This is a genomic window from Lutibacter oricola (assembly GCF_900106565.1).
Taxonomy (GTDB): Bacteria; Bacteroidota; Bacteroidia; order Flavobacteriales; family Flavobacteriaceae; genus Lutibacter; species Lutibacter oricola.
In genome coordinates this window covers 288,357-403,699 of sequence record NZ_FNNJ01000001.1, presented here as the reverse complement: position 1 = coordinate 403,699, position 115,343 = coordinate 288,357, and the positions used below count along the sequence as shown (strand labels likewise).

The window sequence follows — 115,343 nt, the reverse complement described above, 5'->3', positions numbered from 1 at the left end:
TATCTGTAACTCTAAACTGAAGATTAGTAGCAACATCACCTTCAACATTATATAATTTACCATAAACCTTTTTTTTGAAATTCTCATACGGTACAGAATTTATAGCATCTGCTTTAATAGTATGCTCAAAAGTTAGTTTTTCAACCTCTTTTAAAATTTCATTTAAGTTATTATCTACAGGTCTATAGGTAATATGTATGGTTGCTTTTAGTTCTGGATATTCAATTTTTGCCCAACCATTATCTCGTGTATTTACTTGGGTATATTTTGAAACTTCAAAACTATAAGCCTTTTGCAAATCCATTTTTTTATATGAATTAACAGGGTACTCCAATTTTAAATACGACTTAGGCTTTGGAATTGGGTCATTTCCACAAGAAAAAAGTAACAAGCCTATACACGCAAAAATTAGTAAATGCTTCATTTTAGTAACTTTTAACATCTAGTTATGAATTGTAAATTTCACTTTCTTAATTCTTTTTTTATCCATAGACTCTATTTTAAATGCATAATTTTCGAAATTGATAATCTCATTTTTCTTTGGAAATCTTCCTGAAATTTCTAAAATAAAGCCCGCTATAGTTTCCGATTCTCCTTTATTATTGTTAAAACTTTCTTCATTAATTTCTAAAATTTTATAAAAATCTTTTAGGTTTGTTTTACCTTCAAATAAATAATTGTTTTCATCTAATTTAGAGTAAGTAATATCATCATCATCAAATTCATCATTAATATCACCTACAATTTCCTCTATAACATCTTCTAACGTAATAATTCCACTAGTTCCGCCATATTCATCTACAACAACAGCTAAATGATTTTTTTTCTCTTGAAATTCTTTTAGCAAATCGTCTAATTTTTTATTCTCAGGAACAAAAAATGGATTTCTAATTAGTTTTTGCCAATTAAATACTTTTTTATTTAAATGCGGCAGTAAATCTTTAGCATATAAAACCCCAACAACATCGTCCACATTTTCACCATAAACAAGGTTTCTAGAAAATCCTTTTTTTACAATTTTAGAAATTACTTTTTCGTAATCCTCATCTCTAGACAAGGCAAAAATATCTATTCTTGGCGTCATAATTTGCGCCGTTTCTGTATTACCAAAGTTTACAATTCCTTCTAAAATTTTTTGCTCGTCTTTAGTAGTTGCTTCATCAGACGTTAACTCTAAAGCTTGAGAAAGTTTTTCTACAGAAAGATTAGATTGTTTTTTACCTAATTTATTTTCAATAACATTAGTTAAACTCATTAACGGCAAACTTACTATAGATAATATAGTGCTTAGCACATTTATTGGCATTGCCATTATCGAAGCAAACTTTAATCCATTTCTTGTAGCGTATACCTTTGGTAAAACTTCACCAAAAAGTAAAATTAAAAATGTTACTAGAACAACTTCAATCAAAAATTTAACAGGAATTGATATGGTTTCTTCAAAAATAAATTCTCCAATAAAAGCAAATAATAGTACTATTAAAATATTAATAAAATTGTTAGCTATAAGTATAGTTGCTAATAGTTTTTGCGGATTTTCTAAAAGTGCAACTACAATTTTATCTTTTCCTTTTTTAGATTCTGTAGCTTGGTCAATATCTGTTTGTGAAAGCGAAAAAAAAGCGACTTCAGACCCAGAAATCAATGCCGACATCATTAATAAAATAAGCAAAACAATAACACTTAATAAAAACCAAATATTAAAGCTTGCAAAAAAATTTAAATATAAAATCGTGGGTTCAGGATCCAATTTATTATTATTTAATTAAACTTAAAACGGCAAATCATCATCACCTCCATTTGTATTTGTTGGCTCTGCTGGTTTAGGTTGTGTTGCCGGAGGAGTTTCTGCAGGTTTAGCTACCAATTCTTTTTTGGTAGTTAAAAATGTCATGTCGTTTACATGAATTTCTGTAGAATATCTTTTATTTCCGTCTTCACCTTCCCACTGACGCGTTTTTATACGGCCTTCGCAATAAATTTTATCTCCTTTAGTTAGGTATTTTTCACAAATTTCGGCAAGTTTATTTCTAACTACTAAATTATGCCACTCAGTAGTAGTTACTTTTTCTCCTGTTTGCCTATTTGTATAAGTTTCGTTTGTCGCAATAGGAAAACGTCCTAAGCAATTTCCACCATCGAAATAATGCATTTTAACCTCATCTCCTAGATGCCCAATAAGTATCACTTTGTTTATTGTACCTGCCATAACTAACCATTTTATAAATCAAATGTACCAAAAAAAATTAGTTGAATTTATATTCGCTTAAAAAATTATCAACCAACTTAGGAACAGGATATTTACCAATTTCACTCCATTTTATAGTATCTAGCTCACAATTATCTACTTCAACAACCCAAAATTTTGTATAAATATGCTGGTGAGATAGCTTATGAACAATCAAATCATTATTAAATAGCTTTACATTTATTTTTTTTTGTTGAAACAACTCATCAAACTTTTTATTGCTCAACAACTCTTCAATATCAATTTCTTTTGAAGTTTCTATTAACGGAAATTGATACATATTTTGCCAAATTCCACTTATCCGTTTTTCAATAACAGTTATTTTATTTGGCATTTTAAACACTATATAATTAAAGTAGCGTTTTTTAATCTTTATCTTCTTTTCTTTAAAGGGTAAATTCTGAATTTCATTTTTACCAAAAGCAACACAACTATTATTTAACTCACAAGTATCACAAATAGGGTTTTGTGGTTTACAAACTCGCGCACCATATTCCATAATAGCTTGGTTAAACGTGCCAGGCTGCTCTGCAACTATAAGCTCTTGGGCTATGTTTTTAAATTCTTTTATACCCTTTGTTGAATTTATAGCTGTACTAATTCCAAAATATCTAGCTAAAACTCTATACACATTACCATCTACCACTGCAGTTGCTTCATTAAAACATATAGAAGCAATGGCAGAAGCAGTATAATCACCAACACCTTTAAGTTTTATAATTTCAGAATAGGTTGATGGAAACTCACCATTTAAGTTATTTACTATATATTTTGCAGAAAAATGAAGGTTACGCGCACGAGAATAATAACCTAAACCTTGCCATAGTTTTAGAACCTCTTCTTCGGTTGCGTTTGCCAAATCGAAAACAGTTGGAAAATTTTCAGTAAATTTGTGATAATATGCCGTTCCTTGATCCACTCTGGTTTGCTGTAAAATGATTTCTGACAGCCAAATTTTATAAGGATCTAAAGTTTTACGCCAAGGTAAATTTCGTTTATTAGATAAGTACCACTGTATTAACAGATTAGATATTTTCATGTTAATTATATAAAAATGCAATAATACAAGTTTTAAATGATTAAATTTTAGCGAATTAACTTTTTGGATTTGAATATTAATTATATATTTGCCGTCTTAATTTTATAATAACATATATAACAATAATAAAAATGACGAAAGCAGAAATCGTATCGAACATTTCAGAAAAATCTGGAATTGAAAAAGCTGATGTATTAGCAGCTGTTGAAGCGTTCATGGAAGAAGTTAAAGGATCATTAGAAAACGGAGATAATGTATACTTAAGAGGTTTTGGAAGTTTTATAATTAAAACTAGAGCTGAAAAAACTGGTAGAAATATTTCTAAAAATACAACAATAAAAATCCCAGCACATAACATACCTGCATTTAAACCTGCAAAAGTGTTTGTAGAGGGTGTAAAAACTAAAGTAACAGTAAAATAAGTTACTAAAATTATTAACCAAAAAATACTTTTTAATTATGCCAAGTGGTAAAAAAAGAAAAAGAGCGAAGATCTCAACACACAAACGTAAAAAGAGAGCGAGAGCTAACAGACACAAAAAGAAAAAGTAAGCTAAGCTTACTTTTTCTTTAGAATAAAAGTTCATTGAAATAAATAGTTGTAAAGCACAACTATTGTTGGGTATAAAAACCTGTAACATATTATAAATCGTTTATACTATATGTATACAATATATGGTATAAGCATAAAACCAATTCAGAGTGAAAACAGAATTAATTATAAGATCGAACTCCTCTGATATTGATTTTGCCTTATTAAAAGACGGTAAATTAATTGCATTAAATAATGAAACTAACGGAAATAAGTTTTCTGTAGGAGACATTTTTTTAGCTAAAATTGGTAAAGTACTATCCGGATTAAATGCAGCATTTGTTAATGTTGGTTATGAGAAAGACGGATTTTTACATTATCACGATTTAGGTGCGCAATTAAAATCTTTAAATAAATTTATAAACGGTGTTAGCACAGGTAAAATTAAAGATTACACTTTAAAAAACTTTCGACTAGAAAACGATATTAATAAAAACGGAAGTATAGTTGATGTACTAAAAACAGGTCAAAACGCATTAGTACAAATTGTAAAAGAACCAATATCTACAAAAGGACCACGTATGTGCTCCGAATTATCAATAGCAGGTAGATATTTAGTTTTAGTTCCTTTTTCAGACAGGGTTTCAGTATCACAAAAAATAATGGATCCAAATGAAAAAGAACGTTTAAAAAGATTAGTAAAAAGCATTAAACCTAAAGGTTTTGGTGTTATTATTAGAACAGTTGCTGAAAATAAAAAAGTAGCTGAACTAGATAAAGACTTACAAAACTCTTTAGATCGTTGGGTTGCCATGTGTAAAAAAGTAAAAAACACAAAGTCGCAACAAAAATCACCTACCAAAGTATTAACTGAATTAAATAGAGCATCTTCAATTCTTAGAGACCTATTTAACGATTCTTTTTCAAGTATTGTAACAAATGATGATACTTTGTTTTTAGAAATTAAAGAATATTTACAAGAAATAGCTCCTGAAAAGGAAAATATAGTAAAACTGCATACAGCGAAAGTTCCTATTTTTGAAAAATATGGAATTGAGCGCCAAATAAAAACATCATTTGGTAAAACAGTTTCTATGAGCAAAGGAGCATATTTAGTAATTGAACATACCGAAGCTTTACATGTAATTGATGTAAATAGTGGAAACCGATCTAATAAGGCTTCCTCACAAGCAGATACAGCGCTTGAAGTAAATTTAATAGCTGCCTCTGAAATTGCAAGACAATTACAGTTAAGAGATATGGGTGGAATAATTGTAGTAGATTTTATTGATATGCATACTGCAGAGCACAGACAAAAATTGTATGAGCACTTAAGAGCAGAAATGGCATTTGATAAAACAAAACACAAAATATTACCACCAAGTAAATTTGGATTAGTTCAAATTACACGCCAACGTGTTAGACCTGAGTTGGTTATTAAAACAAAAGAACCAAATCCAAGTGGAAATGGTGAAGTTGAAGCTCCAATTGTATTATTAGAAAAAATTGAAGCTGATTTAGATAAACTTATTTTGTCTCAAAAACATAATAAAATAGCAGTAAATACACATCCTTTTATTGCGGCTTATTTAAAAAAGGGAGTACCATCCATTCAACAAAAATGGTTTATGAAATACAAAAAGTGGATTAAAATTTTACCAAGAGATGCATACCAATATTTACGTTTCGATTTTACAGATAACGAAGGTAAATATATTAAATAAAGGCACTCACAATATCAAAAATAGTCCTGCAACTTAGAGTTGTAGGGCTTTTTTTAAAACCAATACCCAACGTTAAAATACCAGTAATTTTCATTATGATCTGGTGACCAAGTATAATTTATTTCAACAGGCCCCAAAAAGGTATCTAAACCATATCCTACCATATAACCAGACTTGGTATTATCAAACAAACTCCCCTTATCAAATACATCATCTTCAACTCTAGCATAATTTGCTGTAGCTGAAAAATAGTTTTTAGGCAAAAACTCATATCTTAAAGTAAATGCAGATTTTAAAAAGGAGTTGTCATTAAGTTCTCCTAATTCATAACCATAAAATGGAATTAAAGTATTTATATAATTAGCCTCATAACCTCCAACACCATATTGCAAAACCACATTATCGTTATTTCCAATAGTAACTCCAGCTTCAGAATTAAATTGAAGTGTTAGCTTATCAAAAACGGTATGCGCAAAACCAATTTTACCTTTTAACTGAGAGAATGGCTCGAAATTATTGTTATGATCTGATGACGCCCAATACCATCTAAATTCGGCATCTAAATATGCTCCTTTTTTCTGAAAATATTCCTTATCATACGAGTCAAACTTTATATAACCAATTCCATTTAAATAATCTGATTTATCAAAATAAAACTTTCCTTCTTCAGCAGACCCTATATTGTTTTCTACTGTTGAAACAGTTTCTGTATACACCTTTAATCTTTTATGCTCTACTCCTGCTCCAATTGCAAACCTTCTATTAAATACTGTTTGTAAATACACCTGAGTTGTAAAATCTTCATATTCTAGGTTAATTTTATTTACATTTTCTGAATCAAATAAAATATTTGCATTAAACCTATTGTAACGCGATTTTATTCCAAAACTGGTATAAAACCCATTATCTATAAAATAATTAATGTTATAACGAATATTATCTCCTAATACAAAATCTGCCGAAAGCATGTCATTTTTAAATAACAAGTGCTTTGTTAAACCATTAATTAAAATACCTGTTTTATACAAATCATCATAATGTATTCCTATCTGAAAATAGTTAGATACTCTATTTTCTTTCACTTTAAAATCTACAGTAGCTCCATCTTTTTCACTATTAATTTTGTACTGAATACTTTCGAAATTACCTGTAGCGTACAAATTATTTATACTAGATAATAAACTTCCATAACTTGTTGTATCTCTTTTTTTAAGGTTCAAGTTACCTAAAACATAAGCTCTTGTATAGTTCTCATTTCCTTCAATATTAATTTTTTTAATATGAAATTCTTTTACATTATTAAAATCTATATCAATTTTCTTTGTTTTTGTTTGTTGCTTGCTTATTTCTTGAAACTTATCTCTAAATGCTACCGTAGCATCTTTACCAATTTTCATAATTGCATCAGCATCATCAAAAGAAACTACATTATATTTACTTAAATCTGGACGAATTAAAACATCTACATGTTTTCTTTTCTCTTCAATAGATTGGTACATTTGAAACCCAACAATTTGATTAATAATTGTTGGTGCAGAATTTAATTCCTCTTTCTTTTTAAGCCCATCTTGTATATCTACGCCAATAATTATATCAGCACCCATTGCTTTCACTTCATCAACAGGAAAATTATTTACAATTCCACCATCTGAATACAATTTTCCATCAATTTCTACCGGAGCTAATAATGTTGGAAAAGAACCACTTGCTTTTACTACTTCTGGCAAAAAACCTTTTCTAAACACTTTTTGTTTTCCTGTTTCTAAATCTGTACCAATACATAAAAACGGAATTGGTAATTGATCAAAATTTTCAATATTATTAACATGTTGCGTTAGTCTAGTTAATAAATTCATTACATTTTGACCGTCGGTAACAGCCTTAGGAATTCCGACTTTTCCTTTTTTTACTGGTAATGTTAGCGCATATTTTTCGCCAGTTTCTTTCTCATAAAATGGTTTTGACTTTCTTGGTAAATCATTAGAAATTATTTTCATAAAATCTAACGACTTAATAATAGAATCTAACTCGTTAGCACTATATCCTGAAGCATACAAAGCACCAACAATAGCGCCCATACTTGTACCACCAATATAATCTACTCTAACATTTGCTGCTTCTAACTCTTTTAAAACTGCAACATGAGCAAAACCTTTGGCTCCTCCACCACTTAAAACTACACCAACTTTTACGTCTTTTTTAGTTTGCGATTGAAGTAAACTGAATGTAAATAACAGTACTAAAAAAAATGCTTTCTTCATAAGCTATGGGGTTGTTTTATTATAATGGTTGTAAACTTTTGTTGCTCTACTTGTACCTACTATTTTCTCTATATCTTCAAAAGTGGCAATTGATACTCTTTTAGCAGATTTAAAATGCTTTAATAAAGATATAACAGTTTGCTTACCTATACCACTAATTTGTTCTAATTCGTTTTCTAAAGCTCCTTTGCTTCGTTTATTTCTATGGTGAGTAATACCAAATCTATGCGCCTCGTTTCTCAAAAACTGAATAATTTTTAAACTCTCCGATTTTTTATCTAGATATAAAGGAATAGGATCTTCTGGATAAAATATTTCTTCTAAACGCTTAGCAATACCAATAATTGCAATTTCTGATCGTAAACCTAAAACATCTAAACTTCTAACTGCCGATGATAATTGCCCTTTTCCTCCATCAATTACAACTAACTGAGGTAAGCTTTCACCTTCTTCTTGTAAACGCTTATAACGTCTAAAAACTACTTCTTCCATAGAAGCAAAATCATCTGGGCCTTCAACAGTTTTAATATTAAAATTTCTATAATCTTTTTTGCTTGGTTTTCCGTTTTTAAAAACCACACAAGCAGCAACAGGATTTGTACCTTGTATATTTGAATTATCGAAACACTCAATATGTCTAGGTTCTTCACTTAAACCTAAATCTTTTTTCATTTGAGCCATCAAACGGTTTACATGCCTATCTGGATCAACAATTTTAATTTGCTTAAAACGCTCTTGTCTAAAATATTTGGCGTTTCGTAAACTTAAATCAACAATTCTTTTCTTATCTCCTAATTTAGGTATTGTAACTTTAAGATTTTCACCTAAATCAACTTCAAAAGGTACATAAATTTCTTTAGACTGCGAGTTAAAACGCTGTCTAATTTCAACAATAAAAAGCTCTAATAAATGCTTATCTGTTTCGTTTAATTTCTTTTTAATTTCTGAAGTATGTGATTGAATTATAGAACCATTTGCAATTTTAAAAAAGTTAACGTAGCCATAACTCTCATCAGAAATAATTGAAAATACATCCACATTATTTATAGATGGATTTACAACGGTAGATTTTGCCTGATAATTAGAAAGCAGCCCTATTTTATCTTTTATTTTTTGAGCTTCTTCAAACTCCATTTCGGCGGCATAATTCATCATTAAATCGTTAAATTGTTTTAACGATTCTTTAAAATTACCTTTAATAATATTTCTAATTGTTGAAATATTGTTCGAGTAATCCTCTTCTCTTTGCAAAGCCTCGCAAGGTCCTTTACAGTTTCCAATATGGTAATCTAAACAAACCTTGTACTTATTATTTGAAATATTTTTTAAACTTAAATCATAATTACAAGATCTAATTTGAAATAACTCTTTTATTAGATCCAATAAAGCTCTAGCTGTTTTTACCGAGGTATAAGGACCAAAATAATCCGACCCATCTTTAATTACATTTCTAGTTAAAAATATTCGTGGAAAACGTTCCTTTTTTATACAAATATACGGGTAAGTTTTATCGTCTTTCAACAATACATTGTAACGTGGCTGATACTTTTTTATTAGGTTGTTTTCTAAAAGCAGTGCATCTGTTTCTGTATTAACAACTATATGCTCTATCCTCGCTATTTTTTTAACCAACACTCGTGTTTTTCCAGAGTCGTGTGTTTTTGTAAAATACGATGATACTCGCTTTTTTAAATTTTTAGCTTTTCCAACATATATTATTACCTCATCTTTATCGTAATACTGATAAACTCCAGGCTCGTTTGGCAATGTTTTTATTTGCAGTTTTAAATCCAAATTTATTATGCTTATTAGCTTATAAAAATACTCTTTTTTTAGTAGCCGATAGTTTCCTATTAATTTAATGTTTTATATAGGGTAAAGTGGTATTTTTGCGACTGATTTAATAGAGTCGTTTTCAACCCTCTTTTTTTACAGTTTATATACGATTTATGAAAAAATATTGGAAAAAATTATCAAGAATAAAACTAACTGAACGAATTGATAATGCTTTAGCATCAACAGTTAATTTTGAAAATAGCCACTACCTAGGATATCCCGTTTCTCACATAGATGAAAACGTTTTTAATCTAGGAGGTGCAGACTTAGATAAAGCACCTCTTTTAAAGGCTTATATTGCCAACCCAAACAATATTGGTTGTCATACTTTAGGAAAAAGTGAAGAAGCTTTTAAAGGTTCGCAAGAATTAGAAAAAGAAGTAATTCGTGTGTTAGCCGTAGATATTTTTAAGGCTGAAGAAAATAGTTATGATGGTTACATTGCAAATGGAGGTACAGAAGCTAATATGCAAGCATTATGGATTTACAGAAACTTGTATAAAAAAGAGTACAATGCTACTTTAGACGAAATGGTAATTCTTTCTTCAGAAGACACACATTACTCGGTACATAAAGGAGCAAATTTATTAAGTGTTGATGGTGTAAGTATTCCTGTTGAATTTAATTCAAGAGAAATTATTAAAGAAGAATTAGACCGCATTGTTGAAGAACAAAAAGCAAAAGGTAAAAAATACTTTATGGTAATTTCTAACTTAGCAACAACTATGTTTGGTTCTGTTGACGACCCAAATTTGTATGCTCAAATTTTAGAAAAACATGAAGTTGAATATAAAATTCATATTGATGGTGCTTTTGGTGGATTTATCTACCCTATAATGAATAAGGAATCTAAGATTAATTTTCAGAATCCAAAAATTTCATCTTTTACAATTGATGCTCATAAAATGTTACAAGCTCCATACGGAACGGGTGTATTTTTATGCAGAAAAAATTTAATTGAAAACGTACTAACAAAAGAAGCTCAATATGTAGATGGTATGGACTTAACTATGTCTGGTAGCCGCTCTGGAGCTAATGCAATTGCCGTTTGGATGATTTTATTTAGCTATGGTTATTACGGTTGGTTCGAAAAAATTAGCACACTTTTACTAAGAACAGAATGGTTTGAAGATCAATTAAAAGAACTAAATATTGAATATTTTAGAGATCCTTTTATGAATATTGTTACCCTTAAATCTAAGCATGTAACTAAAGAGTTAGCACAATCCTTTGGTTTAGTTCCAGACACACACAATGGCAATAATAACTGGTATAAAGTTATTGTTATGGACCATGTAGAAGTTGATGACCTTCTTAAATTTGTAAAAGAACTAAAGAAAAATATAGATTAATAAAAAAGCTCAAGTTTTAACTTGAGCTTTTTTACTTTTAGTTTCCAAACAGAAATGTTTTTATACTCTCCGAATTAGCAAAAAATTCTCTTGCTAAAACAAATGACCCCAAAAACACTACTACTGCTATTAACAACTGTTTTTTATTAATTCCGTTATTCATTTTGTTGTTTTATAATTACTTATTTACTTTATAATTCCTGTAAATATAAGAACATAATACGTTCCTGTTATAATAAAAACTACTCCAGCAACATAACGCATCCATTTTTCAATTATTTTTATTTTATTATAAAACACACTAACACTACCCGCTGCAAATGCCAATAAATAGGTAAATAATATTACCGGTAATCCAGTTCCAATAGCAAATACAATTGGTAGGTATAAACCTTCTACACTCGAAATTGTCATTGGTATTAACATTCCAAAATATAAAGCTCCACTATAAGGGCAAAATGCCAACGCAAATAACACTCCAATTACAAAAGAACCTAGCAAACCTTTATCAGAAAATTTTTGACTTAATTTCTCTGTAAAATTCGATTTATTTAAAAAGTTAAGGCGAATAATATTCAACATTATAAGACCAATAATAATTAACAACGGACCCAAATATTTTTCTCCATTTTGATGAAAAAAACGTGCAATATGAAATTTACTTGCCCCAAAAAACAGTATCAATCCAATTAATGAATAGCTAACCGCTCTACCCAAAGAGTAAACAATACCACTTAAAAAAACTTTCTTTTTATTGGTAATGTTTTTTGAAATAAAAGCAGTTGCCGTAATATTTGTTGCTAATGGACATGGACTAATAGCCGTCATTAAACCCAACAAAAAAGCAGATAATATTGGTATGTTATAATTATCTAATAACGATTGTAATACATCCATTAAATTTTATTTAACTGCTCTTCAATTTTAACTTTTAGTTGGTCTGAAAATGCTTTGGTGTCTCTTCCGTTAGAAAAAGCAAAATCTGTTAAATCAATCTTTTCTTCTTTTCCATCTTTTACAACATTTACAATTAAAGCTGTTCCTGTAGCTTCAAATTTTTCAGCAATTTTGTAATTTTCTTTTGCATCAACATCAATAACTTGCAAAGTAATTTTTCCTTCTTTTAATTCTTTTGCAAAATAGGTATCTAACGTATGTTTTGTGTTAGATTCTATAGATTTACAAGTAACACACCTATGTGTAGAGTGAAAATCTATTACTTCAATAACATTGTTTTTTGCGATTACTTCTTCCACTTTACTTTCTTTTTTGTTTCCACAAGAAACTGCTACTAAACTAATAATTGCGACTACTAAAACTTTTAAATTTTTCATTTTTGAAATTTATTATGATTAAAATATGATATTAAATAAGTATCCTGATATTATGATACACAAAGTTACTACTGAAAAGAAAATGGCAATTAACTTTAAGGTCATTACTTTTTTCAACAACATTGCTTCTGGTAACGAAAGCGCTACAACTCCCATCATAAAAGCAATTGCCGTACCTAACGGAATTCCTTTTGAAACCAATACTTGAGCAATTGGTAAAACTCCTGATGCGTTTGAATACATTGGTACTGCTAATAATGTTGCCATTGGAACAGCAAACCAATTATCTTTACCCATATATTGCTCAAAAAAACCTTCAGGAATGTAGCCGTGCATTAAACCTCCAATTGCAATTCCAACAATTACATAAGGTAAAATTCCCATTAAAATAATTTTTGTTTCTCTCCAAATTGAAGGCAACCTTTCTTTCAATGATGTTTTTTCTGTTTCAAATTTTTCTGTTTCTTTCTGGCTATTTTCTAATACTTGTAATACCCAAGGCGACAAATATTTTTCAAGCTTTAATTTTTGAAGTACCATTCCAGAGATTGTTCCTAACAATACACCACTTACAACATAAATAACCGTTGTCTTCAATCCGAAAAGACCAATAAACAAACCAATAGCAACTTCATTTACCAAAGGCGAAGTAATTAAAAATGAAAACGTAACACCTAAAGGAATTCCTCCTTTTACAAAACCAATAAATAATGGAACTGATGAACACGAACAAAACGGTGTAACGGTTCCAAATAACGAAGCCATTAAATACTCAAAGCCATATAATTTTTTACGCGATAAATAATTTCGCACTTTTTCAACAGGAAAATAACTATTTACAATTCCCATAAAAAAGATAACTACAAAAACTAGCAATAAAATTTTAATAGTATCGTAAATAAAGAAGTGCAAAGCTTCTGCTAAATGACTTCCTTCATCTAAATTTAATATTGAAAACACTAACCAAGTGGCAAGGTTTTCTATCCAATCGAACATTTTTTTTTGTTTTATCTAAGTTGTCATTTTGAGCGAAACATAGTGAAGTCGAAAAATCTCTTCTTGAGATTCTTTATTTCGTTTACACTTCATTCAGAATGACAATAATTTAGTAATACTTTTTCTTCAACCAAAGTGAAACATTCACCAAACCAATTAATACAGGAACTTCAACCAAAGGCCCAATAACACCTGTAAATGCTTGTTGTGAATTTATTCCGAAAACTGCTATGGCAACTGCAATAGCTAATTCAAAATTGTTTCCTGTTGCTGTAAAAGCTACTGCTGCGTTACGCTTATAATCTATTCCCATTGCTTTTCCTGTAAAGAAACTTACAAAGAACATTAACACAAAATAGATAATTAACGGAACTGCAATTTTTAATACATCAAAAGGAATTTCAACAATTAACTCTCCTTTTAAGCTGAACATTAATACTATTGTTGCCAATAGAGCTATTAATGTTATTGGTGAAATTAGCGGAATAAATTTTCGGTTATACCAATCTTCACCTCTTAATTTTGTTAAATATTTTCTACTTAAAAACCCTGCTACTAGCGGAATTCCTAAATAAATTAAAACGCTTTCAGCAACTTCAAAAATGGTAATGTTTACATCAAAACCTTCCAATCCAAAATAAGCTGGTAGTACTGTTATAAATAGCCACGCATAAAAACTATAAGTTACTATTTGAAAAACACTGTTTAATGCAATTAATGTGGCTCCGTACTCTCTACTTGCTCCAGCCAAATCGTTCCAAACAATTACCATTGCAATACAACGTGCCAATCCAATTAAAATCAATCCAGACATATATCCTGGTTCGTCTCTTAAAAAGATAATTGCCAATGCAAACATTAATATTGGACCAACTATCCAGTTTAAAAACAAGGACATTGACATTAATTTAGTGTCTTTAAAAACTGTTGGAATTAAGCTATAATCAACTTTTGCCAACGGCGGATACATCATTAAAATTAATCCAATTGCCAATGGAATATTTGTAGTACCAACCGATAATGACTCTGTTATTGTAGATACCTGCGGAAAGAAATAACCAATAGTAACTCCAAGTGCCATTGCTAAAAATATCCATAAGGTTAAAAACCTATCTAAAAATTTTAATCTTGTTTTCATTAGTTTTTAATTTTCTTGTTATTCTGAACAATAGCAAAGATTCTTCATTACCATTTCACTCCATTCAGAATGACATAAATTATATTTTTTATTCTATGTTAATTTGAGAAAATACATACAACATTTCCGAAGCTATTTGATTGCTACGTTCTGTATATTTTTCAGCTTGTTGTGGTGTATTATCAAATGCTTTTGGATCGTTATATCTAACAGGAATTCTAGCTTCGCAACCAACAATAAACGGACAATTTTCATCGGCGTGATCACAAGTCATTAATGCTGCAAATTCACCTTTTGGATTGAAATCATTATCATATGTTTTTGAAAAACCAATTAAAGGATGCTCATTTTCAGCATATTTTATACTGTAAACTGGGTTTTCTGTTTCTGATAATTTTACAATTTGAAACCCTGCAGCACTTAATGCTTGGGCAGCCATTGGAAACATTGCTGTGGCTTCAGTTCCACCAGAATAGCAATACACACTTTTAACATCATAATAGTGTGCAGCAGTCTGCGCCCAAACCTGTGATAAATGACTTCGGCGAGAATTATGCGTACAAATAAAATTAAGATTTATGTTTTTACATGCAGAAACTTTAGCTTGAACGTAATCAACAAAAGGTTGCAATGCTAACTTTCGTTTGTTAGAAATTTCTAGCTTTTTTACAGCAGCTATTGTATTATTTATTTCTTGAAATACCATAATTAAAAAATATATTTATTACTCGTATGATGAGATTCTGAATCAAGTTTAGAATTGCGATTCACAGGGTTTTAAACTTCCTTACCTAACAACAACCTGTTTCTTTTTCATCCGTTGAGCAACAAGAATCATTTGAACTCTCATCTGAACAACACGCATTGTTTGCAAAATTATCTACCAATATTGCTTTTACTTCATCTTTTGAAGGCACTTTTCCTTTAATCATTACTTTTCCATCAACAACAACTGCAGGAGTTTTCATAACATCAAATGCCATAATTTCCATAATGTCCGTTACCCTTTCAATTTTAGCGTCAATGTTTAACTCATTTACCACTTCTTCAATTACTTTTTCAGCGCTTACACAACTTGGACAACCTGTTCCTAATACTTTTATTGATTTCATAATTTATATACTTTTTAATACTCTATTTAATTTATTCTTAACAACAATTTGATTCTGAAGAGCAACAACTAGAATTATCATTACCTAAACTAGTAAGCTTAACCTTTGTTTTTTCAGGTGGAATGCCGCAATTATCTTTTGCTAAACAATCTGTTTGTTTAGTGGTTAATAAAAAGTTTGTTCCGTCAAAATCTAATCCGTATTTACCAATAGTTGAAGCTTGGTATTCTACTTCAATTTCTAGATTTCCTAATTTTAAATATTCGTCAGACAATTCTATTATGTTTATCAATTTTTCTGGGTGTAACCTATGATCGTAATCATTAGCATTCCATAATTGAAAATTTGCAACAACCTCATTTCTTAAAGTTCCACCACAGTCAATAAAATGCTTTGTAACTTTTCCAACTTCTGTTACATGAAAGTGACTTGGCACCAAATTGCCATCTGGCAATTGGAAAGCTATAGTCTCAAGCTTACCTAAATGATTTTTAATTTCTTGAATATTCATATTTTTGATTTTTAATCGCAAATAAACGATTGGTGTAGTTAAATTTTTTTAGTCACACGTATTTTTAGTCATATTCTTATTGAAAAATTCATTAAAAACAGCTTTAGCTCTCAACCAATTTTCTTGATCAATACAATATTTAACTTTTGGCGGATTCACAGTTCCTTGTATTAAACCAGCATCTTTTAATTCTTTTAAATGTTGTGAAATTGTAGATTGTGCTAAAGGCAAAACCTCTAACAAATCACCTGTATAACAACAACTTGCATTGTCTAAATGATTCAATATTTTAATACGCGTTGGATGACCCAAAGCCTTTGCAAATTTTGCAATCTCTTCGGTCTCAACCTGATAAATGATATCTTCTTTTGTTCTCTTCATAAGTTCATCGCAAATGTACGATAAGAATTTAAATTGCAAAATTATTTTAAACCTTTTTTATAATTCGAAGTCATAATAGGGAAATAAACCAACGCACTATGAAATTAAATCGACTTACCCTATTAGGATTATTCTGCTTAATACTTATCTCTTGTGGAAACAGTGATAATGATATTATAATAGATGAAATAACCGAAGAAGAGCAAAATGTTATTATTGATTTACCAACTACAAACAAACCATATACTATAGTTGACACCGGCATTATAGACTCTTATAGTAATGACGCACTAATTTCAAAACCAAGTCAAGGCAATTCTTTTTTCGGTCAAGATTCAAATTATCTAGGAAACCAACCTTCATATACAAATAACAAAGATGGTACCATTACAGATAATGTTACCGGATTAATGTGGGAACAAGATATGGGTTCTAAAATAACATTTACTGAAGCTTTTACAAAAGCATCTAATTCAAGCTTAGGAAATCATACAGATTGGAGAGTACCAACTTTAAAAGAATTATACTCACTAATACTATTTTCAGGAAAAGTAAAAGGTGAAGTTGCCATTGATTTATTTATAGACACCAATTATTTCAATCAAGAATTAGGTGATACATCCATTGGAGAACGTGAAATTGATGCTCAAACTTGGTCTTCAACCGAATATGTTAGTACTACAATGAATTCGGACGAAACTGTTTTTGGGGTAAATTTTGTAGATGGCCGTATAAAAGGATATCCAAAATATAAGCAAGGTTCAGGAGCTGCAAATACTATGTATTTTAGAATGGTTAGAGGAAATACATATTACGGTAAAAATAATTTTGTAGACAATGGAGACGGAACAATTAGCGATTTAGCAACTGGCTTAATGTGGGAACAAAAAGATGATGAAATTTCAAGAGATTGGCAAGAAGCATTGGAATATTCAGAAAACTTAGACTTTGCAAATTATTCGGATTGGCGTTTACCAAATGCTAAAGAATTACAAAGTATTGTAGATTATACTAGATCTCCAAAAACTACAAATTCACCAGCTATTGACCCTATTTTTGATTGTACTGAAATAACAGATCCAGATGGAAACACAGGTCAATATCCATTTTATTGGACAGGAACTAGCCATTTAGATGGAGCTAATCCATATTCAAGCGGTGTTTATATTGCATTTGGAGAAGGACAAGGAGAAATGAACGGAACATTAATGGATGTTCACGGAGCAGGTTGTCAACGTAGTGATCCTAAAAGTGGAAACATAGATGATTATCCTCAATTCTTCGGGCCTCAAGGAGATGTTAGATATGTATATAATTATGTGCGCTGTGTAAGAAATATTGAATAACAAAACGTATTTAAACATTTAAAATGAAGAAAAATATACTATACCTACTAGTTTTAAGTACTCTCGTTTCTTGTTCAGAAAAAAATGATGATTTTATAGATCTAGAAATTGAGAATGAAACAACTCCTAAAACCGAAATAGTAAATACGAAACCTAATATTTTAATGGTAATTGCTGATGATATAGGTTTAGATGCTTCACCAGGTTATTCCGTTGGAACAGAGAAACCAAATATGCCACAGCTTCAAAACTTAATAAATACAGGTATTACATACAATAATGTTTGGTCTAACCCAACGTGTTCCCCAACAAGAGCAACTATATTAACAGGTAAATATGGTGTTAATAATGGTGTTTTAGCTGTAAACAATACTTTAAGCACTTCTGAAATATCCATTCAAAAATATATAGATACAAATTTAAATGGTGAATATGCTTCAGCAGTAATAGGTAAATGGCACTTATCAAATAGTAAAAATCATCCAGAAAATATGGGGATTGAGTATTACTCTGGATCTTTATCTGGTACATTAACTGATTATTGGAATTGGAAATCTACTGAAAATGGTGTTCAAACAATAGCTACAACGTATAATACCACTGAATATACAAACAAAGCTATTGATTGGATTGCAGAACAAACAAAGCCTTGGTTTTTATGGTTAGCATATAATGCTCCTCATACACCTTTTCATTTACCTCCAACAGATTTACATTTTCAAGGTAGTTTACCCACCGATCAAGCAAGTATTGATGCAAATCCATTACCTTACTATTTAGCAATGCTTGAAGCTATGGATAGTGAATTTGGAAGACTATTAAACAGTATGACTTCAGAAGAAAAAGAAAACACTGTAATTATTTTTATTGGAGATAATGGTACTCCAAATCAAGTAGCGCAAGAATACAATAATAAAAGAGTAAAAGGATCACTATATCAAGGCGGAATTAATGTACCAATGGTAATTGCGGGTAAAAATGTAACTAGAATTAACGAGTCTGAAAACGCATTAATAAATACTACAGATTTATTTGCAACGTTAGCAAATATTGCAGGTGTAAATGTCAGCAAAATTAACGATAGTAATAGTTTTTATGAATCGTTTTCTAATTCAACAACTCAAGTAAGAGAATATGCTTATGCTGAAGATGAATTTAATAAAACTATTAGAAACAACACACATAAATACATGCTATTTAACAACGGTTCTGAAAGTTTATATAACCTAAGTATAGATTCTTTAGAAACTAAAAATTTATTAAAAGCTAATAACCTTCCACTAAGTGAAAGTGATAGTAAAATAAAGGATGAATTAGTTAAAAAATTAGCAGAAATTAATCCGTAATCTCTGTTATTTCTTCTTCCTTAGGAAACGCTTTTTTGTTGAAAATTATTAAAATAGCTACAGCTATAGAAATTGCTGCATCTGCAACATTAAAAATTGCATTAAAAAATGTAAAAGGTTCACCACCTTTATAAGGAAACCATTCTGGTAATGTTCCTTTCCACATTGGAAAATACAGCATATCTACTACTTTACCATATAATAATTCACCATAAGGTTCTTCAGCAAAAAGTGTTGCAGTTTCGTTATAAGGTGTATTAAAAATAACACCATAAAAAACTGAATCTATTATATTACCTAGTGCTCCAGCAAATATTAAAGATATTGCAATTATTAAAGCGTTGTGTGCATTTTTTTTAACTGATGTATACAGCCAATAACCAATTCCACCAATTGCAAATAATCTAAAAACAGTCAAAAAAAGTTTACCTGTTCTACCTCCAAACTCAGCTCCCCAAGCCATTCCGTTGTTTTCAATAAAATGAATTCTAAACCAATCAAAAACTACAACTTCCTCTCCGTACAGAAAGTTTGTTTTTATGTAAATTTTACTAATTTGATCAATTAATAAGACAAGTATTATTATTGCTACAGCTTTTTTCAAATTGCACAGTTTTATAGGTAACCTATATTAAAAATGAAGCCTCCAAAAAAGGAAGCTTCACCATATATAAAATATTATTTATTGTTGTTTTTTTGCTTCAATACTTAAAGTAGCATGAGGCACTAATTTTAAACGTTGTTTTTGAATTAACTTACCTGTAACTCTACAAATACCGTAAGTTTTATTCTCAATACGTAAAATTGCGTTTTTTAAATCTCTAATAAATTTTTGTTGACGAATTGCCAATTGAACATTTGCTTCTTTAGACATGGTTTCAGAACCTTCTTCAAAACCTTTAAATATAGGCGAAGTATCATCTGTACCATTGTTACTATCGTTTTTAAAAGAGCTTTCTAGCAATCTTAAATCCTCTTCTGCATGTTCTATTTTAGCTAGTATTATTTCCTTAAATTCAGCTAAATCCTTATCAGAATATCTATTTTGTTCGTTCATAAGCTTACATTTTTTTAATTAATATTTTAGTGCTTACATCGTCAAAAGCAATTTCCGTGCCTTTTTCTATTTCGTCTTCAAATACTAATTTGTTAGTTAATGTTTCTGTCTTTATATAATCTTCGTTCTCTTTTATTGAGCGCTCTAATATATCATTTTTTTGAATAATAAGTTGAATTTTATCATTCACTTCTAAACCAGATTCTTTTCGCAAGTTTTGAACCCTGTTTATTAACTCCCTTGCATTTCCTTCATTTCTTAATTCTTCAGTAATTGTAACATCTAAGGCAACTGTTAAACCACCTTGATTTGCTACCAACCAACCTTCAATATCTTGCGATACTATTTCAACTTCTGCTATAGTTAAATTTACAACTTTTTCGTTTATTGTTAAAGAAATTTCTCCATCTTTTTCAATAGCTGCAATGTCATCTTGATCTAATTTTTGGATAGCTTGCCCAACAAAACGCATATCTTTTCCAAACTTAGGTCCTAATACTTTAAAATTAGGTTTTATAGTTTTAACTAATATACCTGAAGCATCGTCAATTAACTCAATTTCCTTTACATTTACTTCCGATTTTATTAAGTTTTCAACTGCTAAAATTTCTTCTCTATCTGCTTCGTTCAAAACAGGAATCATAACACGTTGTAAAGGTTGACGTACTTTTATCATTTCCTTTTTACGTAGTGATAACACCATTGATGATATTTTTTGAGCTTGTTGCATTTTGTGCTCTAACTTACTATCAATTAAACTATCATTACTTGTTGGAAATTCACCTAAATGTATAGATTCAAAGTTTTCTTTACCTGAAACTGCTATTAAATCTTTATAAAGATTATCCATAAAGAAAGGTGCAATTGGCGAACCTAATTTAGCAACTGTTAACATACACGTATATAATGTTTGGTACGCGGAAATTTTATCTTGACCGTAGTCGCCTTTCCAAAAACGTCTTCTACTTAAACGAACAAACCAGTTACTTAAATTTTCACCAACAAATTCTTGAATAGCACGAGCTGCTTTTGTTGGCTCATATTCTTCGTAAAATTTCTCTACATTTTTTACTAATGAATTTAATTCAGACAATACCCAGCGGTCAATTTCTGGCCTGTCTTGTATTGCAATTTCATCTTCAGCATATGTAAACCCATCTAAGTTTGCATATAAAGAGAAGAATGAATACGTGTTATATAGTGTTCCAAAGAATTTTCTACGAACCTCATCAATTCCTTCAACATCAAACTTTAAGTTATCCCAAGGATTTGCATTCGAAATCATATACCAACGTGTAGCATCTGCTCCGTATTTATCCATTGTTTCAAACGGATCAACAGCATTTCCTAAACGCTTCGACATTTTCTTTCCTTCCTTATCTAGCACTAAACCGTTAGACACAACATTTTTATAAGCTACAGAATCGAAAACCATTGTTCCAATTGCATGTAATGTATAAAACCACCCACGAGTTTGATCTACCCCTTCAGCAATAAAGTCTGCTGGATAGAATTTTTTCTCGTCTATTAATTCTTTATTTTCAAACGGGTAATGCCATTGTGCATAAGGCATAGAACCAGAATCGAACCAAACATCAATTAAATCGCTTTCACGTTTCATTGGTTTTCCTGAAGGTGAAACTAACGTAATACCATCAACTACATTTTTATGTAAGTCAATTTTATCGTAGTTTTCGTTACTCATATTTCCAACTTCAAAATCAGCAAAAATATCAGCTTCTAATACTCCAGCATCAACAGCTTTTGCCATTTCAGCTTTTAATTCTTCAACAGAACCAATCATAATTTCTTCGGTACCATCTTCTGTTCTCCAAATTGGTAATGGAATTCCCCAATAACGTGAACGAGATAAGTTCCAGTCGTTCGCATTTTTTAACCAGTTTCCAAAACGACCTTCTCCAGTAGATTTTGGTTTCCAGTTAATAGTATCGTTCAATTCGAACATTTTATCACGCTTATCAGTCACTTTTACAAACCAAGAATCTAACGGATAGTATAAAATTGGTTTATCAGTTCTCCAACAATGTGGGTAACTGTGACGGTATTTTTCTACGTGAAATGCTTTATTTTCTTCTTTTAAACGAATAGCTAACTCAACATCCATAGGACGTGCAGGTTCTTCTCCCTCATTGTAGTATTCGTTCTTCACATATTTACCTCCAAATTCTTCACCCATATGTTTGGTAAATTTCCCTTGTAAATCTACTAAAGGAACTTGGTTTCCATTATCATCAAAAACTAACATTGGTGGTACTTCTGGTGTTGCTTGTTTAGCTACCATTGCATCATCCGCACCAAATGTTGGAGCTGTATGTACAATTCCGGTACCATCTTCTGTAGTAACAAAATCTCCAGCAATTACTCTAAATGCATTTTCTGGATTTTCGCAAGGCAATGCATACGGCATTAACTGTTCGTATTTTGCTTCTAAAATATCTGCTCCTTTAAATTCTTTTACAACAATAAAAGGAATCTTTTTATCTTCTGCTTTATAACTAGCTAATTCTGCTTCACTTTCAACAGTAAAGAATTTTTTACCAAACTGTTTTCCAACTAAATTTTTAGCAAGAATAACACTAATTGGTTCAAAAGTATATTGATTAAAAGATTTTACTAATACATAATCTATCTTTTTCCCAACAGTTAATGCTGTATTAGAAGGAAGTGTCCAAGGAGTTGTTGTCCAAGCTAAAAAGTGTACATCACCTTCAACTTTTTGCAAAAACTCCGGTAATGTTTCTTTTAACGCCTTAAACTGCGCAACAACTGTTGTATCAGTTACATCTTGATAAGTTCCTGGTTGATTTAACTCATGAGAACTTAAACCTGTACCTGCTTTTGGCGAATATGGTTGAATTGTATACCCTTTGTAAATCAATCCTTTTTTATACAACTGACTTAACAAATACCAAACAGTCTCCATATATTTTGGTTTATAAGTCACATACGGATCTTCCATATCTACCCAATAACCAACTTTTCTGGTAAGATCGTTCCAAACATCCGTATAGCGCATTACTGCAGTTCTACAAGCTTGGTTGTATTCTTCAACCGTAATTTTTTTACCAATATCTTCTTTGGTAATTCCTAATTCTTTTTCAACACCTAATTCAATAGGTAATCCGTGAGTATCCCAACCAGCTTTACGTTTTACTTGAAAGCCTTGTAAGGTTTTGTAACGACAAAAGATGTCTTTAATAGCACGTGCCATAACGTGATGAATACCTGGTAAACCATTTGCCGAAGGTGGTCCTTCAAAAAATACATATGGCTTATTTTCATCTCTAGTAGCTATACTTTTATCGAAAATATTTTCTGCTTCCCAAAATGCTAAAGTCTCATCTGCTACTTTAGTGAGGTTCAACCCCTTATATTCTCTAAATTTTTTACTCATTTTTTACCCTTAAATCAATTAGTTTGCGAAATTAAGCATTTTTGATAAAATAATAGTGCTGAAAATAGCAAAATATACAGCTAAAAATAGTTGTTTCTAGAAGTTTTATTTTAAGTTTATGGTTGAAACAAATATCTGTGACACAATGATTCAACAAATTATATCAAATTCATATAAAAATGCTAAAAAAATTAAGCTGAATTGCGACTCTAAATTTGTTTTTTTTAGTGATTGCCATAGAGGTGATAATAGTTATGCCGACGATTTTGTACATAACAGAAACATTTACTTTCACGCCTTAAGAAGTTATTATGAAAATGATTTTACATATGTAGAATTAGGAGATGGAATAGAGCTTTGGGAAAACAGAGATTTTAGTGAAATTTTTGAAGCGCATAAAAACATTTTTTTATTGCTACGCGATTTTCATTTAAAAGATAAGCTTCATATGATTTGGGGAAACCATGATATGGTTTTAAGTAAAGAAAAAAGGGTTGACAAATTACTAGGCTCTTATTTTGATGCTGTAACTGCAACTGACAAAGACTTATTAAAAGGATTAAAATTTGATGAAGGAATTATTTTAGATGTTGAGGGATATGATAAAAACATATTACTAATTCACGGACATCAAGCAGACTTTTTTAATTATGTGCTTTGGAAATTTAGTCGTTTTTTAGTTAGAGCACTTTGGAAACCTTTACAAATTATGGGTATAAAAGACCCAACTAGTCCTGCTAAAAATTACAAAGAATTAATTAAGGTTGAACGCAGATTAAAAAAATGGATTGAAAACAATAACAATCAAATGGTTATTGCAGGCCATACACACAGACCTCGTTTTCCCGAACCAAACGATCTACCTTATTTTAACGATGGTAGTTGCGTACACCCAAGGTCTATAACAGGTATTGAAATTGTAGATATGCAAATTTCTTTAATAAAATGGCACACTATCTCTACAAAAGATGGCACATTACAAATAGTTAAAACCATACTTGAAGGACCTCAAGATGTAGCAAACTATTTAAAATAAAAAAAGCACCCTAAAAAGGGCGCTTTAATTGTAATCAACATTCTCATTGGCATTCCACCAATTTAAACATTAAACTTTCTTACTTAACTTAATTCTAATTTACTAACCAATTATATGACACTAATTTTTTTAATTGGTCACAATTGTTTAAATTTTAACAAATTAACCCATAAAAAAAGCGTCTCAAAAATGAGACGCTCAACTAATCTTCGGGCTGATAATTCTTATTTGGGGTAAAAATTATTTTAGTTTCCCTTAATTAATTTTTATTTACTATTATATGACACTCTTTTTTTTTGATAGTCACATTTACAGCAAATTATATTTTTCTTTCTTTCTGAATATGCTCATAAGCCTTTTGTACTTGCCTAAATTTTTCTTCAGCACCTTTTAAATGTTCTTCACCTAAATGACGTAATTTATCTGGGTGATACTTTTTTACCATTTTTCTATAAGCCTTTTTAACCTCATCATTTGTAGCAGATTTTTCAATTTCTAAAATTTTATACGAGCTATCAGAACTATCGTAAAACATTGCTTTAATAGATTCGAAATCGTGTTGACTTATATATAAATAACCCGCAATAGTTTTTATAGCACTCACTTCAGATTCTGTAACAATACCATCTGCTTTAGCAATTCCAAATAAAAAATGAATTAATTGCAAACGAGATGCGTGTGTCATATTTTGACGAATTTGCATACAAACTTGCCTTGTAGAAACATTGTTGTTTTTTATAAAACCATTAAATAATTTAAAAGCGTGGCTTGCTCTTTCTTCGCCATACATACTTTTAAAATGATTTCTAACATAATTTAATTCTCGCTGATCAATTTTACCATCTGCTTTTATTACGGTTGCAGAAAGCAACAACAAGCTAATTTCAAAATCACCAGATTGTGTACTTCTACTCGAACCTCTGTAAGTTTCGGCTCTTTGCACATCTTCTCGCGTAAAACCATCTATAAAACTCCCTGCAACATAACCTAAAATGCTACCAATATATCCGCCAAATGCAAATCCTAATCCTGCACCTAACCATTTTACAAAATTTCCCATATTATTTTAAAAATTCAAATATACACTGTTTTATTAGTATCATGCATCTGGTTAAATGTTACAGTTGTTAAATAAATTATAAACTTATAGTTATGTTATTTACATATTTTAAAGTAAAAAAACTAAAAACAAAAAAATTATGTAGGTTTGTAGCCTTAATTACGTCTAATAAAAAAAATCAAAAAATATGTATCCACCAGAATTAGTAAAACCAATGCAGGCTGAATTAGAAGATTCAGGATTTGTATCATTACACACAGCTGAAGAAGTAGACACAGCAATTTCAAAAGAAGGAACAACTTTAGTTGTTGTAAACTCTGTTTGTGGTTGTGCAGCCGGAACTTGTAGACCTGGAGCTATTGCTTCATTAGAATTTGACAAAGTACCAAATAATTTAATAACTGTATTTGCAGGAGTAGATAAAGAAGCAACAGATAAGGCAAGAGAATATATGATTCCTTTTCCTCCTTCATCTCCAGCAATTGCACTATTTAAAGACGGTGCTTTAGTGCATATGTTAGAACGCCATCATATTGAAGGAAGACCAGCAGAAGTTATAGCTTCTAATTTAGCTGGTGCTTACGATGAATTTTGTTAAAAAATTTAAAACTAAGTTTATAAAAAAATCCACTTATAATTAAGTGGATTTTTTATTTTTATGCTATGAACAAATCACAAATAATTGCAAACACTGAAACTTTTGTAAAAGAAACATTGAAAAATGCTGAAGGCGGACACGATTGGTTTCATATTTTACGTGTTTGGAACAATGCAAAATTAATAGCGGAAACTGAAACAGTTGATAGTTTTATTGTAGAACTTGGGGCATTGCTACATGATATTGCCGATTCTAAATTTCACAATGGAGATGAATCTGTTGGACCAAAAGTTGCTCGTAAATTTTTACAAAACGAAGGTGTTTCAGAAAAAATAATACTTCATATTGAAAACATTATTACTAACATTTCCTTTAAGGGTGGAAATTTTAATCAAACATTTAAATCTATAGAATTAGATGTTATTCAAGATGCTGATAGATTAGATGCTATTGGAGCTATTGGAATTGCACGTTGTTTTAATTATGGTGGTTTTAAAGATAGAACTTTATACGACCCCAAAATTGCTCCAAACTTAAATATGAGTAAAGAGGAATATAAAAAATCCGAAGCGCCAACTATTAATCATTTTTACGAAAAATTATTATTACTTAAAGATAGAATGAATACTAAAACCGGAAGGCGAATTGCCACTGATAGGCATAATTATATGGAAACTTTTTTACAACAGTTTTATGATGAATGGAATGGACGAAAATAGTTTATGTTTTAAAATAATAAAAGGCATTCCTTCCACTTCAGAATTAAATATTCTTGAAAGCTTATATGCTGAAACTTTTGAAGATGCTAGATTAGATTTTTTTTCTAAAAGACTAACCGAAAAAGATGATGTTTGCTCTTTGATAGCATTTGAAAACAACACTCCAATTGGCTTTAAAATTGGGTATAATTATAACGAAAAAACTTTTTACAGTTGGGTTGGAGGCATTTTACCTAAATACAGAAGAAATGGTGTAGCCAAAAAATTAGCCCAATTGCAAGAGCAATGGGCTAAGAAGAATAATTATTTAAATATTAGAACAAAATCTATGAACCAGTTTAAACCTATGATGATTTTAAACTTAAAAAACGGTTTTGATATTGTTTCTATTTATACTAACTCCACAAACCAAACAAAAATTGTGTTTGAAAAGCAACTTTAACTTTATTCAAAATTAGGTTTACGTTTTTCTAAAAATGCAGTTGTACCTTCTTTAAAGTCATCGGTTCCAAAACTTAATCCAAAATTTTCAATTTCAACAGCATAACCATTTACACAGTTTGTATAATTTGCATTAACTGATTTTATTGCTGCCGATATAGCTACAGAAGAATTTCTACAAATTTTATTCGCTAATTTTTCACACAACGGAAGTAATTCAGCTTGATCTACCACATAATTAACCAATCCGTAATCCTTAGCTTCTTCAGCAGAAATCATTTGAGCAGTTAAAATCATTTCCATTGCTTTTCCTTTACCAACTAATTGAGGTAAACGTTGTGTACCTCCATAACCTGGTATTACACCTAAAGTTACTTCTGGCAATCCCATTTTTGCATTTAAACTTGCAACTCTAAAATGTGCCGCCATTGCCAATTCTAAACCTCCACCTAAAGCAAAACCGTTTACTGCTGCAATTACTGGCGTTTCTAAATTTTGAACAAAATCGAATAAAGTTTCGTGTCCTATACGTGCTAATTCTGTTCCTTTTTCAATACTAAAATCGGCAAACTCTTTTATATCTGCACCTGCAACAAATGCTTTTTCTCCGCTACCAGTTACAATAATAACCTTCACATTTGCATCTTCATTTAACATTTTAAAACCGTTATGAAGATCTTTAATAGTTTGCTTATTTAAAGCATTTAATTTAGATGGTCTATTAATAGTTAGTGTTGCTATATTTTCTTTTATATCTATTAAAATATTTTCAAATTCCATATTGTTATTTTTTTGGTAGTTCTATTTTAAAAACAGTTCCTTTTTCAAGTTGAGATGTAAAACTTATGGTTCCATTATAGGTTTCAACAATGTTTTTTACCATAGGTAAACCTAATCCCATACCACTGGTTTTAGTTGTAAATTTTGGTTCAAAAACACGCCCTTTATCTTCTTCGCTAATTCCTTTTCCGTTATCCGCAACTATAATTTCAATGTTTTCATTAACTTCAGAAACGCTAACTTCAATCTTTTTATTTTCAATATCTCCAAGAGCTTGTGTTGCATTCTTCACTAAATTAGTTACAACCCTTATCAATTGTGTTTTATCTAACTCTGCAATTAATTCTTTTTCTTTAGGATGGTAAGATATATAGTCTTCTGTAAAAATATCTAGTGCATGTTTTACAATTTCTACCACATTAAGTGTTTCAGTTTTTTTACTTGGCATTTTTGCAAAATTTGAAAATGCAGAAGCTATAGAACTCATTGTATCTATTTGCTGAACCAAAGTTGTACTAAACTCATTTACTTTTTCATGAATTCTTGGGTCTTCAGGATCAAACCTTCTTTGAAAACTTTGAACTGTTAATCGCATAGGAGTTAATGGGTTTTTAATTTCATGAGCAACTTGCTTTGCCATTTCTCTCCACGCCTGTTCTCGTTCTCCTTTAGCTAATTTTACTGCACTTTCCTCTAATTCATCAACCATACCGTTGTAGGCATTAACTAATGTAAAAATTTCATCACTCGCATTTTTTAATATAATTTTCTCGTTTCTTTTATTTAAACGAGTAATGTTCATTTTTTCTGTAACCGCCTTAATTGACCGAGTAATGTAACTAGAAATAAAATAAGCCAAACCAATTGCTAAAAGAAACATTAACAAGTATACATAAGCCATTCTAACTAAAAACTCTTCCAGATCTTTATCTTGAGCTGTATTATCTTGCACATACTGCAAATTTAGAATACCTATTGGTTTAAATTTATTGTCAGTTATGTATGAATAAGACGATTGTAAACTGTTTTCTTTTATTTGACGAGCATCAATAAACCTATGATTGGCATTATTTGCCACACTTTTTATAATTCCTTCATCTAAAAGTTTTATTGCATCGTTTTTTATAAACCCAGAATGTGAACTTTTTACTAATTGGCCACTTAAATTATAAATATTAATTTCTAACTTTTCTATATTCGAAATTTCATAAATTTTATCTCTAAATATCGATGCTAAATTAGTTTCAGTAAGAGCATACGTGTTTTGGTAAGAGTTTAACCAATAATTTACAGCTGCTTTAACCGATTCTTCTTTACGCTCTAACCTACCAGTATTATACTCGTTAGTTTGTTCTTTGTATTGATAAATAGTTACCGCAGCAATTAAAACAGAAGCTAATAATATTAACAATATCATAGCTAAAAATATTCTAATTCTTAATGAGAGTTGTTTAATTTTCATTAATTATAAGTTGTTTTTTGATTGAAGACTTACAACTTTTGCTTCCTTAAAAAAGTAAATATACAAATTATTTACACCTTTAAAGTTTGCTGTTTGTGAATGTTTTAGTTAATTTTAAAGTTTACCCTCTTATAAGAAAACTCTATGAAAAAAATATTTTTATTCCTTCTTCTTTTTTGCGCAATTATAGCTCAAGCTCAAAAAGAAAATAGCTTACTTTGGAAAATTTCTGGTAATGGATTAGAAAAAGAATCATATCTATTTGGAACCATGCATGTTAGTCAGAAAATTGCATTTAATTTAGATGACATATTTTTTGAATCGCTTCAAAAAGCTGATTTTGTTGCATTAGAATCTGACCCTAATGAATGGCTAGAATACGCTTTTAACATGCGTGAAATGACACTAGCACTTTCGTACAACAACCTTTATGGTAACAGTAGTTTTTACAATAAAGCTTTTGAATTAAAACAACCTAAAAAAGAACAATTAGTATTCTTTATTTCGCAAGAAAATCAGTTAATAAACAATGTTTTGTATAGAACAAATACAGCTATGCAAGATTTTCAAGAAGATACTTATTTGGATATGTTTATTTACCAAGCTGGTAAAAAATTCAACAAAAAAATATTTAGCTTAGAAGATGTTGAGCGCTCTACTTACCTTGTTGAAAGAGCCTCTATAAATGCAAATAAAGAAAAACCTGATGTTTGGCTTCAGAAAAAATTAAAAGACGATTACTATATGAATCTTTTAAACAATACATATAGAGAAAAAAATATTTCGCTTTTAGACTCTATAAATAAAGGTATGTTTACAAAACACCATATGAAATATATGCTGTACTTACGTAACGAAGAAATGGCTGCCAATATGGATACGATTATGAAAAAAGGTAGCTTGTTTGCTGGTATAGGTGCTGCACATTTAGCTGGAGACGAAGGTGTTTTAAATTTATTAAAAGAAAAAGGCTATACCTTAACTCCTTTATTATCTAAAAAAACTAAAAAAGGGGAAAGCATTAAAAATAAAATTGATGAAAAATTTATAAATACACCTTACCAACCTCAAACAAGTTCTGACGGGTTTTTTACGGTTAATTTACCTCACAAATTATTTGAGCTTAATTTTATGAATAGCCAAGTTTATTTATGTCCAGATTTAACTAACGGCTCATACATAAACATTTCTAGAATTAGCACATTTAACGCCTTAAACAAAGAAAAACTAACCTTAAACGAAATTGATAAATTATTATTCGAAAACATACCTGGAAAAATTATTGAAAAAACTAAAATTTCTAAAAGTGGATTTGAAGGCTTTAATATTGTAAACAAAACCAAAACAGGCAATTATCAACGCTACCAAATTTTTGTTACTCCAATAGAGGTTATTATTTTTAAAATGGGAGGTAAAAAAGATTTTGTTAAAAAAGAAGGTGAAAAACTATTTAGCACTATAAAATTTAACAATATTGGAAACGAGTTTGTTTCTGTTGCTCCAAAACTTGGAGGTTTTACTGTTGAAGTACCAAAGTTTAATAAATTTTCTAACAAAAATAGCGTTGGAGAGCGTTTAATTGAAGCTATGGGTACAAACAATTATTATTTTGTAAAAGAGGTTATTTTAAATGACATAAATTATATTGAAGAAGATGATTTTGAATTAGAACGAATTCACGAACGTTTTTATAAAAATATAGATTTAAAATACAACGGCGGTAAATTTCAAAACTCTACTACCAAAACATTTATTTCAAATACTAAATTTAACAACTCACAATTTCTTCACTTAAAAACAGTTTTAAACGGAGGTAAATACTATCTAATTGGATGCTTAAGTAATACAAAAGTTACACCTAAAAAATTCTTCGATTCTTTTAAAATTACCAACTTTAAAATTCCAGCAGAAAAGTTTGAAGTTAGAAAAGATACAAGTCTTCATTTTACAGTAAATACAACTATAAAACCACCGTTGGATTTAAATTACTTTTGGAACAATCGCAAAAAGAAGAAGGATTATATGCCTAAAAAACGAAGCTTAGTTTATAAAAGTGATTTAAATGAAGATGTTAGGGTAACTTTTAATAAATATCACGATTATGAAAGCTACGCAAACGTAGATTCGCTATGGAACAATTTAACTAAACAATACACTTCAACCTCTGTTTTTAATCATTTAAACAGCGTTAATGTAGCTTCTATAAATCCAGATTACCTACTTAACAACACTTCAAACAAAAAGAAAAAGTTTATTTTATCGAACAAAACTACCGGTAAAGATAAAAATGGGTTTGAACAACTTAATTTTTTATTGAAAAATAAAGAAAGTAGCAAAGCCATTAAAGTAAAATATGTTTTAAAAAATGGTGTAGTTTACAAATTAGAATCTCTAATAGACACTGCACAAACGCACTCTAAATTTATTGATGAATTCTACAATTCGTTTAAACCAAACGATTCTGTATTTGGCAAATCGCTTTTAACAAGTAAAACCGATTTGTTTTTTGAAGCCCTTAAAAATAAAGACAGTTTAGTTTACGACTCGTATCAAACAATAGATTTTAATGAATCTAACACTGATGAATTAATTGATATTATTTCTAATTTTAAGTTTGACGAAAGTCAACAAAAAGTTAAAACGAGCTTATTAAAACAGTTGTCTTATTTAAAAAATCCTAAAGTAAAACCGTTTTTAGAAAACCTTTACAAAAACTCGTACGACAACCCGTACAATCAAATAGCAATTATCAATTCTTTTGCAAATAAAAACACAAGTGAAGCCAACAAAAAGCTTTTAAAACTATTGGAATATGATTTTCCGTTAACTTCTAAAGCTTTTGAAATTTCTTCAATGCTAAGGCCATTAAATGACTCGTTAGAAATTAGCAAACAGCTTTTTCCTAGCTTACTTAATTTTACAACAATTAATGAATATAAAGAGCCTATTTATGATTTATTAGCCGCGTTAACTAAAAAGAAACTAATAAATCCTAAAGTATATAAAAGTTATAAAAATCAGATTTTAACAGAAGCTAAAATTGAATTAAAAAGACAATTAAGTAAAAAAATTGAAAATAATTCGTTTAAAAAAGGCTCTTATAGAAGCTATAATAATTATAGTATGGACAATAGTTTAAATTCATATACCCAATTATTGTTTCCGTTTAGAAAAGATAAAAATATAGCAGAGTTTTTAACTAAGCTTGAAACTACAGATAATTATTTCGTTAAAATTCTTTTTATTATTTTAAAAATTGAAGCTAAAGAAAGCTTTAATACTGAAATGTTTAATGAATTAGCTTCTAACATAAAAAGTAGATCTATTTTATATAAAGAGCTTAAAGAGATAAAAAAAGAACACTTATTTCCAAGTAAATTCAAAAATCAACAAGCAATTGCTACCTCAGTTTTATTTAAGAATTATAGAGATATCGAAAAAAATAAAGACAGTTTAGAGTTTTTAGAAAAACGAACTTTTAAAATTTCAGAAAAAAATTACAACATCTACTTTTATAAAACCAAACAAAACAACAGTTTTAACAACTATAACAAAGGTTGGAAACTAAATTTTATAGCTTTTGAAATACCTAAAAACAATAAAATTGAAACTAAATATTTCCACAAAAAAACGGGTCAAGAAATAGATGAAACTAAAGAATTATCTGAACTATTGGATAATTTTGTAGAAGCAACTAGATTAAAAAACAGAAAACGTGTTAACTTAAAGCAAGAAAATAACTTTAATTCTTATTATTAGTATAAACTAACTTAAAAACAATAAGCATTATAGCTAATATCCCAGTTACAATATTAGAAACTATCATTGCCAAGCTTTTTAAATGAATACCATAAATAAGCCACAGAACAATTCCTGTAAAAAACACTAAATACATGGTTAAAGACAAGCTGCTAACATCTTTTGTTTTCCAAGTTTTGTAAACTTGTGGAATAAATGATGCTGTAGTTAAAGTAGCTGCTATTAAACCTATAATTTCGTAATTATCTATCATTATAATATAAAACACAAAACTAAACAAAAAAAGCCTTCATAGAAATATGAAGGCTTTTTTGAACTCTTATATTTTTAAAACAACTGTATTATTTTAATATATCTTGACAAATAATTTCACCATTAACTATGTTTACTCCTTTTTGTAAAGGTGCATTTTCATCACAAGCTTTTTCCCATCCTTTATTTGCTAATTGCAGTACGTAAGGCAGTGTTACGTTAGTTAATGCAATTGTAGAAGTGTAAGGTACTGCTCCTGGCATATTAGCTACACAGTAATGTACAACATCATCAATAATATAAATAGGGTCTTCGTGCGTAGTTGCTTTAGTAGTTTCAATACAACCTCCTTGATCTACTGCAACATCAACTATTACAGTTCCTGGTTGCATGTCCTTTAACATATCTCTAGTAATTAATTTTGGTGCTTTTGCTCCTGGAATTAAAACTCCTCCAACAATTAAATCTGCATCTTTAATATGCTTTCTAATATTATACTCACTAGAAAACTCAGTAATTACGTTATTAGGCATAATATCGTTTATATATCTTAAACGATCTAAGTTAATATCTAAAATGTTAACAATAGCTCCTAAACCAGCGGCCATTTTTGCTGCTTGAACACCAACAACTCCACCACCTAAAATAAGTACTTTTCCTGGTTTAACACCTGGTACACCACCTAATAAAACGCCTTTTCCTTTAATTGGTTTTTCTAAGTATTTAGCACCTTGTTGCACAGCCATTCTACCAGCAACCTCAGACATTGGTGTTAATAAAGGCAAAGTTTTATCTACCTCAACAGTTTCATAAGCAATACAAACTGCTTTACTATTTACCATTGCATCAATTAAATTATTGTTTGAAGCAAAGTGAAAATATGTAAAAATAATTTGACCTTCTTTTGCTAACTTATATTCTTCTTCGATAGGTTCTTTAACCTTCACAATCATTTCAGCGATAGCATATACATCTTCTATAGTTGGAAGAATTTCAGCACCTGCGTTTATATAATCACTATCTCCAAAACCACTATCAAATCCAGCTCCTTTTTGAACATAAACTTTATGGTTATTTTTAGTTAATTCAAATACTCCTCCTGGAGTTATTGCTACCCTACTTTCGTTATTTTTAATTTCTTTTGGAAGACCTACAATCATTTTTGAGATTTTTTATTTATTGCGCAAAATAAGCAAAAAAAAGAGCTTATTTTAACATATTTATTGTTAAAAAAGCTCTTTTTAAGATAAAATTAACATTAATACTACGATATTAATATTAACCAATATAATATTAACCGCTACCCAACTATATTAATAATTTTGCCAGGTACAATAATTACTTTTTTAGGGGTTCTACCCTGTAATTGAGCTTCGGTTTTCTCGTGTGCCATTACAGCAGCTTCAATATCTTCTTTACTCATATCTAATGGTAATTCCATTTTAAAACGCATTTTACCATTAAATGAAACAGGATACACTTTATTACTTTCTACCAAATGTTCTGGTTCAAAAATTGGGAAATCAGTATCAGAAACCGAAGTTGTGTTTCCTAATTTACTCCATAATTCCTCAGCAATATGTGGCGCATAAGGCTCAATTATTACAGCTAAAGGTTCTAAAATTGCACGTTTATTACATTTTAAAGCTGTTAACTCATTAACGGCAATCATAAATGTTGAAACTGATGTATTAAAAGAGAAATTAGCAATATCCTCTTCAACTTTTTTAATTGTTTTATGAAGCGTTTTTAATTCATCTTTTGTTGGCGCTTCTTCATTAACTGAAAATTCTCCATTAACAATGTATAATTTCCAAAGTTTTTTCAAGAATGAATATACTCCAGAAATTCCTGAAGTTTTCCAAGGTTTTGATTGTTCTAAAGGGCCTAAAAACATTTCGAATAAACGTAAACTATCCGCTCCGTATTCTTCACAAATAGTATCTGGGTTTACAACATTGTATTTAGATTTTGACATTTTTTCTACCTCACGGCCAACAACATATTTTCCATCTTCCAGAACAAATTCAGCATCCTTAAATTCTTCTCTCCAGTTTTTAAAAGCTTCAACATCTAACTCATCTGATGTATTTACAAAAGAAACATCAGAATGAATTTTTTGAACTTTATAATCTCCTTTTAATCCTTTTGAAACAAACTTATTTTCACCCTCAACTCTATAAACAAAAGCCGAAGTTCCAGTAATCATTCCTTGGTTAATCAATTTTTTAGCATACTCATCATTTGGTACAAAACCTCTATCAAACATAAACTTTTGCCAAAAACGAGAATACAGTAAATGACCTGTTGCGTGCTCGCTTCCTCCAATGTATAAATCTACATCTTGCCAATAATTTACCGCTTCTTGCGAGAAGATATCCTCACTATTTGTTGGATCCATATAACGGTTAAAATACTGTGAACTTCCTGCCCAACCTGGCATAGTATTCAACTCTAAAGCAAACACTGTTTCACCATTAATTTCATTATTTGAAACAACCTCATTTTTAACGGTATCCCAAGCCCAAACTGATGCATTTCCTAAAGGTGGTTTTCCATCTTCAGTAGGTAAATATTTTTCAACTTCTGGTAAAACAATTGGCAAATGTGCTTTGTCAATCATTTGTGGTAATCCGTTTTTATAATACACAGGGAAAGGTTCACCCCAATAACGTTGACGACTAAATACAGCATCACGTAAACGATAGTTTATTTTACCATAACCTATTCCTTTTTGTTCAATTTCGTAAATAATACGTTTCATTGCCTTTTTATAGGTCAATCCATCTAAAAAGTCAGAATTTGCAATTTTTACACCTTCTTTTGTTGAACAAGCCTCTTCAGAAATATCTACACCTTCAAAAATATTAGGAATTTCTAATCCAAAATGATTAGCAAAAGCATAATCACGCTCATCTCCACAAGGCACAGCCATTACAGCTCCCGTTCCATAACTAGCCAATACATAATCTCCAATCCAAATTTGTACTTTTTCACCAGTAAAAGGATGTAAAGCATAAGCACCTGTAAACACACCAGAAATGGTTTTCACATCGGCCATACGCTCTAATTCGCTACGTTTTGCAGTAGCCTTCACGTATTCCTCAACTGCATCTCTTTGCTTATCTGTTACAATTTTAGACACTAATTCGTGTTCTGGAGCCAATGTCATAAAACTTACTCCGTAAATTGTATCAGGACGCGTTGTAAACACAGAAATTTTGTCATTTTCAAATCCGTCAACCTTAAAATCTACCATTGCACCTTCTGAACGACCAATCCAGTAAGTTTGAGAATCTTTTAAAGGCTGTGGCCAATCAATTTTATCCAATCCATCTAATAAACGTTGTGCATACGCAGTAATTCTCATACTCCATTGCATCATTTTTTTACGAACTACTGGATGACCTCCACGCTCTGAAACTCCGTTTACAATTTCATCATTTGCTAACACAGTTCCTAAAGCAGGACACCAGTTAACTTCAGTTTCAGATAAAAATGTTAAACGGTATTGTAATAATATTTCTTGTTTCTTTTCTTCTGAATAATTTTTCCAATCTTCAGCCGAAAAAATGGCTATTTCATCATCACAAGCAGCTTTTACTGTTGCATTTCCTTCAGCTTCAAAAATTGAAATTAAAGTAGAAACATCCTCAGCTTTATCGCTTGTTTTGTTATACCATGAATTGAACAATTGAATAAAAATCCATTGTGTCCATTTGTAATAATTAGGATCTGAAGTTCGTACCTCACGAGACCAATCGAACGAAAAACCAATTTTATCTAATTGTTTTCTATATGTTTTAACATTAGCTGCAGTAGTAACTGCAGGATGTTGCCCTGTTTGAATAGCATATTGCTCTGCAGGTAATCCAAAAGAATCATATCCTTGCGGATGCATAACGTTAAAACCTTTATGACGTTTGTAACGTGCATAAATATCTGATGCTATATAACCAAGTGGATGCCCAACGTGTAATCCTGCACCCGATGGGTATGGAAACATATCTAACACAAAAAACTTTGGTTTATCTGATTTATTTTCGGCTTTAAACGTTTGGTTGTCTGCCCAATACTGTTGCCATTTGGCTTCTATCTCTCTAAAATTATATTCCATGGTCGCTTTCAAATTTTTGAAAGCGCAAAGTTACGGTTAATCTACAAAAGAATAAAGTCTAATTTTAAGTATTAATATCTCAAAAAAAAGGCCCATAAACCTAAGTTTACAGACCTTAACTTGAAAAAGAAAAAAGATTATCCTTTTACCGGTACAGTAACAACCACGTTACCAAAACCGAAATACATATTTGCATTGTTTCCTTCACCATTAAAAGCTATAGAAAACGCTTCAATTGATTCTTCTGATTTAGAAACCACACCTTTAACTCTTACAACATCTTCACTTTCTTTATAAAAATAAGATCCCCAAACATTTTTAGCTGTACTTAAAATCACAGTCCATTCATTATCATTTGGAATTGTAAACAATGTATACGAACCTGCTTTCACAGCCTTTCCGCCAAAAACAACATCTTTATAAAAAGTAATTTCAGCAGCTTCATTAGCACCGGTTCTCCAAACTTTTCCACTTGGCGCTAATTTCTCAACAGTTCTTCCTTTTAACTGTGGACGGCTGTAAACAATTTTCACCAACTTATTAGACTCTTTGTAACTAGCCGGATATGCCGCAGCATCCATAGGGCTTTTGTCTAACTTCGCAAATTTTTGAGCAGTAATTTCATTTGTAAATAGTAATACGATTGCCATTACAGCAACAAACAATAGATTTTTTTTCATTATTAAATAATATTTGATTGTTAAATTATAAGCGCTTAGTCTAACTAAATTAGGTTTTCATACAGTAAATTATATTAATATTATGTTAAAGCCTTTTTTAAAAGAAGTGTTCGTTTTCTTTTAATATTGTTTAATTTCGCCCTTTAAAATAAAGCAACAAATTGAATAAAAACACGTACAAAGCTCACCTAGCTTTATTAGGTGCAAATGTAATTTATGGTATGAACCATATTATTGCAAAAGACATAATGCCTGAAAAATTAGGTCCTACAGCTTTTATTTTTATTCGAATTTTAGGTGCAAGTATTCTATTTTGGACTATAAAAAACTTCATTAAAGAAAAAATAGACAAAGAAGATTATTTTAGATTGGCAGTTTGTGGGGTTTTAGGTATTGCAATTAATCAACTTTTATACTTTCACGGATTAAGTAAAACATCTCCAATTGATGCATCTATTATTTATACATCTGTACCTGTTTTAGTATTAATATTCAGTTACTTTTTGTTGAAGGAAAAAATTACCAAAACAAAAATATTAGGAATTATTATTGGAGGAGCGGGTGCCTTATTACTTATTTTATACGGTAATAAAAACGAAGGCACTAGTACACTTTTAGGGAATGGATTAATTTTTTCAAATGCTATTTTTTATGCATTTTATTTAGTGTACGCTAAACCTTTAATGAAAAAGTACCATCCAATAACTGTTATTAGTTGGGTGTTTTTAATTGGGTTTATTTTTATGATTCCTGTAGGTATTAACGATGTAATTTCTACCAATTTCAATGCTTTTACTTTAAACACTTATTTGGTAATTGCTTTTGTTTTGTTCGGAACTACTTTTATGACGTATTTATTTAATATCTACGCGCTTTCAAAAGTTCCACCAAGTGTAAATGGAAGTTATATATACTTACAACCAGTAGTTAGTTTTGCAATGGTTACTATTTATGCTTTTGTTTTTGGGAATAAAGAATATGCACAAGATATTAGCTTTATTAAAATACTAAGTTCTATATTAGTAATTGCGGGTGTTTATTTAATTAGCGTGAAAAAGAAGGTTGAAATTGATAATTAGCTTTGGACTTTCAACTTCAACCTATAGAGTACAACAAATCGGGTGAGATGCTGAAACAAGTTCAGCATGACGTACTTCTACATTTTTACGGTAAAATTTCTATGTTTCACCTTTTATGCTTCAACTCCGCTCAGCTACGGCTAATATTTTCAATTGTTAATCATCAATTAAAGTCTCGCTTTATTTTCCTGTGGAAGTAATGTATAATAAATTAAATCGTTTATTGGAGTTTTAATTCCAAGCTCCTTTCCTAAACGAACAATGGTTCCGTTTTGAGCTTCTAATTCAGAAGGTTTTCCATCCATAATATCTCGCTGTAACGAGGCTGTGGTTTCATATGGTAACGATTCTATTATTTCGAATTGCTTTTCAATAATATTATTAGGCAAATTAACTCCTTTAGCTATTGCTATTGCATAAATTTCTTCAGCTGTTTTAAACAGCATATTTTTAATATATGGTGAAGCTATCATTTCGCCATGAGAAGACCTTGTTAAAGCTCCCAATGCACTAACTGTTGTTATATATAAATACTTTGTCCAAATTTCTTTTTGAATATCATCGGCTAATTCGTTTGTGATTTTGGCTTCACTTAACACCTTTTCTAATTGAAGTGCTCTTTCAGTTTTTTCATTATTCAATTCACCAAAAACTATGGTAGGTTCGTAAGCAACATGATTAATTACACCATAATCTTCAACAAAACTTATTACTTTGCACAAACCACCTAAAATGTGTTTTTTATCTATTACTGAAGCCAGAACATCGTGATTATTACAACCATTTAACAACGAAATTACCATAGTATTTTCATTTAAAACTGGCTTTATAATTTCAGCAACTTCTGAAAGTTGCCAAGTTTTAACACTAATTAAAATTAAATCTATGTTTTTAATTTCTGAAATATCTGAAGTTGCATTTGCCGGCTTCACTAAAAAATTACCGTTTACACTTTTAAGTTGCAATCCATTATTTTTAATTGCTTCTAAGTGTTTTCCACGTGCTATAAACGTTACATTATTACCTGCTTGAGCCAAACGTGCTCCAAAATAACCACCTACACCACCAGTACCATATATTACAATATTCATTTTTGAAATTTTAACTTCAAAAATAACGAATTATTACAAAGACATCAGCTTTAAACCTACAAAATAAGTTCTTGGCATAGAAGGACCATAAATATAATTGCTATCACGGTTTTTACCTGAATCAAAATCAGATTGATAATTATCAAATATATTTTTAATTCCACCAAAAATTTCAATCCCTGTTTGTAGCTTTTTTGCTTCAATTGTATATGAAGATTTAAAACCTAATTCCGTAAAACTTGGAGATTTAATAAATTCATCTTCTAATTGCTCTGGAGCTCCTGCCAAATGCAACACATCCATTTCTCCTGTATAAAGGAAATTTACAGCTGTATTAAATTTTTTGTTTGGTGTATAAGTTAAGGTAGCATAACCGTATAATTCTGGAGTTCTTAAAAAGTTCTTTTTTGCTGCCAATTCATCAGCATAAAGTACAGCTTCGCTAAACTCACTCGATTGTAATGTAAAACCTGTTTCTAATTGCACTTTTTTATTGTAATTAGCACGTAATTCTAAGGTAACACCTTTAACAGTAGCCTCATCTCCATTTCGTTTTTCGTAAACCTCGCCAAATTCATCTTCACCTAATGAATGCTGATAAAAAGCATCGGTTAATTTGGTATAAAAACCTTCTAAAGTAAAACCTGCTATAAAATTATCTGAAGCTTTATCGTAATTAATAGATGTAGTTAAACTCTGAGATCTTTCTTCCTTTAAATCATTAGCCAATTGAATTCTTGAAATTCCACCTCCAGAAAAGGCAATATGTAAATCAGTATCAAAAGCTTGTGGAGCTCTAAACCCAGTACCATAGGTAACTCTAAACTGAGTTCTTTCCAAAGGTTTATACAGTAAAGAAACTCTTGGACTTAAAACAAAATTATCTAGAAAATTATGTTTATCTGCTCTTACTCCTGCTAATACATTTAATTTTTCTGAAACTTCCCAATCACTTTGAGCAAACACTCCCAAATTAGTTGTTTTTTGATCTATTAAATAACTATACGCATCTATTTCATCATAAACCTTATCTTCAACAAATTCAGTTCCAAAAGTTAGCGTGTTTTCGCCATTTAAAAACGCTAATAATTTATGGTTGAATTGCACTCCTCCTTGAAACGTTTTTACATCTGAAATTCCGTAAGGAGGGTTTTCTAAATGATTTTTAATTTCAATTTCTTCTTCTGGAAAAATACCTGTATAATGATCTCTATCTGTTTTTTGAGCAGAAAAATAGGTGATTAAAGAACTGTTATAATTATTAAAATTAATTTGATAATCTAACGTTCCCATTAAAACATTGTGAGTTCTTTCTTCAGATTGTTGTGTTAAATAAGCAGGCTTGTTAACCATTTCACCACCGTACCTGAGCTCGTTTAAATACCCAACACTTAACTCTATTTTTTGATTCTGAGTAGGCATAAAAAAACTATTAATACCAAACGATGTATTTTTTAGTTTTGGCAATTCAGAATATCCATCATCATTGGCATCATACATTGTTCTATTTCTATGATTCAGAAAAACAGATAAACCAGCGTTTTCATTTTTGTTAACCACCGTTGTGTTGGCATTTAACATATTTTCAAAAGCTGAACCTTTAATACTTTGATGTGTATAACTAACTTCAAAACTATCCGATTTAGGAATTTTTGTAATCACATTTACTGTTCCTCCAATAGCTCCAGAACCATATAAAGCAGAACCTCCACCACGAACTACTTCAACCCTATCAATCATATTTGCAGGTATTTGTTCTAAACCATACAAACCAGTTAAAGGGCTAAATATTGGACGGCCATTTATTAAAATTTGCGAATACCCTCCTGCAAGTCCGTTCATACGTAATTGGGTATAATTACACGTTTGGCAATCCGTTTCAACTCGTAATCCTGTTTGAAAACGCAACCCATCAGACAAAGAACAGGCTTGGACATTCTCCATTAATTGACTATCAATAATATTTACAATTACTGGCGAATTAGTTTGTTTTTTAAACGTTCTTGTTCCGGTTACAACAACTTGTTCTAACCCAAACAAATCTTCTTCCAACTCAAAATTTAAAATTCTAGTTTCATTATTTTTTAATAACACTTTTACCTCTTTGGTTTTGTAGCCAATAGCGCTTGCTACAACCACAAATTTTCCTGTTGGCACAGTAAACTCATAGGTTCCATTTATGTTTGCAGAAGAACCAATTGTTCCATTTTTTAAATGAATTGTTGCTCCAGGAATTGATTTATTGTTACTTGTAATTTTTCCTTTAAGTATAGCGCTTGTATTAATCGTGTTTTCAGCAAAAACAACCGTACAAAATAGCGTTGCTAGTAAATAAATATAATTTTTCAATATTTTTTATTTTTCTGCAAATCTATAATATTTTTTAGACTTATCTAAAAATATATTTATACAGTTAAAAATTGTATATTTGCAACTAATGGAATTTAAGTTATCACAAACCGAAGAAAATTATATAAAAGCTATCTATAGCATTGGTGTTCATACAGGTAAAAATGTTAGCACAAACAAAATTGCAGAAGAACTTAAAACAAAAGCTTCTTCTGTAACTGATATGATTAAAAAGCTTTCGGAAAAAAAATTAGTAGATTATAAAAAATATAAGGGTTCAAGTCTTACGGATGAAGGAAAACTAATAGCAGTTAGAATTGTTAGAAAACATAGACTTTGGGAAGTGTTTTTGGTAAATAATTTAAACTATGCTTGGGATGAAGTTCACGTATTAGCGGAACAACTAGAACATATAAAATCAAATACACTTATTGACAAACTTGAGGCTTATCTCAATTTCCCAACACACGATCCGCACGGAGATCCTATTCCAGACAAAAATGGAAATGTAAAAATTCAACAAAAGGTTTTATTAAGTGATGCTAAACAACATGTTTTGTACAAAATTGCAAATGTAAAAGACAATTCTAAAGCGTTATTGCAATTTTTAGATAAGCATTTTTTAACAATAAATACAGAGTTAACAGTACTTGATAAATTTGATTTTGATGAATCTGTTACCGTTCAATTAAAACAAGGAAATACATTAACGCTTTCTAAAAAAGTTTGCACTAACGTATTTGTAACTATAAAATAACAATATGACAAATCCGGTAACATTATTAATTATATTTGGAATTGTATTAGTACTACTTTTCATTTTATTTTATCCTAAAACTGGTTTTTATTGGAGACTTCAACAAAGCTATAAAACAGATCCAAAAATTCTTATTGAAGATATTTTAAAAAAACTATATCATGCCGAAGATAATGGTACTAAACTAAGTAGCGATCATATTATTAATTCACTTAATAGCAGTCCAAAAAAGATATTAGAAACTATTTCTGAAATGGAAGACAAGGAACTAATACGCTTTAAAAAAGGTGAAATTAAATTAAGTGAAACCGGTATGGACTACGCACTTAGAATTATTAGAGTGCACAGATTGTGGGAAAAATACCTTTCAGAGAAAACAGGTTTCCATAAAAAAGATTGGCACGAAATTGCCGAAAAAATGGAACATAAATTAGATTCTCAGCAAACAAAACAGCTTGCTATAAATTTAGGTAACCCAAGGTTTGATCCACACGGAGATCCAATTCCTACTGAAACTGGTGAAGTAGAACAATTAAATGGTAAACCACTACCAAAATTTAAAGAAGGTGCTATTGGCCGAATTATTCATATTGAGGATGAGCCAGAAATTATTTACAAACAAATTTTAGCTGAAGATCTTCATATTGGTTCTCATATACATATTATCGAAAAAAATAAAAAAAGAATTGTTTTTCACTCTGAAGGAGAAGAGTTTATTCTAGCTCCAATTGTAGCTAATAACATTACAATTTCTGAATTAAAAAAAGAAGATATTTCAGAAAAAGACACCTTTAGACTTTCAAATTTAAAAGAACACGAACACGCAAAAATAATTGGAATTTCGAGAGAATGTAGAGGAGAAATTAGAAGAAGATTATTGGATTTAGGTTTTGTAATGAATACCAAAATAGAGGTAGATTTAACAAGCCCAATGAGAAATCCAAGAGCATATTTAGTAAGAGATACTTCTATTGCTATTAGAAATGAGCAAGCTAAATTTATACTAATTGAAAAAATAAAAATTCATGCAGAAACCAACTAATAGTGCTTGTGAAGGTTGTGATTTAAACCAAGCTTCTAACCTAAAAAAATTAGGAATAAATATAGACAATAATGATTATGTTGTTGCCTTAGCTGGTAATCCAAACACTGGTAAAAGCACGGTTTTCAATGCCTTAACAGGATTAAAGCAGCATACTGGTAATTGGCCAGGAAAAACAGTTACTCGTGCCGAAGGTGGTTATAACTTTAATAATAATAAATATAAAATAGTAGATCTTCCAGGAACATACTCTTTACTTTCAACATCTCAAGATGAAGAAGTTGCCAGAAATTTTATACTCTTCGGAAAACCAGATGTAACCATTATTGTAGTAGATGCTAGTAGGCTAGAACGAAATTTGAATTTAGTTTTACAAATACTAGAAATAACTAACAAAGCTGTGTTATGCCTTAACCTAATGGATGAAGCTACACGCTTAGATATTGAAATTGACGATAGAACATTGGCTCGCGATTTAGGAATTCCTGTAGTACCAACTAGCGCAAGATCTAAAGAAGGAATACCTGAATTATTAAAAACTGTACATCAAGTTGCAACTGGAGAAATTATTTGCAAACCACACAGAATAAAAAATGTTCCTAAAAACATAAATAATGCTATTGAAAAACTACGTTTAGAAATTGAAGCTACCTATCCAAACGTACCAAATAGCAGATGGATTGCTTTAAGACTTTTAGATGGTGATGAACGTATAATTGAAGCTGTAAAAACTGGTGAATTTATTACAGAATAATTAATTTTTTTGAAGAGAAAAAATAATGAAAACAAATAAAATATTAAATACTAGTAATGATTTAAGGTGGCAAATAGGTGAAGGTTTTCACGATAAATTAACTGAAGGAATTTATTCAGACGCTGCTACCATTGCTCAAAATTCAGTACATAAAAAAGGAGATGCAAAACGGTTTAGATTTGACAGAAGTTTAGATAAAATTGTAACTAGTAAAATTTGGGGATTCCCAATTATGATTCTAATTCTATCTGTTGTTCTATGGCTTACTATAATTGGAGCTAATTACCCGTCTGGTTTATTGGCAGACTTATTAATTGGTGAAATTTATCCGTGGCTTAAAGGTATTGGAGAATCTCTAGGTTTTAGCTGGTGGTTAAGTGGCTTTTTATTTGATGGTGTTTATCTAGCACTAGCTTGGGTTATAGCAGTAATGCTGCCTCCAATGGCAATATTTTTTCCGCTTTTTACTTTACTTGAAGATTTTGGGTATTTACCTCGTGTAGCTTTTAATTTAGATCATTTATTAAAAAAATCTGGAGCCCATGGCAAACAAGCTTTAACTATGAGTATGGGATTTGGCTGCAATGCAGCTGGTGTAATTGCTACACGTATAATTGATAGCCCAAGAGAACGCTTAATTGCCATAATAACTAATAACTTTTCATTATGTAATGGACGTTGGCCTACGCAAATATTAATTGCTTCTATTTTTATTGGAGCATTAGTACCTGAAAATTTTGCAGGCGCAGTATCAACATTAGCTGTTATTGCTATAGCGCTATTAGGTATATTTTTTACGTTTATAGTTTCTTTATTCTTATCAAAAACAATGTTAAAAGGTGAAGTATCATCTTTTACTTTAGAACTACCGCCTTATAGACCACCACGCTTTTGGAAAACTATTTACACCTCTTTAATAGATAGAACACTAATTGTTTTATGGAGAGCTTGTATTTTTGCTGCGCCAGCTGGTGCTGTTATCTGGTTAATTTCTAATGTAAGCATTGGAGATTCTAACATTGCAAATTGGATGATATTACATATGGATGGTTTTGGATTATTGTTAGGTCTAAACGGTGTTATTCTTTTAGCATATATAGTTGCCATTCCTGCTAACGAAATTGTAATTCCTACCATACTTATGCTAACTGTAATGAGTGCCGCTATTACTGGTGTAGGAGAAGGAAACGGAGTTATGTTTGAACTAGAATCTGTTCCTGCAACTGGAGACATTTTAAAAGCCGGAGGTTGGACATTGCTTACTGCAATTAATCTTATGTTATTTAGCTTATTACACAACCCGTGCAGTACAACTATTTACACCATCTATAAAGAAACTAAAAGTGTTAAATGGACTACAATAGCCAGTATTTTACCTATAATTTTAGGTTTTACAGTATGTTTTATTGTAACTCAAGTATGGAGAATACTTGCTTAAACATAAAAATAAACAAAGCTGATAGTAAGTAAAATTATTATCAGTTTTTTCTTTTTGGCTTATTAACAACTTCCACAGTCAGAGCCACAATTCCCTTCTTTTTTAGGTTTAAAAAAGTAAGTTTTAACCAGAAAACCAATGGCTAATGCAAGTGCTATGTAAGTTAAAACCTCTTGCACTAACTAAAAATATTAAATGTTATTACTGCAGAAACATAAGCTAAAATTCCCATACCAACTAATTGCAACATTGGCCACATCCAACTATTAGTTTCGCGCTTAACAATTGCCAAAGTACCTATACATTGCATTGCAAAAGCATAAAATATTAATAAAGACATTCCGGTAGGGAAATCAAATCGTTTTTTTCCAGTATCTGGGTTAATTTCTGCAGCCATACGTTCTTTTATCGTTCCCGTATTTTCATCATCACTATCAACATTATAAATAGTTGCTAAGGCACCTACAAAAACTTCACGGGCAGCAAAAGAACTAATCAAAGCAATACCAATTTTCCAATCATAACCCATTGGCTTAATAGCTGGCTCAATTGTTTTACCCATATAACCAATATATGAATGTTCTAATTTATAGGAAGCAATCTTTTTTTGTAACTCTTCTTGTTCAAGGTTTGTATTTTCAACATTTGCAACTACAGTTTTTTCTGCATTTTTAAAGGTTGAAGGTCCGTTAGATGCTAAAAACCATAATACAATAGATAATGCTAAAATTATTTTACCAGCACCAAAAACAAACGCTTTAGTTTTTTCAACAACTTCATAAAATATATTTTTTATTGAAGGTATTTTATAATTAGGCATTTCTATTACAAATAAGCTTTTACTCTTAACTTTTAACACGTTATGCAATAAAACAGACGAAACAATAGCCGCTGCAAAACCTAATAAATACATAGCCATCATTGTAAGGCCTTGCAAATTTAAAAATCCAAAAACTTTTTTATCAGGTATAATTAATGCAATTAATATAGCATATACTGGTAATCTAGCAGAGCAGGTTGTAAACGGCACAACTAAAATAGTTATTAAACGCTCTTTCCAAGAGCCAATATTTCTAGAGGCCATTATTGCAGGAATAGCACAAGCCGTACCCGAAATTAAAGGAATAACACTTTTACCACTCATTCCAAATTTTCGCATTATTTTATCCATTAAAAATACAACACGACTCATATAGCCAGTTTCTTCTAAAATGGAAATAAACGTAAATAATATTGCTATTTGAGGTATAAAAATGATAACACCTCCAATACCTGGTATAACACCTTCAGCAATTAAATCTGTAAACATTCCTTGTGGCATTACCGATTTTGTCCACGAACTTAAACTTGCAAAAGCAGTATCAATTAAATCCATTGGGTATGTTGCCCAATCAAATATTCCTTGAAATATGAACAGTAAGATTAACGCAAAAATTACGTAACCAAATATTTTATGAGTTAAAATTCTATCTAATACACCTCGTAAATCTGTAGCTTTAGATTTATCAACATTAAATGTTTCTTTTAAAACATCATTAATTATTTGATATCTAAAAATAGTTTCTTTATGCTGGTAACGTTTTATACATTCTAAATTTTCTCTAAACTTTACAACCAATTGTTTTTGGCTTTGAGTAAGAAATTCAAACTCGGTTTGTTGTGTAATTAACAACCATGACTTGTATAAAGGAAACTCTGGAAATGCATCTCTTAATTTAGAAAAATACTCTTTATCTATTTTGTTTGAAATATTTCCTACAGGAGTTTTACTTAAACTTTTATAATTTAAAATTGCTTCTTTTAGCTCTTCAATACCAATTTTTTTTCTAGCACTTGCTAAAACAATTTTTGTATTAAGTTTTTCTTCTAGTTGTTCTATATCAATATTAATTCCCTTTCTTTTCATTTGGTCAACCATATTGACAACCAAAATTGTAGGAATTTTTAAATCTTTTAATTGCGTAAACAATAAAAGGTTTCGTTTAATATTTTCAATATCTACAACAACAACAATAACATCAGGATAGGTTTCGTTTTTTTCATTTAACAACGTATCTAACACCAATGTTTCGTCTAAAGATGTAGGGTTTATACTATATGTACCTGGTAAATCCGTTACCTCTGCATAAACGGAATCGCTTAATTTGCACTTTCCTTGTTTTTTTTCAACAGTAATACCTGGATAATTTCCAACCTTTTGTTTTAATCCGGTAAGTTGATTAAATAATGAAGTTTTCCCTGTATTTGGATTTCCAATTAGGGCAACTTTTACAACATTGTCAACACTCATTATTTTGAATTACTTAACAACAGTTATTTTTTCGGCAGTTTCCTTCCTTATAGCTAAATGACTCCCATTCACCTTAATATACAAAGGATCGTTCATAGGTGCTACCTGTATTAATTGCACTTCAATACCTGGTAAACAACCCATTTCTAAAAGTTTTAAAGGAATTTTGTCTAAACAAAGTTTTTCTATAAAAGCTTTTTCTCCAATACGTAAATTTGCAATCGTTCCAAACATTATTAAGACTAATTATAAATAATATAAGGCAAATATACTAAATTAGAATGATTCTAAACAATGATAATTGTCATTTTAATCCTTTTCGGCCTGTAGCAGTTTAATATCCTCAATTAAACGCTCAATTTCTTCATTGTCGGTACCATCATAAAAGCCTCTAATCTGGCGTTTTTTATCAACCAACACAAAGTTTTCTGTGTGAACAAAATCTTGTAAACCACCATCACCTTCATCTAAAACAGCAAAATAGCTTTTACGAGATAATTGATAAATGTGTTTTTTTGGCCCTGTGGTAATATTCCACTTACTATCTATTACTCCTTTTTTAATAGCATATTCTTTTAATACAGAAACACTATCAATAACAGGTGTTACAGAGTGCGATAAAAATTTTACATCATCATCATTTAAAAATACTTTTTGAAGCTTTCCAATATTATTTGTCATAACCGGACAAATAGTTAAACAACGTGTAAAAAAGAAATCGGCAACAAAAATTTTACCTTCGTAATCTTTATAAGTAATGGTATCTCCATTTTGATTTATCAATTCAAAATCGGCAATTTTATGATCTCTTCTTACATGAGTTAGACTTTCATCAACCAATTTCGGATTTACATCTGCTGGATTAAATACAGGCAATCTTTTTTCTGGTGTTAAAATACTATAAATAGCATATATCATTAATACCGAAAAAATTGCCATAATAGCTAACGTTGGAACTGACTTTTTGAAGAATTTTAAATCCATTTTTATTTCAAAATTAAAACACAAAGTTAATATAATAAGCAATCATTGTTGCTTAACTTTTCTAAATCTTTGTTAAATAAATCGCCATACATTTTTTTAGCTTTTACAACTATATTAAAAACCGTACATTTGTGCGATTTTACAATATTGAAAATACATATATGGAAATATTAATAAAGGCTTCACAGTTTATTTTAAGTTTATCGTTTTTAATTGTTTTACACGAATTAGGGCACTTTATTCCTGCAAAATTATTTAAAACTCGTGTTGAAAAATTTTACTTATTTTTCGATTACAAATTCTCATTACTTAAAAAGAAAATTGGAGAAACTGAATACGGTATAGGATGGATTCCATTAGGTGGATATGTTAAAATATCTGGAATGATTGATGAAAGTATGGATACTGAACATCTTGACAAGCCTGCTGAACCTTGGGAATTTAGATCTAAACCTGCTTGGCAACGTTTAATTATTATGCTTGGCGGTGTAATTGTAAACTTTATACTAGGTATCTTAATTTATATTATGATAACTTTTGTTTGGGGTGTAGATACCATTAAACCAAACGATGTAAAATACGGGTTTGCAGTTAACGAAACTTTTAAAGAATACGGATTTGAAGAAGGTGATAAGATTACCAAATTTAACGGTGTTGAACCATTAGATGTTACAGATGTAAATAAACATATGTTTTTAAGAGGTGTTAATTCTCTCGAAGTAATTCACCCTAACGGAGCTACGGAAACCATAAACCTACCTGAAAACATAGGCGAAATTATGTGGGAGAATGGTGTTATGGAACCTTTTAATGTTAGAACATTACCTATTATAGCTTTAGTTGCTGAAGGTTCTGCAGCAGAAAAAGCAGGTGTTTTAGAAGGTGATAAAATATTAAGTATTAACGATAAACCTATTACATTTTGGCACGAGTTTACGAATGAAGTAGTTACCTCTAAAGGAAATGTAAAACTAACCGTTAAAAGAGGCGAAGAAACCAAATCTTTAACTGTAACTCCAAGCGACAAACGTAAGGTTGGTGTTGCTCCAGACCCAGTTTCTTCAGTTAATATACAACATAAAGATTACTCATTTGGAGAAAGTATTGTAAAAGGAAATTCATTAGCAATATGGACTTTAAAAGATTACATCAATCAATTTAAATATGTATTCACTAAAAAAGGAGCAACTAGTATTGGTGGCTTTATTGCCATTGGTAAAATTTTCCCTTCAACTTGGAGTTGGAAAGCTTTTTGGAGTATTACAGCCTTTTTATCTATAATGCTTGGATTTATGAATTTACTTCCTATTCCAGCACTAGATGGTGGTCACGTTGTATTTACTCTTTATGAAATGATTACTGGCAGAAAACCAAATGATAAATTTTTAGAATATGCTCAAATGACTGGTTTTATATTACTAATAGCCTTGTTATTATTAGCAAATGGAAATGACATAGTTAAGCTGTTTTCTTAGATTACAACTTAAATTGTAAGATACAAAGCTTTTAATCGACTTAGATTAAAAGCTTTTTTTTATGAAATTATTAAACGTCTTTTTTATAATTCTTTTTATTTCTTGTTCCGAATCAAATTCTAATGAGTTTTCCGAAACAATTCAACCAAAAGAATGGGCAGTTCCATTAAATGATTTAGTAGGAGATCTTAATCCTTATGAATTAGTAGTTAACCCCACATTAAAAAGCATTAGTAATATTAATTTAAATGATAATGCTGAAGTAATTATTGTTTCAATAAATAATACAACAAAAATTTATCCGCTTACTTCAATTCATCAGTATGAATGTATAAACGACATAATTGACAGTGAAAAATATATTGTTACTTTTTGCCCAAAAACCAATAGTACAATAGTTATAAAAGCTAACATTTCTAACAAACCTATTACACTTAGAGCCTCAGGAATTCTTTATAAAGAAAACCTAGTACTCTTTGATGAAAACAGTAATTCCTATTGGTCTCAAATGCTTTTATATGGCATTAAAGGCACTTATACAAACGAGTCTTTCACTATTGCTCCTTTTTTAGAAACTACTTGGAAAACGGCTAAAACGTATTTCCCAGATGCATTGGTATTTTCAAATTCAAACAACAAACAATCAAAAAATTTAAATTCAATTAGCAATAGCGAAAAAGTATTTGGAGTAATAAATAACACTGTAAAAACCTCAAATGTTTCAATTTTTAAATATTCCGATTTTGGAGATGAAATTAAAATTTACAACAGTTCAATAACTAATAATACAAAAATAATTGGGAGTCAAAAATTAAACTTCATAACAAGTTATAGTAATGAAAACACATTCAATTTCACTCCTATTTTAAATGAATTTCCAATAATAATGAAGGATGAATTTGGAAATAAATGGAATGTTTTTGGTAAGGCTGTTAGCGGACCAAACATTGGTACACAATTAAAACCATCAATTAGTTTTAATGCAGAATGGTGGGCTTGGAAAAATTTTTATGATGACTTTAATTTTATTGAATAAATGCAAAAAGCCTCGCTAAAAACGAGGCCTTTTCACTATATATTTTATTAAAACTTAGTCCGCAAGTATAATAACCTTGTTTTCTTTCATTTCAATAGTACCACTTTTAATTGGCAACGTAAATTCATCTTTGTTTTCAGTAAATTTACTTTTAAACTCTTTTTCAATTTTCAAATCACTACCTTTTATTCTAATAGTTCCTTCAACTAATAATGAAACTATTGGTGCGTGATTATTTAACATTTGAAACTCACCATTAATTCCAGGAACTAATACTGATTCTACTTCAGAGTTTAATAATGTTGCTTCTGGTGTTACAATTTCTAAAATCATAATTTTATGCTTTATGCTTTAAGCCTAAGCCTTAAGCTAGTTTACGCTTCAGCTAACATTTTTTCTCCAGCATCAATTGCATCTTGAATTGATCCACGTAAGTTAAATGCCGCTTCAGGATATTTATCTAACTCACCATCCATAATCATATTAAATCCTTTAATTGTGTCTTTAATATCTACTAAAACTCCTGGTATACCAGTAAATTGTTCAGCTACATGGAAAGGTTGAGATAAGAAACGTTGCGCTCTACGAGCTCTATGTACAACTAATTTATCTTCTTCAGATAATTCTTCCATACCTAAAATAGCAATAATATCTTGTAACTCTTTATAACGTTGTAATAACTCTTTTACATTTTGAGCACAATCATAATGTTCTTTTCCTAAAATTTCAGCAGTTAAAATTCTTGAAGTAGAATCTAATGGATCTACTGCAGGATAAATACCTAACTCAGCAATTTTACGAGATAATACTGTTGTTGCATCTAAATGCGCAAACGTTGTTGCTGGCGCTGGATCTGTTAAATCATCTGCAGGCACATATACCGCTTGTACTGATGTAATAGAACCATTTTTAGTTGAAGTAATACGCTCTTGCATAGCCCCCATTTCTGTAGCTAATGTTGGTTGGTAACCTACCGCAGATGGCATACGACCTAATAATGCCGATACCTCTGAACCTGCTTGCGTAAAACGGAAAATATTATCTACAAAGAATAAAACGTCTTTTCCTTGCCCTTCACCTGCACCATCACGGAAATATTCAGCAATAGTTAAACCAGATAAAGCAACACGTGCACGTGCTCCAGGTGGCTCATTCATTTGTCCAAATACAAACGTACATTTAGACTCTCTCATTATATTTTTATCAACCTTCGTTAAGTCCCATCCACCTTCTTCCATAGAATGCATAAAGTCATCACCATACTTGATAATTCCAGACTCTAACATTTCACGAAGTAAATCGTTTCCTTCACGAGTTCTTTCTCCTACTCCTGCAAAAACAGATAAACCACCGTGTCCTTTTGCAATATTGTTAATTAATTCTTGAATTAATACTGTTTTACCTACACCGGCACCACCAAATAATCCAATTTTACCACCTTTTGCATAAGGCTCAATTAAATCAATAACTTTTATACCTGTAAATAACACTTCTGATGAAGTAGATAAGTCTTCAAATTTAGGAGCTGGTCTATGAATTGGCAATCCATTTTCACCCGCTTTTGGTAAATTTCCAACACCATCAATTGCATCTCCAACAACATTAAATAAACGCCCATAAATATCTTTACCTACTGGCATTTGAATTGCGTTACCTGTAGCAACTACTTCAGTACCTCTACTTAATCCATCTGTTGAATCCATAGAGATTGTTCTTACTGTATCTTCACCAATATGAGATTGTACTTCTAATACTAAAAGAGAACCATCTTTTCTAGTAATTTCTAGTGAATCGTAAATTTTTGGAAGATCTGATTCCGACTTAAACTCAACGTCTATTACCGGTCCAATAATTTGTGCAACTTTACCTGTTACTTTTGCCATTGCTTTGACTGTTTATTTTTTAGTTATTTGTTCTATTGAGATTACACCCAATTTTTGCTTCGCAAAGATAGTTTTTTGATTTAATTTTCAAAAATTTTAGGTCGGTATTTTTAGATAAAAGAAAGCACCCTTAATTATAAGGGTGCTTTCTAATATATTTTGAATGAACAAATTAAGGGTTAATTGTCCAAGAAATGTAATATTGAGAGCCTATTTTTCCGTTACCTGGAGCACTAAAATATTCTTTACCTCCAAGGTTTGCACCTCCAATTTTAAATGTAGATTTCATACTTGGCACCGAATAATTTACCTGTGCATCTACAACTGTTCTTGCATCAATTAAAGCATCTGCAATTGTAGATTGCCATAAATATTCATCACTCCATCTAACATTTATATTAAACCCTAAATTATCCATAACCTTTGGATTTCCAAATGAAAACTTCACTTTATGTTCTGGTGTGTTAAAGCCTGCTTCGTAATCTGGATCTGATGATTGATCAAAATCAAACTTTGCTAATGTATAATTTAATCCCACATTATAATTACCAAATACTCTAGAAGATAAACCTATACTACCTCCGTAAGAAGAAATGTCTGCAGTAGAGTTTGTGTACACTTGAAACCCTTGTAAATCTCCACTTCCAATAGCCTCTAATAATAATTGAGTATTTTGATCTGTAGCTACACTAGCAGCATCAAATGCTGGAACGCTTCCATATAATGGCACAGCAACATTTTTGTTTCCAATAAAGTCTTCATACTTATTGTAATAAGCACTTGCATCTATAGAAAACTTTCCAAAACCTGCTCTATAACCAACTTCAAATGCTGTTATATGTTCTGGTTGTACATACTCTACTTTAGATTGCTCTATTAAGCCTGCGTTTAAACCTGCTGCTTGAGCTGGAGTTGCTCCACCTGCTATAGCTGTTTGAACAGCCGTAGCAAAATTAATTAAAGATGATTCTGAAAAAGCATTGTCATATGCTCTTGCTCCAGATAATTGAACAGAAGCAGCACCTGAAACAGCTTGACCAATTGGACTATTAATTGGAATTGGAGAAGATGTATATCTATCTAAGTTATCAGGAGCAGATCCTACTAACAATCCAACACCTGCATCTAAACCAATGTATAAATCTTGTGTTGTTGGATTTCTAAATCCTGTTTGAACAGAAGCTCTTAAATTACGTGTTTTTCCTTTTCCTAAAGCATACGACACAGAAAGTCTTGGCGAAAAGTTACCATCAAAGTTTTTAGCTTTATCATATCTCAAAGATCCTGTAAACTTCAATCTATCGTCAATCATTTTTTTCTGAATTTGAGTATAAGCACCATATTCATTATAATGAATTGGACCATCAGAATCAGTAAAAATTGTTCCGTCAGAATTTAATGAGTATTGTCTCCAAGAACCACCTATCTGAATATCGGCAAAATCAACCAACCCATGAAAGTTATAATTTGCATCTACGTGATATAACTTCGTGTTATCTTTAAATTTTGCTCCAGTTAAAATATTAGGATCTGAAATTACATCATCTAATGCAGCTTTAAACTCTGGTGTTCCAGGTTGTAAAGTAACATTCGCATCAGCATATTGTCGAGCTCCACTATGTAATTGAGAAGATGCAGCCATAACATCAGCAATTGAACCACCGCCTTGGAGTATAGCACTTGCTCCTGTTGCATACGCACCTGCATAAGTTCCAAACCAAGTTCCTGCAGTTTGTTTATTTAAATTAACACCTGCAAATTTCATATCGTAAGAATCTCCTGCATCTTCACTTGTTAAATAACCTCTAACAAAAAAGCGATCATTTTTAATTTCTAATTTATGTTGTTGCATAAAAAAGTTATTAATATTATATCTATTTGTTCCTTGGTAAATAGTATTTCCTTGACCAAATTTGGCGTTATAAATAATTTCTAAATCATCTGCAAACGGTCTATAGTGTAACGAAATATTTGTTTTAACACTTCTTGCAGTATAATCTGTTAAATCTACTTCTCTATAACCAGTTCTAGATACATTATCTTGTGGTAAAAGAGCACTTGCACCAGCTGGTAAAGCTCCTACACTCTCTAGGTATTGACCAAACGTATTTAAATTACCTAAACCTGCTGAAGCTAAATTAACTTCATCTCCATAAATATTCATTCTATCGAACGAAGTTTGACCTGTTTCGGCTTTTATTGGTGTTGCAGAACCTGTAATACTATTATCATGATCATAATCTCTATAATCTGTAGCATACCAATCCGTTCCTTTTAAAAATGAAAAAGATGCTTTTGCTGCAAACTTATCGCTAAACTTATAAGCCATTCTAATACCACCATCAAAAAAACGGTTATCTCCTGCCGCTTCTTGAGATGTAATTCCTGTTTTTACATAAGTACTTATTCCTGCAGAATCAAAAGGGCTTTTACTTGTCATAAATAAAATACCATTAAATGCATTTGCACCATATAAGGCCGATGATGCTCCTGGCAACAATTCTACCGTATTTACATCTAATTCAGACAAGCCTAAAAGATTACCTAAAGCAAAGTTTAATGCCGGAGAAGAATTATCCATTCCATCCACTAACTGCATAAACCTAGTGTTAGAGAAAGTGGCAAAACCTCTAGTATTAACACTTTTATTGGTTAAACTATTGGCATTAATATCAACTCCTTTAAGGTTTTCCAACCCATCATAAAAAGATGGTGATGATGTACTTTTAATAGCTCTTGCATCCATACGTTCGATAGTTACAGGAGATTCTAAAATACGCTCTGGAGTTCTAGATGCAGATACTACAACTTCATCTAAAGCAGTTGCAGATTCATCTAAACTCACAATAACGTTTTGATTGTTTTTATTAATTTCAACCTTTTTAGTTGAAAATCCAATTAATGAAACTTCGATAGTAAATGGAAGTTCATTTGCCACTTTTAATACAAAGTTACCATCAAAATCTGCAGTTGTTCCAATAGAGCGACCTTCAATTTTAATGTTTGCACCAGGTATAGGCTCACCTGTTTTTGCTTCTTTTATGGTTCCTGTAACTGAAGTTTGAGCAAACAACATTGAACCTACAAAAAAAGCAAAAATTACTGTTAGTAGTTTTTTCATAATATTTAATAAATAATTGATTAAGGTTTTGCAAAATACAATTTTTTTTCAATTATCATAATAATCGTTAAAAAAAAGAGGATTTCACAATAAGATTATCAATATTTTACTAAATGTTTTGAAATTGATTGATTTCCTTGCTCAAGCTTAATTATATATGTTCCACTTGAAATATGGCTAAAATCTATTTCTTTGGAAAAACTTATACCATTTTGAGTATAGTTTTTTAATTCAATTAACCTTCCTGTTAAGTCAAATAATTTAACTTTAATATCGTCTGAATTATTTTTTGAAAGAAAATTTATATTAAATATTCCACTCGAAGGATTTGGATACATAGAAAAATTCCCTATTTCAAACTCGTTAACAGCTAAAGGCTGTTCTGATACCGTACAAACTTCTATTGACCAATTATTAAGAACTCCTTCTATTCCATTTGTATACCCATCGCCAACTTGTAACTGCCAATTTCCCTGACTCATCCCTCCATTAAAAACACTCAATGGATTAACTGGTACATGAGAGCCTGAATCTAAGCTCCCGCAATTTAATGGAGTAGCTTGATCATCAAAAATAAGGTTCATATTACCAACTTCATCACAAGAATACTCGTATACAATTTGGTTTGTAGAATTACCACTGCTAACCAACCTAATAATAACATCTCTTATATTATTATGGGTTATATTTATACTTAGGTTTAAATCAGAAATTTCCATATCATCTCCAATATTAATATTATCTAATGTCCAAGCTTCATCTGAAATTACAGCATTAGGAGATGCACTATATGTTTTACATGTTGTTGATACTGTATAATCAATAGCAAAATTTTCGCTATTAATACTATAAAAAATATTATTAGTTGGCACAACCATTACCCTACAATACGGAGCAGGGTTATTTGGTACAGTAATAGGTTCGCTACCATCATTTGCTGTATTCGATGCTAAAACTATAGGATAAGTTAACCCTCCATCAATAGATAAAACAATATTTACTGCCGTACAATTAATAGGACTCACATCTGTATTAGCAACATCCCAAGTTATGGTTTCTGTTGTGCCACTTTGCCAAGTTACTCCCGTTGTATTTTGAGATAAAACTTCAAATGGACCTGCTGCTCCATCAACAGTAACTGTCATTTCAGACTTTGCTGATTGACCTCCAACAGCATTGTTATCTCTAACAGTTAATGCAAAATCTAATGTTCTACCTACAGAAGGTGTTACCTCCCAACTATTAAATAAATTACCGTTTAAAACAGTTTCAAAACTTGGAAAATATCTTTTTTCTGAAGTTGAAGGAAAAATAGATCTATACGCTGGACCATCAGTAACCGTAGAGCTTAAAGGCTCTGAAGTTACGCTAGTATCTACTTGCTCCCAACAATAAGTAATAGCATCACCATCTGCGTCGCTTCCTGAACCTGTTAACACAAAAGGTGTTGATTTAGGAATTGTATAATTTGCTCCTGCATTAGAAACTGGTACATTATCGTTTGAAGTATCTATTAATGTTGCACAAGAGCTTCCTGTACCGCCAGAAATATTTGCCCACATTTCACCAATACTAATTGTATGAAAATAAGAGTCACTGTTATTTTGCACATTATCTGGAGAGCATATACCTGCATATGCCATTATTGTAGATCCACTACCAGGCTCAACAGCAGTCCCAGAATTACGCTGGCTATTACTACCACAAAAACCTGATGTTGTGTTAAAAGTATGATTTGCTCCAAATTGGTGGCCCATTTCATGAGCAACATAATCTACATCATAAGCATCTCCAATTGGATTGTTTGTTCCTGTAACTCCTTTTGCCTTATTGGATGTACAAGGAGAGTTTAACTGTGCTAACCCACCTGCACTTGTACTAAAAGTATGTCCAATATCATAATTAAAAAATCCAATTTTAGAATCTATTTCAGTTTGACTTTCATTTATTAAAGAACCCGCACTATCATTTGTAAAAGGGTCTGTTACTCCATCAAGATAAATAATATCAGTATTATTAGCCACCAAAATCATTTTTAACCCTAAATCTCTTTCAAAAATTCCATTGACTCTTGTCATTGTTGTTACAATAGCAGATAAAACTGTAGCTTTACGCTCTGCATCGTTAGCTTCAGAACCTGTTAAATGATATTGTGAATATTCACCAGTAGTTGCAATAGCAAGTCTGTATGTTCTCAGCTTTCCATCATTAGCATTTGTTGTTTTTGAAGATACATTAACATTACTCACCTTTTCTTCAACATAACACTTCATTACTTCTTCTATAACTGGCAAGCTACTTTTAGAATAAACTATATATTCTGTTAAATCTTTTGAGAAAGGGTCTATAAATAACGTAGATTTTCCATTTCTAAATACCATTGCATGAACTCCTTTTTTTGTAATACTAAATCGAATAACATCTGCTGGATTATCGATTCCTTTACCTATATATGAAGTTATATCTGGGTGTTTTTCTTGAAGTTTTTCATCCATTATAGAAGACTCAAACACTTCAAACTTTTTTAAATTACCTTTTTCATTTGGAAAACTTAAGATTACACCCAACTTTAAGTTACTAGATTTAAAATTTGATTTAAACTCATCCAAATTCAAATTAAATAATTTATATTTTTCAGGAAGGTTTTTTCTGACAATTTTATCAGTTATTGTTTCTACAGTTTTGTTTGATTTTTGCCAAAATTTTACTCCTAAATCTTGCGCTTGAACTACTATAAAAAAGTTACTAATAATAAAAAAAAATAAAGATAAGCGGGATTTAATCTTCATAATAAAGTGATTTTAAAGGGGTTATTTAAAAGCGCAATTTAACTATATATTATTAATAATTCAAAAAAAGTAAAAACAAAAAAAGCACATAATAAATTATGTGCTTTTCTTTAATAAAAATATTTTTAAATATTTACTCTCTAATAACTTTCAAAGTTTTTACATCTCCATCTACCTCAACTCTAGCAATATACACTCCTTTTGGTAAATTACTCAAATCTAAATTAACTCTACCTGTTGAAGAATTAACCGTTTTAGTTAAAATTAATTGAGATTGAATATTAAACAATTGTACTAAAACTTCTTTTTGAGAAACAGGAATTGCAATATCTAGACTACCTTTAGTAGGGTTTGGATACGCTACAATCTCGTTAAACAAACTTACTTTTTTAGTAATTTCACCTTCACAATCTTTAGCTGTTTTTACACTAATTAAATCTCCGTGCTTCACCTCCACATTAAACACACTTTGGCTAGTTGTTAAAACACTAACTCCATTTACCAATACAGTAAAAGGACCTTCCCCTTCTTCTATTTCAAAACTTGCTCTGTTCGAAGAAATAGTTGTCTTACCAGAAATTGAAGTTCCTTCTTCAACAACAATAGTAAAGCACTGCTCATAATCTTCTTCTTCAATTTCTATACACAACTCATAACTTCCAGGATCTAACCCTTCTATTAACAGTGTTGATGTAAAGTCTAAAGTTTGTCCGTTTATTAAAGCTTTGTAATTATGATTTTCTAATGCTGTAATATTAATTTGACCATTGTTTTTATCTGTACAAGTTTCTCCAGTAACTTCTATCGAAAAATTATTTTCGGCAAGCATAAACACTTCACAACCTGTTTCATCAACAATAGTTCCTGCTGGAGTACCATCACAAACATCAATAGAGTTTATTACACCATCATTATCATCATCTAACTGACCGTTTGAACATCCATTTGCATCTACTGTTTCACCATCTGGAGTATTAGGACATAAATCATCATCATTTAAAACACCATCATTATCATTATCATCACTTTCAATTGGGTAACCACAAATTTCAATTCCCCAGCTTGTATACGAACCTGAATTTAAGAAACCTGCATCCACAATATTTAATTGCCAATCTCCAAATGATTCTTCACCATTAAAAACACTTAAATCTCCTTGTGGAATAAATGATCCTGTATATGGTGCTGTTCCTGTATTAATTGAATTAGCAGCTTCCATATCAAAAACAGTGCTTGTATAATTTGCTCCGTTGGCAGCTAAATTTGAAACTAAAGTAACTTCAGTTCCTTGAGGACTAATTAATTTTAAAATTAAATCTTCAACATTTGGATGCACAATATCTACTGTTACAATAACACTTAAAATTGATTTGTTATGCGTTGTACTAATTGTTTTAGTAATTCCTTCACTAACAATTTCTGGAATATCTTCTGAAACTGTATTGTCATCAAATTTACATTCAATATTAACAGTTTTAAATTTTCTAACTTCAGAAAAAGAACTTTCCCCACAATCATTTATAGATTTTACCTTCCAGTAATAATCTGTGTTTAATTCAAGTAATTGAGGGTCGTACATTGCTTCTGAAATTGTAGCAGTTTCTTTTATTGAAGCAAAATCACTTGTTTCAGAAATTTGTAATTCATATGAAGTTGCATTTAAATCATTATCCCAGCTTAATGTATAAGGCTGCAATACATTCACAGCATCATTTGCTGGTAACAATAATGTTGTTGTAGAAATTGTTGGAGAATACACATCTAAATTAACTTCAAATGTTTTAGTAACAGTAGCTGAAGTTCCGATAGGTGCAATTGCATAATTACCAATATTACTGTTTGTTAATCCTGAAATTGTCATCTCAACTCTTGTACCATCTGCAGTAGCTGTTGCAGGGCTAAATACCGCTGTTGTTCCTGCTGGTAGGTTATCTGCAGAAAAAGTTGTTTCTTCAGTAAAGCCTAAAAATGTTTTATAGTTGAACGCATACACAACACTATTTGGCTCGCAAACACTTTTTGTGTACGACTCAAACTCCATAATAAACTCTGAAGCTTGAATTTCGATTTTAGCAGCATTTACTGCAAAAAAGATATTATCTACAGCTTCGATTTTAATTCTTGCTTCTGTTGTTGTACTATTTGGAACTAACACATCATAACTACCATTATTTGGTACGTTAGATGCTACAGTTATTGGAAACGTTAATCCATTATCTATCGACATTAATATATTAACATTAGCACAGTTTACAGGTGCAGCATCAGTATTTGCTACATCCCAAGTAACTGTTTTCTTTGTTCCCGCATCCCAACTTTCAGTTGTTGCTTGTGAAGTTACTACAAATGGCCCTGTTGCATCATCTACAGTTACCAATACATCGTCACTATTATTAGTTCCACCTCCAGCTACGTTATCTCTAACTGTTAATCTAAAGTTTAAATCTCTTCCAACATTTGGAATTGCTTCCCATTGGCTAGATGTACTACCTGCTAAAACTGTTTCCATTTTAGGAAAAGTTCTAGATTTTATTGTTGAAGGGTTAAATGATCTAAAAGATACACCTGTTGTACTTGTTGTACTTGGGTACGTTGATGAAGCTGCATTTTGATCTATTTGTTCCCAACAAAATGACAAAGCATCACCATCAGTATCTGTACCATCTCCAACTAACGTAAAAGCAGTTCCTTTCGGAATTGTATAATCCATACCAGCATCTGCTGTTGGCACATTATTTCCAGTTGCAAAATCTGTTTGACAACTAGTAGTTTTAACATAGTCTGTTACTTGTCTAATAGATGCTGCGTGAAAATAAGGATCACTATGATCTTGTACATCTGTTGCTCCAGTAATACCAGCATACCCCATAATTGTAGATCCACTACCAGGTTCCATTTGAACTCCAGTACCTTCACTTCCATTAAATGTCCAAGTATGGTTAGCTCCAAATTGGTGGCCCATTTCGTGTGCTACAAAATCAATATCAAAAAAGTCACCTTCTGGACTTCCAAAAGAAGTAAAACCACTACCTTTTTCTCCATCTACACAAACACAACCAATACAACCTGCATTTCCATTATCACTACCTCTAGTTACTAAGTGACCAATATCATAATTTGCTTCACCAATAACATCTGTTAATGTATTTTGAAGTTGATCATTAAATGAAGTTCCTGTATACGGATCCGTGTCAGCATCTATATAGATAACCTCATCTGTATTGGCAATTAATTCAGTAGTAATATTAAAATCTACTTCAAATACTCCATTAACTCTTGTCATAGTAGCATTTATAGCAGCTAAAGCGTCTGCTTTAGTTCCACCAAAATAGTCTGTATACTCACCAGTAGCTGACATTGCTAACCTATATTTTCTTAAAATACCATCATCTGCATTTTTTGCTGTACTTGTATTTTGAGAATTATTTATTCTATTAGTTAATTCGTCCTCAACCTCACATTCAAATGTTCCAGGCGATTTATTTTCTTTTTTATTATAAATAATATATTGTCCAGCATTTTTTGTTAAAGGCTCTATAATAACAGTATTAGACCCTGCTGAAATATTCATTCCTTTAAAACCTAAATGAGAAACACTAAATCTTATTCTTGACGCTGGGTTATCAATTCCTTGACCAGCATACGATCTAATATTTGGATATTTAGCTTGTAATGTTGGATGCATAACTGACGCTTCAAACACTCTAAATTTTTCTAATTCTCCATCAGCATTTGGAAAACTAATTACAGTATTCGATTTAATTCCTCTCTCTGGAGCTGACGATAAAGATTTTTTTAACTCAGCAACATTTAATTGATACACCTTGTAAGAATCAGGCAAAGAGTTTTTAAAAATCTCTTTTGTTTCTGCTTTACTAACAACTTCATTTTTTAACCAAATGTTATCCGAAGATTGCTGTGCAGTAATAAAAAGCGAAAAGAAAAAAGAATATAAATAAACCAATCTTTTAGTTAATAGAAATTTCATAAGTTTTTTTAAGTTTTTTTTTGATATTGACAAATGTAACATTGTTTGGCATTATTTACAATAAAAATAAAATCTTAATTAATAATTTAACAATAACATCGTTATAATTAATTGATTATTTTTGCATTTTAACATTTGAAACTATACTAATTGAAGCTTTTTAACAATTTAGAAGACTATTCCTCAAAATCTAAAACTTTTATTACCATAGGCACTTTTGATGGTGTACATATTGGGCATCAAAAAGTATTAAGTAAACTTATAAACAGTTCTGGTAAAAAAAATGCAAAATCATTATTGTTAACTTTCTTTCCGCATCCTAGAATGGTTTTGCAAAAAGATATTAATATAAAACTTATTAACACTATTGAAGAGCGTATAGAATTACTCGAAAAAACAGGCCTAGAAAACTTAGTTGTTTACAAATTCAATAAAGAATTTGCCAAGCTTTCTGCATTAGATTTTGTTCGAAATATTTTAGTAAACACATTAAATGTTTCTCGATTAGTTATTGGTTACGATCATCATTTTGGTAAAAACAGAGAAGGAAATTTTGAACAATTAGAAGACTACGGACACACCTACAGCTTTGATGTTAAAGAAATTTCTCAAAAAGATATTGATAATATTGCTGTAAGTTCAACCAAAATAAGAATTGCAATTGAAAATGGAGAAATTGAAAAAGCAAACAATTACTTAGGCTACAACTTTATGCTAACCGGCCAAGTTGTTAAAGGTAAAAGTTTAGGTAAAAAAATAGGATTTCCAACTGCAAACTTATTTATTAAAGAAGACTATAAACTAATTCCAAAAACTGGTGCATACGTTGTAAAATCTACTATTGAAGATAAAACTGTTTTTGGTATGATGAATATTGGTTACCGACCAACTGTTAGTGGAAAAAACCAAACTATTGAAATTAATTTTTTCAACTTAAATAAAGATTTATACAACAAAAACCTAAGAGTAGAAGTTTTACACTTTTTACGCGACGAGAAAAAGTTTGATTCAATTGAAGCTTTAAAAACTCAACTTAAAGTTGATAAAGAAAACTCAGAAAACCATATCAATTCACTGAATTTAAATTAATTACTTTAAATTCACATTATGAAAAAACTAATATTACTTTTAATAGCCGTTACTTTTGGTTGTAAACCCACACAGCAACAAACAACACCAAAAATTGTGAGTACTATTAAAAATAACATTAGCCAAAAATTAGATAATTGTTCTAAAAATGGAGACTGTACCTTCGAATTAATACCAAATAAAAGTATAATATTTAAAAAAGATAATTTTGGTATTGGTTATCCTATTTTAAATGAAGGTAATAAAACAGTTTTAAAATATACCTTCAACAAAAAAACACCACCAAATACTGCAGATGCTAATTATTCAGAAATTATTTATGCTGAATTAGACGCTAATATTAATGAGATTTCGCTAGAAAACCTTTCGCTTCAACAGGTAAAATTATATTTTGGTCGTTTATGTTACTGCAAAGGATCTACTGGTTATTTTGCTATAAAAAAAGGAAAATTTAACATTACAAAACCTACAAAAAACACCATAAATTTTAGTGCTAAATTCGAAATTACAGAGGTACCGCAAATTGTAAAAAACTTTAACACTACAGTTTCTATAAAATGATTGTAAACTAATTAGTTTCTTTTAAATGCAATTTGTTAAATTTGCGCATTAACAAAACGAATTAGAAGATGTTACAAGTAGCGTTTATTAGAGAAAACAAAGAGACTGTTATTAAAGGTTTAGAAAAAAGAAACCTTAGCAATGCAAATGAATTAGTTAGCAAAACTATTGCTGCTGATGAAGATAGAAGAGCAATTCAAACGGAATTAGATGCCGTTTTAGCAGAATCTAACAAACTATCGAAAGATATTGGAATGTTATTCAAATCTGGTGAACGCCAAAAAGCTGAACTACTTAAAGAAAAAACAGTTCAATTAAAAGAACAATCAAAAGTACTTACAGATAACCTTCAAAACAAAGCAAACGAATTACAGGAGTTGTTGTATATAATTCCAAACATTCCTAACAAAATAGTTCCTAATGGAAAAGGTGAAGATGATAATTTAACTGTTTTTGAAGAAGGTGAAATTCCAACTTTACACGAAGGCGCATTACCACACTGGGAATTAGCTAAAAAATATGATATTATAGACTTTGAACTTGGAAACAAAATTACAGGTGCAGGATTTCCGGTATATAAAGGTAAAGGCGCTAGGTTACAACGCGCTTTAATCAATTATTTTTTAGATAAAAATACCGCCGCTGGTTATGACGAGGTTCAAGTACCACATTTAGTAAATGAAGCTTCAGGTATTGCAACTGGACAATTGCCAGATAAAGAAGGGCAAATGTACCACGATGCACAGGATAATTTATTTTTAATTCCTACTGCTGAAGTTCCTGTAACTAATATTTTTAGAGATGTTATTTTAAAAGAAGACGAATTTCCTATTTGTAAAACGGCTTATACTCCATGTTTTAGACGCGAAGCTGGTTCTTACGGAGCGCACGTTCGAGGTTTAAATAGATTACACCAATTTGATAAGGTTGAAATTGTACGTGTTGAGCACCCATCAAAATCTTACGAAGCATTAGACGGAATGGCTGAACATGTAAAAGGTATTTTACAAGAATTAAAAATGCCTTACCGTATTTTACGTTTATGTGGTGGCGATTTAGGTTTTACAGCATCATTAACTTATGATTTTGAACTATTTTCTACAGCTCAAGATCGTTGGTTAGAAGTTAGCTCGGTATCTAACTTCGAAAATTTTCAAGCAAACCGTTTAAAATTACGCTTTAAAAACAGCAATGGTAAAAGCGAATTAGCGCATACACTTAATGGTAGTTCTTTAGCTTTACCACGTGTATTAGCAGGTTTATTAGAAAACTGCCAAACACCTGAAGGTATTAAAATACCAGAAGTACTAGTACCTTATTGTGGTTTTGATATAATTAACTAGCTTTAATTGCAACTAATTGCATTTTGTAGTTATTCATTTCAATTAAAGCATCGAAGTAAGCATTTAATTTTCCTGCTTGCATAAATTTTGTTGCTTTTTGTTTAGCTGCGTTGTATTTTTTGATTAGTTCTTTCATAATATAAAAATTTAGTTGTTTATACTGTTAAGACAAGATTCGTGCCAAAATGTTACAGCACAAATATCAAAAACACCTGTTTTTATCAAAATTTTAACAGTTGAATGGTTATATTTACCAAGATAAATAAAGCAATTATGCGGTTTATATTTATGTTTTTTATGTGTATGTTTTCTTTGCAACTAGTTGCACAAGAGCAGCAAATGGCATACCAATATTATAGAAGTGGTGAGTACGAAAAAGCTGCTTCTATTTATAAAACTTTACACGAAAAACATTCATACAACTCTAGTTACACCAACTATTTAATAAACTGCTACCAGCAATTAGAAAAATTTACCGAGGCTAAAAACCTTATTAACAACCAATTAAATACCGAAAAAAACAAAGAGTATTTATATGTAGATTACGGCTATAACTATCAACTTCAACACAATAAAATTGAAGCTGAAAATTATTACCAAAAAGCATTAAACCTTATTTCTGAAACAAAAAATTCATCTTTAGGTTATCTAGTGGGTAAAGCATTTCAAAACAACCATTTGTTAGATTATGCTTTGCAAGCCTACCAAACATCTATGGAAATTAATCCGAAAGCGAATTATTATTTTCAGATTGCATTTATTTATGGTGAACAAGGTGAAATTGAAAAAATGTTTGATACTTATTTAAATATGACTGAGCTAAACGAAGGTTATATTTCTAATGCTAAAACATATATTGGTCAATTTATTACTGAAGATTCTCAAAACGAGCACAATATTTCGCTTAGAAGATTATTGCTAAAACGCCTACAAAACAACCCAAAAAACACTTGGAACCAATTATTAAGCTGGTTGTTTATGCAGCAAAAAGATTACAATAAAGCTTTAATTCAAGAAAAAGCATTATTTAAACGTAATCCAGAAAAACTTTTAGGCATTACTGATGTTGGTAAAATTGCTTTTGAAAACAAAGACTATGAAACTTCAAAAAACAGTTTTAATTATATTTTAGAAAACGCAACAAATAGTAACGATAAATTGGTTGCTAAACTTTATTTACTTCAAATAAATAGAGAACAAAAAGCAAGTAATGAAATTATTGAAAATCAATTTCAACAATTGTTTAATGAGTATGGTAAAAATGCAGAATCTCTAAGTATTTTAATTGTTTATGCTGAATTTTTGGCATTTCAAAAAAACGAAATTCCAAAAGCTATTAAAGAACTTAAAAACACTTTAAAATTTCCCTTAAATGAATTTGAAAAAGGTAGAGTAAAAATAAAACTTGCTGATATTTTAGTTTTTAGCGGTAAATATAGTAGTGCACTTATTTATTATACACAGGTTCAAAACAGTTTAAAAAATGATGAAATTGGGCAACAAGCACGTTTTAAAATTGCACAAACATCGTACTTTAAAGGAGATTTTGATTGGGCACAAACGCAGTTAAAAGTATTAAAGCGTTCTACTTCTCAACTAATTTCTAACGATGCTTTAGATTTAAACTTATTAATTACAGATAACGAGGTTAAAGACAGTTTAAAAATTGCTTTAAAAACCTATGCTAAAGCAGAGTTATTAGCATTTCAGCATAAAAACAAAGCTGCAATAGACACCTTATCTAACTTGTATAACAATAAAAACTATAAAGAGCACCCAATAATTGACGAAGTACTTTTTAAGCAAGCTGAATTATACAAAAGCGAAAAAATGTTTGAAAATGCTGAAGCAAATTATTTAAAAATTATTGAATTAAATGCTGAAGATATTTTAGTAGACGATGCCATTTATTATTTAGCTGAATTATACCTAAACAAGTTCAACAATACAGAAAAAGCAAAAGAATATTACCAAAAAATAATTTTCGATTACCCGTCAAGCATTCATTTGGTTGAAGCTCGTAAAAAATTCAGAAAACTTAGAGGTGATGTTTTAAATTAACAAGAAAAAAACAATAATGTACATATATAACGTAACAACAAACGTAGACGAATCTATACACCAGCAATGGTTAAATTGGATGAAAACCAAACACATACCAGACATGTTAGCAACCGAAAAATTTACGAAGGCTAAAATGTGTAAAGTTTTAATTAACGAAGAAATGGGTGGTGTTACTTACTCTGTTCAATACACTACAGACAATGAAGATATGTTAGAGAGTTATTATACCGAGAACGCACCAAAATTACGTAATGAGGCTAAACAACTTTTTGGTGAAAAAATACTTTCATTTAGAACAGAGTTACAAGTAATATCTGAACAATTTAGTATGAGCTTAAAAAACTAACATATGAGTGTACGCGCAAAAAAACATTTAGGTCAGCATTTTTTGAAAGATGAAAACATTGCCAAAAAAATTGGTGATACTTTAACGGAAAGAGGATATAAAAATGTGTTAGAAATTGGCCCAGGAATGGGTGTTTTAACTAAATATTTGCTCGAAAAATCGTACACAACACATGTAATTGAAATAGATACAGAATCGGTTGAGTATTTAAAAGCTCATTATTTAAATTTAGCTGATCGTATTATTTCAAAAGATTTTTTAAAAATTAATTTGAAAGATTATTTTAGCGATGAACAGTTAGCGATTACTGGGAATTTCCCTTATAACATTTCTACTCAAATTGTATTTAAAGCGCTCGAAAACAAAGAGCAAATCCCTGAATTTACGGGAATGTTTCAAAAAGAAGTTGCACAACGTATTTGCGAAAAACCAGGTACAAAAGCCTATGGAATTCTATCGGTTTTAACACAAGCTTTTTACCATGCGGAGTATTTATTTACCGTACCACCAAGTGTATTTAATCCACCTCCAAAGGTAGATTCTGGAGTTTTACGCTTAATTAGAAAAGAAGATTTTAGCTTACCTGTAGATGAAAAAATGTTTTACAGAGTTGTAAAAACAGCTTTTCAACAACGTAGAAAAACACTTCGAAACAGTTTAAAAACATTCAATTTATCAGATAGTTTAAGAGAAGATAGTATCTTTGCACAACGTCCAGAACAATTATCTGTTCAAGAGTTTATAAGTCTTACTTCTAAAATAGAAAAAGATGTCGTTTGAAATCACCAAAGAATATCTTGAAGAAATTCAACAATTAATTGCTTCAAAAAGTAATGAACATATTCTAAATTTATTAGATGAAGTTCACTATGCCGATATTGCAGAACTTGTTGAAGAACTTAATTTTAATGATGGTTTATATTTAATTAAATTATTAGATAGTGAAAAAACATCAGACGTAATTGCAGAGTTAGATGAAGATGATCGAGAAAAGATTTTAAAAGAACTCTCTGCTAAAGAAATTGCAGAAGAAATTGATGAATTAGACACCGATGATGCTGCTGATATTATTGCCGAATTACCTGAAGAACAAAAGGAAGAAGTAATATCGCACCTTGAAGATGTTGAACACGCCAAAGAAATTGTTGAACTTTTACGTTACGATGATGATACTGCCGGTGGTTTAATGGCAAAAGAGTTGGTAAAAGTAAACGAAAACTGGAATGTGCTAACTTGTGTTAAAGAAATGCGCGCTCAGGCAGAAGAGGTTACTAGAGTTCACTCTATATATGTTGTAGATGATAACGATATTTTAAAAGGACGACTTTCACTTAAAGATTTATTAACTACTTCAACAAAAACAGCTATTAAAGATGTTTTTATAAAAAAAGTAGATTCTGTAACTGTTAATGAAGAAGATGAAGAAGTTGCTAGAATTATGCAAAAGTATGATCTAGAAGCTATACCTGTTGTAGATGAAATTGGTCGTTTAGTAGGTAGAATTACTATTGATGATATTGTTGATGTAATTAAAGAAGAAGCCGAAAAAGATTACCAAATGGCAGCCGGTTTAGTTGAAGATGTTGAAGCTGATGATACTATTTGGGAACTAACAAGAGCTCGTTTACCTTGGTTATTTTTAGGCCTTTTAGGTGGTGTTGGAGCCGCGCGTATAATGGGTCTTTTTGAAGGTGCATTAGAAGATAACGCCATATTATTTATGTTTACACCTTTAATAGCCGCTATGGCTGGTAACGTAGGGGTACAATCTTCAGCAATTATTGTGCAAGGTTTAGCAAACGATAATTTAAAGGGAAGCATTAGTAACCGACTATTAAAAGAGTTTTCTTTGGCTCTTGTAAACGGAGCTGTTTTAGCAGTTGTTTTATTTGCTTTTACTTGGATTTGGCAAAGCGATTTTAACACTGCTCTAGCAATTTCAATATCGTTATTTGCAGTTATTATTGTTGCCGGAATTATTGGAACATTTATTCCGTTATTTTTAGACAAAAGAGGCATAGATCCTGCAATTGCTACAGGACCATTTATTACTACCTCTAATGATATTTTTGGAATTCTAATTTATTTTTGGATTGCTAAACTGATATTAGGTTTTTAATTTAATCTAAATCATTATACTTAGCATCTTCTGGATATTTAGCCATAAATTCTTCAGCTTTATTAACCATATTTGTACTTCCGCAGAAAAAAGGTACACGTTGGTGTAATTCTGTAGGTTTTAAATCCATAATTCGCACATAACCATCCGTTGCTTTTCCATTGGCTTGTTCTGCTAAAAATGCCATTGGGTTACATTCATATAACAAACGTAATTTTCCTTTTGGCCCAATAGAACTTGTTGGATACATATAAATACCTCCTTTAATCATATTTCTATGAAAATCTGAAACCAATGAACCAATATAACGAGATGTATATGGTCTATCATCCTTTTCTTCTTGACAATATTTTAAGTAATCTTTTACTCCTTGAGGAAAGTGAACATAGTTCCCTTCATTTATAGAATAAATATTTCCATCTTTTGGAAACTCCATATTTGGGTGCGACAAATAAAACGAACCTATTGCTGGGTTTAAAGTAAATCCGTTAACGCCGTGTCCAGATGTATACACCAACATTGTAGATGTACCATACACAACATAACCTGCTGCAACCTGTTGGTTACCTCTTTGCAAAAAATCTTCTTGCTGAACAGGTGTACCTATAGGAGTAACTCTTCTATAAATAGAAAAAATAGTACCTACCGAAACATTTACATCTACATTAGAAGATCCATCTAAAGGATCAATTAACATAACATACTTGTTTTCATTAGTGCCATGTTTTCCTTTAATAGCAACAAAATCATCTTCCTCTTCACTAGCAATACCACAAGCAATTTCTCTATTAATTAGTGTTTGCATAAATACATCATTCGCATAAACATCTAATTTTTTTTGATCTTCACCTTGAATGTTTACATCACCTGCATCACCCAAAATATCAACTAACCCAGCTTTATTAACTTTATAATTAACAATTTTAGCTGCAAGCTTTATTGAACTTAATAAGCGCGAAAACTCTCCAGAAGTAGACTTGTAATGTTTCTGATTTTCAATAATAAACTCACCTAGAGTTAAGTTATTTTCCATAATATTAGGGTTTTATGTTGTCACAAATATCGACTTTTTTTTCACAAAAAGAAGTAATTTTTAATATCAATAAATTAAGTTTTTTAATTTAGATTTGTTTCTATAAACATTTTATTATGAATTTCAATATTAGAGACGCCAAAACAGAAGATATGCCAGCTGTTCTTAGTTTAATAAAAGAACTTGCCATATTCGAAAAGGAAGAAAATGCCGTAATTGTTACGGTTAATGATTTAGAAAATGCAGGTTTTAGCGCTCAACCTTTATTTAAATGTTTTATTGCCGAAATAGATAATGAAATTGTTGGAATGTCGCTATGCTACCCACGTTATTCGACCTGGAAAGGACCAACAATACATTTAGAAGATTTAATTGTTACCGAAAGCAAAAGAGGTTTAAAAATTGGTGGAGAATTGTACAAAAAAGTTATTGAATATGGCTATAATTTAGGAGTTGAAAGAGTTGAGTGGGCTGTTTTAGACTGGAATGAGCCTGCAATAAAATTTTATGAAAGTACAGGAGCTAATGTTTTAAGAGATTGGGATACTGCCCAAATTGATAGAGCAGCAATGAAACAATATTTAGGTAAATAGTATATGAGAATATTTAAATTTGGTGGTGCATCGGTTAAAAATGCTGAAGGTGTAAAAAACCTAGTAAAAGTTCTAAAAAAAGAAGGTTCTAGCAATACTCTTATTGTAATTTCTGCAATGGGAAAAATGACCAATGCTTTTGAAAAAATTATTGATTCGTATTACAAAAACACCAAAGAGTTAGTAACTAATATTGAAACCGTTAGAGCATTTCACACAAACTTAGTTAATGATCTTTTTGAAAATAGCACTGAAATTCTTTTTGAAATAGAAATTTTATTTGGAAAACTTAGTGGGTTTTTAACTTCAAACAACTCTAATGATTACAATTATATTTACGATCAAATTATTGGTTTTGGAGAACTTTTATCAACAAAAATTGTTAGTCATTATTTAAATGAAATAGCAATTACAAATAATTGGATTGACGTTAGAGAATATATAATTACTGATAATAATTACCGTGCTGCTAAGGTAGATTGGGATACTACAACTACCAATATTCAAAAACTAAACACAACAAACTTATATATTACCCAAGGTTTTTTAGGAAGTTGTTCTACCAAAAAAACAACATCTTTAGGACGCGAAGGTTCTGATTTCTCTGCAGCCATTTTTGCGCATTGTTTAAATGCAAAAAGCTTAACTATTTGGAAAGATGTAGACGGTGTTTTAAATGCCGACCCAAGATATTTTAATGAAACGCAGCTTCTAGAACAAATTTCTTATAGTGAGGCTATCGAAATGGCCTTTTATGGCGCTTCAGTTATTCACCCAAAAACGTTAAAACCATTAGAAAACAAAAACATACCGTTATTTGTTCGTTCGTTTTTAAACTTAGACAAAGAAGGTACTGTTGTAGGTAAAGGCTCTAAATTAATACCAGAAACTCCTTGTTTTATTTTAAAACAAAATCAAATACTAGTTTCAATTTCTGCCCTAGATTTTTCGTTTATGGTAGAACATAATTTAAGTACTATTTTTAAAATGCTTCATAACAGCAAATTAAAAGTAAATTTAATTCAAAATTCGGCATTAAGTTTTTCTGTTTGTATTGAAGATAATTTTAATAACTTCGATTCTTTTTTAAAGGAAATTAAACCCAACTTTAACATTCAATATAAAAAAAACACAGCATTATTTACCATTAGACATGCAACCAAAAATGCAATTTCTAATATTGAAAAAAAGGGAGCAATTTTGTTAAAACAAGCTACAAAAAATACAGTGCAAATTGTTATTGAACAATCTCATTAAAAATGCGTATTTTTGCAGTTAGCCTAACCTAAAAATTATTAATGAGCTTAGTAACACCAAAAGAAGTAGCAAAAGCTATAAACTTTGATAAATACGGATTTCTTGGAACTGTATTTGGATGGGGAATTATGAAATTATTACGAATTTCAGCCATTAATCGAATTTACAATAAAAACAAACATTTAAGTGAATTAGAATTTTTAGATGCTATACTAGGTGACTTTAAGGTTAAGTTTGAAATTCCTGAAGAAGATTTAAAAAGAATCCCAAAAAACGGTGCTTTTATAACTGTTTCTAACCACCCACTTGGTGGTATTGATGGTATTTTATTACTAAAACTTTTAATAAAAGAAAGACCTGACTATAAAATTATAGCCAATTTTTTATTACATAGAATAGAACCTATGAAACCTTATATAATGCCGGTAAATCCTTTTGAAGATAGAAAGGATGTAAAATCGAGTGTTGCAGGTATTAAAAGTGCACTTTTGCATTTACGTGAAGGTTATCCGCTAGGTGTTTTTCCTGCAGGTGAAGTTTCTACCTATAAAGATGGAAAAGTAATTGTAGACAGACCTTGGGAAGAAGGTGCCATTAAACTTATAAAAAAGGCAAACGTACCAGTTATCCCTATCTATTTTCACGCTAAAAACAGTAGGTTATTTTACTTTTTATCTAAACTAAACGATACGCTTAGAACAGCTAAACTACCTTCAGAATTATTGTCTCAAAAAGAACGTGTAATTAAAGTTAGAATTGGTAAGCCTATTTCAGTAAAAGATCAAAAAGCATATGAGAATGTAACGGACTTTGGAGAATTTATTCGAAAAAAAACTTACATGCTAGCGAATCCTTTTGAAAAAGAATCAAAATCATTAAGTACACAATCTTTAAAAATAAACAAATCACCTAAAGAAATTGTTACTCAACGTAATGTTGACAAAATGATTGAAGAGGTTGAAACTCTAAGAAAAGAAGATGGCCGACTTTTAAAAAGTAAAAACTATGAAGTGTTTTTTGCTCCAAGTAAAAAAATTCCAAACATTATGTTTGAAATTGGAAGGCTGCGAGAAATTACATTTAGAGAAGTAGGTGAAGGAACAAACGAGTCTATAGATTTAGACACTTTTGATGGTTATTACCACCACTTATTTTTATGGGACAGCGAGACTAACCACCTTGTTGGAGCTTACAGAATGGGTCTTGGAAAACAAATTTATGAGAAATATGGTATTGAAGGTTTTTATGTACATACCCTTTTTAAATTTGAGCCAGAATTATATAAAATGATGGAAAACTCTATTGAAATGGGTAGAGCTTTTATTATTAAACAATACCAACAAAAACCAATGCCTTTATTTTTACTTTGGAAAGGTATTGTACATATAACCTTACGTTATCCGGAATACAAGTATTTAATTGGTGGTGTAAGTATTAGCAATCAGTTTTCTAACTTTTCAAAATCGTTAATGATTGAGTTTATGAAATCTCATTATTACGATCCATATATTGCGCAATACATTCACCCTAAAAAAGAATATAAAGTTAAATTAAAAGATGCCGATAAAGACTTTGTTTTTGATGCCACAGAAGCTGATTTAAACAAGTTTGATAAAGTGATAGATGAAATTGAGCCAGGCGCTTTAAGAATACCTGTTTTAATTAAAAAATACGTAAAACAAAACGCTCGTTTAGTTGCTTTTAACGTAGACCCAAAATTTAATAATGCTGTAGATGGTTTAATGTACATAAGAGTTTCGGACATACCTGAAAGTACTGTAAAACCGGTTATGGAAGAATTTCAAGCAGAGTTAGAAAGCAAGCTTGAAAATGAAAAAGCTGAAGGCGATAAATAAATACCACCTTCAACATATATTTTTAGTTATTTAAAACCACTTTTTTTCGTTGTCTTGGTACATATAAACAAATTCTTCATCTGTTTTTGTTAGGTAAATAATACCTTCAATTAATCCAACTATTCCAAACGCTCCACAAGTAACAAATGAAGCTACAATATGAATAATACCTGTTGTAGTATACCCTAAAATAAATTTATGAATTCCTAAAGAGCCTAATAAAATAGCTAAAACACCTGCTATTACTCTTTTACTTTCTTGCTGTGGAACTTGGTTCCCTTTTTCGTCTATAACGTTCATTTTTATATAGTTTTTATTCGTTTTTTATTTAAAAGCTGCATCTATTGGTTCCCAAAGTTCAATTTTGTTTCCTTCAAGATCTAATATCCAACCAAATTTTCCGTATTCGTATTTTTGTATTTCACCAACAATTGTAACACCTTCATTATTTAATTTTTCTAACAATGCCTCTAAATTATCTACACGATAATTAAACATATAATCTTTTTTTGAAGGGTTAAAATAATCGGTATCGCTTTTAAAAGGGCTCCATTGCGTACTTGCTTCGTTACCTTTTTTATCTTTCCACCAAAAAGTACAACCCCAATCGTCTACATTAAATCCTAAATGGTTTTTATACCATTCTTTTATAGCCTTTGGGTCTTTGGTTTTAAAAAATAGACCTCCAATACCTGTAACTTTTTTTAATTCTTTTTGCTGAAGCTCTTTTCCTTCAGAATAAAAAATTGTTTCTACCTTATCTACAATTGTTTGTGCCAATCTAACTTTAGATTCTACAGTCCAACCTGCAACGTGCGGAGACAACAATACATTATCTGCCTTAATTAAATAATCGAAAGCCTTTGGTAAAGTTTCGTTTTCAAACAAATTTTCGAAAGAACCTTTTTCGTATTCTAACACATCTAAACAAGCACCTAATACCTTTTTACTTATTAGTGCATTAACCAAATGATTTGTTACAACTGCAGAACCACGTGCTGTATTAATAAGGTAAAATGGTTTCGAAAACTTATTAATAAAGTCTTCATTTACCATTTCGTGAGAAAGCTTATTAAATGGCGTGTGTAAACTTAAAACATCTGTTTTTTCTTGCAACTCTTCTAAGGATACTTGCGTACAATTTTCATCTCCAACACCATCTTTAATATCGTAACAAATTACTTCAACATCAAAACCTCTTAGTTTTTTAGCAAAAGCTTTTCCCATATTACCATAACCAATAAGTCCAACAGTTTTGCCTTCTAACTCAACTCCTCTATTAGCTTCGCGAAGCCATTTACCGCTTCTTATTTCTAAATCTGCTTTTTTAATATTGTTAAATAAAGAAAGTATCATACCTAAAGCTTGCTCGCTTACGGCATTTCTATTTCCTTCGGGAGCAGAAATTAAGTGAATACCTTTTTCAGCAGCATATTCTACATCTATACTTTCTAACCCGGCACCAACTCTAGCAATAAACTTTAAATTTTTAGCAGCATTAATAAACTGCTTATCAATTTTAAATCTGCTCCGAATAACAATACCGTTATATTTTGAAATTTTTTGTTCAATTTCAGTTTTTGAAGACGTATAATCTTCACTGCAAATACAGCCCAACTTTTCTAAACCATCTTTTAAAACTTGGTGATTTGTATCTATATGAAGTACTTTTAACATTGTAAAAAGTTTATTCTTTTGGTTGAATTAAATCCCAAAGATTACCATACAAATCAGAAAAGACTAAAACTTTTCCATAAGGCTCCTTAACTGGCTTACGTACAATAGTTACATTATTTAGTTTCAAATTTTCGAATTCTCTTTCAAAATTATCGGTAAATAAAAACATAAATACACGTCCTCCAGATTGGTTTCCTATACTATTTATTTGTTCTTCAGAATCTGCTTTAGCTAGTAAAATTCTGGTTTCATTACTTCCTTTAGGCGCAATTAAAACCCATCTTTTTTTACTAGTTAATTTTGTATCTTCAATTAAATCAAATTTTAATTTATTCACATAAAAATCGATAGCTTCATCATAGTCATTTACAACTAATGCTATATTGCCAATTTTTTGTTTCATAAATTTAATTTTTACGATTTAATACTGCTCATTTTCATTTGGAAAATCGCGAGATTTCACATCAGATATATAACTCTCAAATGCTCCTGTCATATCCGTAAATAAATCTAAATATCTACGTAAAAAACGAGGGTTAAACTCGTGAGTCATACCTAACATATCGTGCGTTACTAAAACCTGACCATCAACATCGTTACCTGCTCCAATTCCAATTACTGGAATACTAATACTTTCAGCAACTTGTTTCGCTAATTTAGCCGGAATTTTTTCTAACACCAATGCAAAACAACCTAGTTCTTCTAATAATTTAGCATCTGATAATAGCTTTTTTGCTTCTTCTTCCTCTTTAGCTCTTACCGTAAATGTTCCAAATTTATAAATAGATTGTGGCGTTAACCCTAAATGCCCCATTACAGGTATTCCAGCAGTTAGTATTCTTGAAATAGATTCTGCAATTTCGCTTCCTCCTTCAAGTTTTACAGAATGACCACCAGATTCTTTCATTATTCTTACGGCAGAATCTAAAGCTCCTTTAGAATCTCCTTGGTAACTACCAAACGGTAAATCTACAACAACAAGCGAACGTTCCGTAGCTCTAACTACCGAACTAGCGTGATAAATCATATGATCTAAAGTAATTGGTAAAGTTGTTTCGTACCCAGCCATAACATTAGATGCTGAATCTCCAACTAAAATAATATCTATTCCAGCATTATCCACAATTTTTGCCATGGTATAATCATAAGCAGTTAACATGGCAATTTTCTCGCCATTGTTTTTCATTTCAGTTAATGATTTTGTGGTAATTTTTTTGTAACTCTTTTTTGCAGTTGACATTTTATATTTTTTTCTTGAGCCGTAAAAGTAATGAAAAAACGGCTTTTAGAGAAAGTTAGCATTATTTTTAATAACATCTGTATTACAGATTCTGTATTATTAAGCACTTTTAATTTTTATTGCAACAAAATATAGCAGTTTGTTTGATAATTAGTTTAATAAATTTATTTTTACATTAAAATGTTTGCATTTTGAAAAAAGTAGAAGAAATAGAAAATTACACATTAGAACTTGAAGAAAGGCTTGTTGAACTTAGCTTAAAGGTTAAAAATTTAACCAATAAATTAAACGAAACCCAGAAAAGTCATACGCAATTATTAAATAAGTTAACACACAACTTAAAAAACCCTATTGGAATTTCTTTTTCGTTTTCTGAAATGATTTTAGAAAATGTTGAAAATTACGATTCAGAAAAGCTTGCCAAACATATTGATGTAATTAATAGCTCGTCTAAATACGCTATAGATTTACTAAATTCTTTTGTAAAATTTAATAGTGTAAATAACGATACCTACTCTTTAAATTTAGAAGAAAACAATTATTCAGAATTTTTAAATGAAATTCTAAATAAATACAGCATTAAATTTAATGAAGAAAACCAAAATTTATTTTATCAAACTGAAGAAAATTTAACCTTAAAATTTGACCAAGCAGATTTAACATTTGCATTTAACCAACTATTAAACAATGCACTACAATTTTCTTCTGAAAATAAAATGACTTCTGTAATAACTACAACAAACTCTACACATATAATTACTGAAATTACAGATCAAGGTGTTGGAATTACTCCTGAAAACGTTCCGTTAGTATTTAATGCTTTTTTTGTAGAGAACACCTACACTGCCAAACGTAAAAAATGTATTGGTTTAGGATTAACTATTGCTAAAAAAATTATTGAATTTCATAAAGGAACAATAAAAATAAGCAGCACACCAAACAAAGGAACTTCTGTTACCGTTAAATTACCCCTTTAATTATTTTTTGATTTAGTATCGCTTTGAATCACATCTAAATTTTGTATATTTAATCTTTACTTGTGCTAAAAAAATAAACTGCTAAATGAAAATTAACAAACCAAACTCTGGGTTAGATTCAAAGTTAGAAGCTGAAAAGTATTTTAACCTATTTAATCACGCTCCAATTTCTCTATGGTTAGAAGATTTTTCCGAAGCAAAAAACTATCTAGATAAAAAGGTTAAAGAACAAAATACTACTATTACAAACTATCTAGATTCGAACCCTGAAGTTATTCCAAAACTTGCATCTTTAGTTACCGTTAAAGATGTTAATGAAACTACTTTAAAAATTTACAAGGCAAAAACTAAAAATGAACTACTTCAAAATTTAAATAAAGTATTCACAAAAAATTCAAGCGAAGGTTTTTCAACTTTGTTAGTAGAACTTCTTAAAGGGAAGTCTAAAGTGGAAATTAGCACTGTAAACAAAACACTTGAAGGTGAAGAGTTTGATGTTTTAATTAAATTTAACGCTGTAGATAGAGAAAAAAACAACTTAAGCAATGTTATTGTTTCTATTGAAAATATTACGGAACGTTTAAAAGCAGAAAAAATTCTTGCCGAAAGTCAAAAAAGATATAAAGAAGCCCAGCAAGTTTCTAAAATTGGAAGTTGGGAATACGATTTTCTAAACAAGAAACTGTATTGGTCTGACGAGGCATACAATCTAATAGAAATTGACCCTAATGAAGATTTAATATCTCTAGACTTTTATTTATCCTTTGTTCACATAAATGATAGAGACCTAGTAGATGATTTTTCTATCTCCAACTTATTACAAAACAGAACCCAACAATTACAATATAGAATTATAACTTCATCAGGTAAAATAAAATACATTAATGAAAAAAGAAGTGTAATTGTTAAAAATGGACTTATTGTTAAAATATTAGGTATTTGTCAAGATGTTACAGAACGTATTCTATCAGAAAAAAAATTAAACTCAACAAAAAACCTTTTATCAGACACACTTTCTAGTATTAATGATGGGTTTGTTATTTTAGATTATAATTCGGACTACACTTATATTAACAATTCTGCAGCTAAACTTTTAGGTAGAAAACCAGAAGATTTAATAGGTAAAAATATTTGGGAAGAATTTCCTGAAGAAAAAGGAGATTTGTTTTATGATAAGTATCAAAAAGCTTTAATTACACGTAAACCTACAAGTTTTGAAAACTATTTTGCACCTTGGAAAAAATGGTTTGAAAACCGAATAATTCCTTCAGGAGATGGATTGCTTATATTTTTCCAAGAAATAACGCAAAAAAAGGAAAAAGAAAACGAAATTAGAAAGGCCTATAACATAATTAATAAAAGTTCATCTGTTGCTATTTTATGTAAAAATGAATATAACTTTCCTGTAGAATTTATTTCAGAAAATGTAAAAGATTTATTTGGTTTTTCGCATTCTAAATTTTTATCGGGTTCTATTCTACTTCAAGATATTATTCATAAAGATGATTTAACAACTTTTAGAGATCAAATTTTTGATATTGCCAAAAGTCCAAAATTAAACTTTTTAAAACCTAAACCTTTTAGAATAATTTCAAAAAAAGGAAAAACAAAATGGGTTAGAACAAAGGTTGATGTAATTAGAGATAAAACCAATAAAATAACACACCTACAAGGTATTGTAGAAGATATAACAGAAAGTAAAAAAACTGAAGACTTATTTTTCGAAAGCAACCAAAGGCTAATTGAGCAATTTAACAACACACCATTAGCATCTATAATGTGGGATTTAGATTTCAACGTCTTGGATTGGAATAATTCTTCTGAAAGAATATTTGGATTTTCGAAAAAAGAAGCAGTTGGTAAACATGCTAATGAGTTAATAATTCCTGAAAACCTTAGAGATATTATCTTTAGCAAATGGAAATTATTATTAAAAGGAAAAGGAAGCTATAGAAATACAAACCAAAATATTACAAAAAATGGTTCTTTAATAACCTGCGATTGGTATAATGTTGCGTTAAAAGACTCAAATGACAACGTAATAGGAGTAGCATCTTTAATAGATGATATTACAGATAAAAACAAAGCAGAACTAGCACTTCAAAAATCTGAACAAAAATATAAAGATCTTTTTGAGAAATCAAAAGACGCCGTTTTAATACTTAAAGATGGAATTTTTGTTGATTGTAATGAGTCTACTTTAGATCTTTTTGGATATAAAAACAAAAACGGTCTATTAAAGCAGCATCCATCAAAAATATCTCCATTAAAGCAACCTTGCGGTAAAAAATCTTTTGATTTTGCAAACGAATTAATTGATATTGCTATAAAAGATGGAAGTCATCGATTTAATTGGATTCACAAACGAAAAGATGGCTTAGAATTTCCAGCAGAAGTTACATTAACAAAAATTGAAGATTTAAACAATGCAAATGTACATGCTGTAATTAGAGATATAACTGAAAGAGTAAAAAAAGAAAAACTTGAAAATGTAATTTACAACATTTCAAATAGCGCTTTATCCATAAGTGATTTTACAGAATTTGGAGAATTTATAAAAACTGAATTAAATAAAGTTATAGATACTAATAACTTTTACATTGCCCTTTATAATAAAGATACTGATACAATTAACACACCTTATATTGCCGATGAACATAATTTTAAAGTTGAAAATTTCCCGGCAGAAAATACACTTACAGGTTATGTTATTAAAAATAAAAAACCTTTAAAAGTTAATTTAAGTCAACATCAAAAATTAATAGATCAAAAAGAAGTTGGAATGGTTGGTCCGGTTTCAAAAGTTTGGATTGGTGTACCTTTAAAAATAAAAAACAATGTATTTGGGGCTATTGCGGTACAAAGTTACATAAGTGAAGAAGCCTATTCTGATAACGATGTACAACTATTAGAATTTGTTGCTAACCAAATTAGTAGTGCCATTCAAATAAAAGACACGCAAAACAAACTAGAAAAAGCACTAGCTAAAGCGCAAGAATCTGATAGGTTAAAATCTGCATTTTTAGCAAATATGAGCCATGAAATTAGAACTCCAATGAATGGTATTATTGGTTTTTCTGAATTACTTTCAAATAAAGAAACTTCTGGAAAAGAAAAGCAAAATTATGCAGAAATAGTAGTTAAAAGTAGTCAACAATTACTTTCTATAGTAAACGACGTTTTAGATATTTCAAAAATTGAAGCTGGAGTTGTTCAAATTCACAACGAAAAAATAATACTAAATAATTTACTAGACGATTTATATTCTTTTCATAAAAATAAAGCTAAAACTAAAAATCTACAGCTAATTTTAGAAAAAGGATTAGCCGATGACAAATCAATTATTAGCATCGATAAAACAAAATTAAATCAAGTATTTAATAACTTAATTTCAAATTCATTTAAATTTACTAAAAGTGGAAGTGTTGAATTTGGTTATTCGAAAATTGATAATTATTTAGAGTGTTATGTAAAAGACACTGGTGTTGGTATAAAAAAGGAATTACAACCAACTATTTTTGACCGTTTTACACAAGCAAATATTTCTTTAAATTCACAACATAAAGGCACTGGATTAGGCCTTGCTATTTCAAAAAAATATATTGAATTATTTGGTGGAGAAATCTGGTTAAATTCCGATAAAAACGGAACTGTTATAAAGTTTATTTTACCTTACGACAACACTATTAAAAAAACTAAAACTATTGCCCATAAACCTGTAAATAAAACAACAAACGTGAAAGATAAAAACTTAACCCTACTTATTGCTGAAGATGAAGAGTTTAATATGATGTATCTTCATGAATTATTCTCTTCAACAAATATTAAAATTGTTGAAGCTTCGAATGGTGAAGAAGCAGTAAAAATTGCCCAAAATGATAATAGCATAGATTTAGTATTAATGGATATTAAAATGCCAATACTTAATGGTTATGAAGCCATGAAAGCTATTAAAAAAACAAATCCAACACTTCCAATAATTGCGCTTTCTGCCTTTGCTATGGAATCTGATAAAGAAACTGCTATTGGTAAAGGATTTAATTCTTATTTAACTAAACCAATTGACAGGAAATTGTTGTTTGAATTAATTGATGAATTTTCAAATTAAAAATGAAAAAACTTGTACTCCTTTTATTTATTGTAAATATTACAATATGCTACTCGCAAAAACCTTCTCAACAAGAAGATATAAAAAATACGCTAAAGCTGTTTTTTAAAGCTATTGACAAAGGAGACACTTTAACCATAAAGAATGTTGTTCATAAAAATTTTAGAGGTTTAACAACTTATATTAATTCAAATGGAAATACAGTAATTGCTGATGAAGTTTCAAAAAAAGAGTTTGTTAATATAATTAAAACTAAAAACCCAAATGATAGTTGGATTGAAAAGTTAACTTCTTACTCAATAAAAATAGACGGTAATTTAGCTAATGTATGGACTGCTTATACCTTTTATGTTAACAAAAACATAACTCATTGTGGTTCAAACTCATTTCAGCTAGTAAAAATTGGTAATAAATGGAAAATAATTTCAGTTATAGATACTAGAAGAAGAGAAAACTGCAATTAAAAGGTATAGTTTTTAAATAATTAATTATTTTAGCTTTAATCTAATTTCGAGTATAAATGTCTCAGAAAAAACATACGCTAGATCCTGACAAGTGGATTAAATCACACGCCGATTATTTATTCAACTATACAATTAGTAGAGTAAACAATCACGAAATGGCTAAAGATTTAGTTCAAGAAACATTTTTTGCAGGTTTAAAAGCCATGAAAAATTTTCAAGGAAAGGCTAGTGAACGCACCTGGCTTATTTCAATTTTAAAACGAAAAATTATAGACTATTATCGTAAAATAAATTCGGCAAAAGGAAAAGCTGAAGTTAAAATGAATTTTTATGCTGATGGCGAACGTGAAGGTGAATGGATTGAAGAAAGAGTACCTACTAGTTGGAATAGCGAAACCGAAAAAAGCATAGAAAATGAAGAACTTAGCAACACCTTAGAACTATGCATAGGTAAATTACCCGAAAAATACGAACTAGTTTTTAGAATGAAAACCATACAACAGTTTGAAACTGAGGAAATTTGTAAGGAGCTAGATATAACTTCGTCAAACCTTTGGGTAATTATCCATAGAGCCAGAACACAGCTAAGAAAATGTATGGAAGATAATTGGTTTCAAAATTAAAAGATTAGGAGAATGAAATTAACATGTGACGAAGCAACTACAATTTGCGACAAAAGCCAATATAAAGAAGCTTCACTTTGGGAAATAATAAAACTAAATATTCATATTTTGTTGTGTAAAAATTGCGGTTTATACTCTAAACAAAATAGTATTATGACAAAGTGTTACGAAAAACACTCTAACCAAGAAGATATTAAAAAGTGCCTTGGTGATGAAGAAAAAGCAGCTATGGAAAAAGAACTAAAAGCTAAAATTTAAGCTTCTTTTAAAATAATATTATGTACAACGGAACTTTATAAGTTCCGTTTTTTTATACCTTTGCTTCAAAATAAAATAATGGAATTTATACCAAACGCCATAGATAAATACGTTGTAGAACACTCACAACATGAGCCTGAGTTATTGCAAAAATTAAATAAAGAAACTTGGCAAAAAGTTTTAAATCCACGTATGCTAAGTGGCCCATATCAAGGTAGAGTTTTATCTATGATTTCTAAATTAATTAATCCAAAAAACATTTTAGAAATTGGAACTTACACAGGTTATTCTGCACTAAGTTTAGCTGAAGGTATGCAAACCGAAGGCTCTTTAATTACCATTGATGTAAATGAAGAATTAGAAGATTTTGTTGCTGGTTTTTTTAATCAATCGCCTTACAAAGGAAAACTAAAACAACTTATTGGTAACGCTGTTGATATTATACCGCAACTTGATAAAAAATTTGATTTAGTGTTTATTGATGCCGACAAAAAGAACTATATAAATTACTTCAATTTAATTATTAATAAAATGAATAAAGGTGGTGTTATACTAAGTGATAATGTTTTATGGAGTGGTAAAGTTGTTGAAGAATTAAACCCTAAAGATAACGACACAAAAATACTTTTAGAGTATAATACACTTTTAAATAACGATGCTAGAATTGAAACGGTTTTGCTACCTATTAGAGATGGTTTAACTATTAGTAGAGTTTTATAAGTTACTTTTTAAAATAAACTTTTCAATTAAAAAACACGCAATACGAGCAATTAAAAACCCTAAAATCATTCCGAAAAAAATATCTATAGGAAAATGTGCTGCTAAATAAATTCTACTGTAAGCAAATAGCAAAGGAAACAAAAATAGCAACCAAGCGTATTTATAATGCTTTTTTAAAATCCAAAACGATAAAAAAGCAATTGTAAAAGATACTGTTGAATGCCCAGAAACAAAACTAAAATCACTGGCAGACATTAATATTCTCAACTGATCATTAATAGATTCATCATTAATTGGCCGTAATCTTTTAATCGAATTTTTTATTGCATTAACTATAAGTAATGCTGCCCCAGCACTTAATCCAGTACTAAATGTTATTAATAAGGCTTGTTTTAAGGAAAAAACTTTATTGCCAAGAAAAAATATTATAAAAAATAAAGGAATCCAATATATTGGATTGGTAATAAACAACCAGAAAGAATCCCAAGTTTCTGTTCCGTGCGAATGTAAAAACAGTAAAAATTGTTTATCGTATTCAATTATGGAATCAAGTAATTCCACAGTTATTTAGTTCGTTTAATAGGCCCAGAAAGGTCGTCTACAATTTTATTTTTAACCTTAGAAACTGGGTTAGAAAAATCTTCTTTTACTTTATTAATTTCATCTCGAACCTTAGTTGCAGCATCAATATCTATATCGTGCTTTTCGGCACTAGTTTTAATTTCTCTTTTAATATCGTTTGTAGCATCTTTTACCTGGCGCATACCTTTTCCAAGACCTCGAGCAATTTCTGGTAACTTATCTGCACCAAAAAGCATTACTACAATTACAAGTATTACAAATATTTCGGGACCGCTTATAAATAAAAACATTCTATTTTTTAATTTTTACAAAGATAGTATAATTAGCTTAAAATAACTTTGCTTGCCTATCATACATAATAATACTACCAGCAACAGATACATTTAAACTTAAAGTTGATTTAAATTTTACCAAAAAATGAGATTTTTCTATGGCTGCATTAGACAATCCGTGATCTTCAGCACCTAATAAGTATACACAACGTCTAGGATGCGTAAATGTTTCAAGTGGCACAGCTTTTTCATCTAATTCTACACCTACTAATTGCGCTCCTTTTGGTAAATTTTTATAAAAATCTTCAAAAGTGTCATAATGAAAATAAGGCATTGCACCTACAGCTTTATGTGTGTCGCAAGCTTGTTTTGCATATCTATTTCCAATAGTAAATATAAAACTTGCTCCCATATTTTGAGCCGAACGCCATAAAACGCCTAAATTTTCAGGAGTTTTACCATTTTGAATTCCAATCCCAAAAAAGCCTTGTTCTAAATTGTTTATCATTAAATTATGTTCTTTTTGTCATTCTAAATGAAATGAAGAATCTAGAGATTTTTCAACTTCACTTCGTTTCGCTCAAAATTACAATCATTACTTTTTCTTCGTCAACATTCGTTTAATCTCATTCAACTTCATTAATGCTTCAATAGGTGTTAACGTATCTATATTTGTTGAAAGGATTTCCTCTTTTATATCTTCTAACAAAGGATCATCTAATTGAAAAAAGCTCAATTGCATTTCTTCTTCTGAAGCGCTTTTCAACGTTTCCTTTACATCATCATTGGTATGATTTTTCTCTAACTGCTTCAACATTTTACTTGCTCTATGCACAACAGCAGTTGGCATTCCAGCCAATTTTGCAACGTAAATACCAAAACTATGTTCGCTACCACCTGCAACTAGTTTACGCAAGAAAATCACTTTATCTTTTAATTCTTTAACCGAAACATTGAAGTTTTTTACACGTTCAAATGTGTTGGTCATATCATTTAATTCGTGATAATGCGTAGCAAATAATGTTTTAGCTTTTGAAGGATGTTCGTGTAAATATTCGGCAATTGCCCAAGCAATTGAAATACCATCATAAGTACTTGTTCCTCGTCCAATTTCATCTAACAACACCAAACTACGTTCTGAAATATTGTTCAAAATACTCGCAGTTTCATTCATTTCTACCATAAAAGTAGATTCGCCCATAGAAATATTATCACTCGCTCCAACACGTGTAAAAATCTTATCTACAATTCCAATTCTAGCGTTTTGAGCAGGAACATAACTTCCCATTTGTGCTAATAAAACAATCAACGCTGTTTGACGCAAAATTGCTGATTTACCAGACATATTAGGACCAGTAATCATAATAATTTGTTGTTGAGTTCTGTTCAACACCACATCATTAGCAATATACTCTTCACCAATAGGTAATTGTTTTTCAATTACTGGATGACGACCGTTTTTAATTTCTAAATCAGTAGTTTCATCTAACTGCGGACGTACATAATTGTTTTGCTTTGCCAATTCAGCAAAAGACAATAAACAATCTATTTGACCAATTAATTGCGCATTCAATTGAATTGGTTGAATATAATCTAACAAACCACTAATTAATTCAGCAAAAATCTCTTGCTCAAGTTTGCCAATTTTTTCTTCAGCGCCTAATATTTTAGTTTCGTATTCCTTTAATTCTTCCGTAATATAACGCTCGGCATTTACCAACGTTTGTTTACGTATCCATTCTTCAGGAACTTTGTCTTTATGTGAATTTCTAACTTCAATATAGTATCCAAAAACATTGTTAAACGCTATTTTTAATGAAGTAATTCCGGTTCGTTCGGTTTCTCTAGCCAACATATTGTCTAAATATTCCTTTCCAGAATTTGAAATGCTTCTTAATTCGTCTAACTCTTCTGAAACACCTTCAGCAATACTATTTCCTTTATTAATATTTACTGGAGCATCTTCGTTTACAGTTTTTGAAATTTTCTCACGAAGCGCATTGCAGTTTTGTAATTGCTCGCCAATAATTCTTAAACTTTCGTTATCACTTTTTTCGGCAGCTTCTTTAATAGGAAGAATGGCGTTTAGTGAATTTTTCAACAACACAACTTCACGCGGATTTACCTTACCAGTAGCAACTTTTGAAACCAAACGCTCAATATCGCTAATTTGCTTAATTTGAAAAGAGCACAATTCGAAAAAGTCTTCAGTATCAATAAAATATTTTACAATATCATGACGCTTTTTTATACGGTTCACATCTTTTAATGGTAATGCCAACCAACGCTTCAACATTCTTCCACCCATTGGTGAAATGGTTTTATCAATAACATCTAATAATGTTACCGCATTTACCGAAGTTGAACTGTACAATTCCAAATTTCGGATGGTAAAACGGTCCATCCAAACATAATTATCTTCAGAAATTCGGTTTATAACCGCTATATGATCTAACTTATTGTGCTGTGTTTCACCTAAATAATATAGCACAGCACCCGAAGAAATAATTCCTTCATTTAAATCATCTACACCAAAACCTTTTAATGTTTTTACTTTGAAATGATTTGTTAAAGTTTCCAAAGCATATTCTGCATTAAAAATCCAATCTTCTAAATAAAACGTATAAAAACGATCCCCAAAAAGCTCAAAAAACTTAGTTTTATGCTGTTTTTGAACCAAAACTTCACTCGGATTAAAGTTTTGCAACAACTTATCTATATATTCACTATTTCCTTGAGCAGTTAAAAATTCACCCGTAGAAACATCTAAAAAAGAAACTCCAAGTTGCTTTTTCCCGAAGTGAATAGCCGCTAAAAAATTGTTTGTTTTAGCTAACAACACCTCATCATTTAAAGCAACTCCTGGAGTTACCAATTCGGTAACACCACGTTTTACAATTTTCTTGGTCATTTTTGGATCTTCTAACTGATCGCAAATAGCAACACGCATTCCTGCTTTTACCAATTTTGGCAAATAGGTATTTAACGAGTGATGAGGAAAACCAGCTAGTGCCGTTTCAGTTTCACTACCTGCTCCTCTTTTAGTTAAAATAATTCCTAAAACGTGTGCCGCTTTTTTGGCATCTTCTCCAAAGGTTTCATAAAAATCTCCAACTCTAAATAACAACATTGCATCAGGGTATTTAACCTTAATAGCATTGTATTGTTTCATTAAAGGAGTTACTTTCTTGGTTTTTGCTGCCAATTTTTTAGGAAATTAAGTTAGTTTTGCGAAGATATAAAATATAGTTGTTAGTCTTTAGTTTTTGGTGGTTAGATAATATGCCAACAACTAAAAACCACTAACCAATAACTAAATATATGAGAAAATTAAAAAATAGCGAACTCGGCAGGCTAAATATTGATGACTTTAAAAAAACAGATAAAATTCCGTTAATAGTTGTTTTAGACAATATTAGAAGTTTAAATAATATTGGTTCTGTTTTTAGAACTAGTGATGCTTTTTTAATTGAAAAAATTTATTTGTGCGGTATTACAGCGCAACCACCACATAAAGAAATTCATAAAACCGCTTTGGGTGCTACAGAATCTGTTGCTTGGGAATATGTTGAAGACACGCTTACTTTAGTTCAAAAATTAAAAGAAGACAATATTTTAGTGGCTTCTATTGAACAAGCTGAAAACAGTACAATGCTTCAAGATTTCACCATTCAACCCAACCAAAAATATGCTATTGTAATGGGAAATGAGGTAAAAGGTGTTCAACAAGAAGTAGTTTCAGCTTCAAATTACTGCATTGAAATTCCTCAATTTGGCACTAAACATTCCTTAAACATATCCGTTAGTTGTGGAGTTGTACTTTGGGATTTATTCAAAAAAATACGGTTTTAAAGGTGCATTTACCATAGGCTAAAACAATAACACTATAAATACATTCGATTTTTTTGTATGGAATTGGTTCGTTACCTTTGAATTACTATAAATTTTAAACTAAAAAAAACTATAATTATGGCTTTCGAATTACCAAAATTATCATACGCTTATGATGCGCTAGAACCACATATTGATGCAAGAACTATGGAAATTCACCACAGTAAACATCACAATGGTTACACAAACAACTTAAACAATGCTATTGCTGGAACTGATTTAGAAGGAAAATCTATTGAAGATATTTTAACTGGATTAGATTTAAATAATGGTGCTGTTAGAAATAATGGTGGAGGTTTTTACAACCATTCTTTATTTTGGAATGTAATGAATCCAGAAGGTAAAGGACGTTTATCAGGTGAATTAAAAGACGCTATTGAAGCTGCTTATGGAGATTTTGAAGGCTTTAAAGATGCTTTTTCTAAAGCTGCAGCAACACGTTTTGGATCTGGATGGGCTTGGTTATGTGTTCATAAAGGTGGTAAAGTTGAAATTTGCTCTACTGCAAACCAAGACAATCCATTAATGCCGGGTATTACTTGTGGAGGAACTCCAATTTTAGCATTAGACGTTTGGGAGCACGCATATTACCTAAACTATCAAAACAGAAGACCAGATTATATTAATGCATTTTTTAATGTAATTAACTGGAACTATGTTGAAAAATTATATGCTGAAAACAAATAATTTTTTAAAACAATATATACAAAAAACACACCAATTGGTGTGTTTTTTTGCATTAAAACTTTTAGTTTATTACAAAACTAACAATCCATATTCTTTTAATATATTAATTGGTTTTGAATACCAAAACAATTCAAAATCATTAAAACTAGTTTCAAAATCTGCTTTTAATTCTGAAAAAGTTAACGTTGAGTTTTCATGTATTGATAGTTTTTTCAAAATAGCTAAAAACCAAGTTCCTTTTTCCTTGTCCATAGTTATTTCAAAGCTTTCTAGCTTATCATGAAAAGTCATTACAAGTAACTGCTTTACTTTTCCTTTTTTCTTTTTTGTTATTTCTGAAATTAACGGCTCTCCGCCTAACCAAATTATTTTTGCTGAAGATTTAGTTTTAAAACTATCATCTTCTTCTAAAGATTTTTCAATAAAATTCCAAGGTATTGTTGTTTCTGGTATTTTAAAATCGAACCAGTCTTCTAGCGGAACATCAAAACCAACACCGTGCATAAAATTAAAAATAGATTTTCTTAATCCATAACTAAACTTATCGTGCTTTAAGCCTATTTTATCTTTAAACTGAACATCATTATTAGCAAACGTAATCTCTTTATAGTTTGGCTCTACACCAAAATCTGATGGATTTAAACCAATTGGGCTGTGTGTTGTTAGTGAAAATTGATGCCAAAAACCAGACTTAATTATGCCTAGTTCAAATAACTGACGTACCATTTCTAGACTGTCTACAGTTTCTTGAGTTGTTTGAGTTGGAAAGCCATACATTAAGTAAGCATGAACCATTATATCTGCCTCTGTAAAATTACGTGTTACTTGTGCTACTTGCTCAACAGTAACTCCTTTTTTTATAAGGTCTAGCAACCTATCTGAAGCTACTTCTAAACCTCCTGAAACAGCAATACAACCTGAGTTTTTTAAAAGCATACAAAGATCTCTTGTAAAGCTTTTCTCAAATCTAATGTTTGTCCACCAAGTAATTACTAAATTTCGTTTAATAATTTCAATAGCAATTGCACGCATTAACCCTGGAGGAGCAGCTTCATCCACAAAATGAAAACCTCGCTCACCAGTTTGCTCAATAATTTGTTCTACCCTATCTACTATAATTTTTGCCGTTAACGGCTCGTAAATACCAATATAATCTAAAGAAACATCGCAAAACGTACACTTACCCCAATAGCAGCCGTGCGCCATTGTTAGTTTATTCCAACGTCCATCGCTCCACAAACTATGCATTGGGTTTGCCAATTCAATTACCGAAATGTACTTATCTAAATATAAATCTGAATAATCTGGCGTTCCTATTTCAGCTTGTTTATATTCTTTTTTTAATGAAGTATTATTATAAACAACCTTACCATTTTCCTTTAAAAAAGTTCGTTTGAAACAATTAAAATCTTTGTTTTCTTTGGTTGGATTTACAATATTCGACAACAAAATTTCAACGGGTAATTCACCATCATCAAGAGTAATAAAATCGAAATAATCAAATACACGTATATCTGTAATAGACCTTAATTCTGTATTTGGAAAACCACCACCCATTGAAATTTTAATTTCTGGATAATTTGCTTTTATAAACTCTGCACATCTAAAAGCACTGTATAAATTACCAGGAAAAGGAACAGATAAACAAACTAATTTTGGTTGAACTTTTTTAAGTTTTTCATCTAAAATATTTAGTGTAATTACATCTATATACGTTATATCGTTTTGTAAACAAGCATATAATTCATTAAAACTATTGGCACTTTGCCCTAACCTTTCGGCATATCTACTAAATCCAAAATTTTCATCTATACATTCAATAATAAAATCGGATATATCTTCTAAAAACAAAGTAGACAAGTGTTTTGCCTTATCTTGAATACCCATTGAGCCAAATGCCCATTCCATATCATCTAACTGTGCAAACCTTGATGATTGTGGTAAAAAGTTTTCTGAACAAAGTTGTCTTGCCAATGTTTGATTTTTTCCTTGTAAAAAGGAAACAACAAGATCTATTGTTTTTAAATACTCGTTTCTTAACGAATAAATACGTTGTGAATTTGGAGAGTTTAATGTTTCACTTTCAAAAGCTACATTAAAAATATTGGTAAGGCTTTCCTTAGAAAATAAAGTTAAAATTACTTCAATTCCTAAATCTACTTGAAAAGCACTTATGTTTTTGGTGTTTAAAAAACCTTTTAGATACGCCGTAGCTGGGTACGGCGTATTTAATTGTGTAAAAGGTGGTGTAATAAGTAAAATATCCTTCAAAATATAGCTGTAAAATTACATGGCTAATGTATGAATTCTTACTTAATAAGCTCTTTTATTATTTCCTTCATAAAAATTAATGAAAGCATTGTTTACAACTCGTTTACCTCCTGGAGTTGGGTAATTCCCTGTAAAATACCAATCACCTAAATGATTTGGACAAGCTTTATGTAAATTTTCTACAGATTGGTATATAATTTCAACATCTGCATTTATGTCTTCCGTTTTTAGCATTTCAGCAATTTTATCTGAAATTTGCTCATCAGTAAATGGCGCATAAATTCCTTTAACAAAATTCTGAATTTCATCATCTTCTAAATGCTGCTGATTTTTACATTTAGCATATACTTCATCAACAATATTATATGAGTCTTTGTCTTTTAACAACTCTAAAGCTGCTCTAAAAGCAATAAAATCGCCCATTCTTGCCATATCAATACCATAACAATCTGGATAACGAATTTGAGGAGCCGATGAAACTATTACTATTTTTTTAGGGTGTAAACGATCTAAAATTTTAATAATACTTTTCTTCAACGTAGTACCTCTAACAATACTATCGTCAATAATTACTAAGTTATCTTCTCGCTTAACAATACCATATGTAACGTCGTAAACGTGGGCAACTAAATCATCTCTACTATTGTCATCTGCAATAAAGGTTCTAAGCTTGGCATCTTTAATTGCAAGCTTTTCAATACGTGGCCTTTGAGCTAAAATATTTTTTACTTTTTCTGCAGACAAGTTTCGCTTACCGTCTAAAATCATTTCTGTTTTCTGCATATTTAAAAAATCTGCAGCTGCTTCTCTCATCCCATAAAAGGATGTTTCTGCGGTATTAGGAATAAACGAAAACACAGTATTTTTCATGTCTTCATCTATTTTTTCTAAAATTTGAGGAAACACTAGTTTTCCTAAATTTTTACGCTCATTATAAATATCAGCATCACTTCCTCTAGAGAAATAAATACGTTCAAATGAACAAGATTTTTGAGGTAATTCTTTTGTTACTCTATCCATAGAAATTTCTCCATCTCGCTTAATAATTAATGCATGACCTGGATCAATTTCTTTAACATCGTCTATTGCAACATTAAATACTGTTTGTATTACTGGTCTTTCTGAAGCAACCACAACAACCTCATCATCTTTATAATAAAATGCAGGTCTAATTCCTGCAGGATCACGTAAAACAAATGCATCTCCATGACCTAATAATCCAGCCATTGCATAACCACCATCCCAGTTTTTTGCAGATCGTTTTAATATTTTTTTAATATTAATTCTTTCTTCAATTAATGGTGAAGCTTCTTTTTTACCAACTCCTTCACTTTTAACTTCTTTGTATAATTTGGCAACTTCAGTATCTATAAAGTGACCTATTTTTTCCATTACAGTAACAGTATCTGTCAACTCTTTAGGATGCTGACCAATTTCAACCAAATCGTTAAACAAACGTTTCGAATTGGTCATATTAAAATTACCTGCAACAATTAAACTTTTATGTTTCCAGTTGCTTTGACGTAAAAATGGATGAACACTCTCAATACTATTTTTTCCAAAAGTACCATAACGAACGTGACCTAAAAATAAGTTTCCAATATATGGAGCGTTATTATTTTGCCATTCAACATCGTTTACTTTATCTGGAAATTCTTCATTTAACGAATTTAAACGCCCATTTATTTGTGAAAATATATCTTGTATTGGTTGTGGTTGATTTGAACGAACTCGACTAATATATCTTGTTCCTGCACCAACATCAAATTTAATACTTGCTAAACCAGCACCGTCTTGACCACGATTGTGCTGTTTTTCCATTAATAGATACATTTTATTTAAACCGTAAAATGCAGATCCATATTTATCCTTATAATACTGCAATGGCTTTAGTAGTCTTACCATTGCAATTCCACACTCATGTTTAATTGCGTCACTCATATTTTTTGCTTTAGTTTAGTAGTGTTTTTCACAAAAAAATCCGCACAAAGGCGGATAGTTATTAATTTATTTCAATTTCAAACTGTGTTAGAAGCTTGAATTGTAGTAATCTTTTTTGAATTTCATCCGAAGATAAATCTTCCATACGCTCAGTTCCAAATTTTTCAACACAAAACGATGCAAGATTTGAACCAGCAATTACAGCTCGTTTCATATTTTCAAACGAAATATCTTCTGTTTTTGCTAGATGTCCAATAAATCCACCTGCAAAAGTATCTCCTGCTCCTGTTGGATCAAATACTTCTTCTAATGGTAATGCTGGTGCAAAGAACACATTTTCTTCGTGGAATAATAAGGCTCCGTGTTCACCTTTTTTAATTACCACATATTCTGGACCCATTTTATGTATTTTTTGAGCCGCTTTTACCAACGAGTATTCTCCGGATAATTGACGAGCTTCTTCATCATTAATTGTAATTACATCAATTTTTGCAATTACTTTCATTAAATCTTCCAAAGCATTGTCCATCCAAAAATTCATAGTATCTAACGCTATTAATTTTGGTTTCGAATTTAATTGGTTAATTACATCCATTTGTACTGCTGGGTGTAAATTACCTAACAATAAAAACTCTGCATTTTTAAATTTTTCTGAAACAACAGGTTTAAAATCAGCCAACACATTTAAATCTGTAATTAACGTATCACGAGAATTTAAATCGTTATGATATTTACCTGACCAAAAAAATGTTTTACCATCTTCAATAATTTCAACTGCATCAGTATTTATATCTCGCTCATTTAATTTAGCTAAATATTCTTTTGGGAAATCTCCTCCAACAACTGAAACAATACCTGACTTTACACCAAATTGTGATGCTGCTAACGAAATATAAGAAGCTGAACCTCCTAAAATCTTATCTGTTTTACCAAACGGCGTTTCAATAGCATCAAAAGCAACCGTTCCAACAATTAATAATTTGCTCATATTTTTAAAATCTACCCTTTAATGGTATAATATGTGTATATATTTTTTTTAAACACAACTTGTGTTTATTTTTGCAAAAATAAGTTTAAAAAATGACTATCAAAGAAATACAAGAAGAAATTATAGATGAGTTTTCAATGTTTGAAGATTGGATGGAGCGTTATGAGTATATTATTGAACTTGGAAAATCGCTTCCGTTAATTAATGAGGCATATAAAATTGATGAAAATTTAATAATGGGATGCCAATCAAAAGTTTGGTTACAATCTGATATTGAGAATGATACTATTGTATTTACTGCAGATAGTGATGCCATTTTAACAAAAGGTATTGTAGCCCTTTTAATTCGTGTATTCAACAACCAGAAACCTAAAGATATTTTAAATACTGAATTATATTTTGTAGACGAAATTGGTTTAAAAGAACACCTTTCTCCTACACGTGCAAACGGACTTGTATCTATGATTAAACAAATAAAATTGTATGCGTTAGCTTATCAATCTAAATTTAGTTAATTATTGTATATTTGCACTTATTTAGAATGAATATAAAGAGGGTTTTATAGATATGAACAGTGAACGCGTACAAGATTTAGGAGATAAAATTATTGAAAAAATTAAAACAATTTACGATCCTGAAATCCCAGTAGACATATTTGAATTAGGTTTAATTTACGATGTTATGGTTAGTGAAAACAATGATGTTAAAATATTAATGACATTAACTTCACCTAACTGTCCAGTTGCAGAGACTTTACCTGTTGAAGTTGAAGAAAAGGTTAAAACTATTGAAGAAGTTATGAATGCTGAAGTTGAAATAACTTTTGACCCAATGTGGACTCAAGATATGATGAGCGAAGAAGCTAAATTAGAATTAGGTTTTTTATAAATGGAAAAAGAAATAGTAAATAGAGTTGCAAACAGCAAACTTAAAACTATTGACCTTGAAGATTTTTATCCAAAAGGCGAGCGCATTGTTTTAGATATAAAACAATGGCTTTTTCATGAATTAATTTTAAAAGAAAACGACTTTAGAGAATCGCTTACCAATCATAATTGGCAACAATATGAAAGTAAGTATGTTGCTCTTTCTTGCTCTGCAGATGCTATTATTCCTTCTTGGGCATATATGTTAATTTCAACATATTTAAAAAATGCTAAAAAAGTAGTTGTTGGCAACCTCAAAGAATTAGAAACATCTATATTCCAAGAACTTATAGCTAATTTTAATACTGATGATTTTACAAATAAACCTGTAATAATTAAAGGTTGTGCTAACAAGCCAATACCCGAAACGGCTTACTTACAGTTAATACAAAAAATCCAACCAATAGCAAAATCTATTATGTTTGGTGAGGCATGCTCTACAGTGCCGCTATTCAAAAAAAAGAATTAAATGTGACTTTTTACTTTTAAAATTGTCCTATTAATATATTTTTGCAAATTCAAAAAAAATTAAATTAACACGAATAAACATTATGAAAAAAGTAATTTTACTAGCTGTTTTTGTACTTAGTTGTACATTAACTTTTGCACAAGAAACAAAAGAACCTAAAAAAGGATGGACAAAAAAAGGAAACATTTCTTTTTTACTAAACCAATCTGCGTTTAACAACTGGACTGCAGGAGGAATAAACAATGTTGCAGGTAATTTAGGGCTAAACTACGATTTTAACTATGTAAATGGAGACTTAACTTGGGACAATAAAATAATTGCTGCTTATGGTATTACTAAAATTAAAGGTTCTGATCAGGAAAAAACTGATGATAGATTTGAATTTAACTCTTTAGTTGGTAAAAAAGCTAAAGGATACTGGTACTACTCTGCATTTGTAAACTTTAAAACTCAATTCGATTCTGGTTTCGACTCATCAGACACTAAAACATCTCATTTCTTTTCACCAGCTTATTTACAATTTGGACCTGGTATGTTATGGAAAAAAAGCGACAACTTAAAAGTTAATATTGCTCCAGCAACGGCTCGTTTTATATTTGTTCACGATCATTTTACAGCTACTGGTTCTTCTTTTGGTGTTGAAATGGGTGATACTTCTAGATTTGAATTTGGAGCAGCAGTTGGTGCTTACTATAAATTAAATATTATGGAAAATGTTTCTATGGAAAACATTTTAAACTTGTACACTAACTATTTAGAAGATCCACAAAATGTAGATTTAGATTACACTATGAATTTAGTAATGAAAATAAACAAATATTTATCTGCTAACCTTGCATTTCAAACAATTTATGATGACAATGCTTTTAAAGGTTTTCAAACTAGAGAAGTATTTGGTTTAGGTGTAAACTACGGATTCTAACATAAAAAAACACAATAATTTAAAGGCGCTTTTTTCAAAGCGTCTTTTTTTATTTAAAATTGAGAATTTATTACCTACATTAGCATTAAACAATTAAAATAATGTCGTTACTTATATTTTACGCTTCAATTTCTATTTTCTTTTCATTTCTATGTTCAATACTAGAAGCAGTACTACTTAGCGTTACTTCAACTTTTATTTCAATAAAAAAGCAAGAAAACAAAGCTTATGCAGATACTCTTGAAAGTCTAAAAAAAGATGTAGACAAACCATTAATTGCAATTTTAACATTAAATACCATTGCACATACTGTTGGTGCTATTTTGGTTGGGGTACAGGCCGAAACATTAGATTACAAAATAAATATATTGGGAATTAATATTGTTGGAATTGTTTCTGCAATTATGACTATGCTAATATTAGTTGTTTCAGAAATAATACCTAAAACTATTGGAGCAACCTACTGGAAACAGTTAGCTAATTTTACTTCTAAAGCTCTAATTGTTCTGATGTTTCCTTTAAAATGGACTGGTATTTTATGGTTATTACAATTAACCACCAAATTAATTGGAGGTAAAAATGCACACGGTTCTATTTTAAGTCGTGAAGATTTTCATGCAATGACAGATATTGCTGAAGAAGAAGGTGTTTTTGAAGAGAATGAAAGTGCAATAATTAAAAACCTATTGACTTTTAAGGAAGTTCTAGCCAAAGATATTATGACTCCTAGAACAGTTATTGTTGCAGCAGATTCAGACACTAGTATTCAAACATTTTTTGAAGAACACCCTAAATTACGTTTTTCACGAATTCCAATATTTAAAGAAACTGCCGATTCTATTTCTGGATTCATTTTAAAAGATGAAGTTCTCGAAGAAATAATAAATGGTAATGGAGAAGAAAAATTAGACACTTTAAAACGTGAAATATTAGTTACCAACAGAAACTTACCTATTCCCGATTTATTTGAAAAATTTGTTTCGGAACGTGAACACATTGCTCTTGTGGTAGATGAATATGGTACAACTAGCGGTTTAGTATCTATGGAAGATGTTATTGAAACATTACTTGGCTTAGAAATTATGGATGAAAGTGATAATGTTGCCGATCTACAATTAATGGCTCGTAAAAGTTGGGAAAACAGAGCTAAAAAACTAGGTTTAATTGAAGAAAAAAAGAAGGAAGAAGAAGAAAATAAAGAAGAATAACTCATTTTCTAATTTTCACTTATTGAATTTATTTAACTGTTTGCAGATAAAAACTACTTATTAGTATATTACATTGTTACGCTTCTACTATTAATTTTTACTTTGTTTTATAATCTTTATAATTCAAATTATGAAAGTAAAAGCAATAACCATTATCCTATTTTTTATTTCAATAAATATTTACTGCGAAAACATATATCACCTAGAATTTATCGATTTTGGTGAACATATAGAAAATACATTTAACAACTCTCCAAAAGAGCTAATAGATTTAAAAATAGAAGGTATTTCAATTAAAAAAAACAATGAAGCTTCCTTTTTAAAAACTAATTGGAAATACCTTATTACCCTATCTTTATTTCTAACTTACATTACAATTACATTATTATATATGTACAAACTTAGTTTACCAACTAAATAAAAACCCATTGTTTTATAGTAATTGGTAGATAAAATATTCTTGTTTATTGATTTAGTTTTAGCTTTTAAGTTACACGTAGTTACTTTGATCTAAAATAAACAAAATGGCAATAAAAAGTATAAATGGTTGCATTGGTTGCGAGGAATGTATTAAAAGCTGCCCAACCGATGTTTTAAGGTTAAACCCAGAATCAAAAAAAGCAGAAATTTTATATCCCGAAGATTGTCAAATATGTCATTTATGCCGTATGTATTGTCCGGTAGACGCTATAACAATTTCACCAGAAAAAACTATTCCAGTAATCGTTTCATGGGGCTAATAATTACGAAACGAGTCTGCTAAACAGCTTATTTTTTAACTAAATTATTAAAAGCGAACAGCATATGACCACTTTAAAACAATAAAAAAGACATATGAAAAAGAATCACTACATATTTAAATTAACAGCTATAGCGCTAGCCTTTATTGGAATGCCTATATTATTATATTTTCAGGGAGATTTTCCAAAAAGAGATGTTCTAATGGATACCCTTTCCCTAGTAACAATTCTAGGGTTTACTTTACTTTTATCTCAATTTTTTTCTACTAGACTAAATAAAAATTTAGTAAAAAAAATAAGAATGATAAATGTTCTAAACATTCATAAATTTATTGGTTATCTATTTATTTCAATACTATTATTACATCCTTTTTTTATAATAATTCCTAAGTTTTTTGACAATGGAGTTACTCCTTCAGATGCGTTTATAAAAATAATTACAACTTTTAGTAGCACTGGTGTTATTCTAGGCCTTATCGCATATACTGCAATGTTAGTATTGTTAATTACATCTTTTTTCAGATTTAAAATACATTTAAAATATAAAACTTGGCGAAACTTACATGGTTACTTAACCTTATTATTTGTAATTACAGCTACTTGGCACGTTATAAACATTGGTCGTCATAGCAATATATCATTCTCTATTTATTACCTACTTATGGTTACCAGCGGCATTTACTATTTACTAAAAACTTATTTATTTAAAACATCAAAAAAATGAAAAAGAAAGAAGAAAAACAGCAAATGTCTAGAAGAAAATTTATAACCTTAGCAGGTGGTGCCGCAGCAAGTTTAGCCGCTATGTCTGCAATTGGTATGCCTTTAAACTGGACAGAAAATAATCCAGAAATAGATGTAAATTCATTAGATGTAAATAAAATTAGTACAGACGTTCTAGTTATTGGTAGTGGAATGGCAGGCTTATTTGCTGCTGTAAAAGCACACGATGCAGGAGCTAACGTATTAATGGTTTCCAAAGGAAGGTTAGGTGCATCTGGACAAACACCATTTGCCAAAGGAATATTTGCTTTTGACCCTGAAAAAGAAGATATAACATTAGATGAATATGTTGATAAAGTATCATATTCTGCATTGGGCACAAATAACAAAACATATACACGTCAAACAGCCGAACATTCTTTGGCGCGTGTTAACGAACTAAAAGAATGGGGATTTTTCGATTCTTCACTATATAATAAAAGTTTTAGCAAGCCTATTAAACAACGAAATATTCCTATACAAGAACGTATTACCATAACTCACTTAATTAAAGAAAATGAGAGAGTTGTAGGTGCCGCCGGTTTTAGTATTGATGAACAGAAAGTAATATTTTATGAAGCGAAAAGCGTAATTTTATGTACTGGAGCCGGAGGTTTTAAACCAAACGGATTTCCAATTTGCGATCTTACACACGACGGAACTATAATGGCTTACAATATAGGTGCAAAGGTTACGGGAAAAGAATGGAATGATGGTCATCCAGCAAAATCTGAAAATGCAGCTGCTTGTTATGATGGTTGGGGAGATATGTTTGAGCAAAAACCTAGCACAACAAGCGTTGGAATTAGACATGATTTAGGTGTAGACATGAATTACACTGCATATATGAATGGTGGCACAGCAAAAATGGGGCCTCCAGGAATGGGAAGATCAGAAAATACAGTTAAAGGTGGACCCTTTAGACCAGAAGGCCTTGAAGATCAAGGAGGGCCTGGTGGACCTCCACAAGGTGATAAGGAAGGAAGAAGACCACCTAGAAAAGAAGGTAAAGGAGCGCCTCCAGGAATGGGAGGCAGTATAGTTGGTGGATCTACGGCTGGAATGGCAATTCATAAATCTGAAGGTTTAGTTCCAATAAACGATAAATGCGAATCTAATATTCCAGGATTATATGCTGCTGGTGATGCTTTAGGATCATATATGGCTGGTGCAATTTACACACAAATTGGTTCTTCTTTAGCTGGTTCTGCAGTTCAAGGTGGTGTAGCTGGTGAGGCTGCTGCCAAATACAGTAAAAAAATAGCGCCCAACAAAATTTCAGCTTCAAAATTAAAAGAAATACAAGAAGAAATACTTGCCCCACTAAAACGCGAGGCTGGCTATAGTCCAGCGTGGGTTACACAAACTTTACAAGGTATAATGATACCTAATTTTATTATTTACATTAAAAAAGAAAATTTACTAAAAGCCGCATTAGCTTATGTTGAAGAATTAAGAGATCACCATTTACCAATGTTAAAAGCTGCTAACATGCACGAACTTCGTTTGGCTCACGAAACTAAAAACATGATTATTAGTGCTGAAATGAAACTAAAAGCATCCATTATGCGAACAGAAAGCAGATGTAGTCATTATAGATTAGATTACCCAGAAATAGATAACGAAAATTGGCAAGCTTGGTTAAACATTTTTAAAGATGAAGGTGGAACTATGCAATTTGAAAAACAACCTTTTAATACCTGGCCAACAGCATAATAAAACCGTATTAGCAATTTCCTTTTTGAAGAATCAATTATTAATTTAATTGGTTCTTCTTCATTTAAACACTAGCTAAAAATAAAACTTCAACAGCAACTGAAATTAGCAGATAAAATAAGCTTATTCATTGATTTCTATTTTTAACTATTGCTAATAGTTGTTCTTTTGATATAACATTAAAAACAAATAAAAAATATTAACCAAGTGCAATTGGCTAAAAATATAAATTAATGTTTGTTCTAAGTTAAAGGCTCACTATTTTAAATTAAAAATAGTGAGCTTTTTTATCCAATCAAATAATTTGGTTGATAAAATCAACTCATTCATTGATTTCAATTTCTAATTTACATAAACAGTTGTTCTTTTGATGTAAGAATAAAAAAATAAATAATATTTAAAAATATCTAATTATGAAATTAAACATAAAACACATTTGGAATGCATTAATTGTAGTAGTACTTATAACAACAACTGCTTGCGGACAACAAAGAGGTCCACGAGGCGGTGGTCAAGGAGGAGGAGAACAAGGTCCACCACCAATTCCAACAACAAAACAAATTGTAAAAATGGTAGATAAACTTTCTAGCGAAATATTATTATCTGAAGATCAAAAAGCAGAAGTTTTAGAATTATACAAAGAACATTTTGAGGAAGTAGAAGACCTAACAAGTGATGGAAGACCAGATAGAGATAAAATGGAAGCTTTAAAAGAAGATTTTGAAAGTGACGTAAATGAAGTTTTAACTGAAGATCAACAAAAATTGTATAAAGCATACGTTAAAAAAAATTCTAGAAAAGCACGTAAATAAATTAAGTTTGAATTAAAAAAATAGTTTGGTTTGAGTTATAGGCTCGTTAGTTCTTAATAGAATTAACGGGCCTTTATTTTGCGGTTGCTTTTTATTTTTAATTGGTTGATAAAATAATCTAGTTTGTTGAATATTTTTCTTTTTTGCACCTGTTTACAATTTCTTTACATTGAATATGAAACAACAACTAGAACATATTGTAAATAACTTTAGAGCCATTACTTTAGGTGAGATGGATAGTGTTTCTTTAATGAAACGAACCGACACCAAATTTGTAATTCACGAAAAAGATTTAATTTCAGTTTTAAAAGAAGTTAAAGATGAGTATCGAATACTTGAAATAGATAATCAAAGAATTTTAACCTATTCCTCTTTGTATTTCGATACACCTTCAAAAAAATTCTATCACGACCATCATAATAGAAAGGTAAACCGTACCAAAATTAGAATGCGTAAATATTTAGTTTCTAATAAATGTTATTTAGAAATTAAACAAAAAGATGGAAAAGGAAACACCAACAAAACACGAATTCCTGTTGAAGATTTTGAACCTGACCTTTCTAAAAAGTCGTTAGAGTTTATTCAAAACACTACCAAACAAAATTTTGATTTAGAACCAATTATTTGGAATCAATTTAATAGAATGATGTTGGTAAACACTAAAGCAAAAGAACGTTTAACTATTGATATAGATTTATCATTCAAACAAAACAGTTCTAAAAAAGCTTACAAAAACTTGGTAATTATTGAAGTAAAACAACAACGTTTTGATAGAACATCTCCAATTGTTCAAAAACTAAAACAACGACAAATTAACCCTTATAAAATAAGTAAATATTGCATTGGAATGTTAAGTATTTACAAAGGTTTAAAATACAACCGATTCAAGAAAAAATTAATTAAAATAAATAAAATAACAGCCTAAAACTTATGGAATTTTTAGATATCCCCTTATTCGACGATGATTTTTTTAAAATGATGTTTAGATTCGTTTTAAACTTTATATTTCTAACAGTAATCATCCGATTTATTTACTATCCAGATTCAAAAAGAAAAGATTACGTTTTCACCTATTACCTTATTAGTCTCATAGTGTTTTTCTTATGTTTTACCCTAAAAAAATACGAAATGGACATTGGAATGGCGCTAGGTCTTTTTGCTATTTTTGGAATTATTAGATACCGAACAAACCCTGTAGATATTAAAGAAATGACTTACTTATTTGTAGTTATTGGTGTCTCCATTATTAACGCCTTGGCAAATAAAAAAATGAGTTATGCTGAAATAATTTCAGCAAATGCTATTATTATTTTTGTGCTAGTACTTATAGAAAAATACTGGGCTTTAAAACAACTTGTAACCAAATCTGTTATTTACGAAAATATTGAAAACATTAAGCCCGAAAACTACGAAGCTTTAAAAAGTGATCTAGAAAATAGAACAGGTTTAACTATAAACAAAGTAAGAATTGGTGATGTAGATTTTTTAAAAGACACTGCCAAAGTAACCATATTCTATTTTAACAGTAATTAACTAATTATGAACTCAACTACCAACAAACACTCGTATATAATTGCTATAATCGTTTTTATAGCTTCAATAACAACAGGGTATTCACAAACCGAAGACACCAACGATCTTGAAAACTGGAATTCTGTTAATATAAAATACAAACTAAATAAAAAATGGTCTTTTGATGCTGAAGCACAGCTAAGGTTAAAAGAAGATATTTCAGAAATAAGCGAATATTTAGGAGAATTAAATGCTCAATATTCAATATCGAAAAGCTTTAAACTTGGCGCTGGTGTTAGATACATTAAAAAGAATGATAACACAGGAAATATTCAAGGTTACGAAGACTATTTTAGATTTCATGTTGATGCATCATACAAACATAAAATAAATGATTTTTCAATTAAACACAGATTGCGTTATCAAAATAAAAATGAAATAGATGTTGATGATAATGACAGTCAACATTTTAGATTTAAAACATCAGTAGGTTACAATTTTAAAAACTGGAAATTAGACCCTAAAATATCAGGAGAAATCTTTTACCATTCTGAAAAAGGCGAAGAAAATGGTTACAATAAATACCGTTTAACGTTAGGAACAGAATACAAATTTAAAAATGCAGGAACCGTTGGCCTATTCTATAGAATTGAAAAAGAATTAAACGAAACCATCCCTGAAACTACCAATATTATTGGCTTAAAATACTCATACACAATTAAAAATAAGTAAAAATGAAAATTTATAAATATTTAACCCTAAAAAAAATAGGAATACTTTTTTTAGCAATTTCTTTATTCACAAGTTGTTCTGATGATTCTGATACAGTTTCAGAAATAACAACTACAGAAACCGAAACAGACGTTGATGATAATGACAGCAACAATACTGATACAAGCGTATCAGAAATAGGAGAAAATCATGAAGAAGACACTGATTATATTTGGGACAGCTCTAATGTTGTTTATATTACCTTAAACGGATCTTCTATTACTGTAGATGGAGAAGGTGCAACTGTTAGCAATACAACTGTAACTATTGATTCTGCAGGAAATTACGAAATAACAGGAACTTTAAATGATGGTCAAATAATTGTTGATACTGATGATGATGCCACTGTTAGACTAATTTTAAATGAAATTGACGTTACTAGTTCTTCAAGTGCCCCTATAAACATTGCTAGCTCTAAAAAAACAATTGTAATTCTTTCTGAAAACACTACAAACATTTTAACTGACGCAAGTAACTATGTTTATGAAAACGACGAAGACGAACCAAACGCTGCACTTTTTAGTGATGATGCTTTAACAATATATGGCGAAGGAACGCTAATTGTAAATGCAAATTATAACGATGGTATTGCAAGTAAAGATGGATTAATTATAGCTGGTGGAATCATAAATATAAACGCTGTTGATGATGGTATAAGAGGAAAAGATTACCTTATTATTAAAAATAGCGACATTACGGTTAATGCTGAAGGTGATGGATTAATTGCCGATAATGACGAAGACACAAATAATGGTTGGATTATAATTGAATCTGGTGAGTTTAACATAACCGCTGATGGAGATGGAATTGTAGCCGAATCTAACGTAGAAATAACTTATGGAGATTTTACCATTGAAACTGGTGGAGGAAGTAGTGGTTATTTAAGCTCTAGCGATTCTGCTAAAGGAATAAAAGCAAGCATAGATATTTTAATTGAAGACGGTATTTTCGATATTAATTCTTCCGATGATAATATTCACGCATCGTATGGCATTACCATAAATTCAGGAACATTTAATCTTGCTTCTGGAGACGATTCTATTCACACAGATGATACTATTGAAATTAACGGAGGAGAAATAAATATTACCAATGCTGTTGAAGGTATTGAAAGTCCAAATATTACAATAAACAATGGTAATTTTGATATTAATACAAGCGATGATGCTTTAAATGCTGCCGGAAACACTAACAATTTTTTATATATAAATGGAGGTTATATAGTTATTAATTGTTCTGGAGATGGTTTAGATTCTAACGGCAATTTAACTATAACAGCTGGAACTGTTATTTTAAACGGCCCAACAGCCCAAAACAACAGTCCGTTAGATTGTGATGGAACATTAAGTTTAGATGGAGGATTTTTAGTAGCAACGGGCTATGCTTCTAATATGGATGAAGCTGGAAATAATTCATCCGACCAATATTCGGTGTTAGTTAAATTATCATCGACTCAATCAGCAGGAAACCTATTTCATATTGAAGACAGTTCAGGAAATAACATTTTAACTTTTGAGCCGGAAAAGAATTATAAATCGATTGTGTTTTCAACTCCGGAATTAAGCACAGGAAGCTATAAAATTTATTTAGGCGGAAGTTCAACCGGAACCGAAACCGATGGGGTATATCAAAACGGAACATACTCGTCCGGAACTTTATATAAGAGTTTTACAATTTCAAGTAAAAGCACTACAGTAAATTAAACAATAAATAAGTTTTACAAAGGCTATTTCAATTTTGAAGTAGCCTTTTTTTTATTTAATACCAACCCAATAAACCCAGTTCATAGATAAAATATGCCAGTTCGTTGATTCATTTTTAAAAAAAACACTAAAAACAAGACTTTTACAAGTAACTAATTATAAAACTTAAACACATACAATATGAAAACTAAATTTATACTTCTAATAAGTATTCTACTTCTTTCAACATATTTTTTTGTTAGTTGTAGCGACGACAAAGATTCCATAACTGAAATCATAACAGAAACTGAAACCGAAGAAGAGACAGAGGTTGAAGTTAGCGATTTAGATTTTGACCCTACAGATTGGACAGAAGAAACACATAGTAAAAATGCAGATCCAAATTTTGCTGAAGTTTTTAGCAACACCGAAGTAAAAAGGTTCGATTTTGTAATTTCAGAAGAAAACTGGAATGCAATGTTAACTGACATGACTAACTTATACGGCTCTTTTGGAGGAACAAATAGTGGCCCAGGTGGTGGAGGTGGAACTAGTTTTTCTGATGAAGATCCAATTTTTGTTCCAGGATCAGTGTTTTATAACGGTAAAGAATGGTACAAAGTTGGTTTACGTTTTAAAGGAAACTCTAGTTTACAAAGCGCTTGGCAAGCTGGTATTTTAAAACTCGCATTTAAAATGGATTTTGACGAATATGAAGATGATTATCCACAAATTAAAAATCAACGTTTTTATGGTTTCAAAAAATTTAGCTTAAAAAACAATTACGATGATAGTTCTTTTTTAAGAGAAAAAGTAGCTGCTGAAGTTTTTTTAAATGCAGGCTTGGCTGTTTCAAACACTGCTTTTTATACGTTGTATGTTGATCACGGTGATGGACCAGAATACTTTGGCTTATATACTTTGGTTGAAGAAGTTGATAACACCGTAATTAAAACACAATTTTCTAGTAATGATGGAAATTTATACAAACCTGAAGATTACGGTTCTAGTTTTAAAGAAGGAACTTTTAATGAAGATGGTTTTGAAAAGAAAACAAACGAAGATGAAGCTGACTGGACAGATATTCAAAATTTATTTGCAGCCCTACACGATGATACAAGAACAACAGATGCCGCAACTTGGAGAACAAATTTAGAAGCTGTATTTGATGTAGATACTTTTTTAAACTATTTAGCTGTAAATACCGTTATTCAAAACTGGGATACCTATGGCAGAATGGAACATAATTATTATTTGTACAACAATCCAGACAACAGCCTATTAACATGGATTCCTTGGGATAATAACGAAGCTTTACAAACAGGAAAACAAGGCGGATCTTTAAGCTTAAACTTTTCAGGCCTTTCAAGTAATACATGGCCTTTAATTGGGTTGCTATATCAAGATGAAGTTTACAAAGCCAAATACAACGCATATGTACAAGCTGTTATAGATGGCCCTTTTGAAACAAGCTACATTCAAGGTGTATACGACACATACTCAAATTTAATTGAGCCATATGCAACTTCTGAAATTAACGGATACTCATTTTTAAATAGCAGTAGCTCTTTCTATTCAGCAATTTCAACTTTAAAATCACACGCAGCAAGCAGAACAACTGCTGCTAATAACTATTTAGATTAGTTTGTTTTTAATACCTTTGTTTATACTTGCTTTTAAAGCAGTGTAAATAAAGGTATTTCTTTCTGTTATAATAAAATTAGCGACTATAATTTAAAAATGAAACTTATAAAGAAAAATTACAATTTTAGCTTTTTCGAACCTTTTATAATCATTGCTTTTTGGGCATTATTATTTGCTTCACCTCTATTATTTGGCCGTTTTGAAAGTCAAATTGAATGGGATCAAGTTTATCAAGTTTGGATGAACTATTTACCGCTTTTAGCTTTGTTTTTAATAAACAGGTTTATACTACTTCCAAAGCTTTTTTTTAACAGTAAAAAACTACTATATTTTATAGCAACTTTAAGTGTTATAATTATAATTGGCTTAGGCATTTATGCCGCAGATAATAATTACAGCGAACGAAGTATGCACCCATCAAATATGGAAATGAGGGGAGAAAACCCACCGCCTATGTTTGGAGAAAGAGAATTACCACCGCCACATATACAACGACCAAATAAAGGACCTAGACCAATACCATTGTATGCTAATTTTTTAATACTAGCAGTTTTATTAGTTGGGTTTGACACTGGTTTACAAATATCAATGCGTTGGGCTAATTTAGAACAAGAAAAGTTTAAAATTCAAAAAGAAAGTGTAGAAAATCAATTGGCTTTTTTAAAAAATCAAGTGAGTCCACATTTTTTTATGAATACCTTAAATAACATTCACGCATTGGTAGATATTGATGCAGAAGAATCTAAAAAAGCTATTATTAAACTCTCTAACTTAATGCGTCATTTACTATATGACTCTGAAGGTAAAAAAACTTCAATAAAAAAAGAAATTGAGTTTATAGAAAGTTATATTGAATTAATGAAGCTTCGTTTTTCTAACAAAGTGAAAATTGCTATTGATATTCCTTCTGAAATACCAGAAAAATCAATTCCACCACTATTATTTACTTCATTATTAGAAAACGCATTTAAACACGGAATTAGCTATAATAAGCCTTCATTTATAAATATTTTAATGAGTTTTACTGAAGATTACCTTCATTTTGAAATAGAAAATAGCAATCACCCAAAAAACGCTGAAGAAGCATCGGGAATTGGTGTTGAAAATACTAAGAAAAGGTTAACTTTATTGTTTAAAAATAATTTCAATTTCAATATTTCTGAAACCAAAGAAATTTACAAAGTAACCCTAAAAATACCATTATGATTAGCTGTATAAATATTGATGATGAACCTTTAGCGTTAAAACAAATAGCAAAATACATTGAAAAAACGCCTTTTTTAGATCTTAAAGACAGTTTTGAAAGCCCGTTAGATGCCATTATTTTTTTACAAAAAACTAAAGTAGATTTAATTTTTGTTGATATTAATATGCCAGATTTAAATGGAATGGATTTTGTAAAATCTTTAGAAAATCCGCCTAAAATTATTTTTACTACGGCATATAGCGAGTACGCTTTGGAAGGTTTTAAGGTAGATGCGCTTGATTATTTATTAAAACCTATAGATTACCCTTCATTTTTAAAATCTGCTTTAAAGGCTGAAAAATGGTTTAAATTACAAGAACCTCAAAAAGAAGAAATAAAAAGTAATGACGATTTTTTATTTATAAAATCTGAATATAAAATTGTTCGTGTAAAAATTGAAGACATTAAATATGTTGAAGGAATGCGAGAGTATATTCGTATTCATTTAGTTAATGAAAAACCAATTATGACTTTGCTTAGTATGAAAGCAATGGAAAAACAATTGGAAAACAAAAACTTTATGCGAGTACATCGATCATATATTGTTAATCTTAATAAAATTTCTACAATAGAACGTAACCGTATAGTTTTTGACAAAGTTTACATACCTGTAAGTGAGCAACACAAAGAGAAATTTCATCAGTTTATTGATAAGAATTTCTTGTCATAATTCCCACTGTCATTCCGAACGATAGTGAAGAATCTAACATAACCGTTAAAAAAATATTCTTCATTCCAATTCTCTTCCTTTTCAGAATTACAAATAACTCAATTAAACAGTCTTTCCGTCTTCGGTATACTCGTCGTATAAAAAGTTATTGTATGGAAAACGTGTAATGTGTATTTTCTTTACTTCATTAAAAACCTTTGCTCTAAACTCTTCTAAATTTTCTTTATTCAAGGCCGAAATAAATAAACAATTGTTTTCTTTATTCATCCAAGTTTTCTCCCAATCTTGAAGCGTATAATGTCTTTTTGTTTTTTCAGTAACTAAATCGTCGCTATCAATTGTTTCGTGTTCATAAGCATCAATTTTATTAAAAACCATAATGGTTGGCTTATCGGCACTTTTAATTTCGTCTAAAATTTTATTTACAGAAGCAATATGGTCTTCAAAATTAGCGTGTGAAATATCTACAACATGCAACAATAAATCTGCCTCACGAACCTCATCTAAAGTAGACTTAAAACTCTCTACTAATTGCGTAGGTAATTTTCTAATAAATCCTACAGTATCTGTTAACAAAAATGGAATGTTTTTAATAACCACTTTTCTAACAGTAGTATCTAAGGTTGCAAATAACTTGTTTTCTGCAAACACATTACTTTTACTAACAACATTCATTAAAGTAGATTTACCAACGTTTGTATACCCAACTAAGGCCACACGAACCATTTTACCACGGTTTTTACGCTGCACAGCCATTTGTTTATCTATAACTGTTAACTTCTTTTTTAATAATGTTATTTTATCTCTAATTATACGTCTGTCTGTTTCAATTTCTGTTTCACCAGGTCCACGCATACCAATTCCTCCTTTTTGACGCTCTAAGTGAGTCCAAAGTCGAGTTAAACGAGGTAATAAATATTGACATTGTGCTAATTCTACTTGCGTACGCGCATAACTTGTTTGTGCTCTACGGGCAAAAATATCTAATATTAAGTTGGTTCTATCTAGTACTTTACAGTCTAAAACTTTTTCAATATTTCTTAATTGAGAAGAAGAAAGTTCATCATCAAAAATAGCAGTTTCAATATGGTGTGCATCCATATAATCTCTAACATCATCTAACTTACCAGCACCAATAAAAGTTTTTGGGTTTGGCATATCTAATTTTTGTGTAAAGCGTTTTACAGCTTTACCTCCAGCAGTAGTTGTTAAAAATTCTAATTCATCTAAATACTCATTCGACATACTTTCATCTTGGTGTTGGGTTACTACACCAATTAAGACAGCTTTTTCAGATGTTACTTTTTTCTTTTCTATCATTTGGCAAATTTACAAATTTGTTTATTTGAAAACAGAAAATATTTATTTTTTAATATGGAAGCGTAAAATGAAAAGTTGTACCGACATTTTCTTCAGATTCAAGCCAAATTTCACCATTTAAAATTGTTACCAGCCCTTTACAAATACTTAATCCTAAACCATTTCCTTCTTTAAAATCATCTTCACCAGCTTGAGAAAAACGGTCGAAAATAACATCAAATTTATCTTTTGGAATACCACAACCTGTATCTTTTACATAAAACTCTATATATGCTTTTTCGTGATAATGCTTTAAGTGATAACCTATTTCTATTGAACCCTCGTTTGTAAATTTTGTAGCATTATTTATTAGGTTATCAAAAATTTGAGTAAATCTATTTAAGTCTGTTTTTATAAAAAAACCATCATAAGAAATTGGTGAAACCAACTTTAAATCTATATTTTTTTTAAGAAGTAGTTTATTTGAATTCTTTTGAATTTCAATAATTCCAGATAACGCAGACTTTACATTAAACTCTGTGATATCTGTTTTTAACTGGTTAGATTCTATTTTAGAAATATCTACAATATCATTAATAATTGCCATTAAACGCTCTCCAGAAACATTAATTATATCTACAAAATGATCTCGTTTTTCACTGCCTAATTCAGGGTTTTTCAAAAAGCTAGAGAACCCCATAATAGCATTCATAGGTGTTCTAATTTCGTGGCTCATATTTGCTAAAAAAGCTGATTTTAACCTATCGCTCTCTTCTGCTTTCTCTTTTTCAATTAATAATAAATTATAAGCTTTTTTTCTTTCTGCACGTTGTTTACTTAAATAATAAGTTAACGCAATAAAGAAAATACTAAAAATTAATAAAATATAGATTAGCGTTTGTTGATTTTTAGACTGAAGATTCCTAATCTCATTACTCTTAGTCATTGATTTTATCTTCTCCTCTTGTAATTCTAATTTATTAATTACACCTAATTTTGCAATTTGTTCAAATTTTTTGGCATTAAAAATACTATCCGTATGCTTTTTAAATAATCTATAATTTTTTAAAGCATTATCATAATCACCTAACGCCTCATGGGCTTTACTTAAATAATCATGATTATCATACTCAAAATACATACCAGATAAACCTTCTGAAGCTTCAAAACTTTTATTTACATAAATTAAAACAGAATCGAACTTTTTCTCTTTTAATTTAGTATTTGCATAATTTGAGTAAATAAGAGGTTTTAAACTATTATAGCTAATTTTAATTGCTACATCTAAGGCTTTATTTAGGTATTCTTCTGCTTTTTCATAGTTTTCATTAACAATATAACAGTCTCCAATATTTGTATAATTAATAGCTATACCTTCTTTATCTCCAATTTCTTT

The 115,343-nt window shown here is 30.2% G+C and carries 99 protein-coding genes and 2 pseudogenes (2 of these 101 cut by a window edge); 51 read left to right on the top strand and 50 right to left on the bottom strand.

Annotated elements, in window-relative coordinates; all coding sequences use genetic code 11:
- The 4 genes in view from gldD to mutY are tightly spaced (at most 37 nt apart) and all read right to left on the bottom strand, a layout consistent with a single transcriptional unit that may run on beyond the window.
- A protein-coding gene (gldD, locus tag BLU40_RS01750) for a gliding motility lipoprotein GldD (protein ID WP_090120278.1) crosses the window boundary here: on the bottom strand, positions 1-424 show its 5' portion. Its footprint begins 128 nt before the window's first position; the window shows 424 of its 552 coding nt (coding positions 1-424); it begins with the start codon at positions 422-424; its stop codon lies beyond the left edge, outside the window.
- An 18-nt stretch (positions 425-442) separates the two neighbouring features.
- Positions 443-1,750 carry a gliding motility-associated protein GldE gene (gldE, locus tag BLU40_RS01745; protein WP_090119104.1) on the bottom strand — a complete coding sequence of 436 codons (1,308 nt, stop codon included), beginning with the start codon at positions 1,748-1,750 and terminating at the stop codon, positions 443-445.
- A gap of 21 nt (positions 1,751-1,771) precedes the next feature.
- Positions 1,772-2,209 carry a single-stranded DNA-binding protein gene (locus BLU40_RS01740; protein WP_090119102.1) on the bottom strand — a complete coding sequence of 146 codons (438 nt, stop codon included), beginning with the start codon at positions 2,207-2,209 and terminating at the stop codon, positions 1,772-1,774.
- Positions 2,210-2,246: 37 nt separating this feature from the next.
- On the bottom strand, positions 2,247-3,287 hold the full coding sequence (gene mutY / locus BLU40_RS01735; protein ID WP_090119100.1) for an A/G-specific adenine glycosylase: 1,041 nt from the start codon (positions 3,285-3,287) through the stop codon (positions 2,247-2,249).
- A gap of 131 nt (positions 3,288-3,418) precedes the next feature.
- Between mutY and BLU40_RS01730 the strand changes: the two genes are divergently transcribed.
- Positions 3,419-3,709 (top strand): HU family DNA-binding protein, encoded by a 291-nt coding sequence (locus BLU40_RS01730; RefSeq protein ID WP_090119098.1) that lies wholly within the window; start codon positions 3,419-3,421, stop codon positions 3,707-3,709.
- 280 nt (positions 3,710-3,989) lie between these two features.
- A complete protein-coding gene (locus BLU40_RS01725; protein ID WP_090119096.1) occupies positions 3,990-5,543 on the top strand; it encodes an Rne/Rng family ribonuclease in 1,554 nt (517 codons plus the stop codon).
- A 53-nt stretch (positions 5,544-5,596) separates the two neighbouring features.
- Here BLU40_RS01725 and BLU40_RS01720 read toward each other — a convergent pair whose 3' ends face one another.
- Together BLU40_RS01720 and uvrC are read right to left on the bottom strand one after the other, a co-directional pair.
- Entirely contained in the window at positions 5,597-7,804 is a 2,208-nt protein-coding gene (locus tag BLU40_RS01720) for a patatin-like phospholipase family protein (RefSeq protein ID WP_090119094.1), read from the bottom strand.
- A 3-nt stretch (positions 7,805-7,807) separates the two neighbouring features.
- Positions 7,808-9,604: an excinuclease ABC subunit UvrC gene (gene uvrC / locus BLU40_RS01715; protein ID WP_090119092.1), complete on the bottom strand. Its 1,797-nt coding sequence runs from the start codon at positions 9,602-9,604 to the stop codon at positions 7,808-7,810.
- Between the two features lie 149 nt (positions 9,605-9,753).
- Between uvrC and BLU40_RS01710 the strand changes: the two genes are divergently transcribed.
- Positions 9,754-10,992 carry a pyridoxal-dependent decarboxylase gene (locus BLU40_RS01710; protein ID WP_090119090.1) on the top strand — a complete coding sequence of 413 codons (1,239 nt, stop codon included), beginning with the start codon at positions 9,754-9,756 and terminating at the stop codon, positions 10,990-10,992.
- Between the two features lie 186 nt (positions 10,993-11,178).
- On the opposite strand, the gene BLU40_RS01705 is transcribed toward BLU40_RS01710, so the two are convergent.
- The 8 genes from BLU40_RS01705 to BLU40_RS01670 all read right to left on the bottom strand — a co-directional run bounded on the left by BLU40_RS01705 (position 11,179) and on the right by BLU40_RS01670 (position 16,464).
- Positions 11,179-11,889: an aromatic aminobenezylarsenical efflux permease ArsG family transporter gene (locus BLU40_RS01705; protein ID WP_090119087.1), complete on the bottom strand. Its 711-nt coding sequence runs from the start codon at positions 11,887-11,889 to the stop codon at positions 11,179-11,181.
- Positions 11,889-12,326: a nitrophenyl compound nitroreductase subunit ArsF family protein gene (locus BLU40_RS01700; protein WP_090119085.1), complete on the bottom strand. Its 438-nt coding sequence runs from the start codon at positions 12,324-12,326 to the stop codon at positions 11,889-11,891. Before BLU40_RS01700 ends, BLU40_RS01705 begins: the two co-directional genes overlap by 1 nt.
- 18 nt (positions 12,327-12,344) lie before the next feature.
- Entirely contained in the window at positions 12,345-13,322 is a 978-nt protein-coding gene (locus BLU40_RS01695) for a permease (RefSeq protein ID WP_090119083.1), read from the bottom strand.
- Positions 13,323-13,431: 109 nt separating this feature from the next.
- Positions 13,432-14,460, bottom strand: coding sequence for an ACR3 family arsenite efflux transporter (gene arsB / locus BLU40_RS01690; RefSeq protein WP_090119081.1), 1,029 nt, complete (start codon positions 14,458-14,460; stop codon positions 13,432-13,434).
- A gap of 88 nt (positions 14,461-14,548) precedes the next feature.
- On the bottom strand, positions 14,549-15,166 hold the full coding sequence (locus tag BLU40_RS01685; RefSeq protein ID WP_090119079.1) for a low molecular weight phosphatase family protein: 618 nt from the start codon (positions 15,164-15,166) through the stop codon (positions 14,549-14,551).
- Between the two features lie 85 nt (positions 15,167-15,251).
- Complete coding sequence (locus BLU40_RS01680; RefSeq protein ID WP_090119077.1) at positions 15,252-15,572, bottom strand: thioredoxin family protein; 321 nt, start codon at positions 15,570-15,572, stop codon at positions 15,252-15,254.
- Between the two features lie 37 nt (positions 15,573-15,609).
- Positions 15,610-16,083, bottom strand: a complete 474-nt coding sequence (locus tag BLU40_RS01675; protein WP_090119075.1) for a DUF6428 family protein — start codon at positions 16,081-16,083, stop codon at positions 15,610-15,612.
- 48 nt (positions 16,084-16,131) lie between these two features.
- Entirely contained in the window at positions 16,132-16,464 is a 333-nt protein-coding gene (locus tag BLU40_RS01670) for an ArsR/SmtB family transcription factor (protein ID WP_090119074.1), read from the bottom strand.
- Between the two features lie 98 nt (positions 16,465-16,562).
- Between BLU40_RS01670 and BLU40_RS01665 the strand changes: the two genes are divergently transcribed.
- Positions 16,563-17,810: an Lcl C-terminal domain-containing protein gene (locus BLU40_RS01665; protein WP_090119070.1), complete on the top strand. Its 1,248-nt coding sequence runs from the start codon at positions 16,563-16,565 to the stop codon at positions 17,808-17,810.
- 23 nt (positions 17,811-17,833) lie between these two features.
- A complete protein-coding gene (locus BLU40_RS01660; RefSeq protein ID WP_090119068.1) occupies positions 17,834-19,156 on the top strand; it encodes a sulfatase-like hydrolase/transferase in 1,323 nt (440 codons plus the stop codon).
- On the opposite strand, the gene BLU40_RS01655 is transcribed toward BLU40_RS01660, so the two are convergent.
- From BLU40_RS01655 to ileS, 3 genes are all read right to left on the bottom strand, one after another.
- Positions 19,146-19,769, bottom strand: coding sequence for a lipoprotein signal peptidase (locus BLU40_RS01655; protein ID WP_090119066.1), 624 nt, complete (start codon positions 19,767-19,769; stop codon positions 19,146-19,148). The genes BLU40_RS01660 and BLU40_RS01655 overlap by 11 nt on opposite strands.
- Positions 19,770-19,838: 69 nt before the next feature.
- Positions 19,839-20,213, bottom strand: a complete 375-nt coding sequence (locus BLU40_RS01650; RefSeq protein ID WP_090119064.1) for a TraR/DksA family transcriptional regulator — start codon at positions 20,211-20,213, stop codon at positions 19,839-19,841.
- 4 nt (positions 20,214-20,217) lie between these two features.
- Positions 20,218-23,628, bottom strand: coding sequence for an isoleucine--tRNA ligase (gene ileS / locus BLU40_RS01645; protein WP_090119062.1), 3,411 nt, complete (start codon positions 23,626-23,628; stop codon positions 20,218-20,220).
- Positions 23,629-23,773: 145 nt separating this feature from the next.
- Between ileS and BLU40_RS01640 the strand changes: the two genes are divergently transcribed.
- Complete coding sequence (locus BLU40_RS01640; RefSeq protein WP_090119059.1) at positions 23,774-24,664, top strand: metallophosphoesterase; 891 nt, start codon at positions 23,774-23,776, stop codon at positions 24,662-24,664.
- Positions 24,665-24,983: 319 nt separating this feature from the next.
- On the opposite strand, the gene BLU40_RS01635 is transcribed toward BLU40_RS01640, so the two are convergent.
- Entirely contained in the window at positions 24,984-25,724 is a 741-nt protein-coding gene (locus BLU40_RS01635) for a TerB family tellurite resistance protein (RefSeq protein ID WP_090119057.1), read from the bottom strand.
- Positions 25,725-25,911: 187 nt separating this feature from the next.
- Between BLU40_RS01635 and BLU40_RS01630 the strand changes: the two genes are divergently transcribed.
- From BLU40_RS01630 to BLU40_RS01620, 3 genes are all read left to right on the top strand, one after another.
- Positions 25,912-26,322 (top strand): BrxA/BrxB family bacilliredoxin, encoded by a 411-nt coding sequence (locus tag BLU40_RS01630; RefSeq protein WP_090119055.1) that lies wholly within the window; start codon positions 25,912-25,914, stop codon positions 26,320-26,322.
- Positions 26,323-26,387: 65 nt separating this feature from the next.
- Positions 26,388-27,041, top strand: a complete 654-nt coding sequence (locus tag BLU40_RS01625; protein ID WP_090119053.1) for an HD domain-containing protein — start codon at positions 26,388-26,390, stop codon at positions 27,039-27,041.
- On the top strand, positions 27,016-27,483 hold the full coding sequence (locus tag BLU40_RS01620; RefSeq protein ID WP_090119051.1) for a GNAT family N-acetyltransferase: 468 nt from the start codon (positions 27,016-27,018) through the stop codon (positions 27,481-27,483). Before BLU40_RS01625 ends, BLU40_RS01620 begins: the two co-directional genes overlap by 26 nt.
- A 2-nt stretch (positions 27,484-27,485) precedes the next feature.
- On the opposite strand, the gene BLU40_RS01615 is transcribed toward BLU40_RS01620, so the two are convergent.
- Both BLU40_RS01615 and BLU40_RS01610 read right to left on the bottom strand, forming a co-directional pair.
- Positions 27,486-28,262, bottom strand: a complete 777-nt coding sequence (locus BLU40_RS01615; protein WP_090119049.1) for an enoyl-CoA hydratase/isomerase family protein — start codon at positions 28,260-28,262, stop codon at positions 27,486-27,488.
- Between the two features lie 4 nt (positions 28,263-28,266).
- Positions 28,267-29,724 (bottom strand): sensor histidine kinase, encoded by a 1,458-nt coding sequence (locus tag BLU40_RS01610; protein WP_090119047.1) that lies wholly within the window; start codon positions 29,722-29,724, stop codon positions 28,267-28,269.
- A 144-nt stretch (positions 29,725-29,868) separates the two neighbouring features.
- Here BLU40_RS01610 and BLU40_RS01605 point away from each other — a divergent pair, with 144 nt between their 5' ends.
- Positions 29,869-33,483 (top strand): TraB/GumN family protein, encoded by a 3,615-nt coding sequence (locus BLU40_RS01605; RefSeq protein ID WP_090119045.1) that lies wholly within the window; start codon positions 29,869-29,871, stop codon positions 33,481-33,483.
- Here BLU40_RS01605 and BLU40_RS01600 read toward each other — a convergent pair.
- The 4 genes from BLU40_RS01600 to BLU40_RS01585 all read right to left on the bottom strand — a co-directional run bounded on the left by BLU40_RS01600 (position 33,467) and on the right by BLU40_RS01585 (position 38,532).
- Positions 33,467-33,736 (bottom strand): SemiSWEET family sugar transporter, encoded by a 270-nt coding sequence (locus tag BLU40_RS01600; protein WP_090119043.1) that lies wholly within the window; start codon positions 33,734-33,736, stop codon positions 33,467-33,469. The two genes, BLU40_RS01605 and BLU40_RS01600, sit on opposite strands and share 17 nt — an antisense overlap.
- A gap of 88 nt (positions 33,737-33,824) precedes the next feature.
- Positions 33,825-34,895: an alanine dehydrogenase gene (gene ald / locus BLU40_RS01595; protein ID WP_090119041.1), complete on the bottom strand. Its 1,071-nt coding sequence runs from the start codon at positions 34,893-34,895 to the stop codon at positions 33,825-33,827.
- A 140-nt stretch (positions 34,896-35,035) separates the two neighbouring features.
- Entirely contained in the window at positions 35,036-37,852 is a 2,817-nt protein-coding gene (leuS, locus tag BLU40_RS01590; RefSeq protein ID WP_090119039.1) for a leucine--tRNA ligase, read from the bottom strand.
- Positions 37,853-37,989: 137 nt separating this feature from the next.
- Positions 37,990-38,532 carry a DUF2911 domain-containing protein gene (locus BLU40_RS01585; protein ID WP_090119037.1) on the bottom strand — a complete coding sequence of 181 codons (543 nt, stop codon included), beginning with the start codon at positions 38,530-38,532 and terminating at the stop codon, positions 37,990-37,992.
- A gap of 161 nt (positions 38,533-38,693) precedes the next feature.
- Here BLU40_RS01585 and BLU40_RS01580 point away from each other — a divergent pair, with 161 nt between their 5' ends.
- A complete protein-coding gene (locus tag BLU40_RS01580) occupies positions 38,694-39,611 on the top strand; it encodes a DMT family transporter (RefSeq protein ID WP_090119035.1) in 918 nt (305 codons plus the stop codon).
- A gap of 167 nt (positions 39,612-39,778) precedes the next feature.
- On the opposite strand, the gene BLU40_RS01575 is transcribed toward BLU40_RS01580, so the two are convergent.
- Both BLU40_RS01575 and BLU40_RS01570 read right to left on the bottom strand, forming a co-directional pair.
- Positions 39,779-40,702 carry a ketopantoate reductase family protein gene (locus BLU40_RS01575; RefSeq protein ID WP_090119033.1) on the bottom strand — a complete coding sequence of 308 codons (924 nt, stop codon included), beginning with the start codon at positions 40,700-40,702 and terminating at the stop codon, positions 39,779-39,781.
- Between the two features lie 33 nt (positions 40,703-40,735).
- Positions 40,736-43,051 carry a TonB-dependent receptor gene (locus tag BLU40_RS01570; protein ID WP_245729872.1) on the bottom strand — a complete coding sequence of 772 codons (2,316 nt, stop codon included), beginning with the start codon at positions 43,049-43,051 and terminating at the stop codon, positions 40,736-40,738.
- Between the two features lie 88 nt (positions 43,052-43,139).
- On the opposite strand from BLU40_RS01570, the gene BLU40_RS01565 reads away from it, so the two are divergent.
- From BLU40_RS01565 to feoB (BLU40_RS01555), 3 genes and pseudogenes are all read left to right on the top strand, one after another.
- Positions 43,140-43,808 (top strand): metal-dependent transcriptional regulator, encoded by a 669-nt coding sequence (locus BLU40_RS01565; RefSeq protein WP_090119031.1) that lies wholly within the window; start codon positions 43,140-43,142, stop codon positions 43,806-43,808.
- Between the two features lie 4 nt (positions 43,809-43,812).
- Positions 43,813-44,850 carry a metal-dependent transcriptional regulator gene (locus BLU40_RS01560; protein WP_090119029.1) on the top strand — a complete coding sequence of 346 codons (1,038 nt, stop codon included), beginning with the start codon at positions 43,813-43,815 and terminating at the stop codon, positions 44,848-44,850.
- Positions 44,834-47,042, top strand: a pseudogene (feoB, locus tag BLU40_RS01555) (ferrous iron transport protein B). The gene BLU40_RS01560 and the pseudogene feoB (BLU40_RS01555) overlap by 17 nt, the downstream one beginning before the upstream one ends.
- 62 nt (positions 47,043-47,104) lie before the next feature.
- Here the strand turns inward: feoB (BLU40_RS01555) and BLU40_RS01550 are convergent.
- From BLU40_RS01550 to BLU40_RS01535, 4 genes are all read right to left on the bottom strand, one after another.
- Positions 47,105-47,221, bottom strand: a complete 117-nt coding sequence (locus tag BLU40_RS01550; RefSeq protein ID WP_090119027.1) for a FeoB-associated Cys-rich membrane protein — start codon at positions 47,219-47,221, stop codon at positions 47,105-47,107.
- A complete protein-coding gene (feoB, locus tag BLU40_RS01545; protein ID WP_090119025.1) occupies positions 47,221-49,332 on the bottom strand; it encodes a ferrous iron transport protein B in 2,112 nt (703 codons plus the stop codon). The genes BLU40_RS01550 and feoB (BLU40_RS01545) overlap by 1 nt, the downstream gene beginning before the upstream one ends.
- Before the next feature lie 9 nt (positions 49,333-49,341).
- Positions 49,342-49,566, bottom strand: coding sequence for a FeoA family protein (locus BLU40_RS01540; RefSeq protein WP_090119024.1), 225 nt, complete (start codon positions 49,564-49,566; stop codon positions 49,342-49,344).
- A 75-nt stretch (positions 49,567-49,641) separates the two neighbouring features.
- Positions 49,642-50,316 (bottom strand): SCO family protein, encoded by a 675-nt coding sequence (locus BLU40_RS01535; RefSeq protein WP_090119022.1) that lies wholly within the window; start codon positions 50,314-50,316, stop codon positions 49,642-49,644.
- Positions 50,317-50,477: 161 nt separating this feature from the next.
- Between BLU40_RS01535 and rseP the strand changes: the two genes are divergently transcribed.
- Entirely contained in the window at positions 50,478-51,791 is a 1,314-nt protein-coding gene (gene rseP, locus BLU40_RS01530) for an RIP metalloprotease RseP (protein WP_090119020.1), read from the top strand.
- A 61-nt stretch (positions 51,792-51,852) separates the two neighbouring features.
- Positions 51,853-52,827, top strand: coding sequence for a DUF3179 domain-containing (seleno)protein (locus tag BLU40_RS01525; protein WP_090119018.1), 975 nt, complete (start codon positions 51,853-51,855; stop codon positions 52,825-52,827).
- A gap of 54 nt (positions 52,828-52,881) precedes the next feature.
- Here the strand turns inward: BLU40_RS01525 and BLU40_RS01520 are convergent, their stop codons facing one another.
- The 5 genes from BLU40_RS01520 to BLU40_RS01500 form a co-directional block, all read right to left on the bottom strand.
- Positions 52,882-53,160, bottom strand: a complete 279-nt coding sequence (locus BLU40_RS01520) for a F0F1 ATP synthase subunit delta/epsilon (protein WP_090119016.1) — start codon at positions 53,158-53,160, stop codon at positions 52,882-52,884.
- Positions 53,161-53,201: 41 nt separating this feature from the next.
- Complete coding sequence (atpD, locus tag BLU40_RS01515; protein ID WP_090119014.1) at positions 53,202-54,710, bottom strand: F0F1 ATP synthase subunit beta; 1,509 nt, start codon at positions 54,708-54,710, stop codon at positions 53,202-53,204.
- Between the two features lie 172 nt (positions 54,711-54,882).
- A complete protein-coding gene (locus BLU40_RS01510) occupies positions 54,883-57,831 on the bottom strand; it encodes a TonB-dependent receptor domain-containing protein (RefSeq protein WP_175454727.1) in 2,949 nt (982 codons plus the stop codon).
- Positions 57,832-57,929: 98 nt separating this feature from the next.
- Positions 57,930-60,620 (bottom strand): zinc-dependent metalloprotease, encoded by a 2,691-nt coding sequence (locus BLU40_RS01505; protein WP_090119010.1) that lies wholly within the window; start codon positions 60,618-60,620, stop codon positions 57,930-57,932.
- A 133-nt stretch (positions 60,621-60,753) separates the two neighbouring features.
- Entirely contained in the window at positions 60,754-64,608 is a 3,855-nt protein-coding gene (locus tag BLU40_RS01500) for a reprolysin-like metallopeptidase (RefSeq protein ID WP_175454726.1), read from the bottom strand.
- A 150-nt stretch (positions 64,609-64,758) separates the two neighbouring features.
- Between BLU40_RS01500 and BLU40_RS01495 the strand changes: the two genes are divergently transcribed.
- From BLU40_RS01495 to serS, 3 genes are all read left to right on the top strand, one after another.
- On the top strand, positions 64,759-65,697 hold the full coding sequence (locus BLU40_RS01495) for a bifunctional riboflavin kinase/FAD synthetase (RefSeq protein ID WP_090119006.1): 939 nt from the start codon (positions 64,759-64,761) through the stop codon (positions 65,695-65,697).
- Between the two features lie 18 nt (positions 65,698-65,715).
- Positions 65,716-66,258, top strand: coding sequence for a hypothetical protein (locus tag BLU40_RS01490; RefSeq protein WP_090119004.1), 543 nt, complete (start codon positions 65,716-65,718; stop codon positions 66,256-66,258).
- Between the two features lie 68 nt (positions 66,259-66,326).
- Positions 66,327-67,601, top strand: a complete 1,275-nt coding sequence (gene serS / locus BLU40_RS01485) for a serine--tRNA ligase (RefSeq protein WP_090119002.1) — start codon at positions 66,327-66,329, stop codon at positions 67,599-67,601.
- On the opposite strand, the gene BLU40_RS17510 is transcribed toward serS, so the two are convergent.
- On the bottom strand, positions 67,594-67,737 hold the full coding sequence (locus BLU40_RS17510; RefSeq protein ID WP_175454725.1) for a hypothetical protein: 144 nt from the start codon (positions 67,735-67,737) through the stop codon (positions 67,594-67,596). The genes serS and BLU40_RS17510 overlap by 8 nt on opposite strands.
- Positions 67,738-67,874: 137 nt before the next feature.
- On the opposite strand from BLU40_RS17510, the gene BLU40_RS01480 reads away from it, so the two are divergent.
- From BLU40_RS01480 to mgtE, 4 genes are read left to right on the top strand one after another with little or no spacing between them, the layout of a single operon-like run.
- On the top strand, positions 67,875-69,662 hold the full coding sequence (locus tag BLU40_RS01480) for a tetratricopeptide repeat protein (protein WP_175454724.1): 1,788 nt from the start codon (positions 67,875-67,877) through the stop codon (positions 69,660-69,662).
- 16 nt (positions 69,663-69,678) lie between these two features.
- Complete coding sequence (locus BLU40_RS01475) at positions 69,679-70,011, top strand: DUF4286 family protein (protein ID WP_090118998.1); 333 nt, start codon at positions 69,679-69,681, stop codon at positions 70,009-70,011.
- Between the two features lie 3 nt (positions 70,012-70,014).
- Complete coding sequence (rsmA, locus tag BLU40_RS01470; RefSeq protein WP_090118996.1) at positions 70,015-70,791, top strand: 16S rRNA (adenine(1518)-N(6)/adenine(1519)-N(6))-dimethyltransferase RsmA; 777 nt, start codon at positions 70,015-70,017, stop codon at positions 70,789-70,791.
- Positions 70,781-72,130, top strand: a complete 1,350-nt coding sequence (gene mgtE / locus BLU40_RS01465; protein WP_090118995.1) for a magnesium transporter — start codon at positions 70,781-70,783, stop codon at positions 72,128-72,130. Before rsmA ends, mgtE begins: the two co-directional genes overlap by 11 nt.
- Position 72,131: 1 nt before the next feature.
- On the opposite strand, the gene fbp is transcribed toward mgtE, so the two are convergent.
- Positions 72,132-73,166 carry a class 1 fructose-bisphosphatase gene (gene fbp / locus BLU40_RS01460; protein WP_090118993.1) on the bottom strand — a complete coding sequence of 345 codons (1,035 nt, stop codon included), beginning with the start codon at positions 73,164-73,166 and terminating at the stop codon, positions 72,132-72,134.
- A gap of 113 nt (positions 73,167-73,279) precedes the next feature.
- Between fbp and BLU40_RS01455 the strand changes: the two genes are divergently transcribed.
- The 3 genes from BLU40_RS01455 to BLU40_RS01445 are packed head-to-tail and all read left to right on the top strand — an operon-like array spanning position 73,280 to position 76,869.
- Positions 73,280-73,756, top strand: a complete 477-nt coding sequence (locus BLU40_RS01455; protein WP_090118991.1) for a GNAT family N-acetyltransferase — start codon at positions 73,280-73,282, stop codon at positions 73,754-73,756.
- A gap of 3 nt (positions 73,757-73,759) precedes the next feature.
- Positions 73,760-75,013 (top strand): aspartate kinase, encoded by a 1,254-nt coding sequence (locus BLU40_RS01450; RefSeq protein ID WP_090118989.1) that lies wholly within the window; start codon positions 73,760-73,762, stop codon positions 75,011-75,013.
- A gap of 41 nt (positions 75,014-75,054) precedes the next feature.
- The gene (locus BLU40_RS01445; protein ID WP_090118987.1) at positions 75,055-76,869 is read left to right on the top strand and encodes a GNAT family N-acyltransferase; all 1,815 of its coding nucleotides are present in this window, start codon (positions 75,055-75,057) and stop codon (positions 76,867-76,869) included.
- 30 nt (positions 76,870-76,899) lie between these two features.
- Here BLU40_RS01445 and BLU40_RS01440 read toward each other — a convergent pair whose 3' ends face one another.
- From BLU40_RS01440 to panB, 4 genes and pseudogenes are all read right to left on the bottom strand, one after another.
- The gene (locus BLU40_RS01440; RefSeq protein ID WP_090118985.1) at positions 76,900-77,169 is read right to left on the bottom strand and encodes a TM2 domain-containing protein; all 270 of its coding nucleotides are present in this window, start codon (positions 77,167-77,169) and stop codon (positions 76,900-76,902) included.
- Between the two features lie 441 nt (positions 77,170-77,610).
- Positions 77,611-78,546 (bottom strand): annotated as a pseudogene (locus BLU40_RS01435) (2-hydroxyacid dehydrogenase); the annotation flags it as partial.
- 10 nt (positions 78,547-78,556) lie between these two features.
- On the bottom strand, positions 78,557-78,949 hold the full coding sequence (locus BLU40_RS01430; protein WP_090118981.1) for a VOC family protein: 393 nt from the start codon (positions 78,947-78,949) through the stop codon (positions 78,557-78,559).
- 18 nt (positions 78,950-78,967) lie between these two features.
- Positions 78,968-79,786, bottom strand: a complete 819-nt coding sequence (gene panB / locus BLU40_RS01425) for a 3-methyl-2-oxobutanoate hydroxymethyltransferase (protein ID WP_090118979.1) — start codon at positions 79,784-79,786, stop codon at positions 78,968-78,970.
- A gap of 191 nt (positions 79,787-79,977) precedes the next feature.
- Here panB and BLU40_RS01420 point away from each other — a divergent pair, with 191 nt between their 5' ends.
- From BLU40_RS01420 to BLU40_RS01395, 6 genes are all read left to right on the top strand, one after another.
- Complete coding sequence (locus BLU40_RS01420) at positions 79,978-80,763, top strand: sensor histidine kinase (protein ID WP_090118977.1); 786 nt, start codon at positions 79,978-79,980, stop codon at positions 80,761-80,763.
- Between the two features lie 85 nt (positions 80,764-80,848).
- Complete coding sequence (locus BLU40_RS01415; RefSeq protein WP_090118975.1) at positions 80,849-84,871, top strand: PAS domain S-box protein; 4,023 nt, start codon at positions 80,849-80,851, stop codon at positions 84,869-84,871.
- Positions 84,872-84,873: 2 nt separating this feature from the next.
- The gene (locus BLU40_RS01410; protein ID WP_090118973.1) at positions 84,874-85,335 is read left to right on the top strand and encodes a nuclear transport factor 2 family protein; all 462 of its coding nucleotides are present in this window, start codon (positions 84,874-84,876) and stop codon (positions 85,333-85,335) included.
- 56 nt (positions 85,336-85,391) lie between these two features.
- On the top strand, positions 85,392-85,958 hold the full coding sequence (locus BLU40_RS01405) for a sigma-70 family RNA polymerase sigma factor (RefSeq protein ID WP_090118971.1): 567 nt from the start codon (positions 85,392-85,394) through the stop codon (positions 85,956-85,958).
- A gap of 12 nt (positions 85,959-85,970) precedes the next feature.
- On the top strand, positions 85,971-86,216 hold the full coding sequence (locus BLU40_RS01400; protein ID WP_090118970.1) for a hypothetical protein: 246 nt from the start codon (positions 85,971-85,973) through the stop codon (positions 86,214-86,216).
- Between the two features lie 78 nt (positions 86,217-86,294).
- Positions 86,295-86,936: an O-methyltransferase gene (locus tag BLU40_RS01395; protein WP_090118969.1), complete on the top strand. Its 642-nt coding sequence runs from the start codon at positions 86,295-86,297 to the stop codon at positions 86,934-86,936.
- On the opposite strand, the gene BLU40_RS01390 is transcribed toward BLU40_RS01395, so the two are convergent.
- The 4 genes from BLU40_RS01390 to mutS all read right to left on the bottom strand — a co-directional run bounded on the left by BLU40_RS01390 (position 86,931) and on the right by mutS (position 90,995).
- The gene (locus tag BLU40_RS01390; RefSeq protein ID WP_175454723.1) at positions 86,931-87,497 is read right to left on the bottom strand and encodes a phosphatase PAP2 family protein; all 567 of its coding nucleotides are present in this window, start codon (positions 87,495-87,497) and stop codon (positions 86,931-86,933) included. The two genes, BLU40_RS01395 and BLU40_RS01390, sit on opposite strands and share 6 nt — an antisense overlap.
- A 2-nt stretch (positions 87,498-87,499) precedes the next feature.
- Positions 87,500-87,808 carry a Sec-independent protein translocase subunit TatA/TatB gene (locus BLU40_RS01385; RefSeq protein WP_090118965.1) on the bottom strand — a complete coding sequence of 103 codons (309 nt, stop codon included), beginning with the start codon at positions 87,806-87,808 and terminating at the stop codon, positions 87,500-87,502.
- 37 nt (positions 87,809-87,845) lie between these two features.
- Positions 87,846-88,298 carry an RNA methyltransferase gene (locus BLU40_RS01380; protein ID WP_090118963.1) on the bottom strand — a complete coding sequence of 151 codons (453 nt, stop codon included), beginning with the start codon at positions 88,296-88,298 and terminating at the stop codon, positions 87,846-87,848.
- Positions 88,299-88,385: 87 nt separating this feature from the next.
- The gene (mutS, locus tag BLU40_RS01375) at positions 88,386-90,995 is read right to left on the bottom strand and encodes a DNA mismatch repair protein MutS (RefSeq protein ID WP_090118961.1); all 2,610 of its coding nucleotides are present in this window, start codon (positions 90,993-90,995) and stop codon (positions 88,386-88,388) included.
- Between the two features lie 116 nt (positions 90,996-91,111).
- On the opposite strand from mutS, the gene BLU40_RS01370 reads away from it, so the two are divergent.
- On the top strand, positions 91,112-91,642 hold the full coding sequence (locus tag BLU40_RS01370) for an RNA methyltransferase (RefSeq protein ID WP_090118959.1): 531 nt from the start codon (positions 91,112-91,114) through the stop codon (positions 91,640-91,642).
- A gap of 117 nt (positions 91,643-91,759) precedes the next feature.
- Positions 91,760-92,368: a superoxide dismutase gene (locus BLU40_RS01365; protein ID WP_090118957.1), complete on the top strand. Its 609-nt coding sequence runs from the start codon at positions 91,760-91,762 to the stop codon at positions 92,366-92,368.
- Between the two features lie 69 nt (positions 92,369-92,437).
- Here the strand turns inward: BLU40_RS01365 and BLU40_RS01360 are convergent, their stop codons facing one another.
- The 3 genes from BLU40_RS01360 to BLU40_RS01350 all read right to left on the bottom strand — a co-directional run bounded on the left by BLU40_RS01360 (position 92,438) and on the right by BLU40_RS01350 (position 97,568).
- The gene (locus BLU40_RS01360; protein ID WP_090118956.1) at positions 92,438-94,639 is read right to left on the bottom strand and encodes a B12-binding domain-containing radical SAM protein; all 2,202 of its coding nucleotides are present in this window, start codon (positions 94,637-94,639) and stop codon (positions 92,438-92,440) included.
- Positions 94,640-94,681: 42 nt separating this feature from the next.
- Entirely contained in the window at positions 94,682-96,580 is a 1,899-nt protein-coding gene (locus BLU40_RS01355) for an amidophosphoribosyltransferase (protein WP_090118954.1), read from the bottom strand.
- A gap of 61 nt (positions 96,581-96,641) precedes the next feature.
- Positions 96,642-97,568 (bottom strand): PfkB family carbohydrate kinase, encoded by a 927-nt coding sequence (locus BLU40_RS01350; protein ID WP_090118952.1) that lies wholly within the window; start codon positions 97,566-97,568, stop codon positions 96,642-96,644.
- Between the two features lie 92 nt (positions 97,569-97,660).
- Here BLU40_RS01350 and BLU40_RS01345 point away from each other — a divergent pair, with 92 nt between their 5' ends.
- The 17 genes from BLU40_RS01345 (at position 97,661) to BLU40_RS01265 (ending at position 112,648) form a co-directional block, all read left to right on the top strand.
- A complete protein-coding gene (locus BLU40_RS01345) occupies positions 97,661-98,083 on the top strand; it encodes a SufE family protein (protein ID WP_090118950.1) in 423 nt (140 codons plus the stop codon).
- A 52-nt stretch (positions 98,084-98,135) separates the two neighbouring features.
- Positions 98,136-98,456: a DUF59 domain-containing protein gene (locus tag BLU40_RS01340; protein WP_090118948.1), complete on the top strand. Its 321-nt coding sequence runs from the start codon at positions 98,136-98,138 to the stop codon at positions 98,454-98,456.
- A complete protein-coding gene (locus BLU40_RS01335) occupies positions 98,457-98,963 on the top strand; it encodes a DUF2480 family protein (protein WP_090118946.1) in 507 nt (168 codons plus the stop codon). It begins immediately after the preceding gene.
- An 82-nt stretch (positions 98,964-99,045) separates the two neighbouring features.
- Positions 99,046-99,885, top strand: coding sequence for a DUF3078 domain-containing protein (locus BLU40_RS01330; RefSeq protein ID WP_090118944.1), 840 nt, complete (start codon positions 99,046-99,048; stop codon positions 99,883-99,885).
- A gap of 101 nt (positions 99,886-99,986) precedes the next feature.
- Positions 99,987-101,093 (top strand): CNNM domain-containing protein, encoded by a 1,107-nt coding sequence (locus BLU40_RS01325; protein WP_090118941.1) that lies wholly within the window; start codon positions 99,987-99,989, stop codon positions 101,091-101,093.
- Positions 101,094-101,223: 130 nt separating this feature from the next.
- Complete coding sequence (locus BLU40_RS01320) at positions 101,224-101,514, top strand: hypothetical protein (RefSeq protein WP_090118939.1); 291 nt, start codon at positions 101,224-101,226, stop codon at positions 101,512-101,514.
- A 103-nt stretch (positions 101,515-101,617) separates the two neighbouring features.
- Positions 101,618-101,833 carry a 4Fe-4S dicluster domain-containing protein gene (locus BLU40_RS01315; protein ID WP_090118937.1) on the top strand — a complete coding sequence of 72 codons (216 nt, stop codon included), beginning with the start codon at positions 101,618-101,620 and terminating at the stop codon, positions 101,831-101,833.
- A gap of 94 nt (positions 101,834-101,927) precedes the next feature.
- On the top strand, positions 101,928-102,557 hold the full coding sequence (locus BLU40_RS01310) for a ferric reductase-like transmembrane domain-containing protein (protein ID WP_090118934.1): 630 nt from the start codon (positions 101,928-101,930) through the stop codon (positions 102,555-102,557).
- A complete protein-coding gene (locus BLU40_RS01305) occupies positions 102,554-104,311 on the top strand; it encodes an FAD-dependent oxidoreductase (RefSeq protein ID WP_090118932.1) in 1,758 nt (585 codons plus the stop codon). The genes BLU40_RS01310 and BLU40_RS01305 overlap by 4 nt, the downstream gene beginning before the upstream one ends.
- 413 nt (positions 104,312-104,724) lie before the next feature.
- The gene (locus BLU40_RS01300) at positions 104,725-105,123 is read left to right on the top strand and encodes a hypothetical protein (protein ID WP_090118930.1); all 399 of its coding nucleotides are present in this window, start codon (positions 104,725-104,727) and stop codon (positions 105,121-105,123) included.
- 175 nt (positions 105,124-105,298) lie between these two features.
- A complete protein-coding gene (locus BLU40_RS01295; RefSeq protein WP_090118928.1) occupies positions 105,299-106,048 on the top strand; it encodes a polyphosphate polymerase domain-containing protein in 750 nt (249 codons plus the stop codon).
- Positions 106,049-106,053: 5 nt separating this feature from the next.
- The gene (locus tag BLU40_RS01290) at positions 106,054-106,656 is read left to right on the top strand and encodes a DUF4956 domain-containing protein (RefSeq protein ID WP_090118926.1); all 603 of its coding nucleotides are present in this window, start codon (positions 106,054-106,056) and stop codon (positions 106,654-106,656) included.
- Positions 106,657-106,662: 6 nt separating this feature from the next.
- Complete coding sequence (locus BLU40_RS01285; protein ID WP_090118924.1) at positions 106,663-107,367, top strand: DUF2490 domain-containing protein; 705 nt, start codon at positions 106,663-106,665, stop codon at positions 107,365-107,367.
- Positions 107,368-107,369: 2 nt separating this feature from the next.
- On the top strand, positions 107,370-109,109 hold the full coding sequence (locus BLU40_RS01280; RefSeq protein WP_090118922.1) for a carbohydrate-binding domain-containing protein: 1,740 nt from the start codon (positions 107,370-107,372) through the stop codon (positions 109,107-109,109).
- A gap of 180 nt (positions 109,110-109,289) precedes the next feature.
- Entirely contained in the window at positions 109,290-110,732 is a 1,443-nt protein-coding gene (locus BLU40_RS01275; RefSeq protein ID WP_090118920.1) for a CotH kinase family protein, read from the top strand.
- Between the two features lie 96 nt (positions 110,733-110,828).
- On the top strand, positions 110,829-111,938 hold the full coding sequence (locus BLU40_RS01270; RefSeq protein WP_090118918.1) for a sensor histidine kinase: 1,110 nt from the start codon (positions 110,829-110,831) through the stop codon (positions 111,936-111,938).
- On the top strand, positions 111,935-112,648 hold the full coding sequence (locus BLU40_RS01265) for a LytR/AlgR family response regulator transcription factor (protein WP_090118916.1): 714 nt from the start codon (positions 111,935-111,937) through the stop codon (positions 112,646-112,648). The genes BLU40_RS01270 and BLU40_RS01265 overlap by 4 nt, the downstream gene beginning before the upstream one ends.
- Positions 112,649-112,750: 102 nt before the next feature.
- Here BLU40_RS01265 and hflX read toward each other — a convergent pair whose 3' ends face one another.
- Together hflX and BLU40_RS01255 are read right to left on the bottom strand one after the other, a co-directional pair.
- Positions 112,751-113,968 (bottom strand): GTPase HflX, encoded by a 1,218-nt coding sequence (gene hflX, locus BLU40_RS01260; protein WP_090118914.1) that lies wholly within the window; start codon positions 113,966-113,968, stop codon positions 112,751-112,753.
- A 49-nt stretch (positions 113,969-114,017) separates the two neighbouring features.
- On the bottom strand, positions 114,018-115,343 hold the 3' portion of the coding sequence (locus tag BLU40_RS01255) for a tetratricopeptide repeat protein (protein WP_090118912.1). It continues 705 nt past the right edge of the window; only the last 1,326 of its 2,031 coding nucleotides appear in the window; its start codon lies off the right edge, out of view; the stop codon is at positions 114,018-114,020.

Excerpts from the sequence above, each read along its gene's own strand:
- BLU40_RS01740 (WP_090119102.1), bottom strand. The coding sequence starts at position 2,209 with ATGGCAGGTACAATAAACAAAGTGATACTTATTGGGCATCTAGGAGAT.
- mutY (WP_090119100.1), bottom strand. The coding sequence starts at position 3,287 with ATGAAAATATCTAATCTGTTAATACAGTGGTACTTATCTAATAAACGA.
- BLU40_RS01730 (WP_090119098.1), top strand. The coding sequence starts at position 3,419 with ATGACGAAAGCAGAAATCGTATCGAACATTTCAGAAAAATCTGGAATT.
- BLU40_RS01720 (WP_090119094.1), bottom strand. The coding sequence starts at position 7,804 with ATGAAGAAAGCATTTTTTTTAGTACTGTTATTTACATTCAGTTTACTT.
- BLU40_RS01710 (WP_090119090.1), top strand. The coding sequence starts at position 9,754 with ATGAAAAAATATTGGAAAAAATTATCAAGAATAAAACTAACTGAACGA.
- BLU40_RS01705 (WP_090119087.1), bottom strand. The coding sequence starts at position 11,889 with ATGGATGTATTACAATCGTTATTAGATAATTATAACATACCAATATTA.
- BLU40_RS01700 (WP_090119085.1), bottom strand. The coding sequence starts at position 12,326 with ATGAAAAATTTAAAAGTTTTAGTAGTCGCAATTATTAGTTTAGTAGCA.
- BLU40_RS01695 (WP_090119083.1), bottom strand. The coding sequence starts at position 13,322 with ATGTTCGATTGGATAGAAAACCTTGCCACTTGGTTAGTGTTTTCAATA.
- arsB (WP_090119081.1), bottom strand. The coding sequence starts at position 14,460 with ATGAAAACAAGATTAAAATTTTTAGATAGGTTTTTAACCTTATGGATA.
- BLU40_RS01685 (WP_090119079.1), bottom strand. The coding sequence starts at position 15,166 with ATGGTATTTCAAGAAATAAATAATACAATAGCTGCTGTAAAAAAGCTA.
- BLU40_RS01680 (WP_090119077.1), bottom strand. The coding sequence starts at position 15,572 with ATGAAATCAATAAAAGTATTAGGAACAGGTTGTCCAAGTTGTGTAAGC.
- BLU40_RS01675 (WP_090119075.1), bottom strand. The coding sequence starts at position 16,083 with ATGAATATTCAAGAAATTAAAAATCATTTAGGTAAGCTTGAGACTATA.
- BLU40_RS01670 (WP_090119074.1), bottom strand. The coding sequence starts at position 16,464 with ATGAAGAGAACAAAAGAAGATATCATTTATCAGGTTGAGACCGAAGAG.
- BLU40_RS01665 (WP_090119070.1), top strand. The coding sequence starts at position 16,563 with ATGAAATTAAATCGACTTACCCTATTAGGATTATTCTGCTTAATACTT.
- BLU40_RS01660 (WP_090119068.1), top strand. The coding sequence starts at position 17,834 with ATGAAGAAAAATATACTATACCTACTAGTTTTAAGTACTCTCGTTTCT.
- BLU40_RS01650 (WP_090119064.1), bottom strand. The coding sequence starts at position 20,213 with ATGAACGAACAAAATAGATATTCTGATAAGGATTTAGCTGAATTTAAG.
- ileS (WP_090119062.1), bottom strand. The coding sequence starts at position 23,628 with ATGAGTAAAAAATTTAGAGAATATAAGGGGTTGAACCTCACTAAAGTA.
- BLU40_RS01640 (WP_090119059.1), top strand. The coding sequence starts at position 23,774 with ATGATTCAACAAATTATATCAAATTCATATAAAAATGCTAAAAAAATT.
- BLU40_RS01635 (WP_090119057.1), bottom strand. The coding sequence starts at position 25,724 with ATGGGAAATTTTGTAAAATGGTTAGGTGCAGGATTAGGATTTGCATTT.
- BLU40_RS01630 (WP_090119055.1), top strand. The coding sequence starts at position 25,912 with ATGTATCCACCAGAATTAGTAAAACCAATGCAGGCTGAATTAGAAGAT.
- BLU40_RS01625 (WP_090119053.1), top strand. The coding sequence starts at position 26,388 with ATGAACAAATCACAAATAATTGCAAACACTGAAACTTTTGTAAAAGAA.
- BLU40_RS01620 (WP_090119051.1), top strand. The coding sequence starts at position 27,016 with ATGATGAATGGAATGGACGAAAATAGTTTATGTTTTAAAATAATAAAA.
- BLU40_RS01615 (WP_090119049.1), bottom strand. The coding sequence starts at position 28,262 with ATGGAATTTGAAAATATTTTAATAGATATAAAAGAAAATATAGCAACA.
- BLU40_RS01610 (WP_090119047.1), bottom strand. The coding sequence starts at position 29,724 with ATGAAAATTAAACAACTCTCATTAAGAATTAGAATATTTTTAGCTATG.
- BLU40_RS01605 (WP_090119045.1), top strand. The coding sequence starts at position 29,869 with ATGAAAAAAATATTTTTATTCCTTCTTCTTTTTTGCGCAATTATAGCT.
- BLU40_RS01600 (WP_090119043.1), bottom strand. The coding sequence starts at position 33,736 with ATGATAGATAATTACGAAATTATAGGTTTAATAGCAGCTACTTTAACT.
- ald (WP_090119041.1), bottom strand. The coding sequence starts at position 34,895 with ATGATTGTAGGTCTTCCAAAAGAAATTAAAAATAACGAAAGTAGGGTA.
- leuS (WP_090119039.1), bottom strand. The coding sequence starts at position 37,852 with ATGGAATATAATTTTAGAGAGATAGAAGCCAAATGGCAACAGTATTGG.
- BLU40_RS01585 (WP_090119037.1), bottom strand. The coding sequence starts at position 38,532 with ATGAAAAAAAATCTATTGTTTGTTGCTGTAATGGCAATCGTATTACTA.
- BLU40_RS01575 (WP_090119033.1), bottom strand. The coding sequence starts at position 40,702 with ATGAATATTGTAATATATGGTACTGGTGGTGTAGGTGGTTATTTTGGA.
- BLU40_RS01565 (WP_090119031.1), top strand. The coding sequence starts at position 43,140 with ATGGAATTTAAGTTATCACAAACCGAAGAAAATTATATAAAAGCTATC.
- BLU40_RS01560 (WP_090119029.1), top strand. The coding sequence starts at position 43,813 with ATGACAAATCCGGTAACATTATTAATTATATTTGGAATTGTATTAGTA.
- feoB (WP_090119025.1), bottom strand. The coding sequence starts at position 49,332 with ATGAGTGTTGACAATGTTGTAAAAGTTGCCCTAATTGGAAATCCAAAT.
- BLU40_RS01540 (WP_090119024.1), bottom strand. The coding sequence starts at position 49,566 with ATGTTTGGAACGATTGCAAATTTACGTATTGGAGAAAAAGCTTTTATA.
- BLU40_RS01535 (WP_090119022.1), bottom strand. The coding sequence starts at position 50,316 with ATGGATTTAAAATTCTTCAAAAAGTCAGTTCCAACGTTAGCTATTATG.
- rseP (WP_090119020.1), top strand. The coding sequence starts at position 50,478 with ATGGAAATATTAATAAAGGCTTCACAGTTTATTTTAAGTTTATCGTTT.
- BLU40_RS01525 (WP_090119018.1), top strand. The coding sequence starts at position 51,853 with ATGAAATTATTAAACGTCTTTTTTATAATTCTTTTTATTTCTTGTTCC.
- BLU40_RS01520 (WP_090119016.1), bottom strand. The coding sequence starts at position 53,160 with ATGATTTTAGAAATTGTAACACCAGAAGCAACATTATTAAACTCTGAA.
- atpD (WP_090119014.1), bottom strand. The coding sequence starts at position 54,710 with ATGGCAAAAGTAACAGGTAAAGTTGCACAAATTATTGGACCGGTAATA.
- BLU40_RS01510 (WP_175454727.1), bottom strand. The coding sequence starts at position 57,831 with ATGAAAAAACTACTAACAGTAATTTTTGCTTTTTTTGTAGGTTCAATG.
- BLU40_RS01505 (WP_090119010.1), bottom strand. The coding sequence starts at position 60,620 with ATGAAGATTAAATCCCGCTTATCTTTATTTTTTTTTATTATTAGTAAC.
- BLU40_RS01500 (WP_175454726.1), bottom strand. The coding sequence starts at position 64,608 with ATGAAATTTCTATTAACTAAAAGATTGGTTTATTTATATTCTTTTTTC.
- BLU40_RS01490 (WP_090119004.1), top strand. The coding sequence starts at position 65,716 with ATGAAAAAACTAATATTACTTTTAATAGCCGTTACTTTTGGTTGTAAA.
- serS (WP_090119002.1), top strand. The coding sequence starts at position 66,327 with ATGTTACAAGTAGCGTTTATTAGAGAAAACAAAGAGACTGTTATTAAA.
- BLU40_RS17510 (WP_175454725.1), bottom strand. The coding sequence starts at position 67,737 with ATGAAAGAACTAATCAAAAAATACAACGCAGCTAAACAAAAAGCAACA.
- BLU40_RS01480 (WP_175454724.1), top strand. The coding sequence starts at position 67,875 with ATGCGGTTTATATTTATGTTTTTTATGTGTATGTTTTCTTTGCAACTA.
- BLU40_RS01475 (WP_090118998.1), top strand. The coding sequence starts at position 69,679 with ATGTACATATATAACGTAACAACAAACGTAGACGAATCTATACACCAG.
- rsmA (WP_090118996.1), top strand. The coding sequence starts at position 70,015 with ATGAGTGTACGCGCAAAAAAACATTTAGGTCAGCATTTTTTGAAAGAT.
- mgtE (WP_090118995.1), top strand. The coding sequence starts at position 70,781 with ATGTCGTTTGAAATCACCAAAGAATATCTTGAAGAAATTCAACAATTA.
- BLU40_RS01455 (WP_090118991.1), top strand. The coding sequence starts at position 73,280 with ATGAATTTCAATATTAGAGACGCCAAAACAGAAGATATGCCAGCTGTT.
- BLU40_RS01450 (WP_090118989.1), top strand. The coding sequence starts at position 73,760 with ATGAGAATATTTAAATTTGGTGGTGCATCGGTTAAAAATGCTGAAGGT.
- BLU40_RS01445 (WP_090118987.1), top strand. The coding sequence starts at position 75,055 with ATGAGCTTAGTAACACCAAAAGAAGTAGCAAAAGCTATAAACTTTGAT.
- BLU40_RS01440 (WP_090118985.1), bottom strand. The coding sequence starts at position 77,169 with ATGAACGTTATAGACGAAAAAGGGAACCAAGTTCCACAGCAAGAAAGT.
- BLU40_RS01430 (WP_090118981.1), bottom strand. The coding sequence starts at position 78,949 with ATGAAACAAAAAATTGGCAATATAGCATTAGTTGTAAATGACTATGAT.
- panB (WP_090118979.1), bottom strand. The coding sequence starts at position 79,786 with ATGTCAACTGCAAAAAAGAGTTACAAAAAAATTACCACAAAATCATTA.
- BLU40_RS01415 (WP_090118975.1), top strand. The coding sequence starts at position 80,849 with ATGAAAATTAACAAACCAAACTCTGGGTTAGATTCAAAGTTAGAAGCT.
- BLU40_RS01410 (WP_090118973.1), top strand. The coding sequence starts at position 84,874 with ATGAAAAAACTTGTACTCCTTTTATTTATTGTAAATATTACAATATGC.
- BLU40_RS01405 (WP_090118971.1), top strand. The coding sequence starts at position 85,392 with ATGTCTCAGAAAAAACATACGCTAGATCCTGACAAGTGGATTAAATCA.
- BLU40_RS01400 (WP_090118970.1), top strand. The coding sequence starts at position 85,971 with ATGAAATTAACATGTGACGAAGCAACTACAATTTGCGACAAAAGCCAA.
- BLU40_RS01395 (WP_090118969.1), top strand. The coding sequence starts at position 86,295 with ATGGAATTTATACCAAACGCCATAGATAAATACGTTGTAGAACACTCA.
- BLU40_RS01385 (WP_090118965.1), bottom strand. The coding sequence starts at position 87,808 with ATGTTTTTATTTATAAGCGGTCCCGAAATATTTGTAATACTTGTAATT.
- BLU40_RS01380 (WP_090118963.1), bottom strand. The coding sequence starts at position 88,298 with ATGATAAACAATTTAGAACAAGGCTTTTTTGGGATTGGAATTCAAAAT.
- BLU40_RS01370 (WP_090118959.1), top strand. The coding sequence starts at position 91,112 with ATGAGAAAATTAAAAAATAGCGAACTCGGCAGGCTAAATATTGATGAC.
- BLU40_RS01365 (WP_090118957.1), top strand. The coding sequence starts at position 91,760 with ATGGCTTTCGAATTACCAAAATTATCATACGCTTATGATGCGCTAGAA.
- BLU40_RS01355 (WP_090118954.1), bottom strand. The coding sequence starts at position 96,580 with ATGAGTGACGCAATTAAACATGAGTGTGGAATTGCAATGGTAAGACTA.
- BLU40_RS01350 (WP_090118952.1), bottom strand. The coding sequence starts at position 97,568 with ATGAGCAAATTATTAATTGTTGGAACGGTTGCTTTTGATGCTATTGAA.
- BLU40_RS01345 (WP_090118950.1), top strand. The coding sequence starts at position 97,661 with ATGACTATCAAAGAAATACAAGAAGAAATTATAGATGAGTTTTCAATG.
- BLU40_RS01340 (WP_090118948.1), top strand. The coding sequence starts at position 98,136 with ATGAACAGTGAACGCGTACAAGATTTAGGAGATAAAATTATTGAAAAA.
- BLU40_RS01335 (WP_090118946.1), top strand. The coding sequence starts at position 98,457 with ATGGAAAAAGAAATAGTAAATAGAGTTGCAAACAGCAAACTTAAAACT.
- BLU40_RS01330 (WP_090118944.1), top strand. The coding sequence starts at position 99,046 with ATGAAAAAAGTAATTTTACTAGCTGTTTTTGTACTTAGTTGTACATTA.
- BLU40_RS01325 (WP_090118941.1), top strand. The coding sequence starts at position 99,987 with ATGTCGTTACTTATATTTTACGCTTCAATTTCTATTTTCTTTTCATTT.
- BLU40_RS01320 (WP_090118939.1), top strand. The coding sequence starts at position 101,224 with ATGAAAGTAAAAGCAATAACCATTATCCTATTTTTTATTTCAATAAAT.
- BLU40_RS01315 (WP_090118937.1), top strand. The coding sequence starts at position 101,618 with ATGGCAATAAAAAGTATAAATGGTTGCATTGGTTGCGAGGAATGTATT.
- BLU40_RS01310 (WP_090118934.1), top strand. The coding sequence starts at position 101,928 with ATGAAAAAGAATCACTACATATTTAAATTAACAGCTATAGCGCTAGCC.
- BLU40_RS01305 (WP_090118932.1), top strand. The coding sequence starts at position 102,554 with ATGAAAAAGAAAGAAGAAAAACAGCAAATGTCTAGAAGAAAATTTATA.
- BLU40_RS01300 (WP_090118930.1), top strand. The coding sequence starts at position 104,725 with ATGAAATTAAACATAAAACACATTTGGAATGCATTAATTGTAGTAGTA.
- BLU40_RS01295 (WP_090118928.1), top strand. The coding sequence starts at position 105,299 with ATGAAACAACAACTAGAACATATTGTAAATAACTTTAGAGCCATTACT.
- BLU40_RS01290 (WP_090118926.1), top strand. The coding sequence starts at position 106,054 with ATGGAATTTTTAGATATCCCCTTATTCGACGATGATTTTTTTAAAATG.
- BLU40_RS01285 (WP_090118924.1), top strand. The coding sequence starts at position 106,663 with ATGAACTCAACTACCAACAAACACTCGTATATAATTGCTATAATCGTT.
- BLU40_RS01280 (WP_090118922.1), top strand. The coding sequence starts at position 107,370 with ATGAAAATTTATAAATATTTAACCCTAAAAAAAATAGGAATACTTTTT.
- BLU40_RS01275 (WP_090118920.1), top strand. The coding sequence starts at position 109,290 with ATGAAAACTAAATTTATACTTCTAATAAGTATTCTACTTCTTTCAACA.
- BLU40_RS01270 (WP_090118918.1), top strand. The coding sequence starts at position 110,829 with ATGAAACTTATAAAGAAAAATTACAATTTTAGCTTTTTCGAACCTTTT.
- BLU40_RS01265 (WP_090118916.1), top strand. The coding sequence starts at position 111,935 with ATGATTAGCTGTATAAATATTGATGATGAACCTTTAGCGTTAAAACAA.
- hflX (WP_090118914.1), bottom strand. The coding sequence starts at position 113,968 with ATGATAGAAAAGAAAAAAGTAACATCTGAAAAAGCTGTCTTAATTGGT.